Annotated in this window: 112 protein-coding genes, 1 tRNA gene and 2 pseudogenes (2 of these 115 running past the window's edge); 77 read left to right on the top strand and 38 right to left on the bottom strand. The window is 66.6% G+C overall.

Features of this window, described 5'->3' with window-relative positions; translation table 11 throughout:
- The 11 genes from EGD98_RS10225 to EGD98_RS10175 form a co-directional block, all read left to right on the top strand.
- Positions 1-305 carry the 3' portion of a DUF7345 domain-containing protein gene (locus EGD98_RS10225; RefSeq protein WP_220588277.1) on the top strand. Its footprint begins 427 nt before the window's first position, so the window shows 305 of its 732 coding nt (coding positions 428-732); the start codon falls outside the window, past its left edge; it ends in the stop codon at positions 303-305.
- Between the two features lie 433 nt (positions 306-738).
- Complete coding sequence (locus EGD98_RS10220) at positions 739-1,995, top strand: argininosuccinate synthase (RefSeq protein ID WP_220588276.1); 1,257 nt, start codon at positions 739-741, stop codon at positions 1,993-1,995.
- Positions 1,996-1,999: 4 nt separating this feature from the next.
- Positions 2,000-3,493 (top strand): argininosuccinate lyase, encoded by a 1,494-nt coding sequence (argH, locus tag EGD98_RS10215; protein ID WP_220588275.1) that lies wholly within the window; start codon positions 2,000-2,002, stop codon positions 3,491-3,493.
- A gap of 162 nt (positions 3,494-3,655) precedes the next feature.
- A complete protein-coding gene (gene lysW, locus EGD98_RS10210; RefSeq protein WP_220588274.1) occupies positions 3,656-3,820 on the top strand; it encodes a lysine biosynthesis protein LysW in 165 nt (54 codons plus the stop codon).
- A gap of 51 nt (positions 3,821-3,871) precedes the next feature.
- Positions 3,872-4,768 carry a lysine biosynthesis protein LysX gene (gene lysX, locus EGD98_RS10205; RefSeq protein ID WP_220588273.1) on the top strand — a complete coding sequence of 299 codons (897 nt, stop codon included), beginning with the start codon at positions 3,872-3,874 and terminating at the stop codon, positions 4,766-4,768.
- Positions 4,765-5,802, top strand: a complete 1,038-nt coding sequence (gene argC, locus EGD98_RS10200) for an N-acetyl-gamma-glutamyl-phosphate reductase (protein ID WP_220588272.1) — start codon at positions 4,765-4,767, stop codon at positions 5,800-5,802. The genes lysX and argC overlap by 4 nt, the downstream gene beginning before the upstream one ends.
- Before the next feature lie 18 nt (positions 5,803-5,820).
- Positions 5,821-6,657, top strand: a complete 837-nt coding sequence (locus EGD98_RS10195) for an acetylglutamate/acetylaminoadipate kinase (RefSeq protein ID WP_220588271.1) — start codon at positions 5,821-5,823, stop codon at positions 6,655-6,657.
- A gap of 49 nt (positions 6,658-6,706) precedes the next feature.
- The gene (locus EGD98_RS10190) at positions 6,707-7,834 is read left to right on the top strand and encodes an aspartate aminotransferase family protein (protein ID WP_220588270.1); all 1,128 of its coding nucleotides are present in this window, start codon (positions 6,707-6,709) and stop codon (positions 7,832-7,834) included.
- Positions 7,831-8,886 carry a [LysW]-lysine hydrolase gene (locus tag EGD98_RS10185; protein ID WP_220588269.1) on the top strand — a complete coding sequence of 352 codons (1,056 nt, stop codon included), beginning with the start codon at positions 7,831-7,833 and terminating at the stop codon, positions 8,884-8,886. Before EGD98_RS10190 ends, EGD98_RS10185 begins: the two co-directional genes overlap by 4 nt.
- 2 nt (positions 8,887-8,888) lie before the next feature.
- Positions 8,889-9,788, top strand: a complete 900-nt coding sequence (gene argF, locus EGD98_RS10180; protein WP_220588268.1) for an ornithine carbamoyltransferase — start codon at positions 8,889-8,891, stop codon at positions 9,786-9,788.
- Positions 9,789-10,522: 734 nt separating this feature from the next.
- Complete coding sequence (locus tag EGD98_RS10175; protein WP_220588267.1) at positions 10,523-10,672, top strand: hypothetical protein; 150 nt, start codon at positions 10,523-10,525, stop codon at positions 10,670-10,672.
- A gap of 78 nt (positions 10,673-10,750) precedes the next feature.
- Here the strand turns inward: EGD98_RS10175 and EGD98_RS10170 are convergent, their stop codons facing one another.
- Positions 10,751-11,887, bottom strand: coding sequence for a DUF7973 family transport facilitator (locus EGD98_RS10170; RefSeq protein WP_220588266.1), 1,137 nt, complete (start codon positions 11,885-11,887; stop codon positions 10,751-10,753).
- Between the two features lie 409 nt (positions 11,888-12,296).
- Here EGD98_RS10170 and EGD98_RS10165 point away from each other — a divergent pair, with 409 nt between their 5' ends.
- Positions 12,297-12,470 carry a hypothetical protein gene (locus EGD98_RS10165; RefSeq protein ID WP_220588265.1) on the top strand — a complete coding sequence of 58 codons (174 nt, stop codon included), beginning with the start codon at positions 12,297-12,299 and terminating at the stop codon, positions 12,468-12,470.
- 129 nt (positions 12,471-12,599) lie between these two features.
- Here the strand turns inward: EGD98_RS10165 and EGD98_RS10160 are convergent, their stop codons facing one another.
- Positions 12,600-13,328 (bottom strand): SDR family oxidoreductase, encoded by a 729-nt coding sequence (locus EGD98_RS10160; RefSeq protein ID WP_220588264.1) that lies wholly within the window; start codon positions 13,326-13,328, stop codon positions 12,600-12,602.
- 91 nt (positions 13,329-13,419) lie between these two features.
- Between EGD98_RS10160 and EGD98_RS10155 the strand changes: the two genes are divergently transcribed.
- On the top strand, positions 13,420-13,677 hold the full coding sequence (locus EGD98_RS10155; RefSeq protein ID WP_220588263.1) for a DUF4870 domain-containing protein: 258 nt from the start codon (positions 13,420-13,422) through the stop codon (positions 13,675-13,677).
- 299 nt (positions 13,678-13,976) lie between these two features.
- Here the strand turns inward: EGD98_RS10155 and EGD98_RS10150 are convergent, their stop codons facing one another.
- Positions 13,977-16,019 (bottom strand): halocyanin domain-containing protein, encoded by a 2,043-nt coding sequence (locus tag EGD98_RS10150; RefSeq protein WP_220588262.1) that lies wholly within the window; start codon positions 16,017-16,019, stop codon positions 13,977-13,979.
- 214 nt (positions 16,020-16,233) lie between these two features.
- Between EGD98_RS10150 and EGD98_RS10145 the strand changes: the two genes are divergently transcribed.
- The 5 genes from EGD98_RS10145 to EGD98_RS10125 all read left to right on the top strand — a co-directional run bounded on the left by EGD98_RS10145 (position 16,234) and on the right by EGD98_RS10125 (position 21,785).
- Positions 16,234-16,464, top strand: coding sequence for a DUF8001 family protein (locus EGD98_RS10145; RefSeq protein ID WP_220588261.1), 231 nt, complete (start codon positions 16,234-16,236; stop codon positions 16,462-16,464).
- Between the two features lie 58 nt (positions 16,465-16,522).
- Positions 16,523-16,909: a helix-turn-helix domain-containing protein gene (locus EGD98_RS10140; RefSeq protein WP_220588260.1), complete on the top strand. Its 387-nt coding sequence runs from the start codon at positions 16,523-16,525 to the stop codon at positions 16,907-16,909.
- A 313-nt stretch (positions 16,910-17,222) separates the two neighbouring features.
- Positions 17,223-18,587, top strand: coding sequence for a threonine synthase (gene thrC, locus EGD98_RS10135; RefSeq protein ID WP_236039456.1), 1,365 nt, complete (start codon positions 17,223-17,225; stop codon positions 18,585-18,587).
- A gap of 99 nt (positions 18,588-18,686) precedes the next feature.
- On the top strand, positions 18,687-20,429 hold the full coding sequence (locus tag EGD98_RS10130) for a sensor histidine kinase (RefSeq protein ID WP_220588259.1): 1,743 nt from the start codon (positions 18,687-18,689) through the stop codon (positions 20,427-20,429).
- Between the two features lie 108 nt (positions 20,430-20,537).
- Positions 20,538-21,785, top strand: a complete 1,248-nt coding sequence (locus EGD98_RS10125) for an outer membrane protein assembly factor BamB family protein (protein WP_220588258.1) — start codon at positions 20,538-20,540, stop codon at positions 21,783-21,785.
- A gap of 58 nt (positions 21,786-21,843) precedes the next feature.
- On the opposite strand, the gene EGD98_RS10120 is transcribed toward EGD98_RS10125, so the two are convergent.
- Positions 21,844-22,002 carry a hypothetical protein gene (locus tag EGD98_RS10120; RefSeq protein WP_220588257.1) on the bottom strand — a complete coding sequence of 53 codons (159 nt, stop codon included), beginning with the start codon at positions 22,000-22,002 and terminating at the stop codon, positions 21,844-21,846.
- Between the two features lie 214 nt (positions 22,003-22,216).
- On the opposite strand from EGD98_RS10120, the gene EGD98_RS10115 reads away from it, so the two are divergent.
- Positions 22,217-22,888: a DUF4166 domain-containing protein gene (locus EGD98_RS10115; protein ID WP_220588256.1), complete on the top strand. Its 672-nt coding sequence runs from the start codon at positions 22,217-22,219 to the stop codon at positions 22,886-22,888.
- Positions 22,885-23,853 (top strand): YndJ family protein, encoded by a 969-nt coding sequence (locus tag EGD98_RS10110; protein ID WP_220588255.1) that lies wholly within the window; start codon positions 22,885-22,887, stop codon positions 23,851-23,853. Before EGD98_RS10115 ends, EGD98_RS10110 begins: the two co-directional genes overlap by 4 nt.
- A 322-nt stretch (positions 23,854-24,175) precedes the next feature.
- On the opposite strand, the gene EGD98_RS10105 is transcribed toward EGD98_RS10110, so the two are convergent.
- Complete coding sequence (locus EGD98_RS10105) at positions 24,176-24,577, bottom strand: hypothetical protein (protein WP_220588254.1); 402 nt, start codon at positions 24,575-24,577, stop codon at positions 24,176-24,178.
- 142 nt (positions 24,578-24,719) lie between these two features.
- Between EGD98_RS10105 and EGD98_RS10100 the strand changes: the two genes are divergently transcribed.
- Positions 24,720-25,895: an aspartate kinase gene (locus EGD98_RS10100; protein WP_220588253.1), complete on the top strand. Its 1,176-nt coding sequence runs from the start codon at positions 24,720-24,722 to the stop codon at positions 25,893-25,895.
- Positions 25,896-26,262: 367 nt separating this feature from the next.
- Here the strand turns inward: EGD98_RS10100 and EGD98_RS10095 are convergent, their stop codons facing one another.
- The 3 genes from EGD98_RS10095 to EGD98_RS10085 form a co-directional block, all read right to left on the bottom strand.
- Positions 26,263-26,595: a DMT family transporter gene (locus tag EGD98_RS10095; RefSeq protein ID WP_220588252.1), complete on the bottom strand. Its 333-nt coding sequence runs from the start codon at positions 26,593-26,595 to the stop codon at positions 26,263-26,265.
- A 69-nt stretch (positions 26,596-26,664) separates the two neighbouring features.
- On the bottom strand, positions 26,665-27,360 hold the full coding sequence (locus EGD98_RS10090) for a metallophosphoesterase family protein (protein ID WP_220588251.1): 696 nt from the start codon (positions 27,358-27,360) through the stop codon (positions 26,665-26,667).
- 74 nt (positions 27,361-27,434) lie between these two features.
- Positions 27,435-28,043 carry an IMP cyclohydrolase gene (locus EGD98_RS10085; RefSeq protein ID WP_220588250.1) on the bottom strand — a complete coding sequence of 203 codons (609 nt, stop codon included), beginning with the start codon at positions 28,041-28,043 and terminating at the stop codon, positions 27,435-27,437.
- 67 nt (positions 28,044-28,110) lie between these two features.
- Between EGD98_RS10085 and EGD98_RS10080 the strand changes: the two genes are divergently transcribed.
- The 3 genes from EGD98_RS10080 to EGD98_RS10070 all read left to right on the top strand — a co-directional run bounded on the left by EGD98_RS10080 (position 28,111) and on the right by EGD98_RS10070 (position 29,359).
- Positions 28,111-28,512, top strand: coding sequence for a homing endonuclease associated repeat-containing protein (locus EGD98_RS10080; protein ID WP_236039455.1), 402 nt, complete (start codon positions 28,111-28,113; stop codon positions 28,510-28,512).
- 146 nt (positions 28,513-28,658) lie between these two features.
- Positions 28,659-28,731: transfer RNA gene (locus tag EGD98_RS10075), tRNA-Gln, on the top strand.
- Between the two features lie 196 nt (positions 28,732-28,927).
- Positions 28,928-29,359 (top strand): universal stress protein, encoded by a 432-nt coding sequence (locus EGD98_RS10070; RefSeq protein ID WP_220588249.1) that lies wholly within the window; start codon positions 28,928-28,930, stop codon positions 29,357-29,359.
- On the opposite strand, the gene EGD98_RS10065 is transcribed toward EGD98_RS10070, so the two are convergent.
- Both EGD98_RS10065 and EGD98_RS10060 read right to left on the bottom strand, forming a co-directional pair.
- Positions 29,360-30,544 (bottom strand): inorganic phosphate transporter, encoded by a 1,185-nt coding sequence (locus tag EGD98_RS10065; RefSeq protein WP_220588248.1) that lies wholly within the window; start codon positions 30,542-30,544, stop codon positions 29,360-29,362.
- A gap of 138 nt (positions 30,545-30,682) precedes the next feature.
- Positions 30,683-31,336, bottom strand: a complete 654-nt coding sequence (locus EGD98_RS10060; protein WP_220588247.1) for an LUD domain-containing protein — start codon at positions 31,334-31,336, stop codon at positions 30,683-30,685.
- Positions 31,337-31,474: 138 nt separating this feature from the next.
- Here EGD98_RS10060 and EGD98_RS10055 point away from each other — a divergent pair, with 138 nt between their 5' ends.
- The 11 genes and pseudogenes from EGD98_RS10055 to EGD98_RS10010 all read left to right on the top strand — a co-directional run bounded on the left by EGD98_RS10055 (position 31,475) and on the right by EGD98_RS10010 (position 39,744).
- Positions 31,475-34,192 (top strand): leucine--tRNA ligase, encoded by a 2,718-nt coding sequence (locus tag EGD98_RS10055; RefSeq protein WP_220588246.1) that lies wholly within the window; start codon positions 31,475-31,477, stop codon positions 34,190-34,192.
- A 62-nt stretch (positions 34,193-34,254) separates the two neighbouring features.
- Complete coding sequence (locus EGD98_RS10050) at positions 34,255-34,503, top strand: AbrB/MazE/SpoVT family DNA-binding domain-containing protein (RefSeq protein ID WP_220588245.1); 249 nt, start codon at positions 34,255-34,257, stop codon at positions 34,501-34,503.
- Positions 34,503-34,934, top strand: a complete 432-nt coding sequence (locus tag EGD98_RS10045) for a type II toxin-antitoxin system VapC family toxin (protein ID WP_220588244.1) — start codon at positions 34,503-34,505, stop codon at positions 34,932-34,934. The genes EGD98_RS10050 and EGD98_RS10045 overlap by 1 nt, the downstream gene beginning before the upstream one ends.
- A gap of 223 nt (positions 34,935-35,157) precedes the next feature.
- Positions 35,158-35,745 carry an imidazoleglycerol-phosphate dehydratase HisB gene (gene hisB, locus EGD98_RS10040; RefSeq protein WP_220588243.1) on the top strand — a complete coding sequence of 196 codons (588 nt, stop codon included), beginning with the start codon at positions 35,158-35,160 and terminating at the stop codon, positions 35,743-35,745.
- 99 nt (positions 35,746-35,844) lie between these two features.
- Positions 35,845-36,771, top strand: coding sequence for a hypothetical protein (locus EGD98_RS10035; protein WP_220588242.1), 927 nt, complete (start codon positions 35,845-35,847; stop codon positions 36,769-36,771).
- Positions 36,768-36,845, top strand: a pseudogene (locus tag EGD98_RS21170) (imidazoleglycerol-phosphate dehydratase); the annotation flags it as partial. The gene EGD98_RS10035 and the pseudogene EGD98_RS21170, both read left to right, overlap by 4 nt.
- A gap of 61 nt (positions 36,846-36,906) precedes the next feature.
- Entirely contained in the window at positions 36,907-37,758 is an 852-nt protein-coding gene (locus tag EGD98_RS10030) for a hypothetical protein (protein WP_220588241.1), read from the top strand.
- Between the two features lie 181 nt (positions 37,759-37,939).
- Positions 37,940-38,443 (top strand): TrpY family transcription regulator, encoded by a 504-nt coding sequence (gene trpY / locus EGD98_RS10025; protein WP_220588240.1) that lies wholly within the window; start codon positions 37,940-37,942, stop codon positions 38,441-38,443.
- Positions 38,444-38,499: 56 nt separating this feature from the next.
- Entirely contained in the window at positions 38,500-38,688 is a 189-nt protein-coding gene (locus EGD98_RS10020) for a hypothetical protein (RefSeq protein WP_220588239.1), read from the top strand.
- Positions 38,689-38,740: 52 nt separating this feature from the next.
- A complete protein-coding gene (locus EGD98_RS10015; RefSeq protein WP_220588238.1) occupies positions 38,741-39,106 on the top strand; it encodes a 2Fe-2S iron-sulfur cluster-binding protein in 366 nt (121 codons plus the stop codon).
- A 32-nt stretch (positions 39,107-39,138) separates the two neighbouring features.
- Positions 39,139-39,744 (top strand): IMPACT family protein, encoded by a 606-nt coding sequence (locus EGD98_RS10010; protein WP_220588237.1) that lies wholly within the window; start codon positions 39,139-39,141, stop codon positions 39,742-39,744.
- Between the two features lie 203 nt (positions 39,745-39,947).
- Here EGD98_RS10010 and upp read toward each other — a convergent pair whose 3' ends face one another.
- Both upp and EGD98_RS10000 read right to left on the bottom strand, forming a co-directional pair.
- Positions 39,948-40,625: a uracil phosphoribosyltransferase gene (gene upp / locus EGD98_RS10005; protein WP_220588236.1), complete on the bottom strand. Its 678-nt coding sequence runs from the start codon at positions 40,623-40,625 to the stop codon at positions 39,948-39,950.
- 56 nt (positions 40,626-40,681) lie between these two features.
- A complete protein-coding gene (locus tag EGD98_RS10000) occupies positions 40,682-41,374 on the bottom strand; it encodes a type 1 glutamine amidotransferase domain-containing protein (RefSeq protein WP_220588235.1) in 693 nt (230 codons plus the stop codon).
- A 175-nt stretch (positions 41,375-41,549) separates the two neighbouring features.
- On the opposite strand from EGD98_RS10000, the gene EGD98_RS09995 reads away from it, so the two are divergent.
- Positions 41,550-42,260 carry a DUF5828 family protein gene (locus EGD98_RS09995; RefSeq protein WP_220588234.1) on the top strand — a complete coding sequence of 237 codons (711 nt, stop codon included), beginning with the start codon at positions 41,550-41,552 and terminating at the stop codon, positions 42,258-42,260.
- A gap of 223 nt (positions 42,261-42,483) precedes the next feature.
- On the opposite strand, the gene bioD is transcribed toward EGD98_RS09995, so the two are convergent.
- The 3 genes from bioD to bioU are packed head-to-tail and all read right to left on the bottom strand — an operon-like array spanning position 42,484 to position 45,434.
- Complete coding sequence (bioD, locus tag EGD98_RS09990) at positions 42,484-43,155, bottom strand: dethiobiotin synthase (RefSeq protein ID WP_220588233.1); 672 nt, start codon at positions 43,153-43,155, stop codon at positions 42,484-42,486.
- Positions 43,152-44,351 carry an aminotransferase class I/II-fold pyridoxal phosphate-dependent enzyme gene (locus EGD98_RS09985; RefSeq protein ID WP_220589392.1) on the bottom strand — a complete coding sequence of 400 codons (1,200 nt, stop codon included), beginning with the start codon at positions 44,349-44,351 and terminating at the stop codon, positions 43,152-43,154. Before EGD98_RS09985 ends, bioD begins: the two co-directional genes overlap by 4 nt.
- A gap of 21 nt (positions 44,352-44,372) precedes the next feature.
- A complete protein-coding gene (gene bioU / locus EGD98_RS09980) occupies positions 44,373-45,434 on the bottom strand; it encodes a (S)-8-amino-7-oxononanoate synthase BioU (RefSeq protein ID WP_220588232.1) in 1,062 nt (353 codons plus the stop codon).
- A 243-nt stretch (positions 45,435-45,677) separates the two neighbouring features.
- On the opposite strand from bioU, the gene EGD98_RS09975 reads away from it, so the two are divergent.
- A complete protein-coding gene (locus EGD98_RS09975; protein WP_220588231.1) occupies positions 45,678-46,877 on the top strand; it encodes an inorganic phosphate transporter in 1,200 nt (399 codons plus the stop codon).
- 339 nt (positions 46,878-47,216) lie between these two features.
- On the opposite strand, the gene EGD98_RS09970 is transcribed toward EGD98_RS09975, so the two are convergent.
- Positions 47,217-48,590: a hemolysin family protein gene (locus EGD98_RS09970; RefSeq protein ID WP_220588230.1), complete on the bottom strand. Its 1,374-nt coding sequence runs from the start codon at positions 48,588-48,590 to the stop codon at positions 47,217-47,219.
- 91 nt (positions 48,591-48,681) lie between these two features.
- Here EGD98_RS09970 and EGD98_RS09965 point away from each other — a divergent pair, with 91 nt between their 5' ends.
- The 3 genes from EGD98_RS09965 to EGD98_RS09955 are packed head-to-tail and all read left to right on the top strand — an operon-like array spanning position 48,682 to position 50,095.
- Positions 48,682-48,954 carry a glutathione S-transferase N-terminal domain-containing protein gene (locus EGD98_RS09965; RefSeq protein ID WP_220588229.1) on the top strand — a complete coding sequence of 91 codons (273 nt, stop codon included), beginning with the start codon at positions 48,682-48,684 and terminating at the stop codon, positions 48,952-48,954.
- Positions 48,954-49,469 (top strand): redoxin domain-containing protein, encoded by a 516-nt coding sequence (locus tag EGD98_RS09960; RefSeq protein WP_220588228.1) that lies wholly within the window; start codon positions 48,954-48,956, stop codon positions 49,467-49,469. Before EGD98_RS09965 ends, EGD98_RS09960 begins: the two co-directional genes overlap by 1 nt.
- An 11-nt stretch (positions 49,470-49,480) precedes the next feature.
- Entirely contained in the window at positions 49,481-50,095 is a 615-nt protein-coding gene (locus tag EGD98_RS09955; protein WP_220588227.1) for an L-threonylcarbamoyladenylate synthase, read from the top strand.
- Positions 50,096-50,125: 30 nt separating this feature from the next.
- On the opposite strand, the gene EGD98_RS09950 is transcribed toward EGD98_RS09955, so the two are convergent.
- The 3 genes from EGD98_RS09950 to EGD98_RS09940 all read right to left on the bottom strand — a co-directional run bounded on the left by EGD98_RS09950 (position 50,126) and on the right by EGD98_RS09940 (position 52,037).
- Complete coding sequence (locus tag EGD98_RS09950) at positions 50,126-50,584, bottom strand: HalOD1 output domain-containing protein (protein WP_220588226.1); 459 nt, start codon at positions 50,582-50,584, stop codon at positions 50,126-50,128.
- Between the two features lie 122 nt (positions 50,585-50,706).
- A complete protein-coding gene (locus tag EGD98_RS09945; protein ID WP_220588225.1) occupies positions 50,707-51,366 on the bottom strand; it encodes a CRISPR-associated protein Cas4 in 660 nt (219 codons plus the stop codon).
- A gap of 50 nt (positions 51,367-51,416) precedes the next feature.
- Positions 51,417-52,037 (bottom strand): conditioned medium-induced protein 4, encoded by a 621-nt coding sequence (locus EGD98_RS09940; RefSeq protein WP_220588224.1) that lies wholly within the window; start codon positions 52,035-52,037, stop codon positions 51,417-51,419.
- 231 nt (positions 52,038-52,268) lie between these two features.
- On the opposite strand from EGD98_RS09940, the gene EGD98_RS09935 reads away from it, so the two are divergent.
- Together EGD98_RS09935 and EGD98_RS09930 are read left to right on the top strand one after the other, a co-directional pair.
- On the top strand, positions 52,269-53,189 hold the full coding sequence (locus EGD98_RS09935; RefSeq protein WP_220588223.1) for a hypothetical protein: 921 nt from the start codon (positions 52,269-52,271) through the stop codon (positions 53,187-53,189).
- A gap of 60 nt (positions 53,190-53,249) precedes the next feature.
- Positions 53,250-54,173 (top strand): hypothetical protein, encoded by a 924-nt coding sequence (locus EGD98_RS09930; RefSeq protein ID WP_220588222.1) that lies wholly within the window; start codon positions 53,250-53,252, stop codon positions 54,171-54,173.
- On the opposite strand, the gene EGD98_RS09925 is transcribed toward EGD98_RS09930, so the two are convergent.
- Positions 54,170-54,796, bottom strand: coding sequence for a DedA family protein (locus tag EGD98_RS09925; protein ID WP_220588221.1), 627 nt, complete (start codon positions 54,794-54,796; stop codon positions 54,170-54,172). The two genes, EGD98_RS09930 and EGD98_RS09925, sit on opposite strands and share 4 nt — an antisense overlap.
- An 85-nt stretch (positions 54,797-54,881) precedes the next feature.
- Here EGD98_RS09925 and hemB point away from each other — a divergent pair, with 85 nt between their 5' ends.
- The 5 genes from hemB to EGD98_RS09900 all read left to right on the top strand — a co-directional run bounded on the left by hemB (position 54,882) and on the right by EGD98_RS09900 (position 59,369).
- On the top strand, positions 54,882-55,862 hold the full coding sequence (gene hemB / locus EGD98_RS09920) for a porphobilinogen synthase (RefSeq protein ID WP_220588220.1): 981 nt from the start codon (positions 54,882-54,884) through the stop codon (positions 55,860-55,862).
- Between the two features lie 515 nt (positions 55,863-56,377).
- Positions 56,378-57,697, top strand: a complete 1,320-nt coding sequence (locus EGD98_RS09915) for an ammonium transporter (RefSeq protein ID WP_220588219.1) — start codon at positions 56,378-56,380, stop codon at positions 57,695-57,697.
- Complete coding sequence (gene glnK1 / locus EGD98_RS09910; RefSeq protein WP_236039453.1) at positions 57,690-58,046, top strand: nitrogen regulatory protein GlnK1; 357 nt, start codon at positions 57,690-57,692, stop codon at positions 58,044-58,046. Before EGD98_RS09915 ends, glnK1 begins: the two co-directional genes overlap by 8 nt.
- A gap of 10 nt (positions 58,047-58,056) precedes the next feature.
- Positions 58,057-58,515, top strand: coding sequence for an HTH-type transcriptional regulator Lrp (gene lrp / locus EGD98_RS09905; RefSeq protein WP_220588218.1), 459 nt, complete (start codon positions 58,057-58,059; stop codon positions 58,513-58,515).
- Between the two features lie 212 nt (positions 58,516-58,727).
- Positions 58,728-59,369 (top strand): chemotaxis protein CheC, encoded by a 642-nt coding sequence (locus tag EGD98_RS09900; RefSeq protein WP_220588217.1) that lies wholly within the window; start codon positions 58,728-58,730, stop codon positions 59,367-59,369.
- Between the two features lie 562 nt (positions 59,370-59,931).
- Here the strand turns inward: EGD98_RS09900 and EGD98_RS09895 are convergent.
- Complete coding sequence (locus EGD98_RS09895) at positions 59,932-61,698, bottom strand: nitrite/sulfite reductase (protein WP_220588216.1); 1,767 nt, start codon at positions 61,696-61,698, stop codon at positions 59,932-59,934.
- Positions 61,699-61,931: 233 nt separating this feature from the next.
- Positions 61,932-63,380 carry a proton-conducting transporter transmembrane domain-containing protein gene (locus EGD98_RS09890; protein ID WP_220588215.1) on the bottom strand — a complete coding sequence of 483 codons (1,449 nt, stop codon included), beginning with the start codon at positions 63,378-63,380 and terminating at the stop codon, positions 61,932-61,934.
- Between the two features lie 384 nt (positions 63,381-63,764).
- Here EGD98_RS09890 and EGD98_RS09885 point away from each other — a divergent pair, with 384 nt between their 5' ends.
- Positions 63,765-66,203: a DUF2309 domain-containing protein gene (locus tag EGD98_RS09885; protein WP_220588214.1), complete on the top strand. Its 2,439-nt coding sequence runs from the start codon at positions 63,765-63,767 to the stop codon at positions 66,201-66,203.
- Positions 66,204-66,257: 54 nt separating this feature from the next.
- Here the strand turns inward: EGD98_RS09885 and EGD98_RS09880 are convergent, their stop codons facing one another.
- From EGD98_RS09880 to cynS, 3 genes are all read right to left on the bottom strand, one after another.
- Positions 66,258-66,647, bottom strand: a complete 390-nt coding sequence (locus EGD98_RS09880) for a type II toxin-antitoxin system VapC family toxin (protein ID WP_220588213.1) — start codon at positions 66,645-66,647, stop codon at positions 66,258-66,260.
- A gap of 1 nt (position 66,648) precedes the next feature.
- Positions 66,649-66,885 carry an antitoxin VapB family protein gene (locus EGD98_RS09875; protein WP_220588212.1) on the bottom strand — a complete coding sequence of 79 codons (237 nt, stop codon included), beginning with the start codon at positions 66,883-66,885 and terminating at the stop codon, positions 66,649-66,651.
- Positions 66,886-66,992: 107 nt separating this feature from the next.
- Complete coding sequence (gene cynS / locus EGD98_RS09870) at positions 66,993-67,481, bottom strand: cyanase (RefSeq protein WP_220588211.1); 489 nt, start codon at positions 67,479-67,481, stop codon at positions 66,993-66,995.
- A gap of 499 nt (positions 67,482-67,980) precedes the next feature.
- Between cynS and EGD98_RS09865 the strand changes: the two genes are divergently transcribed.
- The 3 genes from EGD98_RS09865 to EGD98_RS09855 all read left to right on the top strand — a co-directional run bounded on the left by EGD98_RS09865 (position 67,981) and on the right by EGD98_RS09855 (position 71,147).
- On the top strand, positions 67,981-68,811 hold the full coding sequence (locus EGD98_RS09865; protein ID WP_220588210.1) for a formate/nitrite transporter family protein: 831 nt from the start codon (positions 67,981-67,983) through the stop codon (positions 68,809-68,811).
- A 147-nt stretch (positions 68,812-68,958) separates the two neighbouring features.
- Positions 68,959-70,296, top strand: coding sequence for a glutamate-1-semialdehyde 2,1-aminomutase (gene hemL / locus EGD98_RS09860; RefSeq protein ID WP_220588209.1), 1,338 nt, complete (start codon positions 68,959-68,961; stop codon positions 70,294-70,296).
- Positions 70,293-71,147 (top strand): HVO_0234 family beta-propeller protein, encoded by an 855-nt coding sequence (locus tag EGD98_RS09855; protein WP_220588208.1) that lies wholly within the window; start codon positions 70,293-70,295, stop codon positions 71,145-71,147. Before hemL ends, EGD98_RS09855 begins: the two co-directional genes overlap by 4 nt.
- 4 nt (positions 71,148-71,151) lie before the next feature.
- Here the strand turns inward: EGD98_RS09855 and EGD98_RS09850 are convergent, their stop codons facing one another.
- On the bottom strand, positions 71,152-71,598 hold the full coding sequence (locus EGD98_RS09850; protein WP_220588207.1) for a hypothetical protein: 447 nt from the start codon (positions 71,596-71,598) through the stop codon (positions 71,152-71,154).
- 91 nt (positions 71,599-71,689) lie between these two features.
- Between EGD98_RS09850 and EGD98_RS09845 the strand changes: the two genes are divergently transcribed.
- From EGD98_RS09845 to nasA (EGD98_RS09820), 6 genes are all read left to right on the top strand, one after another.
- On the top strand, positions 71,690-72,544 hold the full coding sequence (locus EGD98_RS09845; RefSeq protein ID WP_220588206.1) for a ribose-phosphate diphosphokinase: 855 nt from the start codon (positions 71,690-71,692) through the stop codon (positions 72,542-72,544).
- Between the two features lie 117 nt (positions 72,545-72,661).
- Positions 72,662-73,054, top strand: coding sequence for a hypothetical protein (locus EGD98_RS09840; protein ID WP_220588205.1), 393 nt, complete (start codon positions 72,662-72,664; stop codon positions 73,052-73,054).
- A 100-nt stretch (positions 73,055-73,154) separates the two neighbouring features.
- Positions 73,155-73,445 carry a hypothetical protein gene (locus EGD98_RS09835; protein ID WP_220588204.1) on the top strand — a complete coding sequence of 97 codons (291 nt, stop codon included), beginning with the start codon at positions 73,155-73,157 and terminating at the stop codon, positions 73,443-73,445.
- 513 nt (positions 73,446-73,958) lie between these two features.
- Complete coding sequence (locus EGD98_RS09830) at positions 73,959-75,320, top strand: MFS transporter (RefSeq protein ID WP_220588203.1); 1,362 nt, start codon at positions 73,959-73,961, stop codon at positions 75,318-75,320.
- Complete coding sequence (locus EGD98_RS09825; protein ID WP_220588202.1) at positions 75,320-75,472, top strand: hypothetical protein; 153 nt, start codon at positions 75,320-75,322, stop codon at positions 75,470-75,472. Before EGD98_RS09830 ends, EGD98_RS09825 begins: the two co-directional genes overlap by 1 nt.
- A 268-nt stretch (positions 75,473-75,740) precedes the next feature.
- The gene (gene nasA, locus EGD98_RS09820; protein WP_220588201.1) at positions 75,741-77,849 is read left to right on the top strand and encodes an assimilatory nitrate reductase NasA; all 2,109 of its coding nucleotides are present in this window, start codon (positions 75,741-75,743) and stop codon (positions 77,847-77,849) included.
- Between the two features lie 174 nt (positions 77,850-78,023).
- On the opposite strand, the gene EGD98_RS09815 is transcribed toward nasA (EGD98_RS09820), so the two are convergent.
- The 3 genes from EGD98_RS09815 to ileS all read right to left on the bottom strand — a co-directional run bounded on the left by EGD98_RS09815 (position 78,024) and on the right by ileS (position 85,246).
- On the bottom strand, positions 78,024-79,337 hold the full coding sequence (locus EGD98_RS09815; RefSeq protein ID WP_220588200.1) for an MFS transporter: 1,314 nt from the start codon (positions 79,335-79,337) through the stop codon (positions 78,024-78,026).
- A 191-nt stretch (positions 79,338-79,528) separates the two neighbouring features.
- The gene (gene nasA, locus EGD98_RS09810; RefSeq protein ID WP_220588199.1) at positions 79,529-81,604 is read right to left on the bottom strand and encodes an assimilatory nitrate reductase NasA; all 2,076 of its coding nucleotides are present in this window, start codon (positions 81,602-81,604) and stop codon (positions 79,529-79,531) included.
- Positions 81,605-82,003: 399 nt separating this feature from the next.
- Complete coding sequence (gene ileS, locus EGD98_RS09805; RefSeq protein ID WP_220588198.1) at positions 82,004-85,246, bottom strand: isoleucine--tRNA ligase; 3,243 nt, start codon at positions 85,244-85,246, stop codon at positions 82,004-82,006.
- A gap of 217 nt (positions 85,247-85,463) precedes the next feature.
- Here ileS and EGD98_RS09800 point away from each other — a divergent pair, with 217 nt between their 5' ends.
- From EGD98_RS09800 to EGD98_RS09775, 6 genes are all read left to right on the top strand, one after another.
- Entirely contained in the window at positions 85,464-88,091 is a 2,628-nt protein-coding gene (locus tag EGD98_RS09800; protein ID WP_220588197.1) for a PAS domain-containing protein, read from the top strand.
- 76 nt (positions 88,092-88,167) lie between these two features.
- Positions 88,168-88,536 (top strand): DUF7344 domain-containing protein, encoded by a 369-nt coding sequence (locus EGD98_RS09795; protein ID WP_220588196.1) that lies wholly within the window; start codon positions 88,168-88,170, stop codon positions 88,534-88,536.
- Positions 88,537-88,837: 301 nt separating this feature from the next.
- Complete coding sequence (proC, locus tag EGD98_RS09790; RefSeq protein ID WP_220588195.1) at positions 88,838-89,611, top strand: pyrroline-5-carboxylate reductase; 774 nt, start codon at positions 88,838-88,840, stop codon at positions 89,609-89,611.
- Positions 89,604-90,443: a glutamate 5-kinase gene (gene proB, locus EGD98_RS09785; protein WP_220588194.1), complete on the top strand. Its 840-nt coding sequence runs from the start codon at positions 89,604-89,606 to the stop codon at positions 90,441-90,443. The genes proC and proB overlap by 8 nt, the downstream gene beginning before the upstream one ends.
- On the top strand, positions 90,436-91,767 hold the full coding sequence (locus EGD98_RS09780; RefSeq protein WP_220588193.1) for a glutamate-5-semialdehyde dehydrogenase: 1,332 nt from the start codon (positions 90,436-90,438) through the stop codon (positions 91,765-91,767). The genes proB and EGD98_RS09780 overlap by 8 nt, the downstream gene beginning before the upstream one ends.
- Before the next feature lie 193 nt (positions 91,768-91,960).
- The gene (locus EGD98_RS09775) at positions 91,961-92,608 is read left to right on the top strand and encodes a hypothetical protein (protein ID WP_220588192.1); all 648 of its coding nucleotides are present in this window, start codon (positions 91,961-91,963) and stop codon (positions 92,606-92,608) included.
- A 182-nt stretch (positions 92,609-92,790) separates the two neighbouring features.
- Here the strand turns inward: EGD98_RS09775 and EGD98_RS09770 are convergent, their stop codons facing one another.
- A complete protein-coding gene (locus EGD98_RS09770; RefSeq protein WP_220588191.1) occupies positions 92,791-92,943 on the bottom strand; it encodes a hypothetical protein in 153 nt (50 codons plus the stop codon).
- A 94-nt stretch (positions 92,944-93,037) separates the two neighbouring features.
- On the opposite strand from EGD98_RS09770, the gene EGD98_RS09765 reads away from it, so the two are divergent.
- On the top strand, positions 93,038-93,454 hold the full coding sequence (locus tag EGD98_RS09765; RefSeq protein ID WP_220588190.1) for an HIT family protein: 417 nt from the start codon (positions 93,038-93,040) through the stop codon (positions 93,452-93,454).
- A 142-nt stretch (positions 93,455-93,596) separates the two neighbouring features.
- The gene (locus EGD98_RS09760; protein ID WP_220588189.1) at positions 93,597-94,322 is read left to right on the top strand and encodes a ParA family protein; all 726 of its coding nucleotides are present in this window, start codon (positions 93,597-93,599) and stop codon (positions 94,320-94,322) included.
- On the opposite strand, the gene EGD98_RS09755 is transcribed toward EGD98_RS09760, so the two are convergent.
- On the bottom strand, positions 94,319-94,696 hold the full coding sequence (locus EGD98_RS09755) for a universal stress protein (protein WP_220588188.1): 378 nt from the start codon (positions 94,694-94,696) through the stop codon (positions 94,319-94,321). The two genes, EGD98_RS09760 and EGD98_RS09755, sit on opposite strands and share 4 nt — an antisense overlap.
- A gap of 211 nt (positions 94,697-94,907) precedes the next feature.
- Between EGD98_RS09755 and EGD98_RS09750 the strand changes: the two genes are divergently transcribed.
- Positions 94,908-95,645 carry a ribonuclease H-like domain-containing protein gene (locus EGD98_RS09750; protein WP_220588187.1) on the top strand — a complete coding sequence of 246 codons (738 nt, stop codon included), beginning with the start codon at positions 94,908-94,910 and terminating at the stop codon, positions 95,643-95,645.
- 125 nt (positions 95,646-95,770) lie between these two features.
- Here the strand turns inward: EGD98_RS09750 and EGD98_RS09745 are convergent, their stop codons facing one another.
- Complete coding sequence (locus EGD98_RS09745; protein WP_220588186.1) at positions 95,771-96,400, bottom strand: rhomboid family intramembrane serine protease; 630 nt, start codon at positions 96,398-96,400, stop codon at positions 95,771-95,773.
- Between the two features lie 54 nt (positions 96,401-96,454).
- Entirely contained in the window at positions 96,455-97,708 is a 1,254-nt protein-coding gene (locus EGD98_RS09740) for an MFS transporter (protein WP_328762577.1), read from the bottom strand.
- A 134-nt stretch (positions 97,709-97,842) separates the two neighbouring features.
- Here EGD98_RS09740 and EGD98_RS09735 point away from each other — a divergent pair, with 134 nt between their 5' ends.
- Both EGD98_RS09735 and EGD98_RS09730 read left to right on the top strand, forming a co-directional pair.
- Positions 97,843-98,133 (top strand): hypothetical protein, encoded by a 291-nt coding sequence (locus EGD98_RS09735; RefSeq protein ID WP_220588184.1) that lies wholly within the window; start codon positions 97,843-97,845, stop codon positions 98,131-98,133.
- Entirely contained in the window at positions 98,134-98,565 is a 432-nt protein-coding gene (locus tag EGD98_RS09730; protein ID WP_220588183.1) for a GIY-YIG nuclease family protein, read from the top strand.
- Here EGD98_RS09730 and EGD98_RS09725 read toward each other — a convergent pair.
- Positions 98,562-99,440 (bottom strand): universal stress protein, encoded by an 879-nt coding sequence (locus tag EGD98_RS09725; RefSeq protein ID WP_220588182.1) that lies wholly within the window; start codon positions 99,438-99,440, stop codon positions 98,562-98,564. The genes EGD98_RS09730 and EGD98_RS09725 overlap by 4 nt on opposite strands.
- 76 nt (positions 99,441-99,516) lie before the next feature.
- The gene (locus EGD98_RS09720; RefSeq protein ID WP_220588181.1) at positions 99,517-100,719 is read right to left on the bottom strand and encodes an MFS transporter; all 1,203 of its coding nucleotides are present in this window, start codon (positions 100,717-100,719) and stop codon (positions 99,517-99,519) included.
- A gap of 60 nt (positions 100,720-100,779) precedes the next feature.
- Here EGD98_RS09720 and EGD98_RS21280 point away from each other — a divergent pair.
- Positions 100,780-101,843, top strand: a pseudogene (locus tag EGD98_RS21280) (TrmB family transcriptional regulator sugar-binding domain-containing protein).
- 65 nt (positions 101,844-101,908) lie between these two features.
- Here the strand turns inward: EGD98_RS21280 and hisA are convergent.
- Positions 101,909-102,643, bottom strand: coding sequence for a 1-(5-phosphoribosyl)-5-[(5-phosphoribosylamino)methylideneamino]imidazole-4-carboxamide isomerase (gene hisA / locus EGD98_RS09710; RefSeq protein ID WP_220588180.1), 735 nt, complete (start codon positions 102,641-102,643; stop codon positions 101,909-101,911).
- A 75-nt stretch (positions 102,644-102,718) separates the two neighbouring features.
- Here hisA and EGD98_RS09705 point away from each other — a divergent pair, with 75 nt between their 5' ends.
- From EGD98_RS09705 to fer, 3 genes are all read left to right on the top strand, one after another.
- Positions 102,719-103,546, top strand: a complete 828-nt coding sequence (locus EGD98_RS09705; protein ID WP_220588179.1) for a hypothetical protein — start codon at positions 102,719-102,721, stop codon at positions 103,544-103,546.
- A 78-nt stretch (positions 103,547-103,624) separates the two neighbouring features.
- Positions 103,625-104,830 (top strand): inorganic phosphate transporter, encoded by a 1,206-nt coding sequence (locus EGD98_RS09700; protein ID WP_220588178.1) that lies wholly within the window; start codon positions 103,625-103,627, stop codon positions 104,828-104,830.
- 81 nt (positions 104,831-104,911) lie between these two features.
- Complete coding sequence (fer, locus tag EGD98_RS09695; protein WP_220589390.1) at positions 104,912-105,301, top strand: ferredoxin Fer; 390 nt, start codon at positions 104,912-104,914, stop codon at positions 105,299-105,301.
- 85 nt (positions 105,302-105,386) lie between these two features.
- Here fer and EGD98_RS09690 read toward each other — a convergent pair whose 3' ends face one another.
- Positions 105,387-106,145, bottom strand: a complete 759-nt coding sequence (locus tag EGD98_RS09690; RefSeq protein WP_220588177.1) for a hypothetical protein — start codon at positions 106,143-106,145, stop codon at positions 105,387-105,389.
- A 301-nt stretch (positions 106,146-106,446) separates the two neighbouring features.
- On the opposite strand from EGD98_RS09690, the gene EGD98_RS09685 reads away from it, so the two are divergent.
- The 5 genes from EGD98_RS09685 (at position 106,447) to EGD98_RS09665 (ending at position 109,839) form a co-directional block, all read left to right on the top strand.
- Positions 106,447-107,502 carry an A24 family peptidase gene (locus EGD98_RS09685; RefSeq protein WP_220588176.1) on the top strand — a complete coding sequence of 352 codons (1,056 nt, stop codon included), beginning with the start codon at positions 106,447-106,449 and terminating at the stop codon, positions 107,500-107,502.
- Positions 107,503-107,553: 51 nt separating this feature from the next.
- Positions 107,554-107,829, top strand: a complete 276-nt coding sequence (locus EGD98_RS09680) for an AbrB/MazE/SpoVT family DNA-binding domain-containing protein (RefSeq protein ID WP_220588175.1) — start codon at positions 107,554-107,556, stop codon at positions 107,827-107,829.
- Positions 107,826-108,302, top strand: coding sequence for a type II toxin-antitoxin system VapC family toxin (locus tag EGD98_RS09675; RefSeq protein WP_220588174.1), 477 nt, complete (start codon positions 107,826-107,828; stop codon positions 108,300-108,302). The genes EGD98_RS09680 and EGD98_RS09675 overlap by 4 nt, the downstream gene beginning before the upstream one ends.
- A gap of 62 nt (positions 108,303-108,364) precedes the next feature.
- Positions 108,365-108,727 carry a phosphoribosyl-AMP cyclohydrolase gene (gene hisI, locus EGD98_RS09670; protein ID WP_220588173.1) on the top strand — a complete coding sequence of 121 codons (363 nt, stop codon included), beginning with the start codon at positions 108,365-108,367 and terminating at the stop codon, positions 108,725-108,727.
- Positions 108,727-109,839, top strand: a complete 1,113-nt coding sequence (locus tag EGD98_RS09665) for a DUF7118 family protein (RefSeq protein WP_220588172.1) — start codon at positions 108,727-108,729, stop codon at positions 109,837-109,839. Before hisI ends, EGD98_RS09665 begins: the two co-directional genes overlap by 1 nt.
- A gap of 131 nt (positions 109,840-109,970) precedes the next feature.
- Here EGD98_RS09665 and EGD98_RS09660 read toward each other — a convergent pair whose 3' ends face one another.
- Positions 109,971-110,962: the 3' portion of a hypothetical protein gene (locus EGD98_RS09660; RefSeq protein WP_220588171.1), read on the bottom strand. Its footprint extends 58 nt past the window's final position; 992 of the gene's 1,050 nt are visible here — the last part of the coding sequence; its start codon lies off the right edge, out of view — the gene reads right to left on this strand; it ends in the stop codon at positions 109,971-109,973.

Genomic DNA, 110,962 nt, shown 5'->3' with positions numbered 1-110,962 from the left:
CCTTCGCCAGCACCGAATCGCTCGACCGGAAGCTCGTCGTCGTCGTCCCGGAGCGCTATCAGGTGACGAGCGTCTCGCCCGGCCCGGCAAACAACAGTGACGGTCGGCTCGTCTACGCGGCCGACGCGGAGCTGGACGGGCTCAGCATCGTCGCCACGTCGACGACCGCGCCAACCGGCACGCCAGCGCCGAGCCCGACGTCGACCACGGGCGGGACGACAAGCGGGAGCGGCCCCGGGTTCGGTGCCGTCGGGGCGCTCGCCGCACTGGCTATGGCTGGACTGCTAGCCGGCCGCCACAGGTGAGACGCCGTGGTGTAGTCCGGGCTGCCCCGGGGCAGCGCCATCCGGAACCACTCGACCACCGCTCGTGTGGGAACTCGACACACGCTCTGTCTGACTCGGAAGCTATTTGTACGCGACCTGCAGTAGTCGCTGATACATGACGCGGACTGTCGGTACTGGGGCGCTCGCCGCCGCCAGCGACGGGTCCGCCGCTTTCTCGACGCACCGACGGAACCGACGGCGGGCCCTCCGTTAGGCCCACTACTACTTCTCCTCCCGACGGTTCGCTTCGCTTCAAATCACGGCCGGCCGGCTGTCCGGCGCGTCGAAGGGGCCGTTGTAACCATTCCCGGATATCGCCGACTTGAACTCGGCGAGAATCGGGAAATCGGTACAACGCCCCTTCGCACAGTAAACCGACAGTCACACCACGGCAAGAATCCACTACCCATCTATGACAGACGGAAACGGCACCGTCGCGCTCGCCTTCTCGGGCGGGCTCGACACCACGGTCTGCGTATCGCTGCTCAAAGAGGAGTACGGCTACGACGAGGTCATCGGCGTCACGGTCGACGTCGGCCAGCCCGACTACGAGTTCGAGGAGGCCGAGGAGACCGCGGAGGCACTCGGCGTCGAGCAGTACGTCGTCGACGCGAAAGAAGAGTTCGCGGACCTCTGCCTGAAGGCCGTGAAGGCCAACGCCGACTACCAGGGCTACCCGCTGGGCACCGCGCTCGCCCGCCCCGTCATCGCGAAGGCCATCCTCTCGGTCGCCGAGGAAGAGGGCTGTGACGGCATCGCCCACGGCTGTACCGGCAAGGGCAACGACCAGCTGCGCTTCGAGGCTATCTGGCGCGACTCGGACCTGGAGGTCATCGCCCCGGTGCGCGAACTCGGCCTGACCCGCGAGTGGGAGAACGAGTACGCCCGCGAGCAGGGCCTGCCCGTCGAGGGCGGCGACGGCGGCCGCTACTCCATCGACACGAACCTCTGGAGCCGCTCCATCGAGGGCTCCGAACTCGAGGACCCCGCAGAGATTCCCTCCGACGACATCTACAAGTGGACCGAGAACCCCTCGGGCAAGGACCCCGAACTCGTCGAGATCACCTTCGAGGACGGCGAGCCGGTCGCCGTCGACGGCGACGAACTGGGCTCGGTCGAGCTGGTCGAACAGCTCAACGAGCAGGCCGGCGCTCACGGCATCGGCCGCACGGACATGATGGAAGACCGCATGCTGGGGCTCAAGGTCCGCGAGAACTACGAACACCCCGCCGCGACCGTGCTCCTGACCGCCCACGAGGCGCTGGAAGGGCTCGTCCTCACGCAGGAAGAGCGCCAGTTCAAGGCCCAGGTCGACCAGCAGTGGTCCCAGAAGGCCTACGAGGGGCTCGTCGACGCGCCCCTGACCGGCGCGCTGGAGGCCTTCATCGACGACACGAACGAGCGCGTCACCGGCACGGTGACCGTGAAGATGGAGGGCGGCCACTGCCGCCCGGTCTCCCGGGAATCCGAGTATGCCGTCTACAGCGAGTCCGCCGCGTCCTTCGACGAGGAAGCCATCACCGGTGGGATTACCCAGCAGGACGCCACCGGCGTCGCGAAGTACCACGGCTTCCAGTCCCGTCTGGCCAACGACATCCTCGAAGACGTGAAAGCTGGTAAGCCCGCCGCAGACGGTGGCAGCGAGGCCGACCACGACTCGGAGGAATAATCAGATGAGCGAGGAGCACGAGGCCGACAATCGGTCAGCCGGCGACCAGACCGCCGTCCGCCGCGACCGCTTCAGCGGCGGCCCCGCCCGCTCGTTTCTCTCCTCGCTTTCCGACGACGAGCGCATCTTCGGGGCGGACCTGGCCGTCGACCGCGCACACGTGGTGATGCTCGTCGAGCAGGACATCGTCGGCGCGGAGACCGCCGGCGAGATTCTGGCCGCCCTCGACGACATCGAGGACGCGGGCCACGGCGAACTGCCGGACGGCGAGGACGTCCACGAGGCCATCGAGAGCGCGGTTATCGACCGCGTCGGGCAGTCGGGCGGGAAGATGCACACCGCCCGGTCGCGCAACGACGAGGTCGCGGCCTGCATCCGCTACCGCCTGCGCTCGGACGTGCTCGAACTCCTCGAGACCCTCGTGGGCGCCCGCGAGCAGTTGCTCGACGTCGCTCGCGCCGAGACCGAGACGGTGATGCCGGGCTATACGCATCTCCAGCCCGCCCAGCCGACGACCGTGGCTCACTGGATATGCTCCTACGAGCAGGCCCTGCAACGGGACACGGCGCGACTGTTCGACGCCTACGAGCGGGTCAACCAGAACCCGCTGGGCGCGGCCGCCTTCGCCGGGACGCCCTTCGACGTGGACCGCGAGCGCACGGCGGAGCTGCTCGGGTTCGATTCGGTGGCGGAGAACTCCATGGACGCCTCGGCGACCCGTGACTTCCTCGTCGAGGTGACGGGCGCCGTCGCCGGCCTGGCGACGACCCTCTCACAGCTGGCAGAGGACGTCGTCGTGATGGCAAGCAAGGGCCACGTCGAACTCGACGACGACTACGCCTCGACGAGTTCTATCATGCCCCAGAAGAAGAATCCCGACACGCTGGAGCTCGTTCGCGGGCGCACGGGCGACGCGACCGCGGGACTCAACGGGCTACTGACCAACCTCAAGGGCCAGCCCCGCGCGTACAATCGCGACCTGCAGCGGGCGGGTCACCACGCCTGGGACGCCATCGACAGCGTCACGGAGAGCGTCGAAGTCGCGGCGGGTGCGGTGGCGACGGCCGACTGGCCCGCCGACCGGCTCGAAGCCGCAGCGACCGAGGGCTTTGCCACCGCGACCGGGGTCGCGGACCTGCTGGCGATGGCCGGCGTGCCGTTCCGCACCGCACACGAGGTTGTTGCCGAGGTCGCTGCCGACCTCGACCCCGACGAGGACGCCCCCGACTACGACGCGCTCTCGGCCGTCGCCGAGGACGTGCTGGGCGACCCACTCTCCGAGTACGTCGACCGCGAGGCCGTCGAGGCCGCGCTGGACCCCGCCGAGAGCGTCGCGATGCGGGACTCCAGAGGCGGCCCGGCCCCCGAGGCGGTCGCGGCACAGCTCTTGGCGGCCGACGACGTGTTGGCGAGCCACAGTGAACAGCTCGACGCGGCCGAGGCGACGGTCTCCGGCGCACGTGACCGTCTACAGACGGAGGTCGAGGAGTATGTCTGAACGACGACCCCCTCGCGGGGATATTATACCAGAAAACTGATACAGAATCCAGACACGTGCGGATGAAGGGCTTCTAACGCCATTAGAGTGGAGTGTGGGTGTGTAATTTTATCTGATAGGTTCGGTGGTTTTAAGTAGATACGTCCGCGAGAGAGAGGTACAATGGCAGACTGCATCGAGTGCGGGGCGGAGGTCTCCCTGCACGACAGCCTCGAAGTCGGAGAGATCGTCGACTGTGCGACCTGTGGTGCCGAGCTCGAAGTCATCGGTACCGACCCCGTCGAGCTCGACAGCGCCCCCGAGCTCGAAGAGGACTGGGGTGAGTGAGGTGGTGGCGGTGGCGCGCGGCGCCGCCGTGACGCACACGGAGCCAACAGCATGAACATCGGACTCCTCTACTCGCGTATCCGCAAGGACGAGAAGCTCCTGCTCTCGGAACTGCGCGAGCGCGACCACGATATCACGAAGATAGACGTTCGCAAACAGCAGTTCAACATCAGCGAGGCCCCCGACTCCTTTTCGGACCTCGACATCGTCGTCGACCGCTGCTTATCGACCTCTCGCAGCGTCTACGCGACGAAGTTCGCCGAGGCCTACGACGTGCCCGTCGTCAACGGCCCCGACGTGGCCGAGGTCTGTGCGGACAAGGTCAAGAACAGCCTCGCCTTAGTCGAGGCTGGCGTCCCGACGCCGGATACGGACGTGGCCTTCACGAAAGACGCCGCCCTCGACTCCATCGAGGACTTTGGCTACCCCTGTGTCCTCAAACCCGTCGTCGGCTCCTGGGGTCGCCTGATGGCGAAAATCGACTCCCGCGACGCCGCCGAGGCCATCCTGGAGCACAAGGAGACGCTGGGCCACTACGAGCACAAGATATTCTACGTCCAGGAGTTCGTCGACAAGCCCGGCCGGGACATCCGCGTGCTGGCCGTCGACGGCGAGCCGGTCGCCGCGATGGTCCGGTCGTCGGACCACTGGCTCACCAACGCCGCGAAGGGCGCCGAGACCGACACCTTCGAACTGGACGACCGCGCGCTCGAACTGGTCGAGAAGGCGAGCGCGGCAGTCGGCGGCGGTCTTCTGGGTATCGACCTGATGGAAACAGGGGTCGACGAAGAGAGCGGCGAGTTCGAGGACTACACGGTCCACGAAGTCAACCACACCGTCGAGTTCAAGGCCCTCAACGACGTCAGCGACGTGGACGTACCCAGCGAGGTCGTCGACTGGCTCGAATCGAAGGCACAAAGCGGGAGCGGCCCAGAGACACCAGCATGACATACTCGGCCAGCGTCGTGGGCGGCTCCGGGTTCACCGGCGGCGAGTTGCTTCGCCTCATCGACGGCCACCCCGAGTTCGAACTCGCCCAGGCCACCAGCCGCTCGAAGGAGAACAAGACCATCGGGAACACCCACCCGAACCTGCGCCACTCCGAGGTGCGCTTCTCGGACCCGGCAGAGCTCGAAAGCGTCAACGTCCTCTTTGCGGCGACGCCCCACGGCGTCTCGATGGAGCAGATAGACGCCTTCCAGGACGCCGCAGACACCGTCGTCGACCTCTCGGCTGACTTCCGCCTCGACTCGGAGGCCCAGTACGACGAGTGGTACGACGGCCACACCCGGCCGGAGCTGCTGGCCGACTCGGAGTACGCGCTGCCGGAGCTGAACCGCGAGAACCTCGCGGGTGCGGACCTCATCGCGTCGGGCGGATGCAACGCCACGGCGACGATTCTGGGCTTGCTCCCCCTCTTCGAGCACGGCGTCCTCTCCGGCGACGAGCAGATCGTCGTCGACGTGAAGGTCGGCTCGAGCGAGGGCGGCGCCGGCGGCGGCGAGGCCTCCTCACATCCGGAGCGCTCGGGCGTCGTCCGCCCGTACGCCCCGACGGGCCACCGCCACGAGGCCGAGATTCAGCAGTTCCTCGGCGTCGACGTCTCCTTTACCGTCCACGCCGTCGACATGGTCCGGGGCGCGAGCGCGACCTGTCACGTCTTCCCCGACGGCCCCGTTTCCAAGGGCGACCTCTGGGGCGCCTACCGGGGACAGTACGAAGACGAACCGTTCGTCGAACTGGTCTCGGGCGGTGGCGGCGTCTACCGCTACCCCGAACCGAAGGCCGTCGCGGGCACGAACCGCGCGGAGGTCGGCTTCGAACTCGACCCCGGGAACAAGCGCCTCGTGGTGTTCTCCGCCATCGACAACATGATGAAGGGGTCGGCCGGCCAGGCCGTCCACGCCGCCAACATCGCGCTCGGCATCGAGGAGACGGCGGGCCTGGAGTTCCAGGGGCTCCACCCCGTCGGCGCACCGTAACACCTGACCCAAGTTTTCATGACAGTCGTTATCAAAGTCGGCGGCGCTCGCGCGGTAGACCCCGCGGGCGCCCTCGCGGACGTCGCATCACTCGTCGAACAGGGCAACGAGGTCGTCGTGGTTCACGGCGGTTCCACCAAAGTCGACGAGACGCTCGAACGGCTCGGCATCGAACCGGAGTACGTCGAGACGCCAAGCGGCGTCGTCGGCCGCTTCACCGACGAGACGACGATGGAGGTGTTCGAGATGGCCTTCGGTCACCTCAACACCCAGCTGGTCGCCGGGCTCCAGAGCGAGGGTGTCGACGCCGTCGGACTGAACGGCGTCGACGGCAAACTGCTGTATGGCCCCCGCAAGTCCGCCGTCCGCGTCGTCGAGGACGGCAAGAAGAAGATTCGCCGGGGTGACCATTCGGGGACCATCAAGCAGGTCAACGGTGACCTCCTGGAGTCGCTGCTCGGGGATAGCTACACGCCCGTTGTGGCACCGCCGATGGCCGGCAAAGATGACGACGAAATCATCCCGGTCAACACCGACGCCGACCGCTCGGCTGCGGCCATCGCGGGCGAACTCGACGCCACGCTCGTCCTGCTGACCGACGTCTCCGGCGTCTACGAAGACCCGGACGACCCCGATACACTCATCGAATCCGTCGAGACGAGCGACGACTGGCAGGCGCTCGAAGCTGCCGCCGAGGGGTTCATGGGCCGGAAGATAATGGCCGCCGAGGAGGCCCTCTCGGGTGGTTCGCCCGAGGTCGTCGTCGCCGACGCCAACGCCGACGAGCCGATTCTGTCTGCGCTGGACGGTGACGGGACACATATCAAGGCCGGGGCTGTAACGGAGGAACAATGACTGTGCACACGACACGTGTCGACGGCGCGACGGCCGGAGGTGCGTCGCTGTGAGCGGCTTCGTCTTCAACGAGAAGCCGATTCAGATAGAACGCGGCGACGGCGCCTACGTCTACGACGACAGCGGCACCGAATACCTCGATATGGGCGCTTCGTACGCGTGTGTCCCGCTGGGCCACGGCCACGAGGCCGTCCAATCGGCCGTCGCCGAGCAACTGGAGAAGATAACCTACGTGCAGGCCTCCTACCCCAACGCCGAGCGGACGGCGCTGTACGACCTGCTCGCGGACACCGCGCCCGACCCCATCGACAAGACCTGGCTCTGCAACTCGGGGACCGAAGCCAACGAAGCGGCGCTCAAATTCGCGCGTTCGGCGACGGGCAACTCGAAGATCGTCGCGACGATGCAGGGCTTTCACGGCCGCACCATGGGGGCGCTCGCGACCACCTGGAAGAACAAGTACAAAAAGCCCTACGAGCCGCTCATCGGCGACGTGGAGTTTGTCCCCTACGACGACGCCGACGCACTCGACGAGGCCGTCGACGAGGACACCGCGGCGTTCATCGTCGAACCCGTCCAGGGCGAAGGCGGCATCAACCCGACCTCGCCGGGCTATCTCGAAGCGGCCCGCGAGATTACCGAAGACGCCGGCGCGGCGCTCATCTTCGACGAGGTCCAGACCGGGATGGGTAGAACGGGAGCGCTGTGGAACTCCCAGCGGGCCGACGTCGCCCCCGACATGATAACGTCGGCCAAGGGGCTGGGCAACGGTCTGCCCATCGGCGCGACGCTGTGTCGGGACTGGATCGCGGAGAACTACGGTTCCCACGCCTCGACGTTTTCCGGCGGCCCGGTCATCTCCGCGGCCGCCGGCGCGACCGTCTCGACTATCGTCGAGGACGATGTCCCCGAGAACGCCGCCGCGATGGGCGAGTACCTCCAGACCGAACTGGAAGCCGCTATCGGCGACGAGGTCCGGGACATCCGCGGTGAGGGTCTGATGATAGGCGTCGAGGTGGGCCGCGGCGCGAACAAGGCGCTCAAGCAACTCGCGCTGAACCACGGTATCCTCGCGCTGCCGGCCGGTCGAACGGTCGTGCGCCTGCTCCCGCCCCTGACCATCGAAGAGTCACATGCCGACGAGGTTGTCGAAGCGATGACGGAGGTCGTGGGATGAGCGAGGCTGTCGCCACCGAGGCCGACGGCGAGGCCCGCGAACTGCTGGAAGACGTCGTCCGAATCCCGTCGGTCTCGCGCAACGAGGGCGAGGCCGCCGAACGGCTCAAAGCGTTCTTCGACGCTCACGACCGCGAGGTGTGGATAGACGAGGTCGGCAACGTCCGCGCGCCCGCGGACGACGGCGTGCTCCTCACGTCGCACATCGACACCGTCCCGGGCGACATTCCGGTCCGCATCGAGGAGACCGACGACGGCGAGGTGCTGTGGGGCCGTGGCTCCGTCGACGCGAAGGGGCCGCTCTGCTCGATGGCCGTCGCCGCCGTCCGCACCGGCGCTTCCTTCGTCGGCGTCGTCCGCGAGGAGGTCGACTCCACAGGGGGTCGCTATCTCGTCGAAGACCGCGAGAGCGAGCCCGACGCCGTCATCAACGGCGAACCCTCCGGCTGGGAGGGTATCACGCTGGGTTATCGGGGCCTGCTCGGTGGGACCTACGTCGCCACCAGCGAGTCCGGCCACTCCTCGCGCCCGGAGAACAACGCCATCCAGGACGCGATAGACTGGTGGGCCGCGGTGGAAGACGAGTTCGCCAAGGACGAGTGGCACCCCGTCTTCGAACGGGTCACCTGCAAGCCCGTCGACTTCCGCGGTGGGACCTCCGATGACGGCCTCTCCGTCGAGGCGACGATGCAGGTCCAGCTCCGGGTGCCCCCGGAGTATTCGACCGACGAAATCCGTGAGATGGCCGATGGCCACCTGGGCAACGGCACCGTCAACTGGGACGACAAGGTCGAACCCGTCATGCAGAGCCCCCGAACCAGCGTCGCGCGGGCGTTCCGGGCGGCCATCCGGGACCACGACGGCGACCCGACCTTGCTCCGGAAGACCGGGACCAGCGACATGAACGTCTACGCGCGGGCCTGGGACTGCCCGATGGTGACCTACGGGCCCGGCGACTCCGACCTCGACCACGCGCCCAACGAACACATCGACCTCGCGGAGTACGACCGCGCGGTGAGCGTCCTCACGGACGTGACCGAACGCCTGCTGTAACCATGCACCTACTCGACGTCGACGACCTCACGACAGACGAACTGACCGCCGTGCTGGACCGCGCTGCCGCCATCAAGGGTCCGGACGGCGAGGACGCCAGTGACCTGCTCGACCAGCAGACGCTGGGGATGATATTCGAGAAACCCTCGACACGCACCCGTGTCTCCTTCGAGACGGGCATGACACAGCTGGGCGGTCACGCCATCTTCCTGGGTCCCGACGACATCCACCTGGGCCACGGCGAGCCGGTCAAGGACACCGCCCGCGCGCTGGCGCGGTACGTCGATTTCATCATGGCTCGCGTCTACGACCACGAGGACGTCGAGGGGCTGGCCGAGTACAGCGACGTCCCGGTCATCAACGCCCTGACCGACGACGCCCACCCCTGCCAGACGCTCGCGGATCTGCTGACTGTGCGCGAACAGTTCGGCGGCTTCGACGACGTCTCCGTGGCCTGGGTCGGCGACGGCAACAACGTCTGCCAGTCGTTCGTCCTGGGCGCGGCGATGGTCGACCTCGACCTCACCGTGGCCACGCCCGAGGGGTACGAGGTCGACGACGACGTGCTCGACCGGGCTGGCGAGCTCGGCACCGCCCCCGAGACGACCCACGACCCCGAAGCCGCCGTCGACGGCGCCGACGTGGTGTACACTGACGTCTTCGTCAGCATGGGCCAGGAGGACAAACGCGAGGCAAAACTCGCGGAGTTCGACGGCTTCCAGGTCACGACCGACCTGCTTGGCGACCGCAAACTGATGCACTGCCTGCCCGCCCACCGCGGCGAGGAGGTCACCGACGACGCCATCGAGTCCGAGAACGCGGTGGTGTGGGACCAGGCGGAAAACCGGCTGCACGCCCAGAAGGGACTGTTGGCGTGGCTGGCGCGGAACCGAACGGAGTGAGGTTCCGCGGGCAACGCGCAGCGGGGAGGAACGACCCGCGAGCAGCGCGATGCAGTGAGCGCAGCGAACTGCATCGAAGCGAAACAGGGAGCGGAGCGACCCGTGGAGCCGTAGCGAGGAATAGAACTGAGTGAGATTCCTCGAAGCGGAACGGAGAGGGACGCAAAGCCGCCCGACGACGGCGAACGCAGTGAACCGCGGAGCAGGAATCGCATCGCGAGCGCAGCGAGCGGCCTTTTCCCCAAGTTTTTGCGCGAGTGGTGTGCGAACGAATCGTGGTCGCTTGCGACCGCGGATGGGGAACGGCGGAGCCGTGAGCCAGTGAGCACACCCGACGCGGAAAAAGTGGGTGCCGGACCAGGCCGAAAACCGGCTGCACGCCCAGAAGGGACTGTTGGCGTTTCTGTCGGAGCAGGACTAGTCTCGTTGTCAGGGCGATTTGTGCGAGAGCACGGGTTCCACATGCGGTCAGCAGGCTGCCCGCCCATACTGACACTGTATAAAAATAAAATATCTTATACTAATGGGCTGAAAAAGTGTTTATTACCCCACTGGGGAGATATGCGGTCGATGAACGAATCGAGCGCGCAACTGCTGACAGACGGTAGCCTGCTTGGGCGTCCGTGGCGCCGGCCCTCGGTGCGCCGCGACGGGTCGACACCGTGGCGTAGCCGCCCACGTCACGATATCGAATTCCCGGCGTCTCGCGGCCGGCCGACGGACGTGGCTGCCAGATGAACGGGGAGAACTCGCTTCCGGACGGGAGGCCGATGTACTGTGAGGACTGCGGGAAACCGTATCGAGAGGTACAGCGACTGCCGGGGTTCGTCTCGCTCTGTCCGCTGTGTTTCGAGAGCGCACTGCGGGGCGGCGACCAATCCTGATGGGGACGTAGTGAACTGCACCGAACCGACGCGGTGGCCGGCTCACTCCCGTTCGCCCCGGTAGCGGGGCGACCCCCGTCAGATACCGAGGTGCCCGGCGTTCGGCAGGAACCCGGCCAGGTGGAGGACGCCGATAAGGAACATCATGACCGTAAACGCCATCGCTGGCGGGTCGATGTGGGTCCCCGAGTGCGAGTAGAAGATTCGCTGGGTCAGTTCCCCCACCAGTGCGCTGAGGGTCCCGACGACCATGCCGGCAAGCAGGACGGCGACCGTGGAGCCGAGCATCGGCGTCGTGACCGCGGCCCCGACGGCCCCGAGCGTCGTGATGTGATGGGTCACCGGCATCTTCTCGACGCCGAGGTTGAGGAACAGGAGGCTGATGGCCGAGAGGCCGTAGATGAGGAAGATGCTGCCCGTCTGGATGTAGACGAACGCACCGAGGATGCTCCCGACGATGCCGATCGCAGTGACACCGCTCCACTTGTACTGGTGGGGGAGCCACGGCTCGGTCGCCAGCCGGCCGGCGTGTTCCTGGGGCACCGTGCCGCCGTCGGAGCGGGGCTCCGACGAGGCTCGCCTCGCTTCGCTCGGCTCACCGCCGTCGGCGCTCATCCGCGGTTCCTCGCGCTCGAACGGTGACATATCGAGTATGCTCGACCCGCTGGCCTCACCGACGAGTGGATAGCCAAACACCGCGCGACCGAGGAACGCGGTGATGACGATGGACAGCGCGACACCGTCGGTCGGGAATCCGACGGCCCCGAGGACCTGTGCGATGAGCAGCCCGATAACGCCGAAGACGGCCCCGACGGCCAGGATATCCGGCTTCGTCCCGAAGGCATAGAGGATGTTCTTCCCGAAGTGGTAGTCCCAGCCCTCGGGTTCCATCTCGGGGTACTTCTTGCCCGCGTAGGCTGAGGCGGCCACGCCGCCGGCGAAGGCGACGTGGGGCCCGGTTATCGGTCCGAAGCCGATGGTGCCAGTGATGCCTGCGGTGAGGGTGGTCGCGGCGACACCGTCGAGTGCGACCACTTCCCGGCTGAGCACCGCCAGGCCCTCTCCGAGGAACACCATGAACCCGGTGAAGATGAACGCCGGGAGCGCGCCGACGGCAGCGCCAAAGGCCCCGCCGGCCGCCGCGGTGATGACAAGCAGGAGAAACTCCTCGAGGCCGAGGCCGAGGACTGGAATCTGCAACAGGAGCCCGTTCATCGGCCCGACACCTCTATTGTGTCCACCGGAGACGGCCGCCGCCTGCCTCGGACGATAGTGTTCTGCCGCGATGCATCGACGCTCGATACCACCACCTCGCTGGTGGCGGCGCTCGGTTGAATCTGTGAGCGCATACCGGGACATCAGAAGCCAGAGGTTTAATAATTACGCCGATTAGTTAGTATCGATATTTTCTCCCCTCAGTCTGCTTTCAGCCGGCCGCATGGATTTCTCCCGGGAGATAAAATCGGCTATAATGGCGCCTGGAAGGCAACTATCGCGGATATGCCGGCCGACACATACTGCGACTCCGCTTCGTTACTATCTCCATCACGGACGGGGATTCGGCTGTACTGACCTATCATAGCAAAGAACTTTTTACACTCTCAAAGCTAACTAGTATCTGTTAATGACGGGTCCCGCCCACGGTATCGACCGGTCGACGACGATCAGGGACCGACGGCGGGGGCGGGTTACCGAGTGTGACCTGTGCCTGGAGGAGCGATGGTGTGTCGAGCAGGACGGGCTTTCGGCCTGCGGGCGCTGTCAGCTGGAGCTGTTACCGCAGGGGTGGGGACTGTGACGTCTCGGTGGGTGCCGGAGGGGCATACGCCTCCGGCGCGGTATCACCGGATTCGCGGCTGCGGCCGTTTTTCCCAAGTTTTTGCAAACGGGGGTCGTTTTGGGGCCTCTCGTGAAGTACAAAGTGGTCTCAGAAGTGCGAGAACTTGTCGCGGCGATAGACATCGAGTTCGTTGACCGTCGTCGGCGGTTCCTGGGAGAGCGCGAAGGCGACGGCGTCGGCGACCGCCTCGGGTTCGGTCACCTCGCCTTCCGCGAACACCTCCTCGAAGGGGGTGCCGTCGGCGCTCTCGAACTCCGTGCGGACCTCTGAGGGGTTGACGACGGTGACGCCGATGTCGTCCTCCCCGACCTGTGCGGCGAGGCTCATCGCGAAGCCGCGAATCCACCACTTCGTCGCCGCGTACACCGGGTTGAACGGCCGGGGGTACTTCCCGGCGAAGCTCCCGATGAAGACGATGTTGCCGGCCGTCTCGCGGAGCGGGGAAAGCGCCTCGCGGGCGGTGAAGAAGGCGCCGTTGACGTTGACGCCCTGCATCGTCTGGAACGCCTCGTCGGTCATCGTCTCGATGTCGCTCCCCCGGGCGAGGCCGGCGTTGACGACGACGCCGGTGAGCGGCCCCAGCGTCTCGACGGTGGACTCGACGGCGGCCGCGACCTCGGCGCTGTCGCGAACGTCGGCCGGGACGACGTGGGTCTCGACGCCGTGGTCTCTTGCGACCGAGTCGGCCAGTTCCAGGAGCCGGTCCTCGCTCCGGGCCAGCAACGCCACGTCCGCTCCGTCGGCGGCGACCCGCCGGACCGTCGCTGCGCCGATACCCGAACTCGCGCCCGTGACCAGGACAGTGTCGTCTTCCATGGAGACATCCCCGACCGAGACGAGTATAGAAGTTGTGTCAGTTCGGTCCGGAACCAGTATTTTTTACACACATCATCGAAATGCTATCTTCATGCCAGCTTCAGGCGGCGCGAACACGGGTGGAACGAACGACGACCAGATAGTCGCGATTCTGTTGACCCTGGTGTTCCCGGGTCTCGGTCACTACTATGTGGGCGCTGAGGAGCGGGCTATCTGGTGGATAATCGGAATCGTGTGCTACTACGCTATCTCGTTTATCCTGACGTTCGTCCTCATCGGCTTTTTGTTCTTCCTCCTTGCGCCGCTGGTCCACGTCATCTGCATTATCGACGTGATGAAGATGACCTGAGTTTCGGGCAGGCTCCATCCGAAACAGTATGCGTTTCGATACGGTTGCGAACTGTTCTCGCCGGAGACGACACTGAGCCAGCTGCCCGGGCGCCGTTTCCACTCGAACTCACACCCCTTCTCCTCCGCTCGGGAACAGTACACACAGTCGTTCCACCCGAAACGCTACCCTTTTCGACACGTTCGGGAACGGGTGGCCATCTGGGTTCGTGGCCCCGGACACCCCCTCTCATACGGAGTGGTGTCGTCGCGTCCGGTTTGGACGGCCTCCGGGTCGGACGACACCCACGGCGCTCCGTCTCAGGCTTCCGGCGGCTCGTCGCTCTGGCCGGGGACGCCCCGACCCTGGTAGAAGTCCCCGCCCCAGTTGCCGACCCAGATATCCTGATTCGCGAGGTAGAGCGCCTCGCCGGTGTAGAACCGGTCGTCGGTGACGGACCACTCGCCGGACTGGGTGTCGTACTCGACTTCGCCGTTGTAGACGGCTGCCTGGCCGAACTCTCCGCCGGCTTCGGGCGGCAGTGGCGGCTCGTCGGGGTTGGAGTCGCTGACCGAGGGCTGGCGCTGGGCGCGCTGGAGGCGTCCGCGGTTGAACGTCCCGTTGAAGAACTGCGCGAACGTCTCCTGGGCGCCGGACATATCGAGGACGGCGTCGGCGGCGTTGAGCCCGCCGGTGATGTCGCCGGCGTCCCGGGCGGTGATGGCGTAGGTGTCGTCGCCGACGCCCGTGCTGAACGTGCCGGCGTCGGGCGCCCACAGCTCGTCGGTCATGTACCCCAGCACGTCCTCGGCGGTACTGGTGTAGTCGACGCCGTCGAGCTGGGAGGCCCACAGCAGCCCCTGGCCGACGATACCCTGGGTTGCCGCCTGGTTTTGGGCGCCGTTTGCCACCTTGCCGTTGCCGTCGAGGTTGTCCTCGATGACGCCCGCGAGGCCGTTGGCGTAGTCGACGGCGGCCGACAGCTGCTCGTCGCTCCCGGCTTGCGGGCCGTAGTACCCCGTGGCAGCGAGCATCAGGCCCACCGAGCGCGTCGACTCCTGCTGGGCGACGGCCCTTGGCTCGAACAGGTCCATCGTCGCCGACGCGACGCCGTCCGCGATGCCCTGGATGCCAACCGGCGGGTCGAAGACGGCGTCGTCGCCCGCGTTGGCGGGAATCAGCGGCCTGGGGTTCTCGTAGCCGAACCAGCCGTTCTGGGCCAGGCTGTTCATGTCCGAGAGGAACCACAGCATCGCCGCGTGGTGGTGGGGTCGGTGCGTGTCGTCGACGATTTCGCCCGCGCTCGGGCGGTACTCCGAGAGGAACTCGAAGCTGTCGCCGGCGGTCAAGGCGCCGTTCTCGCGAGAGCCGCCCACGAGGATGGCGGCGTTGATACCGACCTGTGCGAGCGTCGAGAGCAGTTGGGCCCGGAACTTCGGCGCCATCTCCTCGGGCAGCAGGTCGAAGTGGGCCTGGAAGTTCTTCGCCCAGGTGACACCCTTGAGGTGGGTCCAGCCGACCGAGGAGGGGCTGACGATGCCCGAAGACTGGCTCTTGTCCCACGCTAGCGTGCTCGCGTCCGGGCGGCCGCTGTCGTCTTCGAGCACCGGCTGCTGGGTGAAGGCCGGGTCCCCTTCGGTGAACGATGCCAGCGAGAGGTTCGGGTTCGCGATGGGCGGCTGGTCGACCTCCGAGTTTTCGAGCATCGCGGGCATCCGGTTGGACTGGAGCTGTTCCATCTGCTCGTTCAACGGGAACGGCACGCCGTTACCGCTCATCGCGATGTTGGTACTCATATTATAGAGGGAGTACCAGTAGGCGTCGAAGGTGGCCGCCTCGAAGCCGTAGTCGGCCTCGCCACCGCCGCCACCTCCGCCCGAGGGGTCGCCGGCCACGACGGCGCCGCGCATCCCCAGCGAGTCGTGCGGGTCACAGAAGTACAGGTGGATACCCTCCGTGTCGAACGTGCGCTCGTAGGTGTTGTCCCCGCTCACCGGGTCGCCGCTGCGGAAGCTGTCGTCGTCGGCGACGACGTTGTGTTCGCCGCCGTTGCCGGTCCACTCCCAGACGACGGTCGTCCCGGGGTCGACGCGAATCGCCGGCGGGTCGAAGGCAAAGTCGCCGCTGTTGCCCGCTGCACCGACGGAGACGGTGACCGAGGACTGCCCACGCATGTCCACCGTCCCGTCGAAGTTGTCGGTGTCGGCGAACCACTCCCCGTAGTCGATGTTCATCATCTGTGCTGGCGTCGCCGTCCCAGTGGGCGTCCCGCTTGGCGTCCCCGAGTCGCCGGAGCCCTGACAGCCCGCGAGCGCTGCGACCGCCCCGAACGTCCCTGCGAGTACCGTTCGTCTATCGTACATCCTACCGCCCCGCTACCGACGGTCCCTGTAAACAGATTGCTCGGACGCGTGACCGAGACGCACCGACCCAGTATGGTTATATTGGGCGGTGAACGCGGGATAATAAAGCTGACACAGCAGTGTACGTGTGCGACACGCGCACACGACCCTGGCACGACAGTTCAGGGTCTCTCGACCGACAGAATAACACCGGAGAGTCGGGTACATACACTCGATGGAGCCACTCGTCGTCGACGCTGGTGAGACGGACACCGAGACGATACTCGACGCCCTCGAGTCGGGCCGTCGCGTCGTCGTCCAGACCGAGTTTCTCGGCTCGTCACACGAGGTGACACTGCGATACGACGGGACCTGGTACTGCGATACACCGACCCGACTCCACAAACACGACTCCCGAGAGGAGATGCGAAGCTGTCTCCAGCAGCAGGGGTACGGACAGGAGTGACGGGTGAGTTCGAGGTAACGACTCCGTTTATGCGCCCGGCGTGCCTATCCGCCGTCGTATGAGTCTCGACCCCTCGCCCGAGCAGTTTCGCGACCTGATGGCCACCGACGACCCGGACCTCGCGGAGGTGATGGCGTGTGTCTTCGGCGTCCAGAGTCACGAGGTTCGCACCTACCGGACGCTGCTCTCGACGCCCGGCAGTACTGTCGAGGAGCTAGCCAACGCCCTGGAGCGGGACCGCTCGAACGTCAATCGCTCGCTGTCGACATTGCGTGAGAAGGGGCTGGCAAAGCGAGAGCGCCGCCTGCTCGACGGCGGTGGCCACGTCTATCAGTACACTGCGACACCGCTCGAGGAGGCCCGCGAGCTGATGCACGAAGCGCTGGAGGAGTGGGCCGCGGCGGTCCACGACAGCATCGATTCCTTCGACGGCGATACGGTCTGAGGGCGGCCCTGACTGCCCGACGCCGGTCGGGGGCTCGCTGTCGTCCGAAAGACGCACAGCGTCTTTCGTGAGTGAGCGAATCGGAGATTCGCGACCTGTGCAAGACCGAAGGTCTTGCAGCATCCCGAGAGAGCGAAGCTCTCTCGAACGACGCTCCTCGCTACGCTGCGGTCCTTCTGTCGCCCGCCTTCCCGGAGCGAGCGGCCCCTTTCAGGCTGTTTGAATTCGGGTTCGCGTCCCCCAACTCGACTGCGCCTGCCACTCCTAGCCCGTAACCGTCCGACTTTTGCCCGATGGGACCATCGACACGATAATGGCCGACCTGGAACTCACCGACGACGTGCCGCCGGCAGCCGACGACGGCGTCTGGCTGGCCTGCATCGAGTGTGGGGAGACGTTCGCTCCGTTCGACGAGGTTCGCTACACCTGCGACCACTGTGAGGGGCTGCTGGAAGTGCGCTACGCCGACCTGCCGACCTTCGACGAGTTCGAGGGCGAGGGGTCGGGCGTCTGGCGCTACCACGCCGCCCTGCCCTTCGACGTGGGCGTCACCCTCCCCGAGGGCGACACCCCGCTGCACGAGGTGCCCCGAATCGAGGAGTCGGCCGGCGTCGACAGCCTGCGCGTGAAACACGAGGGGATGAACCCGACCGGGTCGTTCAAAGATAGGGGGATGACCGTCGGCGTCCGCGTGGCCCAGGAGGTCGGCGTCGACCGCCTCGCCTGTGCCTCGACAGGGAACACCTCCGCGGCGCTCGCGGCCTACGGCGCTCGTGCCGGGCTGGAGACGCTCGTCCTCCTGCCGGCCGGGAAGGTCGCCGCCGGGAAGATAGCCCAGGCCGCGCTCCACCAGGCCCGTATCCTCGAGGTCGACGGCAACTTCGACCAGTGTCTCGACCGCGTCCAGGACCTCGCGGGCCGGGGTGAGGCCTACCTCCTGAACTCCCTGAATCCCTTCCGCCTGGAGGGCCAGAAGACCATCGGCCTCGAAATCATGGAGGAACATTACGCCGACTACGGCGAGTACCCCGACCGCATCGTCCTCCCCGTGGGCAACGCCGGCAACACCGCGGCGCTGTACAAGTGCTTCCGCGAGCTCGTCAAGTCGGGCGCCATCACGGAGGACCAGGTGCCCAAGCTCACCGGCGCACAGGCCGAAGGGGCCGCGCCGATGGTCGAAGCCATCCACGAGGGCCTCGAGGAGACCAACCGCTGGGAGGACGTCGAGACCCGTGCGACCGCCATCCGCATCGGCAACCCGGTCAACGCGCCCAAGGCCTTGCCCGGCATCCGCGAGACGGGCGGCACCGCCGTCGCCGTCTCCGACGAGGAGATCACCGAGGCCCAGCGCGAACTCGCCGGCGAGGGCGTCGGCGTCGAACCTGCGTCGGCCGCCTCCATCGCGGGCCTGCACAAGCTCCGCGAGGCGGGCGTCGTCGAGGACGACGAGTCCGTCGTCTGCCTGACCACGGGGCACATGCTCAAAGACCCCGATGCCGCCGCCGCGGCCGGCGCCGACCCCGAGCCGGTGCCAAACGACACCGACGATATCCTGGCCCACATCGACGACGGCTCGTCGGTCCGGAGAGGGGCCTCGAAGGCCGCCAAATCCCTGGCGCTGGTCGCCGGCGGGCTCGGTGTCGCGTATCTCCTCCGGAAACTCCGCTCGAAGGACTGAGTTCCGGGACGGGCGCGAAAACCAGCAGGCGTCTCCCTGACGCCCCCTGGCCGCTGGGGCACTAGTTTCATTATGATGTATGTTCTGACTTGAATATCAATGGCGTACCAGATAACCCCGATATTGCTGGCCAACGCCCTCGTCTTCGTTCTCGTCGTGGCACTGGGGGTCTACGGTGCGCTGCAGTACCACCATCGCGGCCACAAATCGGAACTGCTTGCCTTCGTCGTCCTGATGGGTGCCATCGCGGTCTGGGAACTGGGCTCCGTCTTCGCCGGCGTGACCACGACGACCGAGCTGAAGATGCTGGGTGTCAACATGGGCAACGCGCTGGGGGTGTTGCCGATGACCTATGCCTTCCTGTGGTTTGCGCTGGCCTACACCGACACCGAGGGGTGGGTGAACCGGTGGACCGTCGGCTACGTGGGGTTCCTGACGATGACCGTTTGTGCCATCCTCCTCCTCGACCCGTCGTTCATGTTCGACGGGACTCTTGTCACCCGTGGCCCGGTGACGGTGTTCGGGGTCATGTTCGACGAGTGGGTGGCTCTGGACCGGACGCTCCGGACGCCGTTCCACCTGTTCCAGCTCCACGCGTACGTGGTCCTGTTTGCCGGAAGTGCGGTGCTGGCCCGGTATCTCGTCCGTAATCGTAGCGACCTCTCGAACGGCCAGGCGGCCGCCCTCGCGGTTGCCGTCGGGACGCCAACACTGGTCAACAGCCTGCTGTTTGCCGGGCTGCTCCCGCCGGAACTGAACCTCACCGAGATGGCGATGGGCGTGACCGGCGTCGGCTTTGCCGTCGCCATCTTCCGGTATCGGTTGCTGGGACTCGCGCCCGTCGGCCGACAGCAGCTCGTGAACTCGATGGACGACCCAGTGGTCATGCTCGACGATGCGGGGCGGGTCGTCGACTGCAACCCCGCGGCCCGCTCGCTGGTCGACGCGCCGGCGGAGTGGCGCGGCATGGCCGGTGCGGACTTTTTCAGCCCCTTCCCCGAGCAGGTAGAGCGGTTCCGCGACACTACGGACGCCGAAGCGGAGATATCGACTACCACGGGGGGCGAGGAGCGGACCTTCCACCTGAACATCTCGCCGATTCACACGGATGCCGGGGAGCGGGCGGGCCAGCTCATCGTCGCCCGAGATATCACCGTCCAGAACGAGCGACGGCGACAGCTCGAACGACAGAACGAACGGTTAGACCAGTTCGCCGACGTCGTCTCCCACGATCTGCGCAACCCCCTGACCGTCGCCAGCGGGCGCCTCGAACTCCTGCGCGAGGACCCCAGCGAGGACCACATCGACGCCATCGAGGATACGGTCGAGCGCATGGAGACGATGGTCGAGGACCTCCGGACGATAGCGACGGCCGGCCAGACCGTCGAGGAGACCGGGCCGGTCCCCCTCGCCCAGAGCGCGCGTGAGGCCTGGGGATACGCACAGACGGGCGACTGTACCGTCGACGTCGCCGTCGACGACGCCGTCACCGTTCAGGCCGACCGCGACCGGCTGTTGCATATCTTCGAGAACGTGTATCGGAACGCGGCCGACCACAACGACGACGCGGTGGCCGTCCGCGTCGGCCTGCTTTCCGGGTCGCCGGCCACCGACGGCGGCCACCGGACCGGCTTCTTCATCGAGGACGACGGCGACGGTATCCCGGCGGCCGACCGCGACGCCGTCTTCGAACAGGGGTACACCACCGCCGGCGACGGCACTGGCGTCGGCCTCGCCATCGCCCGGGACATGGCCGAGAACCACGGGTGGGATATCCGGGTGACCGATGGCGAGGACGGCGGCGCACGCTTCGAGCTAACGGGCGTCGAGTTGCGGGAGTAACCCAGCGCCGAGACCGGCCTGGCGTCACGGACCGACGACTGCGTCGCCCATTTCTCCTCGCTCTCTTTCGACAGAAAACATTTACCTGATTTCCCTGAACGGGCAGCCATGCCCTCTCACTGGTCCCGACGTACCCTCCTGGCGTCGCTCAGCACAGCAGCGCTTGCGGGCTGTGTCGGCGACGACCCCACCCGGTCCGCGACTCCGACTGGCCAATCGTCGAGTGCCCCAACCACCCCACAGGGCACGCCCGACCCGCCCGACTCACTCGACTCGGCGTGGCCGGTGCCGGGCGCCGAATCCGGCCGGAGTAACTACGCTGCCGGGGTAGCCGGCCCCACCGAGCCGGTGGCCGAACTCTGGACGACCGAGCTAAACGGCTCGCTGACCGACCCGGTCGTCGCCAGCGAGACGCTGTACGTCGGCGCGGGCGAGGTACTTCACGCACTGAACGCTCGCACCGGCGACGAGCGGTGGACGCGGTCGCTCTCCGGCACGACCGAGACGCCGTGGGTCGTCGGCGAGTCGGTGTACGTCCCGACCAGCGAGGCGGTCGTCGCGCTGGCGACCGACGACGGGGCCGAACAGTGGCAGGCAGACCTGCCGTCGAAGGCAGATGGCGGGTTCTTCGCGACCGACCACGGCGTCTACGCGCTGACCGAGGGCGATGAACCAGCCGCCGTCGCCCTGGACCACTCGGACGGCGGCGAACGGTGGCGGACACCGCTCACTCGCGGCCCGTCGACGGCGCACCTGTTTGCGAGTGACGACTCGGTCTTCGTCTCCAGCGGCGGGAGTGGGTCGACGCCCTGGAGACTCACAGCCGACACCGGCGACATCGTCGGCGAGAAACCGGGCATCGCCACTGACTCCCCCAACCCCCGGTTCTACCGGGACGAGACCGTCTTCAGCCGGGACTTCCTTCCCGCCGCGGTCGACGCCCGACCTGCCCCTGGGACCGACAGCGGCTCCCAGTGGCGCGAACACATCTGGGTAACGGGCCTCGGCCCGCTGAGTGCCGGAGCCGACCACCTGTACTGCGTCGCGCCGGGCGACAGCGTCGAGCCCAGGGGCGACGGACCGGACGACAGTCCCGGCCTGTACGCGCTGGGGCTCACTGACGGCTCGCGGGCGTGGTCGACCACTGATATCGACGCCGCGACTGCCGGGCGTCCCGTCGTAACCGACGCGGCCGTTATCGTTCCGACGGCCGACACCCTCCACTGCTTCGACCCAGCCGACGGCACCCAGCGGTGGACGGTGCCGGGCGACGACATCGACGAGACGGTCATCGTGGTCGAGGACCTCGTCTACGCGACGGACGGCGAGACGGTGAGGGCGTTCCGACCGCCATAGTCAGCCCATCCCCGCGAGCGTCTGCCATCGATATCTCTCTGGACACGCCGACACAGCGCTACCGCGGGATGTACTTGTGCTCGTAGCGGCGGACGTACATCACGTAGAAGCCGACGATGAACGCGAGAATCGCCCCGCCGACCGGTTCGAACACGACGGTACCGACGGTAAACGCTCCTGCCATGGCCAGCAGCACTGCGGCGTCCTCTCTGTCCATGCCAACCCTACTTGTAGCTGACAAATAAACGTTCACGAACTGATGGGTGCTTTCCGGGCTGTGGTTGTCGTGTCTCGGCCCCTCGCGTTTGACACTCCTTCCCAGGAAATTCTTATGCCCGTTCCTGTCGAAATCAAGACGTTATGGTCGCGCACTGCCGGCCCGCTCCGCGCCGCACAATGCCGACAACCGCCCCACTGCGACGGAGGACACGATGACGGGCGTCTACGAGCGCGCGCTCGGCGAGGCGGCCGAGGACCTCCACCCGAAGGTCCGGGAACGCTACAGTCTCGGCCCCGAGGACGGCGTCACGGTCGGGCGCGGGCGGATGGACATCTCCCGTGGCGTCCACACGCTCCCCGCGCTGTACGCGATGACGAGCCGGGATATGCTCTTTCCCGAGGCCGGCCACGACGTCCGCTTTGCCGTGACGACCGTCGGCTACGAACTCGGCGGTCACGAGGCGATGACGACCCGCCGGGTGTTCAATTTCGACGGCACCCGCCGCCGTTTCGACTCCGTGACGGTGTGGGACGAGCGCAACGAGCGCTTGCTGGACTACCTCGGCAGGGGCGGGCTCATCGCCACCGAACTCCACCCCCGCGTCGAGGACGGCGCACTGGTCGTCGAGGCAGGCCGGCAGTGGCTCCACTGGCGGGGCCGCTACGTCGCCCTGCCCGACGCGATGGCAGCCGGCGTCGAGGTCCGTGACCGCTACGACGAGGCCGGCGAGCGCTACCACGTACTGGCGACCGTCGAGAACCCGCTTGCGGGGCACATCCTCAGCTATCGGGGCACGTTCACGCAGGCCGACGAGGACCGCGGCGACCACGACGTGGAGACGCTCAAGCCGATGCAGGGACTTCGAAAGCTCCCACCCGCATGAGCACCCACACGCGAGAGGGCGCTACTGCGGCAGACGCCGTCCCCACCGTCAGCGGCGTCGCCGTCCCCGACGCGAGCGCCCTCTTCGGCGCGGTCGTCTGGACGGCCACAGTGCTTGCGGGACGGCTCGGGACCCTCCCGCGAGCGCTCGCACTCGCACCGCTGGTGCTGGTCCCGCTGGGCGTGGGGATGGCCGCCCACCGCCCGTTTCCGGGCCGCGCCGGTCAGTTTCTCCGCGCTGCGGTGTGGCTTCAACCCGTCGGCGCCCTCGGGTTCACGGCGTCGCTCGCGCTCGACGTGCAGGACATCACGGCCGCCGCACTCGCTGCGCCGTGGCTCCTCGTTACTGGCCTGCTGGGACTGGCCGCACTCGTTCGCACCCTCGACCGTGGTGGACTCGCCCTCCCGGAGACTGCTATCGACACCGGGCTTGCGTACGTCTCCGTCGGCGCCGTCGCCCTGCTGCTCTATCACCTGGATATCACCTTCTACTTTGGTTCGACCATCATCCTCCTGACGGCGGTGCACTTCCACTACGCCGGCTTCGTCCTCCCTGTCGTTACCGGTCTCACCGGCCGCAGCGGCCACCTGGACTCCCGGCTGTGGCGCTCGCTCGTCGGCGTCATCCTGGCCGGCCCGGCTATCATCGCCGTGGGCATCTCCTTCTCGCCGCTGGTCGAGGTGGTCGCAGTCGGCGGCTTTACCCTCGCTGTCGCGCTGTTTGGCTGGTACGTCCTCGCCCGTATCGCACCGACTCGGCCACGGGGTCAGGCTATCTTGCTGGGTGCGTCGGCGGTCGCGCTGCCGGTGTCGATGGCGCTGGCGCTTGGCTACGGCGTCGCGACCTTCTCCGGGCTCGACCTCGGGCTGGACATCGCGACGATGGTCGCGTTGCACGGCTCACTCAACGCCTTCGTCTTCGCGCTGGGCGGGCTGGTCGGATGGCGCCTCGATGTTCCCGAGTAACGCGGCCCTCGCTGCTCACGATTCGCTCCGTTCACCGTTCGCTAGTTCGGCGGAACCTCACTCCGTTCGGTTCCTCCCTGCTCGCGGCTCACTTCGCTCCACGGGTCACTTTGTTCCCCGTCGTCGGGCGGCGCTGCCGCCCGACTGCTTGAGGGACCGGAGGTCCCTTTCTGTTCCGCATCGAGGGCCGTGGTACGCACGCCCCTCGCTACGTTCACCGCTGTGCTATCCGAGGCGATTCGCTGCGTCGTCGGGCGACGAAGCCGCCCGACTGGCCGCGGGACCGCAAGGCGGTCCCTCGCTGCTCATCGTCTCGCTTTCCCTACTGCTCTGCGGCCTCGGGCTCTAGCCGATACCGGACCGTCGACTCCCCGGCGAACTTCGGCCCCGACCCCGAATCGGTAAAGCCCGACGCTTCGACGGCGGCCTTGACCTCGGACTGGTCGGCGGTGACGAGCAACTCGACGGCCATGTGCTCACGTTCTGCGAAGGCGATGGGCTCGTTCAGTAACTGCTCGCAGACCTCCGTCGAGCCGGCCAGCTGTGTCACGTGGACGGTTCCCTGTTTGGCGTCGTAGCTGACAAAGCCTACCACGTCCTCTTCCCCCTCTGTGGCCACCCGGACCGTCCGGTCGTGGACGAGGTTGCGCATCACGTCGGGCGGGCTGTCCGCGAGGTCGGCGAGACGCCCGGCGTCGGCCTCGACGGCGTCACGTATCTCCATGCCCGACAGTGTGTGCCCCACGCAAATAAACGGTGTGTCGGACAGTCCCATGACTGGGGCAGGCAAGGCAGATGGACACAGTTATCCCGAGCGACGGCAAATCCGCGTGCATGACTCACGGACACAATCGACGGGTGGTCGGATGCGCGTAATCGCGAAGTTCGGCGGGACGAGTCTGGGCAGCGGTGACCGCATCAACCGGGCCGCCGACTCCATCGCGGCCGCGGTCCAGCAGGGCCACGAGGTCGGCGTCGTCGCCTCGGCGATGGGTAACACGACCGACGAGCTGCTCGAAGGCATCGAGTACGACGCCGCCGACGAGGACCGCGCCGAAATCGTCTCTATGGGCGAGCGCATCTCCGTCCGGATGCTGAAAGGCGCGCTCAACGCCCGCGGCATCGAGGCCGTCTTCCTCGAACCCGGCAGCGAGGACTGGCCCATCATCACCGACGAGTACGGCGAGGTCGACGTCGAGGAGACGAAAAAGCGCGCACACGCCCTGGCCGGCCAGATGAAAGACGTCGTCCCGGTCATCACCGGCTTCCTGGCCGAGGACCACGAGGGCAACATCACGACCCTGGGCCGCGGTGGCTCCGACACCACAGCCGTCATGCTGGGCAACTACATGGACGCTGACGAGGTCGTCATCGTCACCGACGTCGAAGGCGTCATGACCGGCGACCCCCGCGTCGTCGAGGGCGCCCGCAACGTCGGGGAAATCAGCGTCGACGAACTCCGCTCGCTGTCGTTCCGCGGCGCCGAAGTGGTGGCCCCCTCCGCGCTCTCGTATAAAACTGCGAACCTCGGTGTCCGGGTCGCCCACTACCAGCACGGCGACCTGCTGACTGGTGGCACCTCCATCGAGGGGCAGTTCCAGAACCTCATCGACCTCCACGAGGGACCGGTGGCCTGTGTCACCGTCGCCGGCCGCGCCATCCGCAACAGCCCCGGCATCCTCGCGGACCTCGCCTCTGCCATCGGCGACGCCGGCATCAACATCGACGCCAACTCCTCGGGCATGGACTCGCTGACGTTCTACGTCGCCGAGGACGACGCCGACGAGGTCGAGGCACTGCTGCACGACCGTATCGTCGACGACGACACGCTCTCCTCGGTCACGGTCGAGGACGGCATCGCCGTCATCCGCGTCACCGGCGGCGACCCCAGCGAGCACGCCCTGCCCTATCGGGTCATCGAACCGCTCGCCGACGCCCACATCGACATCTACGACGTGGTCACCTCCGCGACCTCCGTCTCCGTGTTCGTCCCCTGGGACGACCGCGAGCAGGCCCTGGAACTGGTTCAGGGCGTCTTCTGAGACCACTTTTTGCACCTTCGTGAGCGCGGCTTCGCCGCGCTCACTCTGCGTGGCGGCTACGCCGCCACGTCGTTCGGTTGCGGGCCGACGGCCCGCAACCGGGGCAAAAACTTGGGAAAAATCGCGGCTTCGGCTCCCGTCGTCGTTCGAAAGACGCGAAGCGTCTTTCGTGATGACGAGAGAGCTTTGCTCTCTCGAACCACGCGCCTTTGGCGCGCGGTGGTCGCCTCGCCGCGGTAGAACCGGCGCCTACGGCGCCGGATGCTTACTGTTTGTAATCCTGTTTCAACTGCTCTGGAGCACGGCCTGCCCTTCCCCGTCTTCGCGCGATGAAACGCGCTTCACGGCCACGGCGACGGCGTCGGGCTCAGTGTACGGACATATCCGAGACGACGTTGAGACAGTAGACGCCGGCGAGGATGAACGCGAGTCCGACGATGGCCGCCCCGTCGAGTCGTTCGCCGAAGGCGACGACGCCGACGGCGGTCACACCGACGATGCCCAGCGCGGCCCAGGTCGCGTAGACGGGGCCGACGGGGAGTTCCTCCAGCGTCAGCGAGAGGAGGTAGAACGCCAGCCCGTAGCCGACGACGACGGCGAGGCTCGGCAGCGGTTTCGAGAAGCCATCGGAGAGCTTCAGGGCGGTCGTCCCGACCAGTTCCGACAGTATCGCGGCGAGGAGGAGGGCGTAGGGGTTCATACGTCATCCGAACGGTAATTCCGCCACGCGAAAAAACTGTATCGGTCCCCCCGCTGTCCGGTCGGCCGACTACCGACCCTGTGTCAGCCGGAAGCCGATTTCCCGCGGGAGCCCGGCCTCCTCGACGGCGTCGATGACGACCGTCGTGTCGTAGGCGACGCGGTGTTCGTGGACGGTCCGTTCGTCGAGGTCGACGACGGCGAAGGCCGCCCGATAGTTGCCGTCCCGGGGCTGGCCCACGCTGCCGGGGTTACAGACGATGCCCTCGTCGTACACCTCGTGGTGCTGGTGGTGGGTGTGGCCCATGATGAGCAGTTCCTCCTCCTCGAGCAACTCCGGGCCGAACTCGTCGGGGTAGGTGTAGTGGTCGGGGTCCTCGGGGTGGCCGTGGACCATCTTCACGCGGTCGTCGAACAGATGGCGCTCCGGGGTGAGGTCCGCGAGCCAGGACAGCTGCTCGTCGTCGAGTTGCTCTCTGGCGTGTTCGACGCCGGCCTGTGCCATCCCGTTGAACGTGAAGGGGGTTTCGCCGGCCACCGCACGGTCGTGGTTGCCCATCACCGTCGGGATGGGGACGGTCGGCCAGGGGCCCTCGGGGAGGGCGGCTGGCTCGCCCCGGACCGCGTCGACGCAGTCGGCGTGCCACGGGTTGTAGCCGACGACGTCGCCGGCACAGACGAGATGGTCGACATCGGGCATCTCGGCGAGTACCTCCCGGAGGGCGACACGGTTGCCGTGGATATCGGAGATAACGCCAACCTTCATGTTGTGCTAATAGCGCGTGGGGGGTCTTGAGTGTCAGCCATCGCTCGGGAGCTGCGTGTGGGGCCCACGGCGAGTTACGCTCCGTTGTATACCGAGAGGTCGAAATCGCCTGCCTCGCCCGCGACACCGGCCGAACAGACGGCGTGCTCGAACTCGTGGTCGTACACCTCACGGGCGGCCGACTCGGCGCTCTCGGCCGCGAGGTCGAAGGCCGTGGGGCTGTCTTTCTCGTAGGTCGCCACCAGCGTCGGCTCGGTGACCTCCTCGACCAGCAGGGCGTCCCGGCGGACGGTACCGATGACCGCACCCGGCCCGTCGGCGGCAGTCGTCGGGTCCGCCGCGTCGACGCCGACGATACCCGCGATGCGGGGCGTGTCGTAGTCGTCCTTCTCGAAGTCAAGCGAGAGCAGCACCTGCGCGAGTGCGTCCCGTGCGGGATAGCCCAGTTCCAGCTTCTCCGCGATGGGGTCGACGTGGGAGCCGTTGCCGACCACGGCGCCGCGGTCGGTGAGCCGGACTCCGTTGTAGGAGATGTAGGGGTTGTCCGTCTCCGGGGCGTCCGGGGTCGGTTCGACGGTGACAGTGTCGTCTCGTCGCACCGCCTGGCGGTTCGGGAACGAGCGCGAGGAGACACGGTAGGCGCCGGTTGTGGGGCCGACGACGACGAAGCGTCCGACGTACATACAGGCTCCTCGCTCGGGGCGTGGCAAAGCCGTGTCGATGTGTCTCCGACACGAACGTTGAAATGAAATGGTGGGGCCATCCCTCGCCGTGGCGAGTGCAGACGACTGCATCCGGGCGCTTCGCGAGGCGGCTGACCGACTCGGCGAATCGCCCACCAAGGCTGACTACGAGGAACTGGGGCTGACGCCCGCGTCGGCCACCATTCAGCGCGTCATGGGTAGCTGGAACGAGGTGAAGGAAGCGGCCGGGCTGGCGACGAACGCGTCGAGCCGAAATCCGCGCCTGGGCCAACGATATCAAGGCGACTGCTGGCTGTGCTCGATGTCCGGAGGACGACCCGGCCTGTCTCGACTTCCACCACGTCGACGAAGACGAGAAGGAACATCAGGTAACCACGATGATATCGTATGGGCACGGTCGCGACAAAATACTCGACGAGATGGCGAAATGCGAAGTCATCTGTGCTAACTGCCATCGGAAGGAGCATTTCACGCCACCAGACGTGTAACCGTGTTACACGCCCCCTAGACACATAAACTGATTCGCAACACTGATATGTGGCTCACTGCTATCGGATTATACAGCGTCGCAACGTCGACCGACGCAAACATGTCAGTCCATTGGGGTAGTGGCCAATCCTGAAGCCTTCTGGGGGCTTCGACCCTGGTTCGAATCCAGGATGGACTATTCTTGTCGCGACCAACTCGGGAGCGACAGTATCGTGATTAGTGGATTCGAAGCCCGGAGGATGAACGCAGTGAGTCCTCAGTCGGTTCGAATCCAGGATGGACTATTCTTTCTACGAACGAACTCCCGAGCGACAGCGCTACTTCCCGTTCCCGACAGCCACCCCTTACTTGACACTCGCCGTCCCAGTACACCCATGCCACCCGCTCACGTCCTCGTCCCGCTGGACGGGTCGCCGCTGGCGGACGACGCGCTCGAACACGCCCTGGAGACGTTCGACTGTCGGGTCACGGTGTTGAACGTCGTCGCACCGCTGGACAGTGCGATGAGCGAGGGCGGCCTGCTCGAACCGGGCGAGGACCGCCGCGAGGCGGCGAGCGAGCGGGCCGACAATCTGGTCGCTCGCGCCCGCGACCAGGCCGCCGCGGTCGACCGGACCGTCGAGACGGCCGTGGAGACAGGTGACCCGGCCGACACCATCCTCGCGTACGTCGACGACCACGACATCGACCACGTGGTGATGGGGGGACACGGCGGCTCCCGAAACGAACTGGCCCGACGGTTGCTCGGGACGGTGGCGACGGCCGTCGTGGGCGAGGCGCCGGTGACGGTGACGGTCGTGCGGTAGCTACGTCAACACCAGCGCGAGCCCCCGGTAGAGCACGAAGCCGACGACGATGGAGGAGACGAGCGTGATGAGCCAGAAGCCGACGGTGACGCCGATCTTCCGCCGGGAGACGCCCGCCGACCCGCCGGCGAGCCCGCCGCCGATGACGCCGGAGATGATGATGTTGTTAAAGGAGATGGGGATGCCCAGCGCGATGGCGGCCTGGGCGATGATGAAGCCCGGGACCAAGGCGGCGATAGAGCGCCGGACGCCGAGCTGGGCGTACTCGCGGGCCGTGGCCTGTAACAGTCTCGGCGCACCCATCCACGCGCCACCCAGGATGCCGACGGCGCCCAGGCCCAGCAGGAGGATACTGGGCAGTCCCAGTTCGGCTGTGTAGAGGTTCTCTAGTGGACCGGTCGCCAGCCCGACCTGGCTCCCGCCGCTGGAGAAGGCGACGACGCTGCCGAGCACCACGAGGAAAGTCCTGATGCCCTTGTCCACCGACGCCTGTGTCTTCTTGCGGATGTAGGCGAAACTGCCCACCGCGAACAGTAGCGTCGCGACGACGACCACGCCGGGCAGCGGGACGAGCATGGCGGCGAAGCCGGCCAGCGAGTTCTGTGTCGCGCCCGGCGGGGACGGGACGATACTCAGCTGGACGTTGGCGACGATACCGCCGACGACCGCCGCCAGCAGCGGCACGCCGACGGTCTCGGGGATGTCGTCCCGCCGCAGGATTGTCGCGGTGACGTAGGCCAGCCCACCGGAGACCGGCGGGACGAGCGCCCAGAACGTGAGGATGCGCTGGTACGTTCCGAAGACGGGGGCACCGCCCAGCGACAGCCCGACGCCGACCATCGCGCCGGTCGTCGCGAACGCGGCCGGAACGGGGTAGCCGCTGTAGATGCCGAAGGCCATGAACATCGTCGCGGTCAGCAGGCCGGCCGTGGCCGCCAGCGACGTGATGGCGACGCCCTCGGTGAGCCCCGCACCGACAGTCTCGGAGATGGCGCCGCCCTGGGTTAGCGCCCCCAGCGCGGCGAGGATGCCGATGAGAAACGCTGCCCGCATCGTCGAGATGGCGTTGGCACCGATCGCCGGCGCGAACGGCGGGGAGTTGCTGTTGGCGCCCAGCGTCCAGGCCGTCACGAGGCCGGTCAGCGTCGCGACTGCGACCAGCGCCCAGAAGAGAACGTCCGCCACTGGGTATCAGGCCTCCCAGCGTGCTGGCGCTGTCATTACTCGTGGTTGACGCGCTACGTGGATAAGGGTTCGCGCCCAAAGCTGGTCGTTTCTGCCCCGACCGCGCCGGTGACTCGGAGCCAGCGGCACACGCCCCGTCTAGTACCCCAGCGACTCGCGAACCAGCACCAGCGTCGTTCGGCCCTCCTCTGCTTCCTGCCGGTAGATGAGCTGCTTCCCGATCATGCTTCCCTGGCCGTAGGCCTCCTGTGCGCGGGCGTTCTCCAGCGGGTAGGCCACGTCCTCCAGGCGGTCCAGCGCCGCGTCGAGGTCGTCGACGAGCTTGTTGGTGCCGGCGACCAGCAGGAGGTTCGAAGCGGCGAACGGATACGCCCCGATGCGGCTGCCGGAGGCGTCGGCGGCGACGAGTTCGCCGGTGGCGGCGATGGCGTTGACGCTGCCGACGAAGTAGTCGCTGGCCTGGGCCTCGCGGCGGGCGCGCAGACGTTCGGCGTCGTCGTCGATGCCATAGACCTCGCCGTGGCGGTTGTCCCACTCGTGGTCGCCCTCCATCAGGTGGTCCATGAACCCGATTTCCTCGAGCGTCGTGGAGTGGCCGTCCATCACGCTGGCCCCGGCGGGAATCTGACTCGTGAGTTCGTCCAGGGCCGCGGCCGCGTCGTCGACGACGACGACGTCGAAGCCGCTGGCTTCGAGGCTCTCGACGGCGGCGTCGAGTTCGTCGTCGGTGGGATGGGTGTCCAGCGATTCGTCGTAATCGACCGTCTCGGCGTAGCCGTCCTTGTTCGCCATAGGGAGTGGGTCGCAGTCACCGGGCAAAAGCGCTCGCGGACACCGCCGTTACCGGGTAACATCGGCACAACCACTCGAATGGAACACCGCCCCTTGGCCGAACACTCATGTGTCACGGCGACCCACTCCCACTATCGAATGTCGCGCCGCTACGACCACGCACGGGTCAAGGAGTACTGGCAGCACGTCTGGGACCGGGAGGGAGTCTACGAGACGCCCGACGAGGTCACGGACCCCGAGTACGTCCTGGGGATGTTCCCCTACACCTCCGGCTCGCTGCACATGGGCCACATCCGGAACTATGCTATCACCGACGCCCACGCCCGCTACCGGCGGATGGCGGGCGACGACGTACTCCATCCGATGGGGTGGGACGCGTTCGGCCTGCCCGCCGAGAACGCGGCCTACGAGCGCGATACGGACCCAGAATCGTGGACCCGCGCCTGTATCGAACGGATGCGCGACGACCTGGCGGAGATGGGGTTTGGCTACGACTGGTCCCGCGAGATAACGACCTGCGACCCCGAGTACTACCAGTGGAACCAGTGGCTCTTCACACGGTTTCTCGACGAGGACCTCGTGGAGTACGACTCGGCGACGGTCAACTGGTGCCCTGACTGCGAGACCGTCCTCGCGGACGCGCAGGTCGAGACCAGCGTTGCGGCGGAGACGCAACGGGGAGACGGCGAAGCCGTCGACTACGAGGGGGCGACCCACGGCCACGCGGCCGGCGGCGTCTGCTGGCGCTGTGGCACGCCCGTCGAACGGCGGGACCTCGACCAGTGGTTCTTCACCATCACCGACTACGCCGACGAGCTGTACGATGGGCTGGACGACCTCGACGGGTGGCCCGAGGGTGTCAGAGACAGCCAGCGCAACTGGATCGGGCGACAGTCGGGCGCCAGCGTCACGTTCGACGTGGGCGAGTACGGCGACGTGTCGGCCTTTACCACCCGGCTGGACACCGTCTACGGCGCGACGTACCTCGCGCTGGCACCGGGCCACGACCTGGTGGACGAACTGGCCGAGCACGACGACGACGTGGCGGCCTATCTCGAGGAGGTCGCAAGTACCGACGATGCCGGGCTCTCCGGCGTCGAGACCGACCTGACCGCGACCCACCCGTTTACCGGGGAGGCAATTCCGGTGTACGTCGCCGCCTACGTGCTAGACGACGTGGGCACCGGCGCGGTCATGGGCGTGCCCGCCCACAACGACCGGGACCACGCCTTCGCCGACGAGCACGACCTCCCCGTTTCCCAGGTCGTCGAACCCGTCGACGGCAGCGGGACCGACCTGCCCGAGGGCCCCTATACCGAGGACGGGATGCTGACCGAAAGCGGCGAGTACGACGGGCTCGCGAGTTCGGCCGCCCGCGAGCGCCTGCTGGACCACGACGGGGTCGAGGCAGCGACGACCTACCGGCTGCGGGACTGGCTCATCTCCCGACAGCGCTACTGGGGGACGCCCATCCCCATCGTCCACTGTGACGACTGCGGGGCGGTCCCCGTCCCCGACGAAGACCTCCCGGTCGAACTCCCGGAGTACGTCCAGACGACCGGGAACCCGCTCGACGCCGCCGACGAGTGGAAACAGACGGCCTGCCCCGACTGTGGCGCTGACGCCGTCCGCGAGACGGACACGATGGACACGTTCGTCGACTCCTCGTGGTACTTCCTGCGGTTTCTCAGCCCCCACTTCGAGGACGCTCCCTTCGACCAGGCAACCGCCGACGAGTGGCTCCCCGTCGACGTCTACGTCGGCGGCGAGGAACACGCCGTCCTCCATCTGCTCTACATCCGCTTTTTCACGCGGGCGCTCGCGGATGTGGGCCTGCTGGACCGACGCGAACCCGTCGAGCGGCTCATCAACCAGGGGACGGTGTTACACAGCGGCAAGAAGATGTCAAAATCGGCGGGCAACGCCGTTGCCCCCCACGAGTACGGCGCCGAGACCACGCGTCTGTTCGTCCTCTCGGCGGCCCACCCCGCTCAGGACTTCGAGTGGACCGTCAAGGACGTCTCGACGGCCTACGACTTCCAGCAGGACTGCTACGAACTGGTCGCCGACTTCGCCGACCAGCGGGACCGGCGCCGGCGCTCGCAGGCGGCCGGTCCCGTCCGCACGGAGAGTGAGCCCCACGACGCCTATCTCGAACGCGAGATCGACCGCACCATCGCGGCCGTCACCGAGGAGTACGACCGCTTTCGCTTCCATCGGGTCGTCGGCGAGCTCCAGCGCTTTGCCCGCCTGCTGCGCCGGTACGCGAGCTACGAGCCGCCCTACCTCTTCGCTTACAGCCGCGGCTTGCGGGTGCTGACGAAACTGCTCGCGCCAATCGCTCCCTACCTGGCCGAGGAGCTGTGGCACCTGCTCTCCGAGGACGGGCTGGTCGCCGAGGCCGACTGGCCCGAACCCCTGCGTGACGTCTCGGACCACCGCATCGAGCGCCAGCTGGTCCGGACGACGCTTGCAGACGTCCGGGACATCACCGACGTCGTCGATATCGATGACCCCGACCACATCGAACTCGTCGTCGCCGCGGCCTGGAAGTACGAGGCCTACCGTATCGCCCAGCGAGCCGACCCCGACGACGCCATCGTCGGCGAGATTATGAACCACGAGTCGATGCAGGCCCACGGCGACGCCGCCGCCGACTACGCCGCGACCCTCGCCGACCGGAGCAAAGGGCTCGAACCCATCGTCGACGGCGAGCAAGAACTGGAGGTGCTCCAGCAGGCTGTCTGGCTCTTCGAGGACGAGTTCGGCGCCGACGTGACGGTGCGGCGAGCGACCGACGACGACGAGCTGGCGGGGAAAGCGAAGCCGAACAAACCGGCGATTCACATCTCCTGACCCGACCCGCCCACCTAAATTGGGGGTCAAATTATTTGTCTCGGGAACCCGGAGCTTCGTGTATGTCTCACGAGGTGGAGGATGAAACGACGGTCAACGATAGCTACTCGGTCACTGTGCCGGCGGCAGTTCGACGGGAGGCCGGTCTCGAAGCGGGCGACAAGATTCGGTGGCACGTCGACGAGGATGGAGCGCTTTCCGTACAGGTCGTCAAACAGCAGTACGGTGCGTTCTCCGAGCTAAATCCCGTCGACACCGGGGAACCGACCGACGCGGCGTCAGACCACGACTTCATTGCCGGGGACTACTGATGGCGCGGGTGGTCGTCGATGCGAACGTGCTCATCGCCGCGCGTCTCTCGCGGGATCAGAATCACGAGCGGGGCGCTGCTATTTCCCGAGGCGTAGATACGGGGACACTCCCGACCGGGGTTATTCTGAGTGATGTCCTCGAAGAAGTCGTAAACTATCTCCAGGCCAGAGGCGGACCTGAGGCTGCGACAGAGACGCTCGATGCCCTCATCGAAAGCAGTGGCTTCGTCCTCACCCACACACCGAAATCGGATTTCGATGCCGGTCGCTCGCTGTTCCGCCGTCACGAGTCACTCTCGCTAACTGACGCTGTCGTCGTCGCTGCGATGCAGCGACTCGATATCGAGTATCTCTACAGTTTCGATGACGGCTTCGATGGTGTCGACGATATCACTCGTCTCACGACTGCCGACGACCCCTTCGAGCAGTGACTGTGCGGTTGGCGACCGAAGACGACGGGTTGGCTGTCCGCTGAAAGCCGTCCGCCGCGCGCGGAGCGCGAGGCGGTTCCCCGGACCCGAGGGAGCGAAGCGACCGAGCGTCCGGCCGTTTTTCCCCATGTTTTTACGAGGAGCCCTCCCAGCGGCGCTTCGCGCCGCGAGGAAGGGAGACGCAGTAAAAAGTGGCAAATAGCCGGCCCGCGAGCGTTGGGGTATGACCGACCGCACGGCGGCCGTCACTCGCGAGACGGCCGAGACGGACATCGAGGTGACGCTGGATATCGACGGCGACGGCGATTCGACTGTCGACACCGGTATCGGCTTCTTCGACCACATGCTCGACTCCTTTTCGACGCACGGCCTGTTCGATTTGACCGTCCAGTGTGACGGCGACCTCGAAATCGACGACCACCACACCGTCGAGGACGTGGCCATCACGCTCGGTGAGGCCTTCGAGGAGGCGCTCGGCGAGAAGCGCGGCATCGTCCGCTTCGCCGACCGGAAGGTCCCCCTCGACGAGGCCGTCGCCAGCGTCGTCGTCGACATCTCCGGGCGGCCGTACTACGGCTTCGAGGGCGACTTTTCCCAGGCGGAGGTCGGCGGGATGACCAGCCATATGGCGAAACACTTCGGCCGCTCGCTGGCGACGAACGCCGGGCTGACGCTGCACTGTGGCGTCGAGGGCGAGAACGCCCACCACGAGATAGAGGCGCTGTTCAAGGGACTGGCGCGGGCCTTAGACGACGCGACCCGAATCGACGAACGGCGCAGCGACGTGGCCAGCACGAAAGGCGAACTGTAGGTTTTTTGACTTCTCGAACGACGTCACAGCGGCGGCGGGAGAATATCGTTCACCACCTCGAAGAATGATTTTATAATTCGAATGGGTGTAACAGGTGGCATGAAAGGGACACGACGCCAGTATCTCATGGCGCTCGCTGGCTCGGGGGTAGCTGGAGTGGCTGGCTGCTCCGGGGGCGGCACCGACACGCCGACTGGGGGCACCGAGACGAGGACCGAGACTGAGACGGCCCAACCGACCGAAACCGAGGCGCCCACGTCGACACCGACCGAAGACGACAGCTCGGGGTCTCAGCAGTCGATGGCGGTCCCCCGATGGACGTCGTGGGTTCCGGCCGATCTGGTGGTCGCCGACGGGTACGAGGTCCACGCCGCGGACGTTCAGCGGTTACGGAGCGACTTCCCGAGTGACTCCGATTGGAACCGCGCGATACAGCAGCGAGCGAGCGGCTTCGGGGTCGATGCGGCGGATATGACGGATATGATAGAGATAGTGGATTCCGGCGGCTCCACCACGGTCATCACGGGGACGTTCGACCCCGAGGCGGTCCGGTCGCATCTGGGCTTCTCGAGCTCCCAGACAGACTCGTATCAGGCATTCACGGTACTCGGTGACTCGACAGCCATCGGGGAGACAGCGCTCGTCCAGGGGCAGTACCGGTCCGTCCTGGATACGCGCTTTGACTCGAATCCGGCCCTCGGGACGACCGACGACGACTGGAGGCCGCTGCTCTCGACGCTCACCGGCGGGACGCTCGTCACCGCCAAACCGGGCTACGACGGCAATGCGTCGTTCTCCACGACGCCGCTCCGTCACGGGTTCGTCATCAACGCGGGAAGCGATGGGGGGTCGGTGCTTACGGAGCAGTTCCTGTTCGCCTCCCAGTCGCAGGCCACCACCGTCTACGACAGCGACCGAGAGACGCTCTCCCAGCAGCTCGAGAGAACCGAGCGGACAGTCCGGCGTCTCGAACAACAGGGACGGCGGATCGTCATCGTCACCGAACAGGATACGTTCGACATATAGCACGGGCGCTGGACGACGCGACCCGCATCGACGAACGGCGCAGCGACGTGGCCAGCACGAAATGCGAACTCTGACTGCGCATTTTTCGGACGCCTGGCCTGCGGATTTTTAATCGCTGGGATCGCACGCCCACCTATGAGTGAGCGATCGAGCCGGCGTCGGTATCTACAGGCGCTCGGTGTGGCCGGAACGGCGGGGTTGGCGGGGTGTTCGAGCCCGTTCGGTGACAGTCCCAACGGGACGGACGAGCCCTTACAGACCGCGGAATCGCTGCCGGAGTGGACAGGGTGGGTGCCGGCCGAACCCGTCACGTCGGGCGAGCACGAACTCCTCTCTATCGACACCCAGCGAGTCCGCGAGGAGTTTCCCGATCTGGCCGACGACGAGTGGGACCTGAGCGAGCTCGCCGACGAGCTCGGTGTCGCGGAAGACGACATCTCGCATCTTGTCGGGCTCATGGACGACTCCGAATACGAAGTGTCGGTTCTGACGGGCTCGTTCGACGCGGAGACGATCCGGTCGAACAACGACTTCTGGTGGTTCCAGATGGACTCCTACCAGGGGTACACCACCGTCGACTCCGAGATGGCGTTCGGCGACGGCGTCTCCATACTCGGCGAGTACGAGCCCGTCCTCGACAGGCGAGTCGGTGAGACGCCGCCGCTCGGCGAGAACGACGAGGACTGGCGGACGTTCCTCTCGACAATGGCCGGGCGGACGATTGTGTACGCGACCGAGGGCACGTTCCAGTCGCCGACGGGACTGGAGCCCGCGCGAACCGGGCTCTCTGTCGAGAAGGTCGACGGGACCACGGAAGCCACACTGGCGTACATGTTCGACTCCGAATCCGAGGCCACCGACGTGTACGAGAACCGAAAGGGAAGGGTCAACGCCGCCGCAACCGGACAGGGGGGCACCGTCCAGGATATCAGCCTGGAAGGCAAACAGGTCATCGTGACGATACGAGGCAACGATATCACGTTCTGAGAGCGGTCGCGGTTCGGCCGGACGAGCCAGCGCCACCGATCACCGCTGGACTCGCTCGATTCGGTCTCTCGCTTTCGGTCCCCGGGGCTGTGAGAGAACAGACGCGGCGAGAACGAACCCACGCGTTCGTTCGCCTTCTGAGACCCCAAGAGCGAAACGCGCCGCCACCGATGACTCCGGTATGTTCGACGAGATAATGGAGAAGTTCGAGGACTCTCCGGGCCAGCAGGCCGTCATCCGTCTGCTGCTAGAGCGGGGGTTCTCGGTCAACGAAGAGGGGCGGGTGGTCTCGGGCGGTATCGAGATACCCAACACCGGTATTGCCCGCGAAGTCGGCGTCGACCGCCGGGTCGTCAACGCCACGACGGACGCCATCCTCGCCGACGACGAGTTGCGTCGCATCTTCCGGAACATCTCGGCCGTTCCCAGTCTGCTGGACCTCGCGCCGGTGCTCGATTTGACCGCCATCACCATCTCGGTGCGGGCGGCCGACGAGTCCGGCATCGTCTCGCGGGTGACGGGTGCTATCGCCGAGCGGGACATCTCCATCCGGCAGGTCCTCTCCGAGGACCCGGAGTTCACCGACGACCCCAAACTGTACGTCATCACCGACGAGGCCCTTCCCGGCGAGCTCATCAACGAACTGCGGGAGATGGCGTTCGTCCGCACTATCGAGCTGGCCTGACTCGAACGGAACCTGTCAACGGGACTTTTATTCTCCCGCCGCGAGCCAGGGCACGCATGTACCCTCCACTCGCGGTCGGCATCCCCGGCGTGACAGAACTGCTCGTGATACTCATGACCGCGCTGTTGTATCTCGGCGTCCCGGCGCTCATCGCCGTCGCCGTCTATCACTTCTACGACGGGAAGTACGGCTACGACGAGCGCATCGACGACCTCGAATCCCGTCTCGACCGGCTGGAAGAATAGGGCGGCCACATCCACTACGACCGTTTTTGTCCGTGTGGCGGGACGATATGATATGTCCCACCCCGTCACCATCACCGTCGAGACGCCCGATGGCGAGACCCGGGAACTGACCGCGCCAGCGGGGTCGATTCTCCGCGACGTGCTCCTCGATGCGGAGCTGTCCCCACACGGCCGCTACGCGCGTCGGCTCAACTGCGGCGGCAACGGGCTCTGTGCGACCTGTGGCGTCCGGCTGGCCGAGCCGCCTGAGCCCGACCACTGGCACGACGACCTCGCCGAGCGCTTTGGCTATCCGCGGCTGTCCTGCCAGCTCCGGGTGCGCGAGGGGATGCGTGTGCAGTTGCTCGATAAACGGATGTGGGGGAGTCGGCAGCCCGACGACACCGACGTGGCCCCGACCCATGACGAGCAACGGTAAGGGCTATTCGGCGGGCGCGACTACCGCCGAACGTGGCAGACAGCTATCGGACCGTCGCCGAGCGGGCCGCCGCCAGCTTCGAGGTACAGGGCTCGGAGTTCATCGGCCACGTCGCGCCAGTCGAGACCGTCGACGCGGCCGAGGCGTTCGTCGAGGAGATTCGCGAGGCGTACGCCGACGCGACCCACAACGTGCCGGCCTACCGAGTGCGGGCCGAACCGTTCCGGGAGTATTCGAGCGACGACGCCGAACCCAGCGGGAGCGCGGGCAAGCCGGCGCTGAACGTCCTCCAGCAGCGCGAGATAGCGAACGTCGTCGCCGTCGTCACCAGATACTACGGCGGGACGAACCTCGGCGTGGGCGGGCTGGCCCGCTCGTACTCGCGGGCGGTCAAGGAGGGAGTCGACGCCGCCGGCGTCGTCGAGTCGGTCCCCCACGAGCGCTTCGTCGTCACCGTCGAATACGACGATTCGGGCAGCGTGCGGAGCCTGCTGGAGTCCGCCGACGTGGACTTTTCCGCCGAGTACGAGACCGACGTGACCTTCACCGTCCGGGTGCCGACGGCCGAGGGGAGCGGACTCCGGGACCGCGTCCGCAGCGCGACCAGCGGCCGGGCCGACATCGAGACCGACCACTGAGCGCGACAGGTCGGGCCGACGTCGATACTGACGGCAACTTGAAAGCTAATGCCCAAAACGATTCTACATTTCGGATGGAGAGAAAAACCACCGCTGTCTACGGGTTTCCAGCGGAAGAAAGGGGGTTCGAAACGCCGCGAACGACCGAGATATCCGTCATAGACACACCCACCTAAAAGCGGTTTCGACTCGGACTACCGGGGTCAGGTCGTCCGGAACGCCCGGTCTCCGGCATCGCCCAGCCCCGGGACGATAAAGCCCTCCTCGTTGAGTTCGTCGTCGATGGCGACGGTCAACAGGTCGACCTCGGGGAACGAGTCGGCCACACGGACGATGCCGGGCGGGGCCGCCACCGCCGAGAGGACGATGAGGCCGTCGGGGTCAGCCCCCTGGTCGGTGATGTGTTCGAGGACCGCCGACATGGTAGAGCCCGTCGCCAGCATCGGGTCGGCGACGATGACGGTGTCGTCGGGCTCGATGTCGGGCAGTTTCACGTAGTCGACGGAGATGGGGAACTGGCCGTCCTCGTTCATCCCGGTCGACTCGTCCCGACTCGCCGAGATGACGCCCTGGCGGGCCCGGGGGAACGCCTTGAGCAACCCCTCGACGAAGGGGGTCGCTGCCCGGAGAACGTTGACGATGACCACGTCGTCAAGCCCCGTCACGCGCTCGCCCATCGTCGTCGTCAGCGGCGTCTCTATCTCGACGTACTCGGTCTCCATGCGCCCGTCGATTATCTCGTAGCCACAGAGGTGGCCCAGTCGGACGAGCCCCTTCCGGAACTCGACCTGTTCGGTGTCTTTCTCGCGCAGCCGTGAGAGCTCGTCTCTCGCGAGCGCGTGGGTGACCAGCGAGGCGTCACCGCGCCGTTCGAGTGCCATACGGTGGTTCTCGGCGGGTGGGGAGTAAACGCTGACGGGGACAGTGTCTGTCCGGCTTAGGCCGGCTGCTCGACGCCGAGCTCCTCGAGCAGGGTCCGGGCGGCCTCGGCCGAGGAGGGCGGGCCCCGGGCCGTGACGAGGTCGCCGTCGACGGTGACGCTGGTGTCTTCGTCGAGTTCGGCGTCCCACTCGCCCCCGGCGGCTTTCACCTCGTCCTCGACCCAGTAGGGGAGCTTGCGGCCGTCGGGCATCCGGCCGTTGTCGTCGACGATACCCTCCTCCCACTCGTTGGGGAACCCAGTCACGGAGCGTCCGTCGACGAGGAAGTCGCCGGTGCTCTCCCTGGTAAAGGCCAGGATGCCGACGGCGTGACAGACGACCATCGCTTTGCCGTCCTCGTGGGCCACGGCGTCCCGCAGGAGCCGGCGCGCGTCACGGTCCTGGTTGACGTCCCACTCGGTGCCGTGGCCGCCCGGGAAGACGACGGCGTCGTAGTCGCCGGCGTCGACCTGCGCGATGGGCGTCGGGTCGTTCAGGCGCTCGTCGTTCTCGTGGACCGACATACAGCGTTCGGCGGTCTCCTCGCCGACCTCCTCGGGGTCGACGGAGCGCTCGTCGATGACCGGTGGGCTGCCACTCGGTGTGGCGACCTCGATGTCGACGCCCGCGTCGGTGAGTGTGGTGAGCGGCTCGATACATTCCTCGCCCCAGTAACCTTCCTCGCTGACTACGAATAGTGCAGATGGCATCAGTACTGGATAGGTGGAGGAGACGGATAAACGGAACAACCGGCCGCCGCGTCGTGACCCTCGGTCACACGCTCGTCGGCCGCCTGCCTGCCGGCCGACGCCGCGGCGGAAACGCTTAACCAGTCCCGGCGACAACTACCGACCACACGGTACCACACCGTCCGTACTTTCTACAATGGCAGATATCGAAGAGAGCGTCTCAGGATTCAAGACACACGGCGGCTGGGTCGACGTGGTCGAGCACGGCGAGCGCATCACGCAGGCACTCCAGGATGTGCTCGGCGACGAGGAGGTCGAGGCGGACATCGACGACGACGCCCTGGCGGAGTTCGACGACTGGCGGCCCAAGACCCACGAACGCCTCGACGAGGACGTCAACGAGAAGACGGCCGAACAGGCCAGCATCGACGAGGGCAAGGGGGAGCAGGCCGGCAAGGAGCCCGACGAGGACCTCCAGAAAGCCGGCGAGAAGCTCTCGGAGTCCTACGAGAACCTCGACGAACCCGACGAGGCTATCGACAAGTGGGGCGAGTCCGTCGATTACGTCGCCCGCGCGGCCGACTCGGCCGGACGGAAGGCGCTGCGCAAGGTCGAGGACACGGTCTACCGCAACGTGATGACACAGATCGCGCCCTACTACTTCGACAACCCGCTCGTGAGCGCGAACCTCCGGCGCATCGGCGACGAGGAGGCCCCGGAATACGTCTTCGAGGTCAACGTCAACGACGACGACCTGAAGATGCGCGTCTCGAACCGGCTGGCCGACTTCGACTCGGACGTCGACCGCTGGCACGTCGACACCGAGAAGGTGACCGAGGCGGTCGAGGCCGCCGAGGGCGTCGACGCGGTCGAACCCGGTGAGGACGGCGACCCGAACACGAACTAGCGGGCTAGGCCCGCTCCCGGAACCGCTATCCGAGCGACCACCCCCGCTACGCGAGCGACTCCGACAGCGAGCCGGGCGGTTGCCCACCACGTCGGGCACAGCTGCCGGGCGTGGTGTGGCACGTGTTTTCACACCCCTCTGCTTCGAGTGGAGATTCGGCGTCCGGCGGTCGCGGCGATGCCGGGAACGGGTACGGTCCCCGGGCTTCACCGCTCCGTTCCCGTCACTCGAAGGCCGGCACCAGCGACCGCGGGACGTGATTCCTGACACCGTCGACGACCGCTGTGGGCTTGCCGGTCGCCAGTGGCGGGAGCGTGGCGACGGACTCGCCCGTCATGCGCTCGATGACCGCTGGGTTCGTCCGTTCGGCAGTCGTCGCGCCCTCGTACTCGTTGAGGACGACGCCGCTGACGGGCACCGAGCGCCGGTCGAGCGCCGCGACGGTCAGGGCCGTGTGGTTCAGCGTGCCGAGCCCCGAGCGGGCGACGATGACGACCGGGATAGCCAGGTCCGCCACGAGGTCGAGTACTTCGCGGCCCCCGGCCAGCGGGACGCGCAGGCCACCGATACCCTCGACGACGCCGACCTCGCTCCCCTCTAGTATGTGGGCACAGCCCGCCCGAATCTCGTCGTAGGGAAGCTCCGCATCGACCTGCTCGGCGGCGACCGCGGGCGCCAGCGCCGGTTCGAGCCGCCGGAGACAGGTCGCGGCGTCGTCGGTCCCACAGGCCTCGGCGACGTAGGCCGCGTCGTCGTCCGGCGGATAGCCGGTCTGACAGGGTTTGACCGCGGTCGCGTCGACCCCCTCCTCGCGGAGCCAGCCGACCAGCCCCGCGGTCACGACGGTCTTGCCGACGCCGGTCCCGGTGCCCACGACCGCGAAGTCGCCGGTCATCGGCGCCCGACCTCCCGGCTGGCCTCGCCGAGGGCGCGCAGGCACTGCTCGACCTGCTCGTCGGTGTGGGTCGCCATGGGGGCCAGCCGGATTCGGCTGGTCCCCTCGGGCACCGTGGGTGGTCGGATGCCCGGCGCGAGGACGCCCCGCTCGCGGAGACACTCGGCCAGGGCCATCGTATCGGCGCGGTCGCCGACGACCACGGGGAGAATCTGGGTCGAGCCACGCACCTCGTAGCCCAGGTCTTCGAGCCCCTCGCGCAACCGGGCCACGATATCCCAGAGCCGCCGCCGTCGGTCGCCCTCGCGTGCGATTTCGAGCGCCCTGGTCGCCGCGGCCGCCGCGGGCGGAGCAAGCCCCGTCGAGAAGACGAACGACCGGGCGACGTTGCTGAGATGTTCGACCAGCGCCTCGCTCCCGGCGACGTAGCCGCCCTGGGCGGCCAGTGCCTTCGATAAGGTCCCCATCTGGACGTCGACGCGGTCGGCGAGCCCCTCGCGCTGGACGATGCCGCCACCGTCGTCGTACAGCCCCGTCGCGTGGGCCTCGTCGACCATCAGCCACGCGTCGTACTCGTCGGCAAGGTCAGAGAGTTCCGAGAGCGGCGCCACGTCACCGTCCATGCTGAACACGGAGTCGGTGACCACCAGCCAGGACTCGCCGTCGCCGCCGCGGTCGCGCTCGGCGAGTTTCGCCGCCAGGTCCGCGGTGTCGCAGTGGTCGTAGACGACCGTCTCGGCGCCGGCGAAGCGACAGCCGTCGATGACGCTGGCGTGGTTCAAGGCGTCCGAGAACACCACGTCGGGCGCCAGCGCGGTCAGCACGCCGACGTTCGTGGCGTAGCCCGAGGAGAACACGAGCGCCCGCTCGGTCCCCTTGGTCTCCGCAATCGCCCGTTCCAGCCGCCGGTGGACGGGCGTGTCGCCGGTCACCAGGCGGCTGGCGCCGGCCCCCGTCCCGACCTCGCGGGCGGCCCTGGCGGCCGCGTCCTGGACGCGCTCGTCGGCCGCCAGTCCGAGGTAGTCGTTGGCCGCGAAGACGAGCGCGCTCGGGTCGTCGAACGCTGGCTCGCCCCCCTTCGGGTCCGGGGCGACGCGACTCGACGGGGCGACCCGCTCGACCGGCGTCAGCTCCCGACGCAGCCCCTTCGCCTCGCGCTCGGCCAGTCGGGCCGACAGGTCGAAGCCGTGGCCCACGGTAGACGCCTCCTCGGACATCTAAAAGCCCGGCATCAGTTCGCCGGGGCCGAACACGCCGTACTCGCCGGCCCGGTTGCGCCGGACGCCCGCCTTCATGTAGCCAAGCGCCGGGCCGTTGACGTTGGCCTCCATGCTGGTGTCGTCGTCGAGCTGGAACGTGTTCGTCCCCGTCTCGCCGTCGAAGGTCCGCCCCGTGACGCTGACCGTCGTCGTCGTGGGCTTCTCGTCGGCGGTCAGGTCGAGGATGCCGCCGACGGTGACGTCCTCGGCGTCACAGATGCCCGCCCGCTCAAGCAACACGTCGTCGGCGTGTTCCATGTCCTCGAACTCGATGACGCCGTCGTGCTCGTCGATGACGGCCTCTATCTCGGCCTCGCTCATCTCGCGTGCGTCCTCGATGTCGTAGTCGGGCAGGTGCGCGATGTCCTCGCGGACGGTCCCGCGGTTGTCCTCGTAGCCCGACTTGAGCCCGACGCCCCACCAGATGTCGACGGACTCGATCTCGACGAACGACTGGGCGGCAAGCGCCGCGGCGCCGGTGAGAAAGCCCGGCGTCGCGCCCGCGCCACAGACGACGGTCATCCCCGCAGCCTCCAGTGCGTCGGCCCGGTCGTCCAGCATGTCGATGACTCTGGAGCGTTTGAGCACGTCGATGACGGTCCCCGAGTAGTCGGCCTCGGCGAAGCGGTCGACGACCCGCGGGATGAAGTCGTGTTCGAAGTTCGGCAAGGCGACCAGCACGGCGTCGATGGCCTCGCTCTCGGCGATGACGTCGTCGATGGGCGTCTCGGTCGGTTCGGCCTGGGCCGAGGCGACGACACCGGCGTCCTCGCCGGTCTGCTTGACCCCCGCCGCGGCCGCGCCGCCGCCGTCCGTCGAGACCCGGTCCTCGGGGTCGCTGGCGATGTTCCCCTCCGTCGCCGCGAGCAGTTCGTCCACGTCGAGTCCGCCGTGGTCGATGGCGACCCCGTGGCGGTCACAGGCCGCGACGGGCGTCAGCCCCTCCTTCTCCGTCGAGACTTCGAGCGTTCGTCGACCGATACCACCGGTGCCGAGTACGGCGAATGTGATCTCGTCCATGCTATCCTCGATAGAGTGTGGTCGGCAGTGCGGGTGCCCCGACTTCCGCGAGCGCCGGGCGCGGTCGCCCGACCTCGTCAACGTCGCTCTGATAATCGGTTGACGGGGATAAAAAACGACGGGACGCCGACACGTCCGTCGCGCCTGCCGGGGTCGCTTCCGGCGTGGCCGGCTGTGACCGCAGCGTCCCCTGGCCGTGTCGAACGGTAGGCTCATTTGGCAGAACCACAAACGGCGCTGTAGATGGTAGCGACGAGTGTGATTGTGACGCTCATCGTAGCGTCGGCGGCGAGTCTGTTCATGGCGTGGGCAATCGGGGCCGGGTCGTCGGGGTCGACACCGTTCGCCCCGGCGGTCGGAGCCAACGCGATATCCGTCATGCGAGCCGGCTTCATCGTCGGCATCCTCGGGCTGGCCGGCGCGGTGTTGCAGGGCGCGAACGTCACCGAGACGGTCGGTGGCGGCCTCGTTCTCTTCCCCGACGGCGGCGGGCTCTCCGCGATAGCGGCTATCGTCGCCCTCGTGACGGCGGCCCTGCTCGTGGCCTTTGGTATCTTCACCGGCTACCCCATCGCGACGGCCTTCACCGTCACCGGCGCCGTCGTCGGCGTCGGGCTGGCGATGGGCGGCCAGCCGGCGACGGCCAAGTACATCGAAATCGTCTCGCTGTGGGTCGCCGTACCCTTCGTCGGCGGCGGCATCGCCTACGCGACGGCCTCGTTACTGCGCAACGAGTCGGTCCCCGAAGACGTCGCGGTCCCACTGCTGGGCGCGCTCGTCGCCGCGCTGCTTGCGAACGTTCGCTTTGTCCTGCTTGCGCCCGGCTCCGAGCAGGCCTCCGTCGCGCGGGCGGTCGGCCGGGCGCTCGGGACGCCGATACTGCCGACGATAGCTGCCGTCACGCTCCTTTCGGCGCTGGTCGGTGGCGGCCTGCTCTACCGCGACGTGCGCGCCGACCCCGCGGCCGGGCAACGGCACTTCCTGCTCGTGCTGGGCGGTCTGGTCGCCTTCTCGGCCGGCGGGAGCCAGGTCGGGCTCGCGCTGGGTCCGCTGCTCCCGCTGCTGGACTCCGGTCCGGCCTCGATTATCCCGATTACGGGCGTGCTCCTCTTTGGCGGTATCGGCCTGCTCATCGGCTCCTGGACGGGCGCGCCGCGGATGATAAAGGCCATCGCACAGGACTACTCCTCGCTGGGGCCCCGGCGCTCCATCGCCGCGCTCATCCCGAGTTTCCTCATCGCCCAGACGGCCGTCTTCTTCGGTCTCCCGGTCTCGTTCAACGAGATCATCGTCTCGGCCATCGTCGGCTCCGGCGCCGCTGCCGGCGACGGCGAAGTCAGTCGCGGGAAGATGGGCAAAACGGTGCTGGCGTGGCTCGGCTCGCTCGTGCTCGCCTTCGTGCTGTCCTACGGACTCTTCTTCGTCGTCGACTCGCTATTCTGAGACTGGGTATCGCTACTGCTCTGTGGTTCACTTCGCTCTACGGGTCACTGTGTTCCCCGTCGTCGGGCGGCAAAGCCGCCCGACTGCTTGAGGGACCTCCGGTCCCTCTCCGCTTCGCTTCGAGGTATCTCGCTGCTCCGCGGCTCGCTTCGCTCCTCTGTGGCTCACTACGTTCACCGCTTCGCTTCGAGGCGCGAAGCGCCTCGCTCTCACCGCATCGCTTTGTCGAGGTTCTTCCCTACGGTCAGAACCTCGCTGCGCTCGAACCCTCGCTACTGCTCCACGGCTCCCTGGGGTCGCCGTTCCGCTTCGAGGAATCTCCCTGCGGTCGAACCCTCGCTACTCGACCTGGGCTTCCTCGGCCTCGTCCTCGTCGAGGTCGAGCTTGAGGATGCGCGCTTTCATGATGCGGGTGTTCTCGACCTGCTCGATGCGTATCTCGACGCCCTCGTAGGTGATGGTCTCGCCTTCCTCGACGAGTCGGCCGGCGCGGTTGAAGATGAAGCCGGCGATGGTCTCGAACTCCTCGCCCTCCGGGAGCTCGAGGCCCAGCGCCTCGTTGACTTCCTCGATGTTGACCTCGCCTTTGACCGTGACGGTGTCGTCGCCGATGTACTCGATTGGCTCTTCCTCCTCGCCTTCGAGAATCTCGCCGACGATTTCCTCGGTGAGGTCCTCCATCGTCACGAGCCCTTCCGTCGTCCCGAACTCGTCGATGACGATGACCATGTGGAGCCGCTCGGCGCGCATCTCGGTTAGCAGGTCGTCGACGTTCTTCGATTCGGGGACGTGCAGGGTCGGCTCGATGAGCTCCTCTAAGACGATGTCGTCGGCGAACTTCTCGCCGTAGTCTAAGTCCCGGACCAGGTCGCGGATGTGGACGACGCCGATGACGTTGTCGAGGCTGCCCTCGTAGACGGGCAGCCGGGCGTGGCCGCTCTGGATGGCCGTCTCGAGGGCCTCGCGGATGGAGGCGTCCTTGGCGACGGCGGTCATGTCCAGACGCGGCGTCATCACTTCCTTGGCGATGGTGTCGTTGAAGCGTAGCGTGCGCTGGAGCATCTCCCGTTCCTCTTCGTCTAAGACGCCCTCGCGTTCGCCGGTCTCGATGATGTCCTGTATCTCCTCGCGGGTGACGTAGGAGGTCTCGATGGCCGACCGGCCGCCGGTTATCTTGTTGACGATGCGGGTCAGGTAGTCGAAAAAGAGGATGAGCGGGAGCAGTACCTTCTCGGCCAGCTTCAGCGGCTTCGAGATGCGTAGCGCCCACGACTCCGTGTTCTCGACGGCGTAGCTCTTGGGGGCGCTCTCGCCAAAGAGCAGGACGATGGCGGTGATGCCAAAGGTCGCCGCGAGCACGGCCTGCCCTCGCGAGAGGTAAAAGCCAAGCAGTCCGGTCGCGATGGAGGACATCGCGATGTTGACGAGGTTGTTACCGACGAGGATGGTCACGAGCAGGCGGTGCGGGTCGGCCTTGAGTTGCTGGAGGGTGCGCGCCCCCGGCACGCCGTCCTCGACCAGCGCTTCCGTCCGGTGGGCTGGCAGCGAGAACATCGCGATCTCCGAGGAGGAGAAAAAGGCCGACAGGACGATGAGGAGGAGTATCGTGACGATGCCGCCGACGAGGACGGCGCTCTCGGGGACGGCGATGCCGACGACGTCGAACGTCTGTTGCATCGCCACCGGCAACTCTACGGGCGCGGGTAAGGCCATCAACGGTCGGAGTTGTCATCGCCGAGGATTAAGCCTTGCCATGGTCGTACCCCGAAGCCCTTACCAGCGTCTCGTCCCTACTCGCGGCCGTATGACCGACATTACACTGTACCGCTTGCAGGCCTGCCCGTTCTGTGAGCGGGTCGTCCGGGTGCTCGACGACCTCGACCTCGCCTACCGGTCGCGGTTCGTCGAACCGATGCACGCAGAGCGCGACGTCGTCAAGCGACTCACCGGCAAGCGCACCGTCCCGGCTATCGTCGACGAGGAGACCGGCGTCACGATGAGCGAGAGCGCCAACATCGTCGCGTATCTGCAGCGGACGTATGGACAGGACGCCGGCGCCGCCGAGGAGGCCGCCTGATGGTCGAGCTGGATTTCGACGTGGTGGAACTGGGACCGGCCGACCACCCGGCCGTTGGCGAAACCGCTCCCGACTTTACGCGCCCGCTCGTCAACGAGGAGTACTGGGAGGACACCTCGCTGGCGACCGTGTGTGCCGACAGCGACGACCCCGTCGTCCTCATCTTCCACGCCATGGACGGCGCGTTCCCGGCGACGTACCTCTGGAACGAGGTCCGGGACCGGGCGTGGCACGAGGACGCCACTGTCGTCGGCCTCTCCATCTCGACGCCCTACGCCCACAAGGACCTGCTCGACGAGCGAAATATCGAGGGCCAGGCCCGGCTGTTCTCGGACCCCGCGAACGGTGTCGCCGAGGCCTACGGCATCGACATGGAACTCGACGGGATGGCGGGCGTCGCCGAGCCTCGGCCCGCTATCTTCGTCCTCGATTCGGACCGCACCGTCGAGTACGCCTGGGTCGGCGAGGAGTGGCCCGCCTTCCCCGACTACGATGACATCGAATCGCAGCTGTGAACGACACCGACATGACTGACGACATCGACCCGGCCGACTTCGACGCGGCCGCGGACATCGACGACGCGGCCACAGCAATCCGCGAGGGAGCGCTCGTGGTCTATCCGACGGAGACGGTGTACGGACTGGCCGCCGACGCGACCGACCCCGACGCCGTCGAGCGTCTCTTCGAGGCGAAGGGACGCTCGCGGGACAAACCCGTCTCGATTGCGGTGCCGGACGTCGACAGCGCGCTCGACTACGTCGACCCGACCGACCGCGAGGAGTCGTTCATGCGCGAGTTCCTCCCGGGGCCGGTCACCGTCGTCACCGAGCGCCGCGCGTCGGTACCCGACGTGCTGACCGACGGCGCGCCGAAGGTCGGCGTCCGCGTCCCCGACCACCTCGTGGCGCTGGCCCTGCTCGAGGCGGTCGCGCCCCTGACCGCGACCAGTGCGAACATCTCGGGGAACCCCAGCGCCACCACGCTCGACGAGCTCGACGACATCACCGAGATGGCGGCCGTCGTCCTCGACGGCGGCGAGACCGGCGGGACTGGCTCGACGGTGGTAGACGTCGAGGCCGGGACGATTCATCGACGCGGTGCGAACGCCGACGCTGTCGAGCGCTGGCTGGACGAGCAGTGACCCCGCGCCGGGCTGGTGGCGCGTCTGTCACTACGTTTCGACTGGGACGGCGTCGTCTGACTCGATCCAGTCGCCCTCACCGTGCTCGCCGTAGACGAGCGTCCGCTCGCCCGCCCCGCGGTCGTACTGGGTCGAGTGGTAGCCGCCGAACGGTTCCCACTGCCACCCGCGGGACGTGTCGACAGCCGTCGAGTCGGCGAGTCTGGACGCGATGGATGCCGGCGAGGCGATGGCAGATAGCGGGACGGCCGTCACCGCGCCGGCCGCGGTCACGGTGACACAGTAGCCCGCGTAGGGGAACGCGACGTCCTGGCCGTCCTGGTCGTATTCGAGGTAATCGGCCAGACACTCCGCGTCGACCGCGTCGTGGAGCGAGGGGAGCTCGAGTGGGTCGATGCCGGTTCTGTCGGCGATGGCGGTGACGATATCGGCCGCGAGTGAGACGCTATCGGGTGTCTGGTTCTCCGCTCGGTTCGTGGTGGGGCCCATGCTGTAGTAGAGGCTATCGTGGGGTGTAGTGTTTTACCCCCACGAGTATTGCCGCCGTCGTGGCATGGTACTACCAGTATTGGTGTGCCTGTCGTTCGCTCGGTGGCGTCGGGGCGCTCCGCTCACAGCAGCGACCGCAGCGACCGCGTCCTGACGCCACACTGCTCGCGGTAGTCGCAGGGCTCGCATTTGGCGTCGTTCGTCGCTCTGGCCGGTGGGCCGTCGATGCTCTCCGCGGTGCGCAGCGCTCGCCGGTACTGGCCACTCCGTCGCGCCGTCACGTCGACCGTCCGGACGACGCCGTAGGCCGGATACTCCGCGACGGTCCGTTCGACCGGCCGTTCGCGCTCCCAGGACAGCGCCTTCGCGGCGGCGACCAGCCGGACGGACTGTGGTTCCCAGACGCCCTGTTCGGGCGGGCGACCGGCGAAGACCAGCGACGGGACCGTCCCCTCGCCCGTCGCGACGAGTTTGTGGGCGATGCCGCGGGCGTCCTTGCCGGCGAGATAGACGTCCGTCTCGACTGGGTCGGCCAGCCCGTCCCAGGCGTCGAGTCGCTCGCGGGCCCCCCGCAGTCGCTCGCGAACGGTCCCCGGGTCGGGTTCGATGGGTGCGGACAGCAGCGCCGCGTCGTCGGTCAGCAGCCGCTCGTACTCGCAGGCGAGCCGGCGTATCCGCTCGATGTCCTCCGGAACGTCCGGCGGGCCCTCCCGCCGGCGGTAGTAGAGCTTTCGCGGGCAGTAGGCCGCGGTCTCGAGCTCTCTGAAGGTATGGTCGGCCATGGACTGCGCTGGGCTCGTAATCGGACAAAAAGGTTCGTCGCGCCGGCCCGCTACATCGACACGTCGGCGTCCGAGTCCAGCGAGTCGATGTCCTCGGTGGCCTCGTCCAGTCCCGTCTCCCGGAGGCCAGCAGTCATCTGTGTGGCCAGTCCCGCCTCGGTCAGCGCGTCCTCGAACTCGCTGGTGAAGCGGTGGCTCACCCCGCGGGCGGCGGCCTGTGCCTCGACCACCCGGCGGTAGCGAGCCGCGCGCTCTGTGTCGATGTCGAACGCCGCGGCCAGTTCGTCGTCGGTGGCGCCACCGCCGACGACGCGTTTCCGGAACGCCGCGGTGTCGAACTCGGCGTCGTCGTCGGTCTCTCGCAGGAGATGCAGGTCGAGTCGGGCCTCGCGGACGGTCGACGCGTCGACGCCGAGTTCCTCGGCAAGCGCCGCGTCCTCCTGGCCCGCGTAGAACCCACGGACCAGCCCCACCAGTGCTGGGTCGTCCAGGTCCGTCCGGAAGTCGTACCGGTCGCGCATCCGCGCGACGGTCTCGCCCAGCCGCTCCTCGACGGTCGCCTCGTCGGTGTCGGTCAGCGACCCCCGTCCGGCCGCCTGTGACTCCGTCACCGACTCCTCGCTGGAGACGTCCATGAAGATATCTCGGAGCTGTTCGGTCTTCTCGTCCATCCGACACGGGAGTTGGCCACGCCGACGTATATAGCTGTTTGGTGGGCCGTGAAGGCGCATATGTGGAAACTGTTTCGTGGAGAAAACAAGGATATGCACACTCCGAAACACATCGTCGGGATACCGAAATCACGAATTTGGATTTCTCTGCCGTATCGATGGGAACACTCGAACGCAATATCCGCGATAGATTGGGAAAGATAATTGATTCAACTCCTTGATGCTGGACTCATGTTCGAGGGAACGTACACCAGGCGTGCGATGTTACGACGTGGGTTAGCAACAGCCGGTGCGGGGGCGCTGGTCGGCGCTGCAGGCTGTTCGAGTATCCCGAATTTGCTGGGTGGCACCACGCCGTACGCGAAGTGGCTCCCGGCGCCTGCTGCTGTCGACGACAGCGACCACTACAATTTCACCTACTTCAATGTGGACGACCTCGAGGCCCACGAGGGCGAAATCGACGACGGGGACCTCAAGCCACCGAAATCCGGGGAGTTCTTGGGCCCCGTCGACATCGACTGGCAGGACGCCTCCGGAGTGACGACTCTGGGCTTCGGTGGGCTGTTTGGTTTCGGTGGGTTCGTCGTCGAGGCGGATTTCGACCGCGACGACGCCATCTCGGACCTCGAAGCCAACGGGTTCACCGAGGACAGCGAGCACGAGGGCTACGCTCTCATGCTCGGTTCGTTCGAGAAACGGGTGTACGCAGTCGGCGATGGCGCGATCGTCCTCTCGGTGTCACTCGGCGGCGACACCGACATGGCCGAAGCGATCATCGACGCGAAGACCGGCAACGTCGACCGCTACGGCGACGACAGCGACGACATGAGCGCGCTCATCGGCGCACTCGGTGGTGGGACGTATGTCAAGGGTAGCACGACGGACATTCCAGAGGAGGCCGACCCAGCCGACGGTGTCTTCGACAACATGGTCGCGAGAGGGGAGCAGGCCAAAATCAAGGGCCAGGACACGGCTCTCAAACACGTCGTGGTCTACGAGAGCAGCGACGACGTCGACACGGACGACCTGCGGGAGTGGGTCGACGAGAACAACGCCGACGGCGAGCGGTTCGGGAACCTCGACGACCCCAGCTACAACAGCAACGGCCGGAAAGGGGTCATCACGGGCACCGTCCCCACCGACGACTCGTAGCGGCTCCCGATCGCCGACCGTATCACAAGCGTCAATTAGCACGCAGTGGTTTTCCCTGTCATGTCCGGCAGCAATCCCACGAGGCGAGCCATGCTCGCCCGGGGCCTCGCTGCGACCGGTGCGGTGGTCGCCAGCGCCGGCTGTGCGAGCCTGTTCGGGTCCGACAGCGGAGACACGGCCGTGTTCACCCAGTGGCTGCCGGCGCCGGCCGCCCTGAACAACGCCGACCACTACCGCTTTGATTACTACGACCTGGCGACGCTCGCGGCCAATCGGGACAGCCTCGGAGGCGAGCCGACCGTCTTCGAGCGGACGTGGCAGCCAGTCGGGCTGGGCTGGGCCGACGCGACGGCCGTCGTCGCCGTCGGTTCGGTCGACGTCGTCACCGCCGAGTTCGACCGCGAGGCCGCCGTCTCGGACCTACGCGGGGCGGGCTACGACCGCGCCGGCGAGTACAAGGGGTACGCCCGCTACCGCAATCCCGAGACGGGGACGGTCTTCGCTATCGCCGACGGCACGCTGCTCGTCTCGGCGGTGGACCGGTACGCCCCCGACGCGGTCGACCCGAGCGACCGCCTCCAGACGGTGGTCGACGCCCGGACTGGCGACGTCGACCGCTACGCCGAGGCAAGCGATGACATGGGGGCACTCGTCGAGGCGCTGGGGGCGGGCACGCTGGTCCGCGGAAAGACGATGGACGACCCCGAGGGGACCACGGCCAGGAGCGGTCGATTCGAGAACCTGGTCGCCGAGGGCGCACGCAGCGTCGTCGACGGCGGGACTGTCGAGGAGAAGTGGGTCTACCTCTACGACCGCCCGCGTGACGTGGACACGGCGACGCTCGAACGGTACGTCGAGGACAACGACAACAGCTCCGGCGAGGTGGACGCACAGTTCGGGGCAGTCGAGGACATCTCTTACACGCAGGAGGGGCGCAAGGGTATCATCACTGGGACTCGCGACGCCGGCGAGTACTACAGCTAGAGCAGTTCGAGCACACCCATCGCGGTCCCGGCCAGCACCAGTTCGAACGAGAGAGTTCCAAGCGCCGAGAGCGCGACGAACCGGCGGGTCGTCATGCCCGCCACCCCCGCGGGCACGGTCAACATACCGCGAGTGAACAGCAGTGTGTTGCTCACCGGGACGGCCAGGACGCCATACCTGTCGAAGGTCGCGCCGAAGCGGTCCAGCCGCGCCTCGTCGACCCGGAACCACGGCCGTTCGAGCAGCCACTCCCGGCCACCTCGCTTGGCCAGCAGGAACAGCGTCGTCTGCCCGACGGTGGCGCCGACGACGGCGACCGCCAGGATAGCGGCGACCGTCGGTACGTGGTACCCCTCGGCTCGCCCGGCTAACACTGTGACCGCCGCCGGGACGAGCGCCTCGCTGGGCGCGAAGTAGAGTAACATCGCGCCCTCGAGGACGAACACGAACAGGAGCGCCACCAGCCCGTACCGCTGGAGCAGCGACTGGGCGTAGCTGGTGTCGCCGAAGACGTACAACGCCGCGCCCGCGACGCCGAGTACGGCAAAGAGCCCGGCGACGACCAGGAGCCCGTAGTCCTCGGCGAACACTCTGACCGGACTGCGGGTCGTGGCGGGTGCCATCGTCCCAAACATATCCTGATTGCGACATATTACTTGCGCTCCGGACAGCGGTGGGTTCATGGCCCTCAGGGTCACAGAGTCGGACATGGATATGACACGTCGCCCGCGCCGACTCCGGACCGACGGCGTGCGGCCCCTGGTACGTGAGACCGAGGTATCGGCGTCGGACCTTATCGCTCCGGTGTTCGTCGACGCGACGACCGACGAGCGAGTCCCGATAGAGACGATGCCGGGCCACGAACGGGTGCCGGTCGAGGAGAGCGTCGCCCGCGTCGAGGAGGTACTCGAGACGGGCGTCGAGGCCATCATGGTCTTCGGTATCCCCGAATCGAAGGACGAGCAGGGCTCGCGGGCCTGGGCCGAGGACGGCGTCGTCCAGGACGCAGTGCGGCGTATCAGCGAGGCGACCGACGCCTACGTCATCACGGACGTCTGTCTCTGTGAGTACACGAGCCACGGCCACTGCGGCCTCCTGGAAGACCACGCACAGGTTGACCCTGACCTCACCGTCCGCAACGACGAGACGCTCGACCTGCTCGGGAAGATTGCGGTGAGTCACGCACGTGCGGGCGCGGACATGGTCGCACCCTCCGGGATGATAGACGGGATGGTCGGTGCGATACGGGCGGCGCTGGACGCCGACGGCCACAGCGAGGTACCCATCATGAGCTACGCGGCCAAGTTCGAGTCGGCCTTCTACGGCCCCTTCCGGGACGCCGCCGACGGGGCGCCCGCCTTCGGCGACCGCCGGCACTACCAGATGGACCCCGCCAACGCTCGGGAGGCCCGCCGCGAGGTCGAACTCGACGTCGAACAGGGCGCGGACGTGCTGATGGTCAAACCCGCGCTGCCGTATCTGGACGTCGTCGCGCAGGTCCGCGAGGACTACGACCACCCCGTCGCCGCCTACAACGTCTCTGGGGAGTACGCAATGTTACACGCCGCCGCCGACAAGGGGTGGCTCCAGCTCGAAGCGGTCGCCCACGAGTCGCTGCTCTCTATCAAACGGGCCGGGGCCGACCTCATCCTCACGTACTTCGCCGAAGACATCGCCGACCGACTGTGAGACCGTAGCCTACCGCCGGCCCGAGGTCGGCCCGGACCACGACAGTCCGGGCGAGTCCCATTCGCGATTGTAAATCTTTACCCCGACTTTCGTTCCGGAATTTCAATATCGACCCGGCTTCCCAGTCGCTGGTTCGCTACTTGTTGTATCTGTGGCCCCTATCGCCCGAAACTGGGTGTTTCTGGTCTCGAAGCCGGTGCCGGACGCTGGCGGGGCCAGCGCGCGCAAGCAAAACACTCCGCTATGGCCTCGAACCGGTGAAATCACGGTTTACGAACGTCCAAATTACCAGTAGACAGATGCCGAGTTTCTTGACGGAGAACAACCTTATATGCATTATACCATGCGGTAGTCTGGACGTTCGTCTATGTCTGGGCCAGAATATGCGTTTTCATAAACCTAACCTTTATGTAGTGTTGTTGCCAGAGATTTCTCCGTGAACGACTTGACGAAGTTGGCGCTCGCGCCGATAAAGTTGGACGTTCAAACGCAATAAACGCGAACTCATACACACTATGGTACTACTCCAAGCCAGCACGGAAGCGCTGAACTACACGTGGATACTGATAGTATCGTTCCTGATCTTCTTCATGCACGCCGGCTTCGCCATGCTCGAGGCGGGGCAGGTGCGTTCGAAGAACGTGGCGAACCAGCTCACGAAGAACCTGCTCACCTGGTCGATAGGTGTGGTGGCGTTCTTCCTCGTCGGCACCGGCATCGCGGGGATCGCCGGCGGCGGGTCGTTCTCCTGGGGCGGCACGGCTAGCGGTCTCGGCTTCATCGACTTCCTGTACGGCGCCGTCTTCGCCATGACCGGCGCGACCATCGTCTCCGGGGCGGTGGCCGGTCGTGCGAAGCTCCGCGCGTACATCACCTACACCATCCTGCTGGCCGCGGTGATTTACCCGGTGGTCATCTCCTTCACCTGGAGTGCCACCAACACCGGGCTCGTCGAAATCATCACCGGCACTCCGTTCACCGACTTCGCCGGCGGGATGATCGTCCACGGGATGGGCGGCATCGCCGGCCTCACGGCCGCCGCGATTCTCGGTCCGCGCATGGGCCGGTTCAACGAGGACGGCTCCGCGAACGTCATCCCCGGCCACTCGATGACCTTCGCCGTGCTCGGGACGCTCATCCTGGCCTTTGGCTGGTACGGCTTCAACGTCGGCACCTCGGCCATCTACGGTGCAGACGGCTTCGCAGCCGCACAGCTCGGTCAGGTCGCGATTACGACGACCCTGGCGATGGCGATGGGCGCTATCGCCGCCGGCGCAGTCGCGTGGTTCCAGACCGGCAAGGTCGACACGCTGTACGTCGCTAACGGCCTGCTGGCCGGGCTGGTCGGTATCACGGCGATTCCCCACACCACGATCTGGCAGGGCGCACTGATCGTCGGTATCATCTCCGGCGCACAGCTCCCCATCGTGTTCAAGTTCGTCGAGACCAAGCTCAACATCGACGACGTCTGTGCCGTCTTCCCGGTCCACGGGAGCGCGGGCGTCATCGGGACGCTGCTGTACTCCTTCGTCGCAGCGGGCGCCTGGAGCGGCTGGACGCCGAACGTGGGCTTCATGATCGAGGGTCTCATCCCCCAGGTAGTCGGCGTCGTCGTCATCGGCGGCTGGACGCTGACCGCGACTGCCGTGGTCTGGTACGTGCTGAAGGCGATGGGCGAGGCCCGCGTCACGCCCGAACACGAGCAGGAAGGCCTGGACGTCAGCGAACACGGCGTCGAGACCTACCCCGAGTTCGGCTCGGGCGAGAGTGTTGTGGCAGACGGTGGTATCATGAGCGAAGACATCGAAGCAACTCGAGGCTCCAAAGATGACTGACGAAAACGAAATCAAGATGATCGTTGCAATGGTCCGACCCGACAAACTCGGTGACGTGAAACAGGCGCTGGCGGAAGTCGGTGCCCCCTCGCTGACGGTGACGAACGTCTCCGGCCGCGGCTCACAGCCCGCCAAGAAGGGGCAGTGGCGCGGCGAGGAGTACGTCGTCGACCTCCACCAGAAGGTCAAAATCGAGACAGTCGTCGCGGACATCCCCGCCGAGGACGTCGTCGACGCCATCGCCGAAGGCGCCCACACGGGCGAGAAAGGCGACGGGAAGATCTTCGTCCTCCCGGTCGAGGATGCCCACCAGGTCCGAACAGGCAAGACCGGTCCCGAGGCCGTCTGAGCGGCGGGCGATGGTCGACGATATCGACAGACAGGTGGTGAACGCCCTACTGCGCGACGGCCGGGCGAGTGCCCGCGATGTCGCCGCCGAGACCGGGGTCGCCGCGACGACGGTGTCGCGACGGATGGACCAGCTGGTCGAGACCGGCGTCATCGAGGAGTACACCGCTCGCGTCGACTACGCGGCACTGGGGTACGACGTGACTGCCGTCTTCCAGCTGTCGGTCGATGGCAGTGGGCTCGAGACGGTGACCGAGCGGCTCCGCGATCTGGACAACATGGTCGCGGTGTACGAGGTGACCGGCAGCCACGACATCGTCGCCGTCGGGAAGTTCCGCGATACCGAAGAGATGAACGCACACATCAAGGAACTGCTGACCGACCCTGATATCCACTCCGCAGCCACCTCCGTCGTGCTGAACACGGTCCGCGAACACGAACAGTTCCCGGTCGACGACACCGGCGAGTGACACACCGCTGGGGCTGCATTGCCGCAGCGTCGCACCACCGACGCGGCAGAACAGCCGCGTCGTGTAACACACCTGCGCGGCTGTACTGCCGCGCAGGGTAGACACACGGTCTCCGTGTGTTCTCCGTTTTCAACCGCACCAGCGGCTGCCACCGGAACCACTTCTGATAGTGGCGACGGTGCCATTAAGCCGGTCCACTCGTTCGATGGGGTATGGGCCTGCAAGTCGACGTGCGAAAGCTCGACCTCTTCAACCAGATGGCAAAGGAGGGGTCGGGGACCGTCGCGGACCATCTCGGCCAGCTCACCGGACTGGACGCTTCGGTCCACACGTCTCAAATTAACTTTCTCGACATCGACGACGTCACGACACACATCGGCGACGAGCGGCAGGTCGGTATCTACGTCGAGCTGAACGAACCGCCCTATGGCTACGTCCTGTTCATGCTCGACCCGGCCGACAGCAAGCGACTCGCCGGCGCGATGATGGGCGGCATGGGGGAGGCGGGCGAGGGCGAGGGCTTTTCCGAGATGGAGCGCTCCGCGATGCAGGAGATCGGCAACATCATGACCTCTGCGTTCATCGACGGCTGGGCGAACGTTCTGGACACGACCATCGACATGGGGACGCCCAACTTCGTGCTCGGCCCGGCCAGCGGCATCATCGAGAAGATGGGCGGCTGGCCCGACTCGGAACTCGTCTTCGTCATCGACTCACAGATCACCGTCGAGGACGGCGACCTCGGGATGACCGTCTACACCTTCCCCGAACTCGGGGACCTGGTCGAGCTCATCCAGGGTATCGACCTCGATACGGACGTTGCCGAGGACACGCAGGCAGACGAGTTGGTGTAAGCGTCCGGTCTGGGAACGTACAGCCGGTGTATCAATCGCTTCCAGTTACGGCCAGAACCCTCGATATCGTCGGACGCCTCGTGCTTGCGGTCGGCTGAGAGTTCCAGAGCGGCATCGGGCACGACGGCGCTGGTCGGGACACCGAGCGGGAGTTCGTCGCAGATAGCCTCGCGTTCGTCGTACGCGACTTTTTCGCCGGGCAGCGGGTCCAGAGCGAGTTGGCTGTATCGAACTCCTCGGTCATACGAAATCCGTCACTGTAACGGTACAAAAATGCCCGTCAGGAAGCGGCACGTATCGGAACGATGCCCATACTGCCGGCTCTACCAAACGCTCGCCACCGAGAATAGCTGTACGAACTACAGCAGCGTATCACTCGCAGAAACGAGCCGACGGCAGTACAGATGGACACGAGCGATGCCGTCGGGGTTCCGGATTCGGACCGGTGGCCGCACTAACGAGCCGCGGTGGCTCGCCTACTCTATGAGTTCCGGCGCGGCGTCGTAGGCCACCTCCTGGACGTGCTCTGGCTCCGTCTCCGGCTCGTCAGGCTCCTGCATCGTCAGTCGTCCGCCGAGATGGGCTGGCCGTTCTTGTCGGTCGGGGCCGGGCTCTCGCCGTCCTCGAAGGGGTACCACGACTGTTTGGCGTCGTTGAGGCAGGGGTCCTCGTACCCCTCGACCTCCTCGGGTTCGGCGAGTTCGACCAGCGTCTCGTGACCGGTAGCGGCGACCCAGTCGCTGAAGGTCTGGCCCTCCGAGCGCAGCGCCGCGTAGGCCTCGGCGATGTTACGAATCATGCCGGGCACCTCGTCGGCGGGGACGCGCTGGCGGACCCACTCTGTGAACTCCGCCTCCTCGCCCATGCCGCCGCCGACGCCGACGTCCAGCGCCTCGACCATCTCGCCGTCCTTGCGGGCGCGCATCCCCTGGAGGCCGATGTCGCCGGTCATGGCCTGGCCACAGTCGGCGGTACAGCCCGAGTAGTGCATCTTGATGCGGTCGACGTCGCTTGGCAGCTCGACGTTGTCGCCCAGCCAGCGCAGCATGCGGGCCATCCGGGCTTTCGTCTCGGTGAGCGCCAGCGAGCAGAACTCCGTTCCGGTACAGGCCACTGCACCCTGCGTGAACGGGTTGGGCTCGGGCGAGTACTTATCGAGGAACGGCTCGTTCAGCAGATTCGCCAGGTTGCCATCGGGCACGTCCATGATGAGTGGGTTCTGCCGGCGAGTGAGCCGCACCGCGCCGGAGCCGTAGGCTTCGGCCAGGTCCGCGAGCTCGACGACGTCCTCGGCGGGGAGCCGGCCGACCGGAACGGAGAGGCCGACGTAGTTCTTGTCGTCTTTCTGGTCGTAGACGCCGACGTGGTCGTGGGCGCCGAACTCGGTGTTCTTGCCGGCGTTGTAGGTGTACTCGCCGCGGAAGTCCGTCCCGGCGGTCTCGAACTCGAAGTCGAGCCGTTCGTCGAGGTCCTCGCGAATCTTCTCGGTGCCGTGCTCGTCGACGAAGAACCGTGCGCGGTTCTTCGACCGGTTGGTCCGGTTGCCGTTCTCGTGGTAGTACTCGACGAACTCACGGACCGTCTCGACGGCGTGTTCGGGCTCGATGAACAGGTTCAGCGGGCGGGCGTTGCGCGGCTCACGACCCCCGAGACCGCCGCCGACGCGGACGTTGAACCCTTTGACCTCTTCGCCGTCGATGAACTTGTGGGCCGGCTCCAGCCCGATGTCGTTGATGGCGTCCTGGGCACAGCCCTGCTTGCAGCCCGACACCGAGATGTTGAACTTCCGGGGCATGTTACAGAGGTCGTCGTCCCCGCGGATGGTCTCCTGAATCTCGTCTAAGATGGGGCGGGACTCGATGTACTCCTCGCCCTTGCCCGCGACCGGACAGCCGGAGATGTTCCGCATCGTGTCGCCGCCGGCCGACCGGCTGGTCAGCCCGACGCCCTCGAGCTTGTCCCAGATCTCCGGGACGTCCTCGAGTTTGAGCCAGTGCATCTGGATGGACTGTCGGGTGGTGAAGTCGATCCACGCGTCGCCGAACTCGGGGTTCTCGACGGGCCCGCTGGCGTACTCTTCGGCCACCTCACCGATGGCGCGGAGCTGGCCCGGTTCCAGCACGCCGCCGCAGTTGGTCAGTCGCATCATGAAATAGGACTCCTGACCCTCGCGGTGGTGGAACACGCCCCAGAACAGGAACCGCTTGAACCACTCGTCGCGTTCGTCTTCCGGGATATTCTCCCAGCCGCGCTCCGCGAACTCCTCTATTTTCTCCCGTACCTCGTCCCCGTACATCTCGCCTTTGATTTCTTCTGCTTTGTTTCCCATTGTTGGTAACCTCGTATAGTGAATTTTCGCACAGTGTAGTTTCGCTCTGTGCGTTTATACTCGGATAAACCATCCGCCTGGCTAAGTAAAAACCTGACCATTGAAACAATCGTCATACAAAGCGGAGAATCAGCTAAATGTTCAAAATTATAGACGCCTACAGGTGTTTAAGGAGTTTAGTTGTCTTTGTGGAAAAACGCACAATCGGCTGTCCGACGGGCCGGTCGGCCCGCCTAGTTCTCGTACTCTCCACTGGCGCCCGGAATCGTGGCGGGGTCGGCCTGTGCCGCGTTCAGTAGCGTGACATAGAGGCGCCGGCTGCGCTGGAGCCAGCCCAGCTGGACCGATAGGTGGCCAAGCAGGAAGAGCCCGAGCAGCACCCAGTGTGCAGGGGTCATCGCCATGCCGGCCTTGACCATCGGGAGGTCTTTCAGCAGGACGTAGACGCCGTTGTACACACCCGCGTACAGCGCCAGCGCCGGAAGCATTACGAGCGGCATCCCGCCCAGCCGGACGAGAGCCGGAAGCGACTCGTTGTCGAGCAGCTCCGTCGCGCCGCGAAAGACGCTCACGACGACGATGACTGCGAGGAAGATGCCGGTGTCGGTGAGCGTGGTCCCCTTCCCCGTCAGGAGGGCAAAGACCGCGCCGCCGGCGACGGCCGTCAGCAGTGCAACGGCGGTGGTGACGACCGAGGGATAGCGTTTTTTCTTCGTTTTCGGCGCTTTCTTGACGACCTGCGAGCCCGTCGAGAGGAACAGATACGCCTTGTAGAACCCGTGGATGATGAGGTGGGCCACCGCCGCGGCGAAAAAGCCCAGCCCGCACTGCAGTATCATGAATCCCATCTGGGCCACGGTCGAGCAGCCCAGCCGGCCCTTGTAATCGGCCTTGACGAGCATCATCGCCTGTGCGAGGATGGAACTGACCGCGCCCAGCGCGACGATACCCAGCATGACGAACTCCTGTAACGCAAACACCGGCGCCAGCCGCGTCAGCAGGAGGCCGCCGGCGTTGACGAACCCGGCGTGCATGATGGCGCTTGCCGGCGTCGGCCCCGTCATCGAGGAGAGCAACCACCCGTGGAAGGGGACCAGCGCCGACTGGACGAGCGCCGCCAGCAGGATGGGGGCTGCCGCCAGCAGCAGCGTCGACCGCGGGAGCGTGTCGACCGACGCCAGTATCCCCGAGATGGTGGCGCTCCCGGTCCCCGTAGACAGCGCGAGCAGGCCGACTCCCAGCAGCCCGCTCCCGGCGAGAAAGTACCGTCGCGAGAGGCGCTTGGCAGCCTGTGCTTGCGGCCAGGCCCTGACGTGGCCGATGAGCTCCGCCATCAGCAGCCCCATCAGGGTCCAGGCGAGGAGGAACAGGACCACGTGGTCGGCCGCGACCAGCGTCATCACCACCAGGGTAAACAGCATGATGCGTGCGAAAAACAGGTCGACGTCCCTGTTTGCCGTCATATACCGCCTGGAGAAGCTCTGGACGATACCGCTGAAGAAGGTCACTGCGACCCACATCACTTTCGTTAACCCGTCGACCCGTACCAGCGGTTCGGCCGCGAGCTCGATGCTGAACCAGGCGGTGGCTGCGACGAGGACGACGCTCCCGACGAACAGCGTCCAGACCAGGGTCGTCGAGACGACCGGGATGGCGCTGTACTGTTGACTCGTATGGGACATCTATGGTATCGGAGGATAACCACTTATACGTTTAAAATTTCCGTGCACGACTGGTAAGTGGTGATATAATTCCTAAAATGCAAAGTATTGGCTCGGAACGCTGAACAAACGACTCACTGCGCCCCACGGGTCACTGTGTTCCCCGTCGTCGGGCGGCGCTGCCGCCCGACTGCTTGAGGGACTTCCGGTCCCTCTCTGTTCCGCATCGAGGGCCTGCTACGCACGCCCCTCGCTACGTTTGGCGACGCGTAGCGGTCTTGCCGGTCCGAAACTGCTCTAGTGCCTTTGAATTATTTTAGGAATTCAGCCAGATGCGTCTACATATATGCGAAGATATTAAGATATAGCTCCCGCTTTTCAACTCCAACTGGTGTTATCTATACGATGGTCGATATCGATCCGACGACTGTTCGGACGCACATAGAGCACGCGGCGGACCGTCTGGGTCGGGTCTGGCCGCTGTACTCCGACGTGGCCGCCAACCCCCTCTCCGGGTTCGAGGACAGGCCCTTCCGGCAGGCTGTCGAGGACGCCGAGGCGCTGTTCGACGGCCGTGGCTACCCGACCGTCGACCAGTTCCGCCAGGCCTGGGAGTCGGGCGAGATAGACGCGACCATCCTCAACGACCTGCTCGAGGAACACGGTATCGACGAGGAGCCCGGGGCGCTCCTGCGGCGGATGGCCCACGAAGCGGACGAACGCTCGAGCAGCGATACCCACGACGAGCGGCTGAACAGATTGTGCTCGAAGTGGCTCGCGGCCTTCCTCGACCAGGGACAGGCCGGCTGGCCCATGCCCGACCGCGAGCAGGGTTTCTACCAGTCCTGGCGGGCGGTCGCGCCCTACGACAGCCGGATTCCCGAATCCGAGACCAACGTCGCGACGTACTACCGCGACCGACTGACTGACGCCCCCGAGACGGCTATGGAGGCTATCTTCGCCGTCATCACTGGGTACGACGAGGACGAATGGGAGGCCATCTTCGAACACCACCTGGCCGCCCTGCCGGGCTGGGTCGGGCTCATCAAACAGCGGGCCGAGGCGAACAACAACCCCTGGCAGGACAAATACCCCGTCACGCTGGTCGACTATCTCGGCGTCCGACTCATCCTCGCCAAACACATGGGCGCCGACGTCCTGCCGGAGACCGACGGCACCGAGCGGCCCAAACAGGCCGACTTCCGGCTCCAGGAGATCTGGCTGACAGCGTGGGAGCGCAGCTATCAGGACGACTTGCTGGAGGACATCAACAAAGGACTGGCCACGTCGAGTACGCAGCTGGACGCCGACCGGCCCGACGCCCAGCTCGTCTTCTGTATCGACACGCGCTCTGAGATTATCCGCCGACAGCTCGAAGCGACCGGCGACTACGAGACCCACGGGTACGCCGGCTTCTTCGGCGTCCCCATCGAGTACAGGGGCCACCAGTCGAAGGTCCAGACCGACTCCTGTCCGGTGATGGTCGACCCGAAACACCACGTCACCGAGCACCCACCGGCCGACGACCCGGCGACGACGTCCTACGAACGGTGGGACCGCCTGAAGACGGACGGCAACAAGTTCCTCAAATCCCTGAAAAACGACCTGGCCGCGGCCTTCGGCTTCGTCGAGGCCTCCGGGACCTTCTTCGGGGCTGCGCTCGCCTCCCGGACGCTGTTCCCGTCGAAAGTCCACGATGCGCGGGGGCGCGTCGGGCCCGACGACCCGGCGACGTTCTCCTCGCTGACGCTTTCCGAGACGGCCGACGAGGACGCTCCAGACTCCCCGGCTATCGGCATCTCACCCGAGCAGAAGGCCTTCTATGCGGAGGCCGCGTTCGACCTCATGGGATGGGACGACTTTGCCCCCGTGGTCGTGTTCACCGGCCACGAGAGTCAGACCGTCAACAACCCCTACAAGTCGAGTATCGACTGTGGCGCCTGTTCGGGCAGCCCCGGCACGCCGAACGCGCGCGTGCTCGCGACCATCTGTAACGACCCGGAGGTGCGTGAACGGCTCGCCGAGCGCGGTATCGAGGTCCCCGACGACACCGTCTTCCTCGCTGGCCGGCACAACACCACGACCGACGCGGTGACCGTCTTCACCGAGGGACAGGACCTCACCGACGCCCAGCAGGCCGTCGTCGACAACCTTCGCGAGGACCTGGAGACGGCCCAGGCCGGTGCCGCCGAGGAGCGACTGGAGACGTTGGGCGTCGACGCCGACGACCCCGTCCGCGAGACCGAGACCCGCACCGACGACTGGGCCCAGCCCCGGCCCGAAATCGGGCTGTCGGGCAACGCCGGCTTCGTCATCGCCCCCCGGGAGCTGACCGAAGACGTCGACCTCGAGGGGCGGTCGTTCCTCCATTCGTACGACTGGGAGGGCGACCCCGAGGGCGAGGCCCTGGAGAACATCATGGCGGGGCCGCTGGTCGTCTGTCAGATGATAAACGCCCAGTACTACTTCTCGACGGTCGACAACGAGGTCTACGGCAGCGGTTCGAAGACGACCCACAACGCCGTGGGCAACGTCGGCGTCATGCAGGGCAACGGCGGCGACCTGCAGATGGGCCTGCCCCTGCAGTCGCTGTACGCCGACGACCGGCAGGCCCTGCACACGCCTATCCGGCTGTCGACGGTCATCCACGCGCCCGTCGACACCGTCACGGACATCCTCGACCGCAACCCCGACCTGGCCGCGCTGCTTGACAACAACTGGCTCTCCCTGCTGGTCATCGACCCCACCCAGGACGATGCGACCTTCCGGTACCAGACGGACCTGGAGTGGGAGCCACTGGACGCGACGCTCACGACGAAGATTACGGTGGCAAGCACCGACTGAAAGAGCCGTTTTCGGCGGTTCTGTTCGGTTCCTGCTTCTATACGTCGCCAGGCCTCAATACGTCTCGACGTCGACACCGAGGCGCTCGAAATCATCGACGTTGCGTGTGAGCACCGGTTCGTCGACGACTTCGGCAGTCATCCCGATAATCACGTCACCGTCCCCGACAGCGTCTCCGTCGTTCAGCAACTCGCCGGAGCGACGGCCAGCTTTGCGCATGATGGCGGAATCGGCCGGATGGACTGGCTTCGATTCGAGGACCGTCTCGATTTTCGTGCGTTCCCCCTCCGAGTCTGTCGCCCGGGCGACGCCATAGTACAGTTCGAAGAGCGTCATCGAGGAGAGCCGTTGCTGGACGAGGTCGGCTTCGATCTCGCGCGCCTTCTCGACGGCGCCCTCGTCGCCGTTCATCAGGTCGATGAGGAACGAAGTGTCGAGCAACACGCTAGGTGTCCTCTATCTCGCCCGCAATCCCTTCGAGTTCGCCACCGCGCCGGTCCCGACGCTCGTCGACGGCGGCCCGCAGTGACTCGGCCTCCTCGTCGCTGAGGATTCCCGCGAGCTCGAGGAGTGACCGCTCGCCCGCGAGGCGAAGCACCACCTCGGAGAAGGTTTCGTCGTCCCGTTTGTGGGCGGCGAGACGCTCGTAGGCGTCCTCGGAGAGACGGATGCTCTTCGACATATGCATACAGTTGTATGCAGCGATACAAAATGGTATCCTTCAACTGTCGTGTGGCCCTACACTAGCTAGCGAAAAACGGCTTGAAAACGATGTCTACCGATGCGTCGCTACGGGAACTTCTTGTACGGCAGGAACTTGCCGTCGTAGGTGATGACGACGTGCTCCTCCCCGTCCTGGATCTCCTTGTCGACGCTGACCTCGAAGTCGATGGCGCTCATGATGCCGTCGCCGAACTCCTCGTGCATGATGGCCTTCATCGCGGGCCCGTACACCTGTGGTACCTCGTAGAACCGATAGAGGGCGGGGTCGGACGGAATCGACGGGTCCTCCTGGCCCTTCATCGGCGGAATCTGCAGCCCCTCGATGACGTCTTCCTCGCCGCCCAGCCCCACCGCTTCGGCGATAGCGATGGCCTCCTCTTCGGTCGTGCTCGCGCCGTCGTAGACGGCCGAGGCGATGTACGTCTTGTCGATGCCGGTCGCCTCCTCGATGTCGGAGAAGGTGAGCTCGCGCATCTCTTTGGCATCGACGACTTTCCGTCGCATATCTTTTCGAACTTCCGCGTACGGCTCCATGGTGTTGCGATCGATTGTCATTGGTTGTGTCGTGGGAGGTTGTCCCGGTTGGTGGGAGTGGGAGGTGATATTAAACCATTTTCCTAATACTGGTGGAGATTCAAACAGGGAATGGGGATAATCTAAGAACATAATACGATAATGCTGGTCAGAAGTGGAATTTTGTCAATACGGCTGATAGGATTTCCGTTTCCCGAATTGCTCGACCCGAGAGCGCACAACTCGGTAATTAGGGATTGAAAACACGAACGCAGACGCGCGAATTTGAGACAATTGCAAATTTTGCTGAAATATCACGATGATTAAATCGACATTTGACCATATTCCTAGTACATTCTAAAGACTGAAACCCAATCGAAGAACCACGCTTATATATCACCTCTTTCGAACAGAGTCTTGTTGCACAATGACCGAAGTCAGCAAGCGTATCGATGGGTTATCGGCGGAAAATTCAGGCGAACGTTTAGTAATCGACGACAAAAGCCGAGATTTTGAATACGACGTTGAGGGGGGAGCGTAAATGTACCAGGAGAGTGTCACGTCGATCAGTAAGGCGGCCGCGGCGCAGGTAGAACTGATAGAGAAGAGTCTCCCGGCGTACATCGTCCACTCGATGATGGCCGGGGCCTATCTCGGGCTCATCGTCGTCATGACGTTCCTTTTCGGCGGCGCGATGTACCAGACGACGTTCGAACCGCTCCGTGGCTTCGTCATGGCAGCGGTATTCGGCGGGGCACTGAGCCTGGTCATCGTCGCGGGCTCCGAGCTGTTTACGGGGAACAACATGATCATGACGATGGGGATGCTCTCGGGCCGTGTCGGACTCCCCGGCACGATGAAAGTGTGGACCTGGTCCTGGGTCGGGAACTTCCTCGGCTCCATCCTCGTCGGTGCGATGGCCTGGCAGGCGGGGGTCCTCGGCGGCGCCGAGGCGCTGCTGGGTGCCGTCGGCGGCTCGAAGATGTCCATGGACCTCGTCCCACTCTTCCTGCGGGCGATGCTCTGTAACTGGCTCGTCTGTCTCGCCGTCTGGAGCAACTTCCAGCTGGAGAACACCTCGGCGAAGCTCATCATGATATGGTGGTGCCTGCTCGCGTTCATCGGCTCGGGCTACGAGCACAGTATCGCCAACATGACCATCCTCTACGGAGCGAACGTCGCCGCTCCCGGCGCCGCTGGGGTCTCCTGGGCCGGCATGGGGTACAACCTCGCCGTCGTCACCGCCGGGAACATGGCCAGCGGTATCCTGTTCATGGGCGCGGCGTACTACTACATCTCCTCCTCGTACGGCTTCGAGTGGGACTGGAGTATGGACGACAACGTCGTCACCGGCGCCGTCAGCGACGACTGAGACCGCTCGTTTCGCAGTAGGACTCGCTTTTTCGCTGTCGTCACGGCTGCCCAGTGGCGTCTCTCTGACGCCGCCGCCGCGGCGAGATACCGCCCGCTCCGGCCCTGACCCAACAGTTTCTTTCACCCCGCCACCGAAGCCGGCGGTATGAACCACGAGCAGTCACGCGACCTGTACGACCGGGCGCTCTCCGTGATGCCGGGCGGCGTCAACTCATCGGTGCGGGCCATCCGTCCCTATCCGTTCTTCGTGCAGAAGGGCGACGGCGGCCACGTCGTCGACGCCGACGGCAACCGTTACATCGACTACGTGATGGGGTATGGCCCGCTGTTGCTGGGCCACGATATGCCCGAGTCGGTCCAGTCCGCCGTCCAGCAAAGCGCCGCCGAAGGCCCGATGTACGGCGCCCCGACCGAAGTCGAGGTCGAACTCGCCGAGTTCGTCGCCCGCCACGTCCCTAGCGTCGAGATGACCCGCTTCGTCAACTCCGGGACCGAGGCGACCGTCTCGGCGGTCCGCCTGGCCCGTGGCTACACCGGCCGCGACAAGATCGTCGTCATGCAGAGCGGCTACCACGGGGCCCAGGAGTCCACGCTCGTCGAGGGCGAGGGCGACCACACTGCGCCCTCCAGTCCGGGTATCCCCGAGAGCTTCGCCGAGCACACCCTGACGATTCCGTTCAACGACCGCGAGGCCGCCCGCGAGGTGTTTGCCGAACACGGCGACGACATCGCGGCCGTCCTCACGGAGCCCATTCTGGGTAACTACGGTATCGTCCACCCCGTCGAGGGCTTCCACGAGACCCTCGAAGAGCTGTGTGACGACAACGGCTCCCTGCTCATCTTCGACGAGGTCATCACCGGCTTCCGCGTCGGCGGCCTCCAGTGTGCCCAGGGGAAGTTCGACATCGACCCCGACATCACCACCTTCGGGAAGATCGTCGGCGGCGGCTTCCCGGTCGGCGCTATCGGCGGCAAGAGCGAGATAATCGAGCAGTTCACGCCCGCCGGCGACGTCTTCCAGTCGGGCACCTTCTCCGGCCACCCGGTCACGATGGCCGCCGGCCTTGAGACCCTTCGCTACGCCGCCGAGAACGACGTGTACAGTCACGTCAACGGCCTGGCCGAGCAGCTCCGAGGCGGCCTGCAGGACATCCTCGAGGACCAGGCTCCCGAGTACACCGTGGTCGGGACCGACTCGATGTTCAAGGTCATCTTCACCAGAAACGCGCCGGACACCTTCGAGGACCACTGCGAGGCCGGCTGCACCCAGCGGACGGAGTGTTCCCGGTACGACCACTGCCCGAAGAACGGCCACGACGTCAAGCGAGCGGAGACCGACCGCTGGGAGCGGCTGTTCTGGCCCGCGATGAAAGAGCAGGGTATCTTCCTCACCGCCAATCAGTTCGAGTCCCAGTTCGTCTGTGACGCCCACACCGACGAGGACATCGAGGAGACGTTAGAGGCCTACAAGACGGCGATATGAGCGACGACGACATCTCGATTTCCGAGAAGCGGATGTACGGCGAGACCCGCGCGGAGACCCACGCCTACGTCGCGTCGGGGCTGGGCGTGACTCGCGTCGAGACCGCCGGTGGGCAGATTGGACGGTTCAGCCTCGCGAACCGATGTTCGGCCCGCGACATCGCCGGCGCGAACGGCGAAATCGCCGTCGCCACCGAGGACTCGGTGCTGATATCGACCGACGACGGCTTCGCAGAGACGGGGTTTGGCCCCGCGACGGCAGTGGGGTACGACGCCGACGGGCTGGTTGCCGCTGGCGAGGGACGGGTCGCCCGCTACGACGACGGCGAGTGGTGGGAGATGGGGGCCGTCGACGACGTTCGAGCCCTCGCTCCCGACCTCGTCGCGGCCGCCGACGGCGTCTACGGCCTGCCCGGCTGTGCGTATCTGGGCCTGCACGACGCCGCCGCCGTGGCCGGTCCCTTCGCCGCCACGGCGGACGGCCTCTACAGGCGTGACGCTCAGGAGGGCACCGTCGGTGCGAGGGAGAACTGGCTGCCCGTCCGCTCGGGGGCACACGGCGTCGTCGCGACTGACGGGAGTGACGACGGCCGAGTCCACGCTGCCGACGCCGACGGACTGTACGAACTGACCGACCGCGGCAACGCCAGCCCGGACCCTCATTGGCGCCCCTGTGACCTCCCGGTCCGCGAGCGGGTCGTCGACGTGACCTACGGGCAGGACACCTACGCCATCACCGAGGACGGCACCTTCCTCGTGGACACGGCCGACGAGGCGACCGCCGACGGCCGGGGGGGCTGGCGGTCCCGGTCGCTCGGTGTGCCCGAGGTCGCCGGTATCGCCGTGGCGTGACCGCTCAGGAGGGTCTGAGACGAGGCCACACGAGTTCGACAACTCGCCACCCCATGGCGGTGGCTACCCCGGCAAGGCCAGCAGGCACCGTGACATAGAGGAGCGGGAACGCGAGAAAGATGCCCACTCCTGCGAACAGTGACGGGAGGAGGATGATGGAGCCCGATAGCACCAGCCCCGACCGCTGGCGCTCCGAAAACAGGGCCACATCGTGCGCCTCCAGCACGGACGGGGTGGTCATGCCGACGCCGAAAACGACGAGACCGACGCCGAGCCAGAACACGCTCCAGGCGCCTATCGGCGTCCCGACGAGCGGCTCCATCCGGGATTCGAGTGGATACGCCGCGTCGAGTTTCCGCGCGCCGACAGCGCTCGAGAGAATTCCGGTGGCGATGACCCCGAACTGAACGACGTCTATCCAGTCGAGAAACCACAGTTCACGTCGTTCCATCCCTTGCCCGACGTGTCTTCACACCGATTGATAACTCTTCCCGGTGGCCCGAATCGAAAAGCGGTTTAGCCCGGCCAGCCACCCCTCGCACATGATTATCCCCGGCGCGGAGACACAGGCGTTTGCGGCGGCGCTCTCGGAGGCGGCCGACGAACCGCTCGGGCGGGTCGAGTACGAACGGTTCCCTGACGGGGAGCACGTCGTCCGCGTGCCCGAGGCGGTAGCGGGCGAGCGGGCGGTCGTCGTCGCCTCGACGGTCGACTCGGACGCCCACCTCCAGGTGCTCCAGTTGCAGGACGCCGCCCGCGAGGCCGGCGCCAACGAGGTCGTCACGGTCGTCCCGTACATGGGGTATGCCCGCCAGGACGAGGCGTTCCGAGAGGGCGAACCGGTCTCCTCGCGAGCGATGGCCCGTGCTATCTCGACGGGGACCGACCGCGTCGTCACCGTCAACCCCCACGAGCCCGCCGTCTGTGACTTCTTTACTGTTCCCGCGACCAACGTCGACGCCGCGTCGGTGCTCGCGGCGCCGCTCCCGGCCGACCTCGACGAGCCGCTCTTTCTCTCGCCCGACGAGGGGGCCATCGAACTGGCCGAAACGGTCAGAGACGCCTACGGGACCGGCGCGACGGACTTCTTCGAGAAAGACCGCGATTACGACAGCGGCGACATCCAGATTCGCCCCAGCGACGCCGCCGTCGCGGGGCGGGACGTGGTGCTGGTCGACGACATCATCGCGACCGGCTCGACCATGAGCGAGTCCGTCGCCGTCCTGAACGACCGCGACGCCGAGCGGGTCTACGTCACCTGCGTCCACCCGATGCTCGCGAGCAACGCGCTCACGAAGCTGTCGAGTGCGGGCGTCGAATCCGTCTACGGCACCGACACCCTGGAGCGGGTGGTCAGCGATGTCAGCGCCGCGCCGGTCGTGGCCCGGGAGCTATAGGCGCCGTCGCGATACCTGCACCGACCAGTACTTTCTACTGGCTTACTCTGCGTGTACGTAGTACCGACGACGCCGACTGACCCGAGATGTACGCCACTCCCGGCAGAAACTAAACAGATGAACACAAAACGAATACTGCTCGCGGACTGCGGGTCTGGGCTCCTCATCCTCCTGCTGGGGGGCCTCGCGATTTCGCCGACAACACTCGGACAGGTCTGGTGGATCGCGGTCGTGACGACGCTGCTCTCGGGTGCCGCGACCTACGCCGACGAACAGCGCCTCGAGGGCGCCAGTGTCCGCCGCCGACTCACCGTCTATCTAGGCACGGTGGTCCTGCTGGGTGCGTTGCTGGTCGGCGTGGTCGCGGCGACGCCGCTCGGCCCCGGACTCGTGCTCTCGACGGCCGTCGCCGGCTTCGGTCTCGCGACGCTCGTCAACCGCGTGGTGTTCGGCGTCGTCTATCCGATTCCACAGCGCCGACTCCGACGCGCCGAAAAGTACTCGATGTAACAGCGAAAGCCGGCACCGGTTTACGAACGGTCACTATCTGTCCGTTCGGATGGTTGTTCCATTCCCGTCCATTATGTACGCGCGTCGCCCACCGGGTAGCATGAGCGTCGTGATTCCGGCGACCGTCTTCGTGCTCGGCTGTGGCCTCGTGGTCCTCGGGAGCGTGCTTCGCATGGGCGCCATCGAATATCTGCCGGCGTTCGACCCCGGTCCGGAGCTTTCACGGTATATCGCCCGTGGCGGCCCTCCGGTCGTTCTCGCCGGCCTCGTCAGTGTCGCGACCGGTGTCGTCCAGTGGTACGAACCGCTGCCGACCGTCGGCTGGCTCGGCTACACGCTGGTGGTCATCGGGCTCTTCTTCGTCGGTGCAGCCCGGGCTGGTGGTTCCTGATACTGCCGGCTGTCCCACACTGACGGCATTCGCGGTGGTGCCTATCGTTCGGACCGGCAGTCTCCCCCGTCGTCGCGCTCGCCTGCTGCCAGTTTGCGGTGACACTGACGACCGCACGCGCACTCGGCCCGATGGCCCGTTTTCTAATCGCCGAAAACCAGTGACCAATTTTGCTGTTTGTCAAATTGGCTCCTGACTGCCCGACGTTCTGAACGACTTTTGGTCACGCGGCAACGACGCTAGCTCTGAATGTAGTTTGTTAAACGATTAGAGTTTTACTGTTGTGCTCTGTGCGGTTCTAAACGAGAACAGTGGACGAATCAGTGAAAAATTCGCGATACAGATGAACACCTATACAAAAAGAATGATGGACAATACCGCGACGCGCCCGGACGTGTCGTCCGGCTTCCAACGCACCACCCGAAAACGAATGCTACGACGCCAGCAGTCCCGCGGTCGGCCGAACCGACTCCCAGCCACCCCGCCGGTCGCGAACGCCGGGGGTGAAGCCCCGTGACGAATAAAATCGAGCAACTCATCATCGCGACGGTCGCCTTCTTCTGGGCGTTCCTGATGTGGTTCTCGACGGCGGCGTTCAGCCCGTCCATCGGGGAGTTCTACAACCTCTCGACCGGGCAACTGGGACTGCTTGCCAGTTCCGCCATCTGGCTCGCACCGCCGGGACGCGTCATCGCCGGCTGGGCCTCGGACCGACTCGGCGCGCACAACGTCTTCGCCATCATCCTGGGCTACTCCGGGCTCGTCAGTATCGCCTCCGCGTACGCGTCTGGGTTCTGGTTCCTCACGGACTTCCAGGTGCTGTTCATCGAGCGGATGATCGTCGCCTCCGCCGGTATCAGCTTCGTGGTCGGTATCCAGCACGTCGCACAGTGGTTCGAGGAGAACGAGATGGGGACCGCCGAGGGCCTCTACGCCGGGACCGGCAACGTCGGTGCCGGTGTCGGGGCGCTCCTGTTGCCCCGTATCTACGGCACCGGATTCTCGGAGGCGTTCCTGCATCTCGGTATCGTCGGCGTGTTCATCGCTATCGTCTACAAGGTGCGCGGTGAACCCGCGAAGGACATCGAGACCGCAGAGACCGCCAAGGCCAACTCCGGATTCGGCGATACGATGTTCGTCTGGACGCGGTGGGCTGCCATCGCGCTGATGTTTGCCTACATGATGTCGTTCGGCCTCGAAATCGCGATGAACAGCTGGCTGCCGACCTACTACGAAAGAGGGTTCGCCGACCAGATCGCGGGCCTCGGCTTCGAGAGCACGGCGGCCATCCAGACCGCAGCGGGGACCTTCGCCGCGGTCCAGTCGTTCAACGCCTCGCTGTTCCGGCCGTTCTCGGGGTATATGTCCGACCTCTGGCAGCGGAAAGACTGGACGCCGTACCCGTACCTCTCGACGACCCAGGACTACTCGCCGCGTGTCCACTGGCTGATGACCGCGCTCATCCTCATCACGCTCACGATGGTTGCACTGACCGCCATCGGCGTGGCCGGGCTGCTCCCGGCCTCGGTCCTCGTGCTCGCCTTCTTCGGCATCACGGTGAGCTTCGGGACCGGCGGTGTGTTCGCCATCGTTCCGAACATGTTCCCGGACCGACCCGGGACGGCGTCGGGCTTCATCGGTGGCATCTCGACCAGCGGAGGCATCGTCTTCCCGATCATCTTCGCCTCGGGGGCCCTGCCGAGCATCCACTGGGGCTACGCGGTGGTCGGTGTCGGGATATTCATCCCCCTGATGCTGTTCTACGCCTGGGCGATGAAACACGAGGACGACCCGCGCGAACACGGCCTCGGCTCCTCGGAGCGGTGGCTGGGCGGCGACGACGCGGGCCCTGCCGCTGCGGGAGGTGACGACTGATGGCAGAAGCAGACGCAAACGCCGGCGAGGAGTACGGTGAGTGGTACAAGTACGGCCGAGCAGTGCTGTACCTCGAGATGATAATCGCGATTCTGGTGACGGTGTTCTCGCTGTACCTGGCCTTCCAGGGCCAGGCCGGCGCGATAGCCTGAGTCGCGACCGCTGGCCAGTCCCGGCGGGGCTCCGAGGTCACGCCGCCGCCCTCACGCCAACTTCGCGAAGCAAGTCTTCACAGAATACACTCAGTTAGGAAATTTACGTCCAGCGAAATGCTTTTGACAGTTACATTTCAAAACTGTAATACGCTAATAGGTTGTAGATTTGCAACTATCTACAGCGGTCCCCCACTCGGGTCGGTGCCGGGGGAACGTACTGCGGTCTGTCCAGCGAGCGGACCGACCAGGAGTTCGATACAGACAGATGACACAATGGAAACCGACGACGTGTATGCGGTGTGCCGTCGGCTGTGGCCAGCAACAGCGGGGCGTCGACGAGGGGTACGGCGTCGACAAGGTCCGGGGTGACTACGACCACCCGGCGACGGGAGGACTCGCCTGCGAGCGCGGCATCCGGGAGACCGAAAACCCCGACGGCGAGTGGCTCACGGAGCCGCTGGTCCGCCGCGGCGACACGCTCAGACCCGCCTCGTGGGAGACGGCGCTGGGTATCGTCGCCGCGGAGTTCATCGGGACCGTCGCCGACGACCCCGATTCGCTGGCCATCCTCGGGAGCGGCCAGCAGACCAACGAGGCCGCCTATGCGCTCGGCAAGGTCGCCCGCGGTGGTATCGGGACGACCTACTACGATGCGAACACGACGCTGTGTATGGCGTCGGCGGTGACGGCATACTACGACGTCTTCGGGAGCGACGCGCCGCCGTGTACCTACGACGATATCCCCGAGGCCGAGACCCACCTGGTGTGGGGGGCGAACCCTGCGGCGGCCCATCCGGTCCTCTATCGATGGATTCTGGATAGCGCCGTCGAGTCGGACAGCCGGCTCGTCGTGGTCGACCCGGTCGAATCCGAGACCGCCGAGGACGCCGACACGCTCGTCCAGCCCGACCCCGGAACGGACCTGGCGCTTTCGCGTGCCGTCCTCGCGCGGCTGGTCGAGACCGACCGCATCGACCACGAGTTCGTCGACGCCTACACCGACGGCTTCGAGGCGCTCGTCGACTCGCTCCCCCCCGTCGACGACGCCGCGGCCACCGCCGGGGTCTCCCCCGAGACCGTCGAGGACCTCGCCGCCGCCTTCGAGTCACCGACACTGCTGTACTGGGGGATGGGCGTCAACCAGAGCACCCACGGCACCGACGCCGCCCGCACGCTCATCGACTGCTGTCTGGCGACGGGCAACATGGGGCCGGGCACGGGCCCGTTCTCGCTGACGGGGCAGGCCAACTCAATGGGGGTCCGGGTCTGCTCCTCGAAGGGGACGCTCCCCGGCCAGCGGGCCTTCGACGACGCGGCCGCCCGGGCCGAGGTCGCCGAGACGTGGGAGGTTCCCCTGTCGAGGCTCCCCGAAACTACAGGTCCGGGGCCGGTCGGTATCGTCGACCAAATAAACCGGGGCCACATCGACGCCGTCTGGACGGTCGCGACGAACCCCGTCGCCGGGATGCCCGACGCCACGACCGTCGCCCGCGCGCTCGACGACGTGTTCCTCGTCGTCCAGGACGCCTTCCGCTCGGAGACCGTCGAACACGCCGACGTGGTGTTGCCGGCGGCGACGTGGGGCGAGACCGAGGGGACGACGACGAACATGGAGCGGCGGGTCTCCCGCGTGACGGCGGTGAGTGACGTCACCGACGGCGTCCGTCCGGACCTCGACATCATCGCCGCGGTCGGCAACCGCATCGAGTCCGGCCTCTTCGACGACCCGCCCCTTTCCCCCGAGTCGGTGTTCGACGAGTTCGCTTCACTCACCGCGGGGACGGTCGCCGATCTCTCGGGTATCACGTACGACCGCCTTGACCGGGAGCTGGCCGTCCGCTGGCCCGCCCCGGACGAGTCCTCGGAGGGCGGCTATCGGTACTACGACGGCGCGAACGAGTCGTGGTCGTTCCCCACTGAGACCGGGAACGCCCAGTTCGCAACGGCCTCCTTCGATGGCGTGCCCGAACCGACCGACGCGGCCTATCCGCTGACCCTGACGACCGGCCGCCGGCCGGACGCGTACAACACCGGCGTCCGCAGCCGCGAGGCGACCAGCGAGGTGCCGACCGCGCGGATTCACCCCGAGACCGCCGGCCAGTTCGTCCACCTGCTCGACCGCGGTCGCACTATCCTCGAATCCCGGCGCGCGAGCGTACCCGTCGACCTCGCACCCGACGACGGCGTCCCGACCGACGCGATATGGATGGACGTCCACCACCCTGCGGTCAACGAGTTGACGCTGCCGATGGTCGACCCCGACTCCAGCGAACCCAACTACAAGCAGTGTGCGGTCCGGCTGGCCTCGCCGGATACGTCCTCGACGGTGACCCGCAGCGGGCTCTCACACACCCGATCCAGCAGTACCGACTGAGGCGGCCCGGGGTCGACGCTGTGCGCACGGTTTACACCGCCGTCGGGCGGCAGTGCCGCCCGACTGCTTGAGAGAGGAGCTCCCTCTCCGTTCGCGTTCGAGGCTGTCACTGCGTTCTCGCCTCGCTTTCTCCGTTCGCGTGTAACGAGGCTGTTCGTTTCTCACACTGCCTCACTAGTCGTCGGCCGGGACGGCGTCGGGCCCCGTCGTCGGCTGCCGGCGGTAGAGTCGCTCGGAGAGCGCGACCGAGACGACCGCCAGCGCGACGAAGACGGCAAAGCCCGTGGCGTAACCGCTGGTCCCGTAGACGTCGACGAAGACGCCGAGCACCGGCGGGACGACGAACCCGCCGAACGCACCGAGCCCGCCGACCAGTCCGGAGGCCCCGCCGACGGCCTCCGGCACGTAGGCGGGGACGAGCTGGAACACGGCCGCGTTGGCGACGCCCATCCCGACGGCGATGGCGACTGTCGCACCGAGCGCGACGGTGTAGTGCCGGGTCACGACGAGCGTGGCCGCCGCGACGGCCACGAGGAGGAAGCTGCCGACCGCCGTCACCTCGCCACCGATACGGTCGCTCAGGACGCCACCCGGAATCCGGATGAGCGCCGCGAGCAGCGTGAAGGCCACGGCGGTCACCACCCCGGCCGACTGGACGTCTACCCCGTGGATACTGACCCAGTAGGAGGGGAGCCACACCGTGAGGGCGAGAAAGCCGCCGAAAGACGTGAAAAACAGCGCGACGAGCACCCAGGTCTGACGGATGCTCGCGGCGTCACGGACGGAGGCGAAGGCGTCGCCGCCGGGGAACAGCTCCTGGCCGTGCTCGCGCGCACGGGCCTCGCTCGTCTCGGGGTCGAGCCCCTCGGCGCGCAGCTGGAACGAGGGCGGGTCGACCGCGGTGACCGCGTAGGCGACCGTCCCGACCACGAGGAAGGCGAACCAGACGAGATACGCGGTCGTGAGCCCGAGCGCACCCAGCGCGATAGGGAGCGCGAGCGTAAACAGCGCCGGCGAGCTGTTGCCCAGACCCGCGTACACCGCGAGGACGGTCCCCTGGCTCTCCTTTGGGTACCAGTAGGCGGTCTGGGTCGTCCCGACCGAGAAGACGGCGATGCCACAGCCCGAGAGCGCGCCAAAGAGGAAGACGAGCGGGTACAGCCCCATCGTCAGCCCGCCGGGGTAGAAGACAGTCAGGAGCAGCGCGAGCCCGGCCATCCCCACGATGGAGAGGCCCAGCAAGACCAGAAACGGCCGGCGCGGGCCGACATCGTCGACCCACGCCCCGAAGGGGATGCGCAACAGCGACCCGGTCAACTGCGGTGCGGCGACGAGGGCGCCAAGTGCCAGCCCGGAGAGGCCCATCGCCGATTTGAACTCGGTCGCGACGGGTCCGTAGAGCACGACGCCCGCGAACCCGATGAAAAAGCCCAGCGTCGCCGACACCAGCCCCCGGCGCGGGCTCCCGCGAACCTGTGACTCGACCATACAGCCACCGGTTGTGCGATACTAAATATATTGTCGATACCAACTCCGATATCCCGACTGCACTGGCGAATCTGGGCTAAAGATGTGGTCTTTCCGGCCTGTTAATGAGCTAAACGTCCAGAAAACTCGCGAACGAAGGCTGTGGCCACGTCCGGACTGCTGGAGCGTCTGTCCCGATGGCACCGGCAGTCTCAGTCGCTTCGGGCCGTCGACAGCTCCGTCTCGGGAGCGACCAGCTTGACCGCACACTGCTTGAAGTGGGGTTCGTCCGACTCTGGGTCACACTCCGAGAGGGTCAGCCGGTTCGTCGCCGGATGGTGGATGGGGAGCCAGACCATCCCACGCGGGACGCCCTCGTCCCGGTCGATGTGGACGGTCGCCGAGCCCCGGCGGGAGACCACCGTGAGCCGGTTCCGGACGGCCCGGTCGGCGTGCAGTCCGGCGGTATCCGGGTGGATGCGGGCCACGAGCGGCCCCGTCGCGCCGCCGCGTGACCGAACGCCCGTGTTGTAGCCGTCTGCCTCGCGGGCCGTGGTCAGCGTCAGCGGATACGACTCGTCGGTGGGTTCGGGGAGCTCGTGCTGGCGTCCCGTCGAGAACTGCGCGTTGCCGGTCGCGGTCGGGAACGACCAGGACTCGGCCGCGTCCATCTCTCCGTCGTTCTCGTAGTAGCGGTAGCCGCCCGAACTCTCCTCGTCGGCCGCCGGCCAGCGGACCGCGTGGCTCCCGTCCAGCCGCTCGTAGGTGATTCCCGAACAGTCCGCGACGGTGCCCTCGGTCAGCCCGGCGAACTCCGCGAAGACGTCGCTCGGCTCGGGCGACGTACTCTCGAACAGCCCGGGGAACAGCCGCGAGCCGACGGTCGCGATGATATCGAGGTCCGTCCGGACGCCGCTCGGTACGTCGGTCGCCGCCTGGACACGTGAGATGGTCCGCTCCATGTTCGTCGTGGTCCCCTCGGACTCGCCCCACGTCGCCGCCGGGAGCACCACGTCGGCCAGGTCCGTGGTTTCGGTGTGGAAGGCGTCCTGGGCGACGAGGAAGGCGTCTTCCAGCTGTGTGCGGGCGCTGTCGGCCTCGGGCATCCCGGCGACGGGGTTCGTCGCGACGGCCCACACCGCGTCGGGGCCGTCTTCGAGCATCCCGACCGGGCCGGGGCCGGTGTCGTCGGGGAGCCGGTCGACGGGGACGCCCCACTCCTCGGCGACGAGCCGGCGGTGGTCCGGGTCGCCGAAGGCCCGCTGGCCGGGCCAGGACCCCTTCGAGGAGCAGATTCGGGTCCCCATCGAGTTGGCCTGGCCCGTCAGCGAGAACGGCCCGCCGCCTGGACGGAGGTTCCCGGTCGCGAGCGTGAGGTCCACGAGTGCGCGGGCCGTCTCGGTCCCCTGGACGTGCTGGTTGATACCCATCCCCCAGTACAGCAGCGCCCGGTGGTCCATGGCGTCGGCCAGGAGTTCCACGTCGTCCATCGCGACGCCGGCGTCCTCGGCCGCCTCGGCGGCAGTCGGCAGCGTCGCCAGCAGCTCCTCGAAGCCGTCGGTGGCCGCCTCGACGAACGCCTCGTCCACGCGGTCGGTCTCGACCAGCAGCGCGAGGACCGACCGGGCCAGTGCGAGGTCCTTGCCCGGGTCGGGCGCGACGTGGTGGTCGCTGTTCTCGGCCGTCTCCGACCGGATGGGGTCGACGGTAATCAGCTCGGTCTGCTCGGCGGCCTCGCTTATCCAGCGGAACATCACCGGGTGGGCGACGGCGGGGTTTGCCCCCCAGACGACGTGTCGCTCGGCGTCCTCGATGTCGTCGTAGGTACACGGCGGCGCATCGGAGCCGAAGGCCTGGTAGTACGCCGTCACTGCCGAGGCCATACACAGCGTGGTGTTCGCGTCGTAGTTGCGGGTGCCAAAGCCCCCGCGTGCGACCTTCCCCAGCGCGTAGGCGGCCTCGTTGGTCTGTTGCCCGCTGCCCAGCACAGCGACGCTGTCGGGGTCGCGCTCGTGGGCCTCGCGTAACCCCTGGGTCGCTCGGGCCAGCGCCACGTCCCACGTCGTCGTCCGTAACTCCCCGTCGTCCCGGACGAGCGGCCGCGAGAGCCACTTCCCGTCCGGGTCACGGCTCTCCTGGATGCCCCGGGCACAGGCCAGCCCCTGATTCACCGGGTGGGCGGCATCCCCCCGAACCATGTCGACCCCGTAGCCGATGTCGGCACCCCGCTGCATGTGCCCACAGCCGACGGCACACCGCATACACGTCGTCGGGACCCAGTCGCTCACGATACATCACGCGCCGGGGTGGCGCCGCTCTGACCGTGGGAGGATAACGCATCGAGACAATCGGATACCATTTCTCTGTATAGGCGAATGTATGGGCACTACAAAACGCTGACTCTTTACGAAGTTACAGAGAAAAACTCTCGAAGATAACTATCATCAATTTTGTCGCTGTAGCGGCGCCGCGGCGACGGCTACTGTACGATCTTTCAGTTCCACCTTTTTCATCGTCGGGTGGCTCGCGATGCTCGCCACCACTCCTCGAAAAACGTGGGTGAAAAAGGCCGGAAGCGCGCCGATGGCGCGCTTCCGGAGAACCGCTCGCTCCGCTCGCGGATAGCTCGTGACGGCATGCCCTCCCCCGTCGTCGCGGCACGGAGGCCGCGACTGGCCCCTACCGGCTCAATCCGACGCTTCGGCCGCGGCAACTGGCGCTATGGCGATTTCCATCTCGACACCTTCGACGTCCCAGGTCTTGCGGTGGCCGTCCTCGACGCCGTCGAGTTCGTCGGCCCGGACCTCCTCTTTGATGAGGGCCTCGTGTTCCCGAACCAGCGAGTCCACGCGCTCGTCGTCGATAGCCAGGTCGACGACGATACGGGCCTCGATGTCCAGTTCGAGGTCTTTGCGCATCTCCTGGATGCGGCGGATGACCTCGCGGGCGTACCCTTCGCTCTCGATGTCCTCGGTGAGCGCGGTGTCGACGTAGACGGTGCCGCCGCCGTCGAGGGCCTCGAACTCCGTGCCGCTGACGCCGTCGGGCGTCTCGCGGCGGAAGACGACCATCTCGTCGGTCAGTTCGACGTCCTCGCCCAGTGCGTCGGCGACCGACGCCTGGAGCACTTCGAGCGACGGCTCCGTGATGCTGGCCTCGTTCATGGCGTTCATCACGCGGCCGGCGTCGTCGCCGAAGGCGGGGCCCAGTTCGCTCATGTCCGCTTCGGCGGAGTAGTGGAGTTCGCCCCACTGCTCGTCGGCATCCACCACTTCGACTGCACGCGAGTTCAGCCGGTCGGCGACGATGGCCGACTGCGAACGCACCGCATCGGCCACCGCATCGCTGTCAGTGTCGACCACGACGCGGGTGACGGGCCAGCGCAGCTTGCGCTCGGCCTGCTGGCGGGCGTTCGAGCCGGCCTCCTCGACCTCGCGGACGACCTCGATTTCGTCTTCCAGTTCGGGGTCGTGGAAGTCGGCGTCGGGTTCGGGCCAGTCACACATGTGGACCGTCGGATGGCCCGTGTCGCCGGTCAGCGAACTGTACACTTCCTCGGCGACGAACGGCGTGAAGGGCGCAAAGAGCGCGGCCACCTCCTCCAGGACGCGGTAGAGGGTCGCGTAGGCGGCCTGCTTGGAGTCGGAATCTTCCTCCTCCCACATCCGTTCACGGACGACCTGGATGTAGAACCGGGAGACGTCCTCGACGACGAAATCGAGCAACTCGCCGGCGGCCTTGTCGTTCTCGTAGGCGTCCATGTGCTCGGTCATCGCCGTCTTGACCGTCTGGAGCCGGGAGAGGACCCACTCGTCGGCGAGTTCCAGGTCCTCGCGCATGGCTTCAACGGTCGTCGCCTCCGGGTCGAACTCGTCGGCGCGCATGTACGGAAGCGGGAACCGGGCGACGTTCCAGAGGATGTTGAGCCGCCGTTGCATCTCGGCGGTCTCGTCCCAGGAGAAGTTCATGTCGACGCCCTGGGCGGTCTGGGAGAGCAAGAACAGCCGCATCGGGTCCCGGCCGTACTCCTCGATGACCTCGTGGGGGTCGACGAGGATGCCCTTGGACTTGGACATCCCGCGGCCGTCGGGCATGTTCGCGTAGCCATGCATCAGCACCTCCTTGTACGGAATATCGCCGGTCGCCGCGGTGGACATTCCCAGCTGGGACCAGAACCAGCCTCGGGTCTGGTCGTGGGCCTCCATGATGAGGTCGGCGGGCCACAGTTCGTCGAACGCCTCGGTCTCGGCGGGGTAGTCGACGGTTCCCCACGTCGCCACGGAGGAGTCGAGCCAGACGTCGAAGACGTCGCCGACGCGGCTGTAGGTGGTGCCGTCCTCGGTAATCGTCAACTCGTCGACGGTGCCCTTGTGGAGGTCCACAGTACTAGAGTCGATATCCTGGTCGACGCGGTCGGCCAGTTCCTCGCGGTCGCCGACGACGATAGCGTCGGCCATGTCGCCGGACCAGTTCTCAGGAAGCCAGATGGGAATCGGAATCCCCCAGTAACGCTGTCGGGAGACGTTCCAGTCCGGGGCGTCCTCGACGAAGTCCCGGAAGCGATTGTCCCGGGCCCACTGGGGGTGCCACTCCGAGTCCTCGATATTCGCAAGCAGCTCGTCTTTGATGTCGGTGACCGTGATGAACCACTGGTCGGTGACGATACGGACGATGTCCGTGTCACAGCGCCAGCACTGTCCCTCACGAACGGAGTGGCCCTGTTCGCTCGACAGCAGGTGACCGCTCGCGTCGAGGTCCGCGATTACGTCGTCGTTAGCGTCGCGGACGAAGGTGCCGGCGTATTTCCCGGCGGCGTCGGTGTAGGTGCCGTCGCCGTCGACCGGACAGAAGATTTCGAGGTCCAGTTCCTGCCCGCGGGCGAAGTCCTCCTCACCGTGGCCCGGCGCGGAGTGGACGAGACCCGTGCGGTCGGCCTCGACGTAGTCGGCGGTGTAGACCTGCCCCGACCCCTCGCCCTGCGCGTGGTCGGGGACTTCCGCGGCCAGTGGGTGGTCGTACTGCCAGCCGACGAGGTCCTCGCCGGTCAGCTCCTCGACGATCTCGTAGTCGTCGTAGCGACCGGCCTTCAGGACGCTCTCGACGCAGGCCTCGGCGACGTAGAGGCGCTCGGTCTCGCGCTCCGCGGCTTCGCCGCTCCGCTTCGCGGACGAGTCCGCGCTCTTCGTCGCGTCGACGCCGACGTAGTCGAGGTCGCCGTCGGCCGCGACGAACGTGTTGGCGACGATGGTCCAGGGCGTCGTGGTCCAGATGACCAGCGACCCCTCGCGGTCGCTCAAAGAGAACTTGACGTAGATAGATGGCTTGCCGACGTCGTGGTACTCGACCTCGTTGTTGGCGATGGCGGTCTCACAGCGGGGACACTGGTTGATGGAGCGTTTGCCCTGCTCGACCAGCCCGCGCTCGTGGGCCTGCTGGAACCCCCACCAGGCGGCCTCCATGTATTCGGGCGAGAGCGTCTTGTAGGGGTTGTCCCAGTCCATCCAGACGCCGAAGTCCTGGAAGTCACTCTGTAACCCTTCGAGTTGCTCGTTGGCGAATTTCTTGCACTCCTCGATGAAGTTCTCCTCGCCGAAACGCTCGATGTCCTTCTTGTTCTCGAAGTCCAGGCGCTCCTCGACCTTGGTCTCGATGGGCAGGCCGTGCATGTCGTAGCCCGGCCGGTCGGTGACGTCGTACCCCTGCATCCGAAGGTAGCGGATGTAGCAATCTTTGAGCGTCTTGTTCCACGTCGTCCCCATGTGGGCGGCCCCGGAGGTGTAGGGCGGCCCGTCGACGAAGAAGAAGTCCTCCCCGTCGGCCCGGTGCTCGACCGTCTGTTCGTAGGCGTCGACGTCGTCCCAGTAGTCGAAGACCCCCGACTCCACGCGCTCGGGGTCGTACTGGTCGTCGACCGCGGCGAACCGTTCCATACCGGGCTTATTCGCCGCCGGCATTAAAGGGGAATCGGTTGCCCTGCCGGCCGTCCGGACCGGTGGCGCCGGACAGACCCACTCCGACGGCAGGTGGTCCCTGCCGACTCGCCGGCTCCGTACCAGCTAGTGGGTAATACCCGAGTAGCTATGCCTGTGGCTGTCCTGAACGGCCAGCAAGCCGACCGGCGCGGTCGACCGCGCCGCCAAGCACTCAATGCACTCAGACACCGATACGCCAGCCGCCGACCACACCGTCCCCGAGTGTGTCCTGCTCGCGGACGGCGCGGGCAACATCGTCTGGACGTCCGCTGCCAGTGACGTTCTGGGCCGGCAACCGGCAGACCACACCACCGTCCAGTCGCTGCTCGGCCCGACCGTCCCCGACCCGCCGCCGGCCGGGACCCACCCCGTCAGTTCGCGCCTGACGCTGCCCGACGCGGGCGACCCGCGCCAGGTCGACGTCACCGTCGAGACGGTCCCCGGGGCGGAGGTGACGACGTACCGCTGTCAGCGTGTCGACGACGAACAGTTCGGGCTGTGGACGGTCCTCTCGCGGGTGACCGACGCCGTCGTCGCCTTCGACACCGAGTGGCGGTATACGTTCGCCAACGACGCCGCCGTGGCCCTGCTCGATACGCCCCGGGCGGAACTGCTCGGCGAGGTTATCTGGAACCGGTTTCCGGCGACGCGGAACTCGGAAATACAGCGGGTGTTCGAGCGCACGATGGCCACCCAGGAACCGGCGACGCTGGAGCAACACTCCGAGACCGTCGGCCGCTGGCTGGAGATTCGGTGTTTCCCGTCCCCCACGGGCCTGTCGGTGTACTTCCGTGACGTGACCGAACGCCGGGAGCGCGCCGCCGCCCTCCGGCGCGAGCGGGACCTGACCAAACAGCTCCTCCGTGTGAGCCCGATGGGCATCGCCGTCCACGCGCCCGACGGTCGGTTCACGCGTCTCAACGAACGCGCCGAGGGGATTCTCGGTGTCGACCGCGGGGAACTGGTCGGCGAGATACTCGACGAACCGATGTGGGAAGCCTGGGGTCCCGAGGGGGAGCCGTTCCCCGACGAGTCGTTCCCGCTCAACGTCGTCCTGCGGACCGGCGAGCCGACCTTCGGCACCGAGATGGCCGTCCGCCGCCGTGACGGCGCCCGGCTGTGGCTCTCGGTCAGTGCCGCGCCGCTGTTCGACACGACCGGCGACATCGAGCGGGTCATCGTCACCTTCGAGGAGATAACCGAGCGCAAACAGTACGAACAGGAGCTCCGCGAGAGCGAACAGCAGTTCCGCGCCGTCTTCGAGGGGACCCTGGACGCCCTGCTACTGGCCGACGACGACGGCGACTACCTCGACGCCAACCAGGCCGCCTGTGACCTCTACGGGCTGGAGGAGGCCGAACTGGTCGGCCAGAACGTCGCCGACTTCGCCCCACCGGGCTACGACGTGGCGGCCGCCTGGGACGCCTTCCTGGAGACGGGGACACTCCAGGGGGAGTTCCCGCTCGTCCGGCCGGACGGCGAGACCCGCGTGACGGATTTCGTGGCCACGGCGAACATCGCCCCCGGGCTGCATCTCTCCGCGCTCCGGGACATCACCGAACGCAAGGCCGACGAGGAACAGCTGGCGGCCCAGCGTGACGAGCTCGCCCGGCTCAACGACATCAACGCGCTCATCCGCGGGGTCCACCGGACCGTCGTCGGCGCGACCGACCGCGAGGCCGTCGAGCGGGCCGTCTGTGAGGGGCTCGTGGCCTCGGACAGCTACCCCGTCGCGATGACGACCCGCCGCACTGCCACCGAGGAGATGCAGGTCGAACACGCCGCCGGACTCCCGGCGAAGTGGCTCGGGCGACTCCGCCGGCACGGAGCGACCTGCATCGAGTCGGCGCTGTGTCGCACCGCTACCGACACCACCCCGACGGTGCTCGATGGCCTCCAGCGCGACGAGACGTATCCGGCCCCGCTTCGAGCCCTGGCGGACGACTGCGACCTCCGCACTATCGTCAACATCCCCATCGAGTCCGACGGCGTCGTCTACGGCGTCCTGACGGTCGGTTCGGTCCACCCGGACGCCTTTACCGGCAGGGAGCGCACCGTCTTCGCCGAACTCGGCCAGCTGCTCGGGACGGCCATCGAGGCCATCCAGACCAAGCGGCTGCTGTACGCGACCGGCTTCCTCGAACTCGACCTCTCGGTGGCGGCCGACGTCGACCCGCTCGCGGCACTGAACGAGCACGTCGGGGGGCACTGGCGCCTCGACGGCGTCGTTCCCGTCGAATCCGGCCGGCACCTGCTGTACGTCGACGTGGGTGCGACGCCGCTCGACGAAATCGAGCGGGCCGCCGACGGCGTGTACGGTCTGGCCGGGCTCCGACGCGTCGACACCGAGAACGCCCCACTGTTCGAACTGCGCGTCGACGACGAGACGCCCGTCAGCGGGCTGCTCGACGCCGGTGGCCGGATACGCGACGGCACTATCGAACACGGGGCCAGCCGGTTCGTCGTCGACGTTACGCTCGATACCGACGTGCGGGCCTACCTCGACCGGGTCGAACAGCGCGGTATCGAGGTGGACCTGCTCGCAAAGCGCGAGGTCGAGCGCACCGCCCCGGCGGTCAGCGTCCGCGCCGCGACCGATACCGAACTGACCGACCGGCAACGGACCGTCCTCGAAGCCGCCTACCTGTCGGGCTACTTCGACTGGCCCCGGCGACGGACGACCGGCGAGGACCTGGCCGACGCGCTGGATATCGCCACGTCGACGCTCCACCAGCACCTCCGGGTCGCCTCGGGGAAGGTGTTCGAGCAGTACTTCGGCGAGGGTGCGACCGGGTCGGCATGACTACCGACCCTGACAGTTCAGATACCGCATTCTTCCGGTAGACAATTCATACCCGTGACCGGTCTGGTCTCTGTTGATGACGATATCACAGACTACGACGACCAACCGCGACCTCGGCGACGCGTTCGACATTCTCGGCAGCTACCGCCGTCGCCTCGTGCTCGCACGCGCCAGCGGCGCCGACGAGGCCGTCCCCATCGGCCGGCTCGCGACGGAACTGGCCGCGGCCGAAGCGGAGAAACCGGAGACGGCCGTGACTACGAGCGAACGCGACCGCAACAAGATCCGGCTCCACCACGCGGACATCCCGGCGCTTGCGGCCGCCGGACTCGTCCGCTACGACCCACAGCGCCGGCTGGTCTCGGCGGGTGAGCTGCCACTGGAGGGCGAGGAGTGGCTCGAGATGCCGGTCGTCGAGGCACTGGAAGCCTGGAACGGGCGATAAGGCGGGACGTGCCGCCGGCGGAACCGGTTCGCTTCGAGGCGCCCCGGGCCTCGCCCGCGCCGCTGTGCTGCGGGTCACTGCGGTCGCCCCATCGTTTTCGAGGCCTCCCGCCGGTCGGCCTCGCCCTCGCTCCTGCTCTCCGGCTCACTGCTCGCGGGCCGCTGGCCCGCTCGCGATTCGAGGAAGCTCCCGCCGGTCGGCCTCGCTACGTTCGCCGGTTCGCTTCGAGGCGCTACGCGCCTCGCCCTCGCCGACGAAAAACGTAGTTACTTTCTGTCGTTCCTGTATTTGACTACTACTAATGGTACACACGAGCGTCATCGGTTGTGGAAACATGGGCAGTGCGCTGGTCACCGGGCTCTCGAAAGCCGGGGGGCACACTATCGTCGCGTGTGACCTGGACCCGGACGCACTCGCCGCGGTCGCCGACTACGCCGACGAGACGACCGACGACATCTCGCGGGCGGGCGAGGCCGACGTGGTCTTCGTCGCGGTCAAACCGGACATCGTCGAGGCCGTCCTCGGTGAACTCGACCTCTCGGCCGACCAGACGCTCGTCACGATTGCCGCCGGCGTCCCCACGGCGTTCGTCGAGGCCCGCACCGACGCCCGCGTCGTCCGCATCATGCCGAACCTCGCCGCCGAGACGCGGGACATGGCCGCCGCCGCGACTGGCGACCTCACCGACGAGGTCCGCGTTTTGCTCGACGACGTCGGCGAGTTCGCCGAAATCGAGGAGTCCCAGATGGATATCGCCACCGCGGTCAACGGTAGCGGTCCGGCCTTCGTCTTCTATTTCATCAAGGCCATGACCGAGGCCGGCGTCGCGGGCGGGCTCGACCACGAGGAAGCCCAGACCCTGGCCGCCCAGACGTTCAAGGGCGCCGCCGAGACCGTGCTACAGGACGACCGCTCGGCCGACGAGCTCATCGACGCCGTCTGCTCGCCCAACGGGACCACCATCGAAGGGATGGAGGTACTGTGGGACAGCGGCGCCGACCAGGCCATGACGGACGCCGTCGCCGCCGCCGAACGCCGGTCGAAGGAGCTGTCGGCCGACTTCGACGATGAGTGAGGCCGTCGATACGGAGACGCTGTCGACCACCCGACAGCTCGCGGCCGAGGCCGACCGCGTCATCGTCAAGGCCGGGACGAACTCCCTGACGGACGAGGACTCGAATCTGGACGACGACAAGCTGGACAAGCTGGTCGACGACATCGAGGACCTCCTCTCGCGGGGCAAGGAGGTCCTGCTGGTCTCTTCGGGCGCCGTGGGGGCCGGAATCGGCCGGGTCGGCAACGGCAGCGACCGCGAGACTGTCGAGGAGTCCCAGGCCCTCTCGACGGTCGGCCAGAGCCACCTGATGCGTCGCTACACCGAGAGCTTCGAGCGCTACGACCGGAAAGTCGCCCAGATACTCATCACCGAACACGACCTGGACAACCCCGAGCGGTTCACCAACTTCCGCAACACCGTCGAGACGCTGCTTTCCTGGGGTATCGTCCCCATCATCAACGAGAACGACGCTATCGCTACGGAAGAGCTCCGTATCGGCGACAACGACATGATATCGGCCTCTATCGCCATCGGCGTCGAAGTCGACCTGCTGGTGACACTCACCGACGTCGACGGCGTCTACACCGGCAACCCCAAGGAGGACCCCGACGCCGAGCGCCTCGAGGCCGTCGGCCGCAACTACGCCGACGTCGAGGAGATGGTCACCGCCAGCTCGACTGGCGGCTTCGGCGGCATCCAGACCAAGGTCCGGGGCGCCCGCGACGCGGCCGAACACGGCATCCCTGCGATAATCGCGGGGTCGGCCGAACCGGACGTGCTCCGGAAGGTTGCCGACGCGGAATCGGTGGGCACAATATTCGTCCCTATCAACGGTGGACTAGATGACTGAGACAGACACGCACGATCAGGTGACACAGGCCAACCGCGCAGCCTTGCGCCTCGCGAACGTCGACGAGGCACGTCGAAACGCCGCGCTCGCCGACATCGCCGACGCCATCCGCGAGAACAGCGAGGCTATCCTCGCGGCCAACGAGACGGACGTCGAGGAGGCCGAACGGATGCTCGCCGAGGGCGAGTACACGCAGGCCTTGGTCGACCGGCTCAAACTCGACGAGGGCAAACTCGAGAGCATCGCCGGGATGGTCGAGTCCGTCGCCGAGCAGGCGGACCCGCTCGGGGAGACACTCGCGGCGCGCGAACTCGACGAGGACCTCGAGCTGTACAAGCTCTCGGTCCCTATCGGCGTCGTCGGCACCATCTTCGAGTCCCGACCCGACGCGCTGGTCCAGATTGCTGCACTCGCGCTGAAGTCGGGCAACGCCGTCATCCTGAAGGGCGGCAGCGAGGCCAGCGAGTCCAACCGGGTGCTGTACGAGACGATTCTGGAAGCGACCGCCGACCTGCCCGAGGGGTGGGCCACCCTCATCGAGGCCCACGAGGAGGTCGACCGGCTGCTTTCGATGGACGACCTCGTGGACCTCGTGATGCCCCGTGGCTCCTCCGAATTCGTCTCCTACATCGAAGCGAACACCCAGATTCCGGTGCTTGGCCACACCGAGGGCGTCTGTCACGTCTACGTCGACGAGGCGGCCGACCTCGAGATGGCCGAGGATATCGCGCTGGACGCGAAGGTCCAGTACCCCGCCGTCTGCAACGCCGTCGAGACGCTGCTCGTCAACGAGTCCGTGGCCGAAGAGTTCCTCCCGGACGCCGTTTCCCGCTACCGCGAGGAAGGCGTCACGCTCCGGGGCGACGCCGCCACCCGTGACATCGTCGACGTCGACCCCGTCACCGACGACGACTGGCGGGCCGAGTACGGCGACCTCGAACTCGCCATCAAGGTCGTCGAGGACGTCTACGACGCCGTTTCTCACATCAACGAGAACGGTTCCAAGCACACCGAATCCATCGTCACTGAGGACGCCGACACGGCCGAGACGTTCATGACCGGTATCGACGCCGCCAGTGTCTTCCACAACGCCTCGACCCGCTTCGCCGACGGCTACCGCTACGGTCTCGGTGCCGAGGTCGGCATCTCCACGGGCAAGATTCACGCCCGCGGCCCGGTCGGGCTGGAAGGCCTGACGACCTACAAGTACTATCTGGAGGGCGACGGCCAGCTGGTCGCCAGCTACGCCGGCGAGGACGCACTGCCCTTCACCCACCGGGAGTTCGACGGCGAGTGGAACCCCGGCCATCTGGCCGACGAGTAGGGTGAACGGGCGCTTCGAACCCGCGAGCGACGCCCGACACAGGACTACACCTTCTCGACTCGGTGACAACCCGGACCCCTGTAGCGCCGGCGCCAGCAGGCCGACGACGGACCTTGTTTCTCCCTACAGAGGGTAACTACAACTGCAGTTTAGAGGGGATAAACTATAGGTACACGGCTTACCAGGCTGTTTCATGCGCGAGAACAACAGCGACCGAGAGGCGACGCTTTCCAGGCGCGGCGTACTCGCTGCGACCGGCACCACCTCTATCGCCCTGGTAGCCGGGTGTAGCAGCGACGACGGCGCTGGCACAGACGACGGCGACGAGGATTCAGCGGTAACCGAGGACGGAGAGACATCGACCGGGGATGGTGCGATGTCGACCGAGGATTCGACGCCGACCGAGGATGGTGCGATGTCGACCGAAGATGGCGAGACGCCGACCGAGGACGACACGTCGTCGTCGCCGGCGACGGGGACCGCGTCGAGCAGCGTCGAGGAGCTGACAATCGTCGACCACGAGCCCGACCTCGACTACTTCGGCAACGACGACGCCTTCGGGGTGGCGCTTACGATGGAAAACGACGGCGAGCAGGAAACCGATCTGGATAGATACTTCTACAGTATCGTCCCCTACGACGTCGATGGCAACGACGTAAGCGAAACCTATACCGGGACGAGCTTCGGGGACAAGCCTACCACTATCGGGCCCGGTGAACAACTGACGTTCGTTCCCTTCGTAAATCTCAAAACCAGCGCGAGCGAGGTCGACCGGTACGAATTACAACTTAGCTGTCGGAGTAGCGTGGGCTCCGAGTCCGACGCCGCCTACTGCCAGTAGCACGGTGTCGCGGTCGCCGGCGTGTGGGCTGGCTCGTCCCACGCTGTCGCGTGGCTCCGCTGCCCACCGGCCGGTTACCGGGCGGTGTGGCTGTCGCGACTCTGGTACAGCCCCGAGCAATACGTCGCCGCGATTCGGGAGACTGTCGAGCGGGCGACGGACAGGTAGTCGCAGGCCGACCGCTATGTTCGCTCGTCACAGTCCATGCGGTCCGTGCGCGGGTCGACCGCGTGTGGTTGCCAGTCCTCGTAGTCGAACCCATCGTTCTCCCGGCCCGAAGCGACGGCGATGGCGTGTGACATGGCCTGTTCGACGGACTCTGTGTAATCACGCACGTGAGCAGCTAACGGCACTTACTGTGTTGAATGTACTGCCGGCCACCTGCCCGCCGGAGAAACTTTCATGCACGCGCCGGACACACCGGCGACCATGGACGACTGTATCTTCTGTCAGATCGTCGCCGGCGACATCCCCAGCCGCACCGTCTACGAGGACGACGACGTGCTGGCCTTTCTGGACGCGAACCCGCTCGCGCCGGGCCACACACTCGTCATTCCGAAAGACCACCACGAGACGCTGAACGACCTCCCCGAGGACCTCGGGAGCGAGGTCATGGCGGCGCTGCATCGCCTGACGCCGGCCGTCGAGGACGCCGTCGACGCGCCCGCGAGTACGGTGGCGTTCAACAACGGCGAGGCCGCCGGCCAGGAAGTCCCACACGTCCACGGCCACATCGTCCCCCGATTCGAAGACGATGGCGGTCGCACCATCCACGCGCTGGTCAGCGAGCGGCCGGACCTCTCCGACGACGAACTGGACGACATCGCGGCGAAGATCAGCGACTAGTGGACGACCAGCGCGGCGTCGACGACTCTCGAGCGTGCGTTTTCGAGCTATACTATAAAGTATCTCACCTATGCTCCCAGCTACCTGATATCCACACGCCGCGTACTGAAATTTTTATTTCAGGCCGAACTTCACGTACAGTATGACCACATCGACGCTCGCGCTGGTCGGCGTCGCCGGCGGCGCCGGGACGACCAGAACGGCCGTGGAGATGGCGGCGACGCTCGCCCGGGCCGACCGCTCGGTCGCCGTGCTCGACGCCGCCTTCGGGACGCAGGGACTGGCGACGTACGTCAGCGGACGGATATCGGACGATATGACCGCCGTCGCCGTCGGCGAGAGTGCCTTCGAGGCGGCGCTGTACGACGCCGACTACGACGTGCCAGGCCGTGTCGCCGTCTGCCCGGCCCACGCGCCCTTCGAGCGCATCGCCCGCGCGAAGGCGCCCGACGCGGCCCGGACTCTCGAGACCGTCGTCGCCGACGCCGCCGACCGGTTCGACCACGTCCTGGTGGACGTCCCGCCCGTGGCGGCCAACCAGGCCGTCGCCGCGCTCACGGCCGCCGACCGGCGGGCCTTGGTCGCGCCCGCGACCCAGCGCGGCGTCGACCTGCTGCCAAGACAGCGCGGCCGCCTGCGGGACATCGACGCCCCGGCCGAGGCCGTCCTCGCCACCCGCACCGACGCTCCCGACGCCGTCGCCGTCGCGGACGCCGACCACGAACTCCCCGCGGGCGACCCGGTCGGGCCGACCGCACTCGACCCCGAGTCGGCGCTCGCGCCCGCCGTCGCCGCCGCTGTCGAGGGCCTGTTCGACACGGAGCTTGGGCTGGACTTCGAGGAACCCAGGTTGCTCGACCGGCTCTAGAGGTCGGGCAGCGGAACCACGACCACGGGCCGGTCGCTTCGCTCCAGCAGCGCCGCCGCCGTCGACCCCACACCCGACGCGCCCTCGGTCCCGGCGTTGGCGCCGACGAGCACCACGTCGGGGTCGTGGTCGTCGATCGCCGCCAGGAGCGCTGCCGTTGGGTCGCCCTCCCGAACCTCGGTCTCGGGCATCGCCGCCGCCAGCCGCGACCGGGCGACGTTGGCCGCGTCGCCGGCGTCCCGTTCGTGACGCCCGGGTTCTCGAACCCCGACCACGACGACGCTGTCTTCGCTCGGGTCGAGTCGACCCTGCAAGTAGTCGGCCGCCGCGGCGGTCACGTGGACCGACGCGGTGGCGACGAGATAGTCCGTCATGGCCGCCAGTGCGTCCCGGGTCGGCTTCGGGGTTTCGCCTGCGCTCGCTATCGAGGCGCAGAGCGCCTCGCTGTCGCCGGTTCGCTTCGAGGAATCTCGCTTCGCTCGATTCCTCGCTACTGCTCTCCGGCTCCCTGCGCGCTCGCAATTCGAGGGCTCCCTCCGGTCGCCCTCGCTAGCTTTACATAGCCCTCACGCGCTACCGGGTAGCGTGCGCGTCGAGAACAGTTTCATCGGGGTCGACGGCGTCGGCGAGCAGACAGAGCAGTCCATCTGGGAGCAGGGTGTTACCCACTGGGACGAGTTCGAACCGAGCGTCGTCGGCGGCAAGCGGGGCGACCGCATCGACCAGTTCATTCGCGAGGGCCGTGAGTATCTCGACGCCGCTGACGTGGCCTACTTCGACCGGCAGTTCCCCAGCAGCGAGCAGTGGCGCCTCTACGAGACCTTCGACGAGCAGGCGTGTTTCTTCGACATCGAGACGACGGGACTGGACGAACATCGCAACCAGGTGACGACGGTCTCCCTGCACCAGGCCGGCGAGACCGAGACGCTGGTCGCGGGTGACGACCTCACCGCCGGCAACCTCCGGGCGGCCTTCGCCGACGCCGACCTGCTCGTGACGTTCAACGGCAAGCGCTTCGACGTCCCCTTCCTCGAAGCGAACTTCGACGTCGACCTCCAGCGCCCGCATCTGGACCTCATGTACACCTGCAAGAAAATCGGCCTCTCGGGCGGCCTCAAGCAGGTCGAACAGGACATCGGCATCGAGCGCGACCGACCCGACATCTCCGGGCAAGACGCGGTGCGACTCTGGCGGGAACACGAGCGCGGTCAGGACGGCTCCCTCGAGACGCTCGTCTCCTACAACCGCGAGGACACCGTCAACCTCCAGACGCTGGCCGACGAGGTGACGACGCGGCTCGACGAGCGGATCTTTGTCGGCTAGCGAGGAACCGACCGCAGGGAGTTTCCTCGAAGCGACGCGGGGAGAGCGAGGCGTGAGTGTAACGAACGCCTCCAAAGCGAGCGGTGTAACCGCGAGCGCGAAGTGACCCGCGGAGCCGCGGTGCTTTACTCGACGGTCGGCTGGCGTCCCTGCGTGTTCTCTCCCGGCGCCAGCAGGTGTGCTCGCCCGGCGAGGAATCCGAGCAACAGCCCGGTGAAATGTGCGATGAGCGCCGCGCCGGGATTGGCCGTCAACACGGTTATCAGCCCCGCAAGCAGGACGCCGAGCGCGAGCTGGAACCGCGGTTCGAGCTCGATGCCGGCCACGAGCAGCTCGGTGACCCGGTTCGCCCCGAGCAGATAGCCGTACAGCCCGAGGATGGCCCCGCTCGCGCCGAGGACGGCGACCTGCGCGGGCATACCGGAGACGAGCGGACCCACGACGCCGACGAGGGCCACCTGTGTCACGCCCGCGAGCGAGCCCACGGCGACGAAGAAGGCGTGAAAGCGCGCGCTCGTCGTCAGCCGCTCGACGAGCAGGCCGCCAAGCGCCAGCGCGAGGGCGTTGGCGACCAGATGCGAGACGCTCGCGTGGGCGTAGACGCTCGTCACCACCGTCCAGGGCCGCGCGAGCAGGGGGTTCGACAGCGCGAACAGCCCCCGCCAGCCGAGGAGCCCGGCGAGTTCCTGGCAGGCAAACACCGCCAGGATGAGCGCCAGGGTCACGAGCGTCGGGCTGTGTCGGAGGGCGCGCATACTCCACTGTTAGCCGTCAGCGTAAATGAATGTCGGGCCGAGGTTCGAGCCATATCAGGAGTCGACTCGCGGCACGAACTGCCCCGTCTCCCGGCGCACGCCGGCCAGCAGGACCAGCCCGGCCAGTAGCGGGAGGGCCGCACAGGCGACGTAGATGGGGTCGAAGCCGACGGCGTCGACCAGTGGGAGCGTGACGATGGGGCCAAAGCCCCCGCCGAGGTCGCCCAGCACGTTGTTCGTCCCGACGGCCCTGCCCATCTGGGCGTCGGGGACGAGGTCGCCCAGCAGCGCCATCAGCGGCCCGCTCGACCCGCCCTGTCCGCCGCCGATCAGCAGGCAGGCGACGACAAGGACGGGGACGCTCTCGGTGACGGCCAGGAGTGCGAAGCCGACCGACGTGGCGACCAGGAAGACCAGCAGCGTCGGGACCCGCGACCCCCGGCGGTCGGTGATGGCACCGCCGGCGTACATCGAGAGGCCGGCGGCGACGACGGTGACGCCCATGAAGATGCCCGACGAGCCCTGCGCGTCGAAGCCGAACACCCGCAGCTGGGCCCGGCCGAGAAAGAGCACGAGTGTGGCAAAGAAGGCCCCGATGTAGACGAAGAAGACGGCGAAGTTCACCGTGCCGACCGTCAGCGCCGGCAGGCTGGTGTTTACGTCCCAGGGCGTGACCGACTGGTTCGCGTCGCTCTCGACGTGGGTCTCCGGGACGGTCCAGTACGCCACGGCGCTGGCGAGGACGGCGAAGGCAGCGGCGACGCTAAAGGCCGTGACCGTGCCGGCGACCTCGCTCACGACGCCCCCGATGACCACGCCCGTCGGGAAGCCAAAGAGGACGCCGCCGCGGATGAGGCCCATGTTCGCGCCCCGCGAGCCGCCGTCGCTGACGTCCGAGGCGATGGTGTAGGCCGTCGCGAAGACGAGCGCGCTCCCGACGCCCCAGCCGATTCGGGCGACCATGAACCACGCCTCGGGGGCGGGCGCGACCATCGCGACGACGTAGCCTGCGGTCGCGACCGCCTGGATTCCCATCCCGACGACGAACGGTGTTCGCGTGCCAAAGCGGTCGACCAGCCCGCCTGCCGGCGCGTTCGCGACCAGCCGCGAGAACCGGTTGGCGGAGAGAATCAGGCCGACGAGAAACGGGGAAATCCCCAGCACAGCACCCAGGTTCGGCAGGATGGGGTAGACGACGCCACCGCCGAAGCCGATGAAGAAGGTGCTCGTGATGACCGCCCAGACGACGGCTCGCTGGCCGCGGATGCGGTCGATGGCTCGGGCCAGACCGCTTGCGGGCTCGGTCACCATGACTCTCCCATCCCTACGAGCGGGTAGGCCGAATCGGCGCAAAAGGATTTGGAAACGGCCGTGGGATGCAGGCGTCCGGGCCGTTTCCCGGTTCCAGAACGAATAGGTGGCTCCAGTCGGTATCGTCGCGTATGTCAGACCTCACCGACGACCTCGCCGCCGGCTTCGGCGAGGCGACCGACGCCGACCTCGCACAGACCGCCGCGGAGAACGTCGCCGCCTTCGCCGAGGCGTACGACGAGGAGCTCACGAGCGAGGCCGTCCTCGACCGCTTCGAGGACGCCCCCTACGCCGACTTCCAGCAGGCCTTCAATTGGCTCGTGGGCGACCTCGCCGCCGACAACGAGGACTGCACGGACTCCCGTGAGTTCCGTATCGACGGGTACGACCAGTTCGCTGCCGACCCGACGATTACGGGCTAGATGGCGGCCGGCGGGACGTACACGCTCGTCCTCGAACGCGAAAGCGACGGCCCCATCGAGGTGGGTGCGCTGGGCGATATCGACTTCCCCGCGGGCTGGTACGCCTACACCGGCAGCGCGCTGGGCTCGGGCGGCTTTTCCCGCGTCGAGCGCCACCGCGCCGTCGCGAGCGGGGGCAATGACGCCCGCCACTGGCATATCGATTATCTGCTGGGTGAGGACGCGACCAGCGTCGAGACCGTCGTGACGACTGCTGTGGACATCGAGTGTGCCGTCGCCCGGCGGTTGGCCGACACTGTAGGCGGAGCCGTTCCCGACTTCGGCTGTTCTGACTGTGGCTGTCGCTCGCATCTCGTCGGCTGTGACGGCCGCGAGGAGCTGGTGGCGGCCGTCGAGCGGGCCCACGATGTGGTCGCCAGCGAGCGTGACTAGTTCGCGTTTTCGCCGTCTCTAACTGTGATGACGGGAATCGGTGCAGCGCGGACGGTCTTTTCGGTGACGCTGCCAAGCAGGATTCGCTCGGTCCCGCGCTTTCCTGTCGTTCCCATTACGACGGCGTCGATGTCTGCCGAATCGATGGTCTCGAGTATCTTTGCAAGCGGTGTGCCGTGTTCGATGTGGCTGACAGTGTCTGTCACTCCCTGTGTCGCTGCCGCGGACGCGACGGCTTCGACCGCCTCGGTCGCCGCCTGCTCACGTTCCCGGTCGGAGACCGTCGAACGAACGTCCACACCGAGTGACCGCGTCTCCACGACGGATACCACGTGAACGGTCGCATCGAGTGCCGCTGCGAGGGAGACCCCGTACTCGGCGGCATGCGCGGCACTGGGACTCCCGTCTGTTGGTATCAGGATATTGTCGTAGGGGAACACCAGCTGCTCGTCGGGCTGCATCCGGGCCGAGAGCACTGGGACAGACGCCAGGCGGACGACCTTCTCGGTGACGCTCCCGAGGAGGTATCGTGATATCCCCGTCCGACCGTGCGTCGGCATCACGATAACGTCGTGGTCGTATCGCTCGGCGTACTCCACTATCGTCGGCGCTGGGTTCCCCTGAACGACGTCGGTATCGTAGTCCGCACCGAGCGTGCGCAGCGTCTCCGCCGCGTCCTCGAGCACGTCCTCGCCCTCCTGGACGAGCGCGTCGACGACCTCCGTCTCGACGACCGTGACGCTCTCCCGTGTCGTATCCGCGACGAATAGCAGATGAATTGTCGCGTCGGCCCAGTGAGCGATCTCGGCGGCGTGGTGCAGTGCCGCCGCTGCGCCATCACTTCCATCGAACGGAAGCAGAACGTCCTCGTACATCTGTATGTGTGACTATGACAAACACGTCTAAATGGCTTGCCACCAGCTGAACGTCGGCTGACGGACACACAGCATCTCACTGGATGGCCCGGTACAGTGCGTACGACAGGACCACGGCCAGCAGGGCGAGCGGGAGCGCGAGCAGTCGCATCGCCGCCGCGACGCCCGACCCGCCGATGACGAAACCCATCGCGGCGGGGACGACGGCGATGCCGGCGGCGCTCGTGACGGCGGCGGTCGCGTTGACCGGCGCGCTGTGTTCGGGGACGGCCTCGGTGGCGTAGGCCAGCAACGTGGGGTACATCCCCGACAGGGCCAGTCCGATGGTGAAGAGGCCGACCAGCAGGCCGTACCCCTCCGCGAGGAAGAACGTATAGACGAAGGCCGGAATCGTCAGCCCGACCAGGCCGACGGCCAGGCGGACGTAGCCGAGCCGTTCGGAGAGCCAGCCCGAGGCAAAGCGGCCGGGGATGTAGGCCGCCAGCATGACCGACAGCGACGCCGTCGCAAGCGTTTCCGGCAGGCGGCCCTGCGCGTAGGTCGTCACCCACGTGAACAGCCCGCCCTCGAACCCCGTCGAGAGGAACAGTGCGACCGCCATCGTCAGGACCGCCGGCTGGCGGGTGATGCGGCGCAGCTCGGCCCGGTCCAGCGGGTCGTCGCCGCCGTCGATGCGTGGCGTCGGCAGCCAGAGGGCGAGCGCGACGACCGGGACAAAGGCGAGCGCGAGCGCGTAGTAGGCCAGTCGCCAGTTCCCGGCGGCGACGGCGGCCGCGACGAGGAGCGGGCCCGCCGTCGCGCCGACGGCCCACATCATATCGTAGAAGCCGAAGATACGACCGCGCTGGCGGGGGTAGAGATGCGAGAGCAGCGGCCGGTCGGTCCCCCGGCCGATGCCGGTAAACAGCCCGCGGCCCAGCAGCGCCGCCAGAAAGAGCCCGAAGGAGGGGGCGACGCCCATCACAAGGATGCCGGCGCCGGTGCCGACGATGCCGACCAGCAGGAGCCATCTCGTGTCCAGTCGGCCCGCCACGGCGCCGACGACGACCACGGCCAGCACGTAGCCGACGGTTCCCGCGGGCGCGACCAGCCCCAGCTGCCACTCGGGCACGTCGAAGGTCCGCCGGAGCGCCGGGATGACCGCGCCGCGCATCTGCAGCCCGGCGCCCTCCAGCGTGATGTACGCGAAGACGGCGACCGTCCACCAGCGCCGGCCCGACCGGTCGGTCTCGCCGTCGGCCTCCGTGTCGGGTGCCTGCGTGGCGGCCGCCTCGCTCATACGTGACTCTCTGCGCAGTGCGGGAAAAATATTTTGTATATACTATCACAATACTCGGCCATGTCTGCGGACACAGTGCGAGACCATCTCGGTGCCTTCGGCCTCTCGCCGAAGGAAGTCGACGCCTATCTGGCCGTCCTTCGGTCCGGCGCGGCGACCACCGGCGAGGTCTCGCGGGCGGCCGACGTCTCACAGGGGTACGTCTACGAACTCGCCGCGGGGCTCGCTGACCGGGGGCTGGTCACCATCGACGAGACAGCCAGCCCGACCGTCATCCGGGCGCGCCCGCCCGAGGAGGCGCTGGGGTCGTTCTCCGAGCGGCTGGACGAGCTGCAGGCCGGCATCGAATCGCTGTACACCGCGCCCGACGACGACGGCGCCGCGGTCGAGGTCGTCCACTCCCGGGCGACGGTCCGCAAGCGCATCAGACGGTATCTGGCCGACGCCAAGCGCGAGGCGTTTCTCGTCCTCCCAGAACCGGAACTCGCCCAGGTCGAAGCGGAGCTCGTCGCTGCCCGGGACCGCGGCGTCTTCGTCTACCTGCTCGCCGTCTCGCCGCTGTCCTCGGAGACGGAGCCCGACTGGGCGGCCTGTGCGGACGTGGCTCGCACCTGGGACGCCACGCCGCCGGTCACGTCGTCGTCGACGAGACGACCGGCGTGCTGGGCGCCCACGGCATCCTCGCCGGTCGGCACGGCCGCGAGTACGCCCTCTCTTTCGCCCAGCGGGAGGTCGCCAGCGGCTTCTTCGGCAACACCGTCGCCAACTTCTGGCCGATGGGCGAGGACCGCTACGTCACCGACCCGGACGCGCTCCCGGCGACGTACGACCACCTCCGGACCGCCGCGACCAACGCCGCGCTCCACCGGGCCGCCGGTCGGGAGCTGCTCGCCGACGTGACACTGGCTGACCTGCAAAGCGACGGCGAGCGTCGCTACGAGCGGGTCCCCGTCGTCGCGGTGCGACAGAACCTCGTCGGTGACCCCACGAACGACTTCCCGATGGAGAACAGCCTCGTCTTCGAGACGCCCGACGGCCGCGTCGCCGCGGGGAACGCCGGCGGCGGCATCGGCCCGTTCTACGAAGGGTACGGCGCGCAGTCGGTGACGCTGTACGAGGGGTAGCGAGGCCGACCGGAGGAGGGCCTCGCAGCGACACGGCGACCATGGGGCGCCGTTGAGTCCGTCGGCTACCGCTCGTCGACGGCGTTCTGTGCCGCTTCGAGCGTGAACTCCCCCTCGTACAGCGCGCTGCCGACGACGACGGCCGCCGCGCCGGCGTCTTCCAGGGCCAGCACGTCCTCGATGGTCGCGACGCCGCCGCTGGCGACGACGGGGATGTCGACGGCGTCGACCAGCCGCGCGACGGGGTCGGTGCGGACCCCCTCCAGCTGGCCCTCGACGTCGACGTCGGTAAAGAGAATTCCGGCGGCGCCAAGGTCGGCGTACCGCTGTGCGGCTTCGGCCGGGTCCAGCCCTGTGCCCTCGGTCCAGCCGGAGACGACGACCTCGCCGTCTTTCGCGTCGAGGCTGACGAGCACACTGTCGGCGTGTTCGTCGCTTATCTCGGCGACGATATCGGGGTTCTCGACGGCCGCTGTCCCCAGAATCACGCGGTCGACGCCCCGCTCCAGCAGCGAGATGGCGTCCTCGGCGGTGCGGATGCCTCCGCCGAGTTGCACGTCTATGTCATCGTCGACCGCCTCGAGGACCGCGTCGATGGCGTCGCCGTTTACCCGTTCGCCCTCGAAGGCGCCGTCGAGGTCGACCAGGTGCAGCGTCCGGGCGCCGGCCTCGACCCACCGCTCGGCCGCCGCGACGGGGTCGCCGTAGGTCTTCTCGGTGCCGCGCTCGCCACCCACGAGCTGGACCACCTGTCCGTCCTGCATATCGACCGCCGGCACGACCTCGAACGTCGGGAACATGGCCGGGAGTGGGGCGGGCCCCGTCGAAAGCGTGTCGGTCCGCAGGCTTATCCCCTCAGGAAAGCATTGGCAACCATGTCCGCTGGAATCCTGTTTCTCACCCCGCTCGCTCGCCGCCTGGAGGCCGTGATGTTCGGCCCACACGAGAAGAAGTATCGCCTGTTCGAACAGGCCGTCACCGTCGTCGCCATCGGGCTGGCACTCGCCTGGGGGGCCGTCGCCCTCGGCATCGTTCCGGTCACCGGGGCCACCGCGTCGGTAATCACGACCGCCGCGAGCGTCGCTATCTCGGCGTACGTCGTCGTCGGCATCCTGCAGTTCCTCGTGCTGGCGGACGTGCTCGAACGGTCGAACGAGGACGTCGCGACCAAGGCCGCCGAACTCGAGGAAGCCGCCGAACAGCTCGAACAGACCGCCGAGGAGCTGGAGTCGACCGCCGACGAAGTCGAGACGGCCGTCGAGACCGTCGACGAGGCCGCCGAGGACGTCGAGCAGACCGTCGAGGAGGTCGAACAGACCGCCGAAGAGGTCGAGCAGTCCGCCGAGGACGTCGAACGGTCGGCCGAAGACGTCGAGAAGTCCGCCGAGGAGGTCGAACAGACCGCGGCCGAGACCGGCGACGACGACGCCGTCGAGACGGTGGCCGAGGCCAAGGACAAGACGGCCGAAGTGAAGGACAAGACGACCGAGGCCAAGGACAAAACGACCGAAGTGAAAGACAAGACGGCCGAAGTGAAGGACAAGACCAGCGAGGTCAAAGACAAGACCAGCGACGCAAAGCAGACGGCCGAATCCGTCACCGAAGATGTCGAGGTGGCAAAGGAGACCGCAAGCGAGGTCGAGGAGACCGCTGCCGAGAAGCGCGAGCGGCTGGCAGAGACGGATAGCGACGACGCGTCGTAACTGTCTGTGGACTGCTCACTCGCCACACGGGGGCCGCGCGGTCGGTAATCTTTAACGGCGTCACGGCCACCGCTCAGTATGGTCGAGGTTCTCTTCGCGCTCGGCGTTATCGTCGCTATCTTCGTCGGTTTCAACATCGGGGGGTCCTCGACAGGGGTAGCCTTCGGCCCGGCCGTCGGGTCGAACACCCTCACGAAATTCTCGGCGGCGGCGCTGATGACAGTGTTCGCGATGGCCGGCGGACTGCTGGTCGGTCCCGCAGTCGTCAAGAATCTCGGGAGCAATCTCGTGGCCACGCAGTTCTCACCGCTCATCAGCATCGTCGTGCTCTTCTTTATCGGGGTCGCGCTGTTCCTCTCGAACGTCGTCGGCGTCCCCGCCTCGACGTCGATGACGGCTGTGGGTGCCATCGCCGGGCTGGGACTCGCACGCGGGACGCTCAACGCCGGTCTGATGCTCGAAATCGTCGTCTGGTGGCTCGTCTCACCCATCCTCGCGTTCTGGGTCAGCGGCGTCATCGGGCGGTACTTCTACCCCAAACTGGTCGCGTGGTTCGCCGTCTCCCAGAGCGAGGGCGCCCTGCTGACGTACGACCGCTCGGGGACGATTCCCCGCCCCTCGCTGGGTGAGAACACGACTCGCCGCGAGTTCATCGGGACGACCGTCGTCATCGGTATCGGCTGTTACATGGGCTTCTCGGCGGGGGCGTCGAACGTCGCCAACGCCGTCGCGCCGCTGGTGGGCAACGGCTCGCTGGACCTCTACCCGGCTATCGTCCTGGGCGGGGCCGCCATCGGGCTGGGGGCCTTTACTATCGCCCGGCGGACGATGGACACCGTCGGCAACGACCTCACCGACCTCCCGCTGGTGGCCGCAATCGTCGTCGCCACGGTCGCCTCGACTATCGTCACCTTCCTCTCTGCGCTTGGCATCCCCGCCAGCTTCGTCATCATCGCCACGATGAGCATCGTCGGGCTGGGCTGGGGCCGGGCGACGCGGATGACCCGACTCTCCGAGACTGTCACCGGCAAGGACACGCCCGACGTCTCTGTCGGTGCCCTGACTGCCGACGCCGAGGACGCCCCGACCGTCGGTGGGAAGAAAGGGACGCCGGAACCGACCACACCCGAGCCCATCGGCGAGGAGAGCCGCGAGGACCTCCCGAAGGCCTCGGACCTGTTCGAACCGGCGACGACGGCTCGGGTCATCTTCCTCCAGAACGTCGTCCCCTCCATCGCGACTGTCGCCGCGTATCTGGTCTTTCGGTTTCTTCCAGTGTTTTGAGGGCGCTGCGTCTATCATAATCGTACATCCGGGCTGTTCGAAGGGCAAAGTCTAACAGGACGGGGTTCGAACCCGGCTATGATGCCCACGGTAGAGTACCTAAACTACGAAGTAGTGGACGACAACGGCTGGGACATGTACGACGACGACGTCTTCAGTGAGGCTGCGGACCTCGGACTCGACGATGAGGACCACGGCGAGCTGGACGTCAACGAAGGCGAGTACATCCTCGAAGCGGCGGAGGCACAGGGCTACGACTGGCCCTTCTCGTGCCGTGCCGGCGCCTGTGCGAACTGTGCCGCCATCGTCCTCGAAGGCGAAATCGACATGGACATGCAGCAGATTCTCAGCGACGAGGAAGTCGAAGAGAAGAACGTCCGACTGACCTGTATCGGCAGTCCCGACGCCGACGAGGTCAAAATCGTCTACAACGCCAAGCACCTCGACTACCTGCAGAACCGCGTCATCTAAACAGCGAAACGTGCGGTCGCAGAACGTACGGTTTTTCGGGGACTTTCCGTCCCTGACTTCTCACACCGAGGAGCCGCGGCGACGCCTACATCAGCAACAGGACGACCGCGACGAGCACCAGGACGCCGACGACGAGCGCGACGATCGTCTCGGCCCCCATCCCCGAGGAGCTGTCGGCCGTCGCCGAGGGCGCCTCGGCCGTCGGCGTGGGTTCGGCCGACGCTTCCGTCGTCGCCTCCGTCGCCCCGTCGTCGCTCGACGTGGGCTCGATGTCCTCGATGCCGTCCTCGTAGGTCGCTCTCGCGTCCCTGACGGTGGCGATGTGGACCCCGAGCTCCTCGGCCAGCTCGGCGTTCGACAGTTCGGGGTTTCGTACCGACCGTTCGAGAATCTCCGCTTCGAGCCCGCTTCGGGCGTCCCTGACGACGGCGGTGAGGGTCCCCAGCTCCTCGGCGATGTCGGCGTTCGTCGCCGCCGGATTGCGGAGGGTGTGGGCGAGCACCTCCGCCTGCACGTCGCTTCGCAGGTCACGGACCAGGGCGGTGTGGGTCCCCACTGCCTCGGCCAGTGCCGCGTTCGAGCGGTCGGGGTCGTTCGCCAACCGCTGGAGCACGGCCGCCTGCGTCCCGGAGAGATCGTCGAGCACTCGCGTCCGCGACGAGCGTTTCCCCGACCGCTCATCGTCGTCGCTTTCCGCAGCCGCCCGCTTTGCCTTCCGGAGGTCCCGGACCAGGGCGGTGTGTGTCCCCGTCTCCTCGGCGATGTCGGCGTTCGACATCCCCGGTTCGGAGTCGAGCAGGTCGAGTACGTACTGCTGGGTCGGTGTCGGGTCGTCGATGCCCATACTCACACCCACCCGGACGGTGTGTCGCTCGTGTGGTTGCTGGTCCGCTCGCCGGCCCCACCGATTCCCCGTTTAATTCGTGCCAATCTCCCGCTCATACAGCCTTCAACATCAAGCTATGGTATTCAATCTACCGGGAAATTTAATATATGACAATCTACGACCCGCCCTCTCACGGCTCCCATCCCTCCCCCTCCCTGGCTCCGCTGGTCCGTCTCGCGACGCTCGCTGTTCTCTCACGCTCGCTTTCATCACTGGACCGACCGGAACCATTAGGGCAGTCGACGTGGGATGGGGAGTCGTGCAGGCGTCGATACCGGACCTGTTGCGACTGCTCGCCGTCCCCGTCTTTGGCTGGGCGGCCTACCGTGATATCGAGACTCGCCGCGTCCCCAACAGGACGTGGGTCCCGCTGGCCGCACTGGCAGTCGTGCTGTTGTGCTGGGACACCTACGCCGTCCTGAACGGCGGCGCATTCGGCCGGCCGGCCGGGGTGACACCCGACCGCCTGTTCTTCATCCGCGTCGCCATCAGCCTGGGCTTCGTCGCGCCGCTGGCCTACGGGTTCTGGCTCATCGGCGGCTTCGGCGGCGCCGACGCCAAGGCGTTCATGCTCCTCGCCGTCCTCTTCCCGGTGTACCCGACCTACTACCTCACCTCGATGGCGCTCCCGCTGGAGCCGTCGCGCATCGGCGTCTTCTCGCTGACTATCCTCTCGAACACCGTACTGGCAGGGGTGGTCTACCCGCTCGGCGTCGCGGCCGGCAACCTCGTTCGGCGGCGGTTCTCCTGGGCGATGTTCCTGGGCAAACCGGTGGCCGTCGAGGACGTCCCCGAGGAGTACGGCCGCCTGCTGGAGACGCCCGACGGCTTTACCCGTGCGGGACTGGACCTCGACGCGCTCCGGATGTACCTCCAGTGGCGCGGCGGCTCGCTGGCGGAACTCCGGGCCGACCCGGATACGTACAGAAACCCCGACTCGCTGCCCGAGGAGCCGAACCCGCCGGGGGACGGTTCGTTCGCCACTGATGGAGGTGAGCCGAGCGACGCGAGGCGACCCTCGTCGGACCCACGGTCCGACGGTGGGGTACCAGCCGAGGGCTCGGCTGACCAGTTCGGCACCGCCGGCACGGCCGACCCCTGGGGCGCCGAACGGTTCCTCGACGATATCGAGGGGTCGGCCTACGGCACCGACCCCGAGATGCTGCGGGAGGCCCTGGAGTTGCTCGCCGACGCCGACGAGGTGTGGGTGTCGCCGGGCATCCCCTTCCTCGTCCCGATGTTCGTCGGGCTGGTCGCGGCGCTTTCCTACGGCGACGTGCTGTACGCGCTGCTTTCGGCCCTTGGGTTCGCGTGAGCCGGCGCTGAGTAATACTTTTGACGTATTACCTCCTAGCTCAAACCACCTATGCCACGGGTCACTACCAAGGGGCAAGTTACCATCCCGAAAGAGGTCCGTGAGGCGCTCGGCATCGAACCCGGTGACGAGGTCACCTTCGAGGAGGGCGAGGACGGGTACACCATCCGGAAGGAGGCCCCGACGACGGCTTCGGGCGCCGACCCCTTCGAGAAGTACCGCGGGAGCGCCGAGACCGACGCGACGATGCCGGAGCGGATGCGTCGCCTCCGCGACGAGTATCCTCGAGACGTCACTGACGGCGACACCACGGGTGGCTCGTCGTGACGACGGCGGTCGACACGAACGTAGTGCTGGCGCTCCTGTACGACGACGCACACGCCGACGCCAGTGAGGCAGCGCTCCGGCAGGCGTACCGGGACGGCAACGTCGTCGTCACGCCGGTCGTCTACGCCGAACTCGCTGCAGACGGACAGTTCGGGACAGCGGACGCACTCGATACGTTCCTCGCGGACATGAGCATCCAGCTCGCCGAGCCGTCACGCGGGGCGCTGGTTCGGGCCGGCGAACAGTTCGGGCGATACGCTGATCGACGACCGGATGGATTACAGTGTCCGTCCTGTGGGGCGGAACAGTCTGTCGACTGTGATACCTGCGGGAACGGCCTCGCCCCCCGCCAGCACATCGCCGCTGACTTTCTCATCGGCGCTCACGCGACTGTCGACTGTGATGCCCTGCTCAGCTTCGACGAGGGGTTCTACGAGACGTACTTTCCGTCGCTGACGGTTCGTCCGGCATAGCACCCGGACAGCTACACAGACCGTGCAAAAGACCTATACTAGCGACAGGCGACCCTCCGACCATGACTGACCTCACTCTTGCCTTCGACGACAACGAGTACCTCCCGGCGGTCGCCCAGGACGCCGCGTCGGGCGAGGTGCTGATGCTCGCCTACGTCACCGAGGAAGCCCTCGAGAAGACACGCGAGACGGGCTACGCCCACTACTACTCGCGCAGCCGCGACGAGCTCTGGAAGAAAGGGGGAACGAGCGGCCACACCCAGGAAATCGAGGAGGTGCGGGTCGACTGCGACGGCGACGCCCTGCTGTATCTGGTCGACCAGTCCGGCGGCGCCTGCCACACCGGCTACGAGTCCTGTTTCTACCGGACCGTCGACGGCGAAGAGGTCGGCAAGCAGGTGTTCGACCCCGACGACGTCTACTGATGACCGACGCTGCCCAGCAGCTCCACGAGGCCGCAACGCAGCGCCGCCAGGCCCGCGAGCGTGTCGAGGCAATCGGCGAGGCACAACTCCGTCGCTGCCGGGAGCTCTACCGCGAGTTCCACGACCTGCTCGACCGCTACGAGGACACCGCCACCGGCAGCGGCAACTTCCAGGCCTACACCGAGTTCGAGGGGCGAGTCGCGAATCTGGCCGAGGACCTAGACGACGACCTCCCCGAGAAGGAGACGTTCGAGGCCGTCGACGACTACCTCCAGCAGCGCCGGCTCAGCGAGTCCGACTTCGAGACCGCTCGGCGCAAGCTCGACCCCGTCGGCGACGTCGTCGGCCGACTGGACGAGTGGGAAGATTCCCGCGAGCAGTACCGCGAGGCCCGACGTGACGCCCGCAAGCGGCTGGGGGAACTCGAGGACCGCATCGACGAGCTAGAGCGGCTGCAGCGCATGGGTGATGCGGACCTCGACGCGCCAGTCGAGCATCTCAGAGAGCCCATTGTGACGTACGACGAGCGCGTCCAGGAGGCGTTCAGCGAGTTCCGGTCGTCGGCGTCGGCCCGCGAGGTGCTGTCGGCGGTGGCCCGTGCCGACGCGTACCCGCTCGTCGACTTTCAGTCCCCGCCCGAGGACCTGCTGGGCTACGTCCAGCGCTACGAGGCGGGTACCGAGCCGATTCCGAAGCTCCTCGAATACGCCGACTACTCCGCCTCGAAACTCGACCACTACGTCGACGACACCGCGGCGCTGAAGCGGGCCGTGGGGACCAGGCGGACCTACCTCCGCACCCTCGACGCCGACCCCCTCACGATTGGCTGGCCCCCGCCGCCGGCCGACCACCTTCCGTGGCTCGTCCAGGAGTTCCGCTCGGTACTCTCGACGTTCGCCGGCGAGGACGTGGTCGAGAAACTGCGTGCGGTCCGGGCCCTGGCCCGCCGCGAGGACTACGAGCGGCTCCGAGAGAGCGCGCTCGCACGGGCGGAACTGGCCGAGGACGAACGCGAACGGCTGGCGAGCGGGGCCGTCGAAGACGAGTTGCAGGATGCTCGCGAGGAGAAAGCTGACATCGAGGACGCGCTGGCGGAACACGGCTCGCTGTGAGGGCGGTCCGGCACAACGGGCGAGAGCGTCGTATCGCTCCCCCGGGAGGGTGCTCTCCTCGCTCAGTACGTGTGTCACTCGGTTCTGTGAACCAGTGCGTTGTCGCGGATTTACCCGACCAGCGTCCCGTACTACAGCGCCGTCTGTACCGTAATCTGCAACAGTTGTGGGAGCAGGACACTAATCGCAATCTGGCTCCACATCGTGAACGTCGCCGGGTACACCCGTGTACTCCGTACCTGTTCGAGTCGTCGGCGAGCATCGTCTAACTGCTCCTGATCGGCGACCCTCGAGTTGTTGATGTCGTACGGGTTCTCTATTGCCCCATGCAGTTCCTCCTCGAGTTCACGGATTCGTTGCTCTTTCTCAGCGGACATGAACTGATGCATGGTGTGCATGGAGTAGCCAATCGAGAGCAGCCCGACAAACCAGGCCGCCGAAAAGAACAGTAACTCGAACAGTCCGGGGACGTAGCCGTCCACTGCGAGGAGTACCGGCCCATAGACGAGGAAAAAGAACAGAACAAGACCAGCGGTGTAGAGGTAGTACGACCGTTTCAGTAGTTGCCCGACCGCGGCAAACCCGCCCATGTTCCGCGGGTCGTAGAAGAACAGATTGAACCCGGCGTTCTCGAACCGTCGCGGCAACAGGAAGTGGATGCCGTAGTAGGTGAGCGCGAACTCGACGATGACCGGGAGGAAGACGAACTCCCACGTGAACAGAAAGTTGATCGCCGTCACCTGGTACGGAACCCCGACGTTGAGCAGGGTGTTCGCGTACAGCGCGAGGGCGGCGATAGCGTAAACGATGACCTTCGCTCTCCAGCTGAAGATTCGCTGAAACTGGTCTATCTCCGACGAATCGGCACGCTCCTGTGCTCTGATTGCGGCGAGTGCGCTCTCGTAGCCACTCGACATATACTGAATCCCGTAAACCCCCAGTAGCACCGCGACGTATCCGGCGGCGACGCTGGGAACGTCGAGCAGTATGTGGGTTCCGCCGCTGAGATGAACGTAGACCTGCAGGACGGCCAGATCTAGAAAACTGAAAAACCCCACGAACAGATACGGCGGATAGATGTCTCGTCCGGGCAGCGCCGTCGAGAGGCGGGCAAAGCCGAACA

The sequence above is a fragment of the Haloarcula salinisoli genome, assembly GCF_019599405.1.
GTDB classification, from domain to species: domain Archaea; phylum Halobacteriota; class Halobacteria; order Halobacteriales; family Haloarculaceae; genus Haloarcula; species Haloarcula salinisoli.
Note: the sequence above shows the minus strand (reverse complement) of the source record. Positions and strands in the feature narration are given on the sequence as shown.

What these genes read in the sequence shown, in the direction of transcription:
- EGD98_RS10095 (WP_220588252.1), bottom strand. Translation starts at nt 26,595, where the DNA reads ATGAACCCCTACGCCCTCCTCCTCGCCGCGATACTGTCGGAACTGGTC.
- EGD98_RS10170 (WP_220588266.1), bottom strand. Translation starts at nt 11,887, where the DNA reads ATGAACGGGCTCCTGTTGCAGATTCCAGTCCTCGGCCTCGGCCTCGAG.
- EGD98_RS09735 (WP_220588184.1), top strand. Translation starts at nt 97,843, where the DNA reads ATGTCAGACCTCACCGACGACCTCGCCGCCGGCTTCGGCGAGGCGACC.
- ileS (WP_220588198.1), bottom strand. Translation starts at nt 85,246, where the DNA reads ATGGAACGGTTCGCCGCGGTCGACGACCAGTACGACCCCGAGCGCGTG.
- EGD98_RS09965 (WP_220588229.1), top strand. Translation starts at nt 48,682, where the DNA reads ATGACCGACATTACACTGTACCGCTTGCAGGCCTGCCCGTTCTGTGAG.
- EGD98_RS09885 (WP_220588214.1), top strand. Translation starts at nt 63,765, where the DNA reads ATGGTCGATATCGATCCGACGACTGTTCGGACGCACATAGAGCACGCG.
- EGD98_RS10045 (WP_220588244.1), top strand. Translation starts at nt 34,503, where the DNA reads ATGGCGCGGGTGGTCGTCGATGCGAACGTGCTCATCGCCGCGCGTCTC.
- EGD98_RS09850 (WP_220588207.1), bottom strand. Translation starts at nt 71,598, where the DNA reads ATGGAACGACGTGAACTGTGGTTTCTCGACTGGATAGACGTCGTTCAG.
- argH (WP_220588275.1), top strand. Translation starts at nt 2,000, where the DNA reads ATGAGCGAGGAGCACGAGGCCGACAATCGGTCAGCCGGCGACCAGACC.
- EGD98_RS10055 (WP_220588246.1), top strand. Translation starts at nt 31,475, where the DNA reads ATGTCGCGCCGCTACGACCACGCACGGGTCAAGGAGTACTGGCAGCAC.
- EGD98_RS10125 (WP_220588258.1), top strand. Translation starts at nt 20,538, where the DNA reads ATGCCCTCTCACTGGTCCCGACGTACCCTCCTGGCGTCGCTCAGCACA.
- EGD98_RS09930 (WP_220588222.1), top strand. Translation starts at nt 53,250, where the DNA reads ATGTCCGGCAGCAATCCCACGAGGCGAGCCATGCTCGCCCGGGGCCTC.
- EGD98_RS10220 (WP_220588276.1), top strand. Translation starts at nt 739, where the DNA reads ATGACAGACGGAAACGGCACCGTCGCGCTCGCCTTCTCGGGCGGGCTC.
- EGD98_RS09700 (WP_220588178.1), top strand. Translation starts at nt 103,625, where the DNA reads ATGGTCGAGGTTCTCTTCGCGCTCGGCGTTATCGTCGCTATCTTCGTC.
- EGD98_RS09795 (WP_220588196.1), top strand. Translation starts at nt 88,168, where the DNA reads ATGACGATATCACAGACTACGACGACCAACCGCGACCTCGGCGACGCG.
- EGD98_RS10195 (WP_220588271.1), top strand. Translation starts at nt 5,821, where the DNA reads ATGACAGTCGTTATCAAAGTCGGCGGCGCTCGCGCGGTAGACCCCGCG.
- EGD98_RS09865 (WP_220588210.1), top strand. Translation starts at nt 67,981, where the DNA reads ATGTACCAGGAGAGTGTCACGTCGATCAGTAAGGCGGCCGCGGCGCAG.
- EGD98_RS09935 (WP_220588223.1), top strand. Translation starts at nt 52,269, where the DNA reads ATGTTCGAGGGAACGTACACCAGGCGTGCGATGTTACGACGTGGGTTA.
- EGD98_RS09900 (WP_220588217.1), top strand. Translation starts at nt 58,728, where the DNA reads ATGGGCCTGCAAGTCGACGTGCGAAAGCTCGACCTCTTCAACCAGATG.
- EGD98_RS10120 (WP_220588257.1), bottom strand. Translation starts at nt 22,002, where the DNA reads ATGGACAGAGAGGACGCCGCAGTGCTGCTGGCCATGGCAGGAGCGTTT.
- proC (WP_220588195.1), top strand. Translation starts at nt 88,838, where the DNA reads ATGGTACACACGAGCGTCATCGGTTGTGGAAACATGGGCAGTGCGCTG.
- EGD98_RS09925 (WP_220588221.1), bottom strand. Translation starts at nt 54,796, where the DNA reads ATGGCACCCGCCACGACCCGCAGTCCGGTCAGAGTGTTCGCCGAGGAC.
- EGD98_RS09950 (WP_220588226.1), bottom strand. Translation starts at nt 50,584, where the DNA reads ATGGGCCCCACCACGAACCGAGCGGAGAACCAGACACCCGATAGCGTC.
- EGD98_RS10015 (WP_220588238.1), top strand. Translation starts at nt 38,741, where the DNA reads ATGTCCCACCCCGTCACCATCACCGTCGAGACGCCCGATGGCGAGACC.
- EGD98_RS09960 (WP_220588228.1), top strand. Translation starts at nt 48,954, where the DNA reads ATGGTCGAGCTGGATTTCGACGTGGTGGAACTGGGACCGGCCGACCAC.
- hisB (WP_220588243.1), top strand. Translation starts at nt 35,158, where the DNA reads ATGACCGACCGCACGGCGGCCGTCACTCGCGAGACGGCCGAGACGGAC.
- hisA (WP_220588180.1), bottom strand. Translation starts at nt 102,643, where the DNA reads ATGTTCCCGACGTTCGAGGTCGTGCCGGCGGTCGATATGCAGGACGGA.
- EGD98_RS10145 (WP_220588261.1), top strand. Translation starts at nt 16,234, where the DNA reads ATGGAGCCACTCGTCGTCGACGCTGGTGAGACGGACACCGAGACGATA.
- lysX (WP_220588273.1), top strand. Translation starts at nt 3,872, where the DNA reads ATGAACATCGGACTCCTCTACTCGCGTATCCGCAAGGACGAGAAGCTC.
- bioD (WP_220588233.1), bottom strand. Translation starts at nt 43,155, where the DNA reads ATGACCGGCGACTTCGCGGTCGTGGGCACCGGGACCGGCGTCGGCAAG.
- EGD98_RS09890 (WP_220588215.1), bottom strand. Translation starts at nt 63,380, where the DNA reads ATGTCCCATACGAGTCAACAGTACAGCGCCATCCCGGTCGTCTCGACG.
- hemL (WP_220588209.1), top strand. Translation starts at nt 68,959, where the DNA reads ATGAACCACGAGCAGTCACGCGACCTGTACGACCGGGCGCTCTCCGTG.
- bioU (WP_220588232.1), bottom strand. Translation starts at nt 45,434, where the DNA reads ATGGACGAGATCACATTCGCCGTACTCGGCACCGGTGGTATCGGTCGA.
- EGD98_RS10030 (WP_220588241.1), top strand. Translation starts at nt 36,907, where the DNA reads ATGAGTGAGCGATCGAGCCGGCGTCGGTATCTACAGGCGCTCGGTGTG.
- EGD98_RS10105 (WP_220588254.1), bottom strand. Translation starts at nt 24,577, where the DNA reads ATGGAGATACGTGACGCCGTCGAGGCCGACGCCGGGCGTCTCGCCGAC.
- EGD98_RS09945 (WP_220588225.1), bottom strand. Translation starts at nt 51,366, where the DNA reads ATGGCCGACCATACCTTCAGAGAGCTCGAGACCGCGGCCTACTGCCCG.
- EGD98_RS10150 (WP_220588262.1), bottom strand. Translation starts at nt 16,019, where the DNA reads ATGTACGATAGACGAACGGTACTCGCAGGGACGTTCGGGGCGGTCGCA.
- EGD98_RS09705 (WP_220588179.1), top strand. Translation starts at nt 102,719, where the DNA reads ATGTCCGCTGGAATCCTGTTTCTCACCCCGCTCGCTCGCCGCCTGGAG.
- EGD98_RS10175 (WP_220588267.1), top strand. Translation starts at nt 10,523, where the DNA reads ATGAACGGGGAGAACTCGCTTCCGGACGGGAGGCCGATGTACTGTGAG.
- EGD98_RS10160 (WP_220588264.1), bottom strand. Translation starts at nt 13,328, where the DNA reads ATGGAAGACGACACTGTCCTGGTCACGGGCGCGAGTTCGGGTATCGGC.
- EGD98_RS09995 (WP_220588234.1), top strand. Translation starts at nt 41,550, where the DNA reads ATGGCAGATATCGAAGAGAGCGTCTCAGGATTCAAGACACACGGCGGC.
- EGD98_RS10130 (WP_220588259.1), top strand. Translation starts at nt 18,687, where the DNA reads ATGGCGTACCAGATAACCCCGATATTGCTGGCCAACGCCCTCGTCTTC.
- EGD98_RS09730 (WP_220588183.1), top strand. Translation starts at nt 98,134, where the DNA reads ATGGCGGCCGGCGGGACGTACACGCTCGTCCTCGAACGCGAAAGCGAC.
- EGD98_RS10100 (WP_220588253.1), top strand. Translation starts at nt 24,720, where the DNA reads ATGCGCGTAATCGCGAAGTTCGGCGGGACGAGTCTGGGCAGCGGTGAC.
- EGD98_RS10035 (WP_220588242.1), top strand. Translation starts at nt 35,845, where the DNA reads ATGAAAGGGACACGACGCCAGTATCTCATGGCGCTCGCTGGCTCGGGG.
- EGD98_RS09815 (WP_220588200.1), bottom strand. Translation starts at nt 79,337, where the DNA reads ATGGTCGAGTCACAGGTTCGCGGGAGCCCGCGCCGGGGGCTGGTGTCG.
- EGD98_RS09775 (WP_220588192.1), top strand. Translation starts at nt 91,961, where the DNA reads ATGCGCGAGAACAACAGCGACCGAGAGGCGACGCTTTCCAGGCGCGGC.
- EGD98_RS10080 (WP_236039455.1), top strand. Translation starts at nt 28,111, where the DNA reads ATGGTGGGGCCATCCCTCGCCGTGGCGAGTGCAGACGACTGCATCCGG.
- EGD98_RS09720 (WP_220588181.1), bottom strand. Translation starts at nt 100,719, where the DNA reads ATGAGCGAGGCGGCCGCCACGCAGGCACCCGACACGGAGGCCGACGGC.
- lysW (WP_220588274.1), top strand. Translation starts at nt 3,656, where the DNA reads ATGGCAGACTGCATCGAGTGCGGGGCGGAGGTCTCCCTGCACGACAGC.
- glnK1 (WP_236039453.1), top strand. Translation starts at nt 57,690, where the DNA reads ATGACTGACGAAAACGAAATCAAGATGATCGTTGCAATGGTCCGACCC.
- cynS (WP_220588211.1), bottom strand. Translation starts at nt 67,481, where the DNA reads ATGACAATCGATCGCAACACCATGGAGCCGTACGCGGAAGTTCGAAAA.
- hemB (WP_220588220.1), top strand. Translation starts at nt 54,882, where the DNA reads ATGGATATGACACGTCGCCCGCGCCGACTCCGGACCGACGGCGTGCGG.
- EGD98_RS10165 (WP_220588265.1), top strand. Translation starts at nt 12,297, where the DNA reads ATGACGGGTCCCGCCCACGGTATCGACCGGTCGACGACGATCAGGGAC.
- trpY (WP_220588240.1), top strand. Translation starts at nt 37,940, where the DNA reads ATGTTCGACGAGATAATGGAGAAGTTCGAGGACTCTCCGGGCCAGCAG.
- fer (WP_220589390.1), top strand. Translation starts at nt 104,912, where the DNA reads ATGCCCACGGTAGAGTACCTAAACTACGAAGTAGTGGACGACAACGGC.
- EGD98_RS09765 (WP_220588190.1), top strand. Translation starts at nt 93,038, where the DNA reads ATGGACGACTGTATCTTCTGTCAGATCGTCGCCGGCGACATCCCCAGC.
- EGD98_RS09680 (WP_220588175.1), top strand. Translation starts at nt 107,554, where the DNA reads ATGCCACGGGTCACTACCAAGGGGCAAGTTACCATCCCGAAAGAGGTC.
- EGD98_RS10140 (WP_220588260.1), top strand. Translation starts at nt 16,523, where the DNA reads ATGAGTCTCGACCCCTCGCCCGAGCAGTTTCGCGACCTGATGGCCACC.
- EGD98_RS09780 (WP_220588193.1), top strand. Translation starts at nt 90,436, where the DNA reads ATGACTGAGACAGACACGCACGATCAGGTGACACAGGCCAACCGCGCA.
- hisI (WP_220588173.1), top strand. Translation starts at nt 108,365, where the DNA reads ATGACTGACCTCACTCTTGCCTTCGACGACAACGAGTACCTCCCGGCG.
- EGD98_RS10050 (WP_220588245.1), top strand. Translation starts at nt 34,255, where the DNA reads ATGTCTCACGAGGTGGAGGATGAAACGACGGTCAACGATAGCTACTCG.
- EGD98_RS09840 (WP_220588205.1), top strand. Translation starts at nt 72,662, where the DNA reads ATGAACACAAAACGAATACTGCTCGCGGACTGCGGGTCTGGGCTCCTC.
- EGD98_RS09690 (WP_220588177.1), bottom strand. Translation starts at nt 106,145, where the DNA reads ATGGGCATCGACGACCCGACACCGACCCAGCAGTACGTACTCGACCTG.
- nasA (WP_220588201.1), top strand. Translation starts at nt 75,741, where the DNA reads ATGACACAATGGAAACCGACGACGTGTATGCGGTGTGCCGTCGGCTGT.
- upp (WP_220588236.1), bottom strand. Translation starts at nt 40,625, where the DNA reads ATGGCACTCGAACGGCGCGGTGACGCCTCGCTGGTCACCCACGCGCTC.
- EGD98_RS10155 (WP_220588263.1), top strand. Translation starts at nt 13,420, where the DNA reads ATGCCAGCTTCAGGCGGCGCGAACACGGGTGGAACGAACGACGACCAG.
- EGD98_RS09970 (WP_220588230.1), bottom strand. Translation starts at nt 48,590, where the DNA reads ATGGCCTTACCCGCGCCCGTAGAGTTGCCGGTGGCGATGCAACAGACG.
- EGD98_RS10115 (WP_220588256.1), top strand. Translation starts at nt 22,217, where the DNA reads ATGACGGGCGTCTACGAGCGCGCGCTCGGCGAGGCGGCCGAGGACCTC.
- EGD98_RS09975 (WP_220588231.1), top strand. Translation starts at nt 45,678, where the DNA reads ATGGTAGCGACGAGTGTGATTGTGACGCTCATCGTAGCGTCGGCGGCG.
- EGD98_RS09940 (WP_220588224.1), bottom strand. Translation starts at nt 52,037, where the DNA reads ATGGACGAGAAGACCGAACAGCTCCGAGATATCTTCATGGACGTCTCC.
- EGD98_RS09915 (WP_220588219.1), top strand. Translation starts at nt 56,378, where the DNA reads ATGGTACTACTCCAAGCCAGCACGGAAGCGCTGAACTACACGTGGATA.
- EGD98_RS10185 (WP_220588269.1), top strand. Translation starts at nt 7,831, where the DNA reads ATGAGCGAGGCTGTCGCCACCGAGGCCGACGGCGAGGCCCGCGAACTG.
- thrC (WP_236039456.1), top strand. Translation starts at nt 17,223, where the DNA reads ATGGCCGACCTGGAACTCACCGACGACGTGCCGCCGGCAGCCGACGAC.
- argF (WP_220588268.1), top strand. Translation starts at nt 8,889, where the DNA reads ATGCACCTACTCGACGTCGACGACCTCACGACAGACGAACTGACCGCC.
- EGD98_RS09760 (WP_220588189.1), top strand. Translation starts at nt 93,597, where the DNA reads ATGACCACATCGACGCTCGCGCTGGTCGGCGTCGCCGGCGGCGCCGGG.
- EGD98_RS09800 (WP_220588197.1), top strand. Translation starts at nt 85,464, where the DNA reads ATGCACTCAGACACCGATACGCCAGCCGCCGACCACACCGTCCCCGAG.
- EGD98_RS10085 (WP_220588250.1), bottom strand. Translation starts at nt 28,043, where the DNA reads ATGTACGTCGGACGCTTCGTCGTCGTCGGCCCCACAACCGGCGCCTAC.
- EGD98_RS09845 (WP_220588206.1), top strand. Translation starts at nt 71,690, where the DNA reads ATGATTATCCCCGGCGCGGAGACACAGGCGTTTGCGGCGGCGCTCTCG.
- EGD98_RS10090 (WP_220588251.1), bottom strand. Translation starts at nt 27,360, where the DNA reads ATGAAGGTTGGCGTTATCTCCGATATCCACGGCAACCGTGTCGCCCTC.
- EGD98_RS09895 (WP_220588216.1), bottom strand. Translation starts at nt 61,698, where the DNA reads ATGGGAAACAAAGCAGAAGAAATCAAAGGCGAGATGTACGGGGACGAG.
- EGD98_RS10070 (WP_220588249.1), top strand. Translation starts at nt 28,928, where the DNA reads ATGCCACCCGCTCACGTCCTCGTCCCGCTGGACGGGTCGCCGCTGGCG.
- EGD98_RS09755 (WP_220588188.1), bottom strand. Translation starts at nt 94,696, where the DNA reads ATGACGGACTATCTCGTCGCCACCGCGTCGGTCCACGTGACCGCCGCG.
- EGD98_RS09745 (WP_220588186.1), bottom strand. Translation starts at nt 96,400, where the DNA reads ATGCGCGCCCTCCGACACAGCCCGACGCTCGTGACCCTGGCGCTCATC.
- EGD98_RS09955 (WP_220588227.1), top strand. Translation starts at nt 49,481, where the DNA reads ATGACTGACGACATCGACCCGGCCGACTTCGACGCGGCCGCGGACATC.
- EGD98_RS09855 (WP_220588208.1), top strand. Translation starts at nt 70,293, where the DNA reads ATGAGCGACGACGACATCTCGATTTCCGAGAAGCGGATGTACGGCGAG.
- EGD98_RS10060 (WP_220588247.1), bottom strand. Translation starts at nt 31,336, where the DNA reads ATGGCGAACAAGGACGGCTACGCCGAGACGGTCGATTACGACGAATCG.
- EGD98_RS09725 (WP_220588182.1), bottom strand. Translation starts at nt 99,440, where the DNA reads ATGTACGAGGACGTTCTGCTTCCGTTCGATGGAAGTGATGGCGCAGCG.
- EGD98_RS10020 (WP_220588239.1), top strand. Translation starts at nt 38,500, where the DNA reads ATGTACCCTCCACTCGCGGTCGGCATCCCCGGCGTGACAGAACTGCTC.
- lrp (WP_220588218.1), top strand. Translation starts at nt 58,057, where the DNA reads ATGGTCGACGATATCGACAGACAGGTGGTGAACGCCCTACTGCGCGAC.
- EGD98_RS09875 (WP_220588212.1), bottom strand. Translation starts at nt 66,885, where the DNA reads ATGTCGAAGAGCATCCGTCTCTCCGAGGACGCCTACGAGCGTCTCGCC.
- EGD98_RS10110 (WP_220588255.1), top strand. Translation starts at nt 22,885, where the DNA reads ATGAGCACCCACACGCGAGAGGGCGCTACTGCGGCAGACGCCGTCCCC.
- EGD98_RS10000 (WP_220588235.1), bottom strand. Translation starts at nt 41,374, where the DNA reads ATGCCATCTGCACTATTCGTAGTCAGCGAGGAAGGTTACTGGGGCGAG.
- EGD98_RS09825 (WP_220588202.1), top strand. Translation starts at nt 75,320, where the DNA reads ATGGCAGAAGCAGACGCAAACGCCGGCGAGGAGTACGGTGAGTGGTAC.
- argC (WP_220588272.1), top strand. Translation starts at nt 4,765, where the DNA reads ATGACATACTCGGCCAGCGTCGTGGGCGGCTCCGGGTTCACCGGCGGC.
- EGD98_RS09665 (WP_220588172.1), top strand. Translation starts at nt 108,727, where the DNA reads ATGACCGACGCTGCCCAGCAGCTCCACGAGGCCGCAACGCAGCGCCGC.
- proB (WP_220588194.1), top strand. Translation starts at nt 89,604, where the DNA reads ATGAGTGAGGCCGTCGATACGGAGACGCTGTCGACCACCCGACAGCTC.
- EGD98_RS09835 (WP_220588204.1), top strand. Translation starts at nt 73,155, where the DNA reads ATGAGCGTCGTGATTCCGGCGACCGTCTTCGTGCTCGGCTGTGGCCTC.